Origin of the sequence: Pseudomonas sp. AM14(2022), from assembly GCF_036346455.1 — a bacterium.
In the GTDB taxonomy this organism is placed as follows: domain Bacteria; phylum Pseudomonadota; class Gammaproteobacteria; order Pseudomonadales; family Pseudomonadaceae; genus Aquipseudomonas; species Aquipseudomonas putida_A.
The window spans coordinates 1-115343 of sequence record NZ_JAOTNY010000014.1; the positions used below are offsets into that span (position 1 = coordinate 1).

Consider the following 115343-nt stretch of genomic DNA (forward strand, 5'->3'; position numbering starts at 1 on the left):
TGGAGAGGGCTAGGGTGAGGGGCTTTGGCTTTTAGAGGTTGCCGAGACCGTCGATCAGCGCCTGATTCTGCTCCGGCGTACCGATCGAAATCCGCAGGAACTGGGCAATCCGCTCCTGCTTGAAGTGACGCACGATCACACCCTGCTCGCGCAGTTTGGCTGCCAGCCCTGCTGCATCGTGTTGCGGGTGACGGGCGAAGATGAAGTTCGCCGCCGACGGCAGCACCTCAAAGCCCTTGGCCTGCAATTGCGCGATGACCCACTCACGGCTCTCGATCACCAGACGGCAGGTCTTGTCGAAATACTCGCGATCCTCGAACGCTGCCGCCGCACCGACAATGGCCAGGCGATCCAGCGGATAGGAGTTGAAGCTGTTCTTGATCCGCTCCAGCGCTTCGATCAGATCCGGATGACCCACCGCCAGACCAACGCGCAGCCCGGCCAGCGAGCGCGACTTGGACAGCGTCTGGGTCACCAGCAGATTCGGATAACGATCCACCAGACTGATCGCAGTTTCGCCGCCGAAGTCGATATAAGCCTCGTCCACCACAACCACCGAATCCGGGCTGGCCTTGAGGATCTGCTCGACCGCTTCCAGTGCCAGCAGGCAACCGGTCGGTGCGTTCGGATTGGGGAAAATGATCCCGCCGTTCGGTTTGGCGTAGTCCGCCGGGTTGATCTGGAACTGCGCGTCCAGCGGCACGGCATCGAACTGGATGCCGTACAGACCGCAATACACCGGATAGAAGCTGTAGCTGATGTCCGGGAACAGCAGCGGCTGCTCGTGTTGCAGCAGACCGTGAAAGATGTGCGCCAGCACTTCGTCCGAACCGTTGCCGAGGAACACTTGATTGCTCTGCACGCCGTAGTAGTTAGCGACGGCGTTTTTCAGCAGATCGCTATTCGGGTCCGGGTACAGACGCAGGTTGTCGTTGAGTTCGGTCTGCATCGCCGCCAGGGCTTTTGGCGACGGGCCGTAGGGGTTTTCGTTGGTGTTGAGCTTGACCAGTTTGGTCAGCTTTGGCTGTTCGCCCGGCACATACGGCACCAGATCCTTGACGAACGGGCTCCAGAATTTACTCATGATCAGTTCCCCTTCTGCTCAGCTTTGATGCGGTATTCGGCGCTGCGTGCGTGCGCACTCAGGGATTCGCCACGGGCCAGCACCGAAGCGGTCTTGCCCAGCTCGGAAGCACCGGCCTCGGAGCAGAAGATGATCGACGAACGTTTCTGGAAGTCGTACACACCCAGCGGCGAGGAGAACCGCGCGGTGCCAGAGGTCGGCAACACGTGGTTCGGACCAGCGCAGTAGTCGCCCAGCGCCTCGGAGGTGTGACGGCCCATGAAGATCGCACCGGCGTGACGGATCTGCGGCAGCCAGGCTTGCGGATCAGCGACCGACAGCTCCAAGTGTTCCGGGGCGATACGGTTGGCGACTTCGATGGCTTGCGCCATGTCGCGCACATGAATCAGTGCACCGCGACCATTGATCGAGGTTTCGATAATGGTTGCACGGTCCATGGTCGGCAGCAGTTTGTCGATGCTCGCAGCGACCTTGTCGAGGAATTCGGCGTCCGGGCTGACTAGAATTGCCTGCGCGTCTTCGTCGTGCTCGGCCTGGGAGAACAGATCCATGGCGATCCAGTCCGGATCGGTCTGGCCGTCGCACACCACAAGGATTTCCGACGGGCCGGCGATCATGTCGATGCCGACCTGACCGAACACGTGACGCTTGGCGGTGGCCACATAGATGTTGCCCGGGCCGACGACCTTGTCCACCTGCGGCACGCTTTCAGTGCCGTAAGCCAGCGCGGCAACCGCTTGCGCACCGCCGATGGTGAACACCCGGTCAACGCCGGCAATGCACGCCGCCGCCAGCACCAGTTCATTGAGCTCACCGCGCGGGGTCGGCACGACCATGACCACTTCGGTCACGCCGGCGACCTTGGCCGGAATCGCGTTCATCAACACCGAAGACGGGTACGACGCCTTGCCGCCCGGTACGTACAGGCCGGCGCGATCCAGCGGCGTGACCTTCTGCCCGAGTACGGTGCCGTCGGCCTCGGTGTAGCTCCAGGAGTCCTGTTTCTGTTTTTCGTGATAGCTGCGCACCCGCGCCGCGGCTTTTTCCAGCGCTTCGCGCTGTGCCACGGTGATGCGGGTCAGGGCCAGTTCCAGACGCTCGCGCGGCAGGATCAGGTCAGCCATCGAGGCGACTTCGAGGCCGTCGAACTTCTGGGTGAACTCGACCAGCGCCGCGTCACCGCGCTCGCGCACCGCCTTGATGATGTCCAGCACGCGCTGATTGACCGAGTCGTCAGACACACTTTCCCAGCTCAGCAGATGATCCAGATGATGCGCGAAATCCGGGTCAGCAGCGTTGAGTCGGCGAATTGCAGTCGGTGCGGTCATAGCGAGAGCCTCATAGGAATGGCAAAAACTCAGGCGCCCTAACTTAGCAGTCGTTTCCGCTTGGGCACCTGAGATTCTGGCTATGAGGCGGATAGACGGGCGCGACTCAAGGTCGCGCAGGTGAATCAGCCGCGGTGTCGCGATTCCACTGCGTTGCGCAGGGTATCGATCAACGCCTGGATTCGGGCGTGTTGCATCTTCATCGAAGCCTTGTTGACCACCAGGCGCGAGCTGATCGTGGCGATCAGTTCCTGAGGTTCCAGGCCGTTGGCGCGCAGGGTGTTGCCGGTGTCGACCACGTCGATGATCTTGTCGGCCAGACCGATCAGCGGCGCCAGCTCCATCGAGCCGTAGAGCTTGATGATGTCGACCTGACGACCCTGTTCGGCGTAGTAACGCTTGGCAACGTTGACGAATTTGGTCGCCACGCGCAGACGGCCCTTGGGTTCCGGCGCACCGATCTTGCCGGCGGTCATCAGCTTGCACTGGGCAATCTGCAGATCCAGCGGCTCGTACAGGCCCTGGCCGGTGTATTCCATCAACACGTCTTTACCGGCGACGCCGAGGTCGGCCGCGCCATGCTCGACATAGGTCGGCACGTCGGTGGCACGCACGATCAACAGACGTACGTCATCCTGAGTGGTGGGGATGATCAGCTTGCGGCTCTTGTCCGGATTCTCGGTCGGCACGATGCCGGCTTCAGCGAGAAGCGGCAGAGTGTCGTCAAGGATGCGGCCCTTGGACAGTGCGATGGTCAACATGGGAAACGTCAGTCCTTATCAAGGTACTCATGTCCGGTCGCAATCGGCGCCGGACACACATCGAGCCGGATACCGGCTCGACTCGAAACAAATTCAGTGGACACGTCCCTGTGTCCGCATGCAGCAATCAGCCCGGAACGCGACGGATCTTGGCGCCCAGCATCTGCAGTTTTTCTTCGATGCACTCGTAACCACGGTCTATGTGGTAGATGCGGTCGATCAGGGTGTCGCCTTCGGCCACCAGTGCCGAGATCACCAGGCTGGCCGAAGCACGCAGGTCGGTGGCCATCACTGGCGCGCCCTTCAGGACTTCAGTACCGGTGACGATCGCGGTGTTGCCTTCGACCTGGATCCTGGCGCCCATGCGGTGCAGTTCGTACACGTGCATGAAACGGTTTTCGAAGATCGTCTCGATCACTGCACCGGTGCCTTCGGCAATGGCGTTGAGCGAGATGAACTGCGCCTGCATGTCGGTCGGGAACGCCGGGTACGGCGCGGTACGCACGTTGACCGCTTTCGGGCGCTTGCCGTGCATGTTCAGCTCGATCCAGTCTTCACCGCAGGTGATTTCCGCACCGGACTCACGGAGCTTTTCCAGGACCGCTTCAAGAATGGTCGGATCAGTGTCCTTGACCTTCACGCGGCCACCGGTGACCGCAGCGGCCACCAGGTAGGTGCCGGTTTCGATACGGTCGGGCATGACTTTGTAGAAGCACGAACCCAGACGCTCGACGCCATCGATGGTGATGGTGTCGGTACCGGCGCCGGATACCTTGGCGCCCATGGCGTTGAGGAAGTTCGCCAGGTCAACCACTTCAGGCTCGCGCGCAGCGTTCTGCAGCACGCTGCGACCCTTGGCCAGGGCGGCTGCCATCATGATGTTTTCGGTACCGGTCACGCTGACGGTATCGAAGAAGAAGTGCGCACCGCGCAGACCGCCTTCAGGCGCCTTGGCCTTGATGTAGCCGCCTTCGACGTCGATCACCGCGCCCATGGCTTCGAGGCCACGAATGTGCAGGTCGACCGGACGCGAACCGATGGCGCAACCGCCAGGCAGGGCGACTTCGGCTTCACCGAAACGCGCAACCATCGGGCCCAGTACCAGGATCGAGGCACGCATGGTTTTCACCAGTTCGTACGGCGCGATCAGGGTCTTGATGGTGCGTGGGTCGATTTCGACGCTGAGCTTCTCGTCGATCACCGGCTCGATGCCCATGCGACCGAACAGCTCGATCATGGTGGTGATGTCGTGCAGGTGCGGCAGGTTGCCAACGGTCACCGGGCCATCGCACAGCAGGGTGGCAGCCAGAATCGGCAGGGCGGAGTTCTTCGCCCCGGAGATACGGATTTCGCCATCAAGACGAACGCCACCGGTAATAATCAATTTATCCATAAGAATCTCGACGCCCTAGGGCTCAGGTGCGCTCGGCCCAGGCCGCGCTGCTGAAAAATTTCATAGTGACCGCGTGGATGCTGCCATCGGCGATCCAAGGGTTCAAATGGGCATAGATGCTTTGCTGACGCTTGACCGGGCTCAACGCCGCCAGTTCATCACTAATCACGTTCAGCTGGAAGTTGCAGCCTTCGCCTTCAACTTCCACCTGCGTTCCTGGCAGCTTTCCTTCAAGGAAGCTCTTCACTTCTACGGCCTGCATGCTCAACCTCAATCGGCGCCCTGTGCGCACGGGTCGGACATCATACAAAAAAGCCCCGCGCCTGCGAACCCCGCATTGGCAGGACTCTGACGGGGGGCTTGTTTATCGATGCGGGTTCAGGGGTGCGCCAGCAACTCGGTCAGTTCACTGACCTGAGCGATTTCGCGCATGTCTTCCGGCATCGCACGGATGCTGACGGCCTTGCCGGCCGCCTGGGCATCGCGCATGAAGCACAGCAGCAAGGACAAGCCGACGCTGCTGGACTTCTTCACTGCCGAGCAATCGATGACCAGCGATGCCGCCTTGCTGGACTTGATCAGCGCCTGGCCTTCCTTGCGCAGGTCGGGACCTGTGCGATAGTCCAGCACTCCGCTGAGCAATAGCTCGTCGACATCACTCATACGAACTGCCGCCTCATTCATTGCGCTGGCTTCTCGGCAGCTTTCTCGGTGGTTTCCTTGGCCTTGGCCACTTCGCCAGCCCAATTGTTGATGGTCTTGTCCAGATCGTTGCCATTGCGCTGCATCGCGTCGGCGAACTGATCACGGAACAGCTTGCCGATGTTGATGCCGTTGATGATCACGTTGCGCAGTTTCCACTCGCCGTTGATCTTCTCCAGCGTGTACTGCACAGGGTAGATCGCGCCGTTGTTGCCCTTGACGGTCATGCCGACGCTGGTGCGATCGCCGGACTCATCCTTGGCAGGATCAACGGTAATGCCCTGGTTGTTGTATTCGAGCAAGGCATTGCCATAGAACTGGAACAGACCGCGCTTGAAGTTCTCCTGGAAGGTCTGCATCTGCGCGGGCGTGGCCTTGCGCGAATACTTGACCGTCATGATGCTTTTGGAAATGCCTTCGGCGTCCACCACAGGTCCGACGATGGTGTTCAGCGCCGTGTAGAAATCCTGCGGATCCTTCTTGTACTTCTCTTTATTGGCCGACAAGTCGGCCAGCATCCGGTTCGTGGTGTCCTGAATCAGGTCGTGCGCCGACTGTCCGGGCGCAGCGCTAGCCAGCATCGGCAGTGCCGCAAGCAACACCAATAGGCCACGTCGCAAGGTAGAGATCATTCAAAAGCTCCTCATTTGGCGTCTTTGCTAACGGTATTGAGCAGGAATTTACCGATCAGGTCTTCCAGTACCAGAGACGACTGGGTGTCGTGGATGGTTCCACCATCCTTCAGACGGGTGTCTTCGCCGCCCACGCTGATACCGATGTACTTCTCGCCCAACAGGCCAGCGGTCAGGATAGACGCTGTGGAGTCGGTCGGCAGGTTGTCGACCTTTTTATCCACTTGCAGGGTTACCCGACCGGTGAAGCTGTCGCGATCCAGATCGATGGCCGTGACCTTGCCGATGGTTACGCCAGCCATGGTCACTTTGGCTCTGACCGTCAAACCGGCGATATTGTCGAAGTAGGCATACAGTTTATAGGTGTCGGTGGTCGAGGTCGGAGACAGGCCACTGACCCGCAAAGCCAGTAGCAACAAAGCCAGGATCCCTGCCAGCAGGAACAGGCCGACACCGATTTCCAGGGTGCGGTTTTGCATCAGAAATCTCCAAACATCAAAGCGGTCAGAATAAAGTCCAGGCCCAGTACCGCCAGCGAGGCGAATACCACGGTCTTGGTGGTGGCGCGACTGATGCCCTCGGAAGTGGGCTCACAGTCGTAGCCTTGGAAAACGGCGATCCAGGTCACGACGAAGGCGAAAACGACACTTTTGATGACGCCGTTGAGCACATCGCTGGTGAAGTTCACGCTGTTCTGCATGTTCGCCCAGTAGGAGCCTTCATACACGCCAAGCCAGTCGACAGCCACCCACGAACCGCCCCAGATTCCCACCACGCTGAAAATCATCGCCAGCACCGGCAGGGAAATGAAACCGGCCCACAGACGCGGGGCAATAATGTATTTGAGCGGATCGACACCGATCATTTCCAGGCTGGAAAGCTGTTCGGTGGACTTCATGTTGCCAATTTCTGCGGTCAGCGCCGAACCGGCACGCCCGGCAAACAGCAACGCCGTCACGACAGGCCCCAGTTCACGCAGCAACGTCAGGGCCACCATCTGCCCCACCGCCTGCTCCGAACCGTAGCTCGACAGAATACTGAAGCCCTGCAGCGCCAGCACCATGCCGATGAAAATCCCCGACACGACGATGATCACCAGCGACATCACGCCGACCGAATGCAACTGCTTGACCAGCAGGCCGAAACCGCCGCTGATACCGCCACGACCGAGCAGGGCGTGAAACAGGAACAGGGTCGCGCGGCCAAACACCGCGACGGCGTCGATCGCCGCCTCGCCGAACCGGCGTACGCGTTCTATCAATGAAATTCTGCGCATCAGCGCTTCCCCAGAAGATCTGCGCGGTAATCCGTCGCTGGAAAATGATACGGCACCGGGCCATCGGGGTTGCCGGTCATGAACTGGCGAATACGCGGTTCATCCGAGTTCATCAATTCGTCCGGCGTGCCCTGACCCAGCACCTGACCATCACCCACTACATAGATGTAGTCGGCGATGCTCGCGGTTTCGGCCAGATCGTGGGAGACCACGATACTGGTGATCCCCAGCGCATCGTTGAGCAGACGGATCAGGCGTACCAGCACGCCCATGGCGATCGGATCCTGGCCGACGAAAGGCTCGTCATACATGAGAATCTGCGGATCGAGCGCAATCGCCCGGGCCAGGGCGACCCGACGCTTCATGCCGCCGGACAGCTCGTCGGGCATCAGCTCGATGGCACCGCGCAAACCGACCGCCTGCAATTTGAGCAGGACGATGTCGCGGATCATTTCATCCGGCAATTGGGTATGAACGCGCAGGGGGAAAGCGACGTTCTCGAAGACATCGAGATCGGTGAACAGCGCGCCGCTTTGAAACAGCACGCCCATGTGCTTGCGCGCATCGAACAGATCACTGCGCGACAGCGTCGGCAGGTTCTGGCCGTTGACCCAGACTTCGCCGCTGGAAGGACGCAACTGTGCACCCATCAAGCGCAACAAAGTGGTCTTGCCGCACCCGGAAGGTCCCATGATGCCGGTAACCTTGCCACGCGGGATGCGAATATCGACGTTATTGAAAATGCTGCGCGCACCGCGCTTGAAGGAGACTCCCTTCAGCTCGACCGCGTAGGCGTTATCGGCACTCATCTAAACTCCTTGCGATGCAGCCTCTCACTCGGACGCCTGGCTTTCCGCAGAAAGCACATACCTCCCGGGCAGGCCGAACTGGCGGCGAACTATATCACTGCAAACGCCAAGCGCCCAAGGCCCCGCCCCTCCGCGTTCAACGATATGACAGGCCTGATGGCACTTTTTCGGGGTTTTGCTGACGCGGAATGACAAAGCACGACGAACTTGCGTGAGGCTTTTCAACATAACCGCTATAATCGCCGCCTTTTCATCGGGCTATACGATTTCTGACATGAGCCAATCCAGCGACCTGATTCAATCGGCACAACGCACCATCCGCCTCGAAGTGGAAGCCGTACAAGGCTTGTTGCCCCATATCGACGCCGATTTCGTACGCGCTTGCGAGATGATTCTGGCCAGCAAAGGCCGTGTGGTCGTGGTCGGCATGGGCAAATCCGGGCACGTCGGCAACAAGATTGCCGCGACCCTGGCCAGCACCGGCACCCCGGCATTTTTCGTCCACCCGGCCGAAGCCAGCCATGGCGACATGGGCATGATCACCCGCGACGACGTGATCCTCGCCCTCTCCAACTCCGGCTCGACCAACGAAATCGTCACCCTGCTGCCATTGATCAAGCGCCTCGGCATCCAGTTGATCAGCCTCACCGGCAATCCGCAGTCGCCGCTGGCCAAAGCTGCCGAAGTCAATCTCAACGTTCATGTCGAACACGAAGCCTGCCCGCTGAACCTGGCACCGACTTCCTCGACCACCGCCGCGCTGGTCATGGGCGATGCCCTGGCCGTGGCGCTGCTGGAAGCGCGTGGTTTCACCGCCGAAGATTTTGCCTTTTCACACCCGGGCGGCGCTCTGGGTCGACGCCTGCTGCTGAAAGTGGAAAACGTCATGCATGCCGGGCAAGAGCTGCCGCAAGTGCAGCGCGGCACCCTGCTCAAGGACGCGCTCATGGAAATGACCCGCAAGGGTCTGGGCATGACCGCGATCGTTGAAGCCGATGGCAAACTGGCCGGAATCTTCACCGACGGCGATTTGCGCCGCACGCTGGACCGCAGCATCGACATCCGCAGCGCCACCATCGACCAGGTCATGACCGCACACGGCAAGACCGCACGGCCCGAGATGCTCGCCGCCGAAGCCCTGAAAATCATGGAAGACCACCGAATCAACGCACTGGTTGTCGTGGACGAAGAAGATCGCCCGATCGGCGCCTTCAACCTCTCCGATCTGCTGCGTGCAGGAGTGATGTAATGACCACCGATCTGCTGCAACGCGGCAAAGCGATCAAACTGGCGGTGTTCGACGTCGACGGCGTCCTCACCGACGGGCGCCTGTACTTCCTCGAAGACGGCAGCGAATTCAAGACCTTCAACACCCTCGACGGCCAGGGTATCAAGATGCTGATGAATGCCGGTGTCGAGACTGCCATCATCAGTGGCCGCAAGACCCCGGTGGTTGAACGCCGGGCGAAGAACCTCGGTATCCCGCACCTGTTTCAGGGTCGCGAAGACAAATTGGTGGTTCTGGACGGCCTGCTGGCGCAACTGGGCCTAAGCTATGAACAGGTCGCCTACTTGGGTGACGACCTGCCTGACTTGCCGGTGATCCGCCGCGTAGGCCTGGGCATGGCCGTTGCCAATGCTGCCGACTTCGTGCGCGAACACGCCCATGGCGTCACTCGGGCCCGCGGTGGCGAAGGTGCCGCTCGTGAATTCTGCGAATTGATCCTGCGCGCCCAGGGCCGCCTCGATGCGGCCAACGCCGCGTACCTGTGAGCCAAATCATGTTTAGCAAAAAATTTCGCAACTTCCTGCTGTTCGGCTGCATCGCTGCGATGTTTGCGGCGGTCGGCTACTGGAACATCAGTCCGGAACGTTTCCTCGACAAGCCTGTGGCCAAGGTCGAAGACACTGCCATCGACTGGTACGCCACCAATACGCATACCCTGCAATATCTGCCGGACGGCAAAGTGCAGTACGAAATGACGTCGGACAAGGCCGAACACCTGAAAGCGACGGATGTGACTCTGGTTACCAAACCCGACCTCAACATGTATCGCGGCACCGAGTTTCCGTGGCACGTGACCAGCGAGCGCGGTGAAGTGAATCCGGACGGAACGCAGGTAGAATTGATCGACTCGGTACGCATCAAGCGCACCGATGAAAAGAAACGCGACACCCTGATCACCAGCACACGCATGACGGTGTTCCCTCAGCAGCAATATGCGCAGACCGAGCAACCCGTTAGAATCGACGGCGCTGGCGGTGTATCGACTGGCGTGGGAATGAAGGCGTATTTGAAGGAAAGCAGGATACACCTGCAATCGAACGTAAGAGGACAGTATGAGGCTCGTTAAAACCCTCCCTATTTTGCTCAGTCTGGGCGCAGCACTGGGAAGCGTGAGCGCCTGGGCTCTGCCGAACGATCAGCAGCAACCTATCCGCATTCAGGCCGACGACGCCCAGCTGGACGACAAGAACGGCATCGCCACCTATAAAGGTGATGTGATCATCACCCAGGGCTCGATGATCGTTAAGGGCAATACGGTGACCATCACCCGTACTCCGACCGGCGATATCGACGTGGTGACCTCGGTGGGCAACCTTGCCTACTTCGAGCAACTGCAAACCCAGGGTGACGCCAAGCCTGTTCAGGGCTGGGGCGTGACGATTCAGTACCACGCCGCGCAAAACCGCGTCGTGCTGATCGACAAGGCCAAGGTTGTCGACAAGGACAACAACACCACTCAGGGCGAGAAAATCGTCTATGACACGGTGAAGAAACTGGCCAGTGCCGGTCGCGCTACCGGCAGCAAAGTCACCGAAGCACGTCCGCGTATCGACATGGTGATCCAGCCGAAGAAGAAAACCGACGAGAAAACCCAGTAATGGCAACTCTGAAAGCTCAACACCTGGCCAAGGCCTATAAAAGCCGCCAGGTTGTGCGCGACGTCAGCCTGTCGATCGACAGCGGCCAGATCGTTGGCCTGCTCGGCCCGAACGGCGCCGGCAAGACCACCTGCTTCTACATGATCGTCGGTCTGGTGCAGGCCGATCAGGGTCGCGTACTGATCGATGATCTGGACGTCAGCCATCAGCCGATGCACGGCCGTGCCAAGGCCGGTATCGGCTATCTGCCGCAAGAAGCGTCGATCTTCCGCAAATTGTCGGTGGCCGATAACATCATGGCCATCCTCGAAACCCGCACGGAACTCGACAAGGCCGGTCGTCGCAAGGAACTGGAAAGCCTGCTGCAGGAATTCCACATCAGCCACATCCGCGACAACCTCGGCATGAGCCTGTCCGGCGGTGAACGCCGCCGGGTGGAAATTGCCCGCGCCTTGGCGACCGCACCGAAATTCATCCTGCTCGACGAACCGTTCGCCGGTGTCGACCCGATTTCGGTCGGCGACATCAAGCAGATCATCCATCACCTCAAGGCCAAGGGCATCGGTGTTCTTATCACCGACCACAACGTGCGTGAGACCCTGGATATCTGCGAAACCGCCTACATCGTCAACGACGGTCAACTGATCGCCGAAGGCGATGCTGCGACCATCCTTGCCAACGATCTGGTGAAGGAAGTGTACCTGGGCCACGAATTCCGCCTCTGAAGCGCGATCGCATTCGGCCAGCCGTTTGGGCGCTGTAACGTTGAAGCTGGTTTTTTATACGCTTTTATTGTTACAGCGCTCTAGGCAAACACGACAGTTTCAGGCATATAATTTGCTTAAGTTTGGCGCTCCGGCGCCCTGTAGTGGATGGCGCATGCGCGCCGGCGAATAAGGTGTTAAGCCCCTGCCATGAAACCATCGCTAGTCTTGAGAATGGGCCAGCAGCTGACGATGACACCGCAGCTGCAACAGGCCATCCGCCTGCTCCAATTGTCGACCCTGGACCTGCAACAGGAAATCCAGGAGGCCCTGGAATCCAATCCGATGCTCGAACGCCAGGAAGAAGGCGACGACTTCGACAATACCGATCCTTTGGCCGACAACGCCGAACAAAAACCCAACACCGACATTCAGGAACCGTCCTATCAGGAAGCCGCCCCGACGGTGGACAATCTGGAAGATGGCGAATGGAACGAGCGCATTCCTAACGAACTGCCCGTTGATACCGCCTGGGAAGACGTCTACCAGACCAGCGCCAGCAGCCTGCCCAGCAGCGATGACGACGAGTGGGACTTCACCACCCGCACGTCCGCTGGCGAAAGCCTGCAAAGCCATCTGCTGTGGCAATTGAACCTGGCGCCGATGTCCGACACCGACCGCCTGATCGCCGTGACCCTGATCGATTGCATCAACAATCAGGGCTACCTGGACGAAACCCTCGAAGAAATTCTCGACGCCTTTGATCCGGAGCTCGACATCGAGCTGGACGAGATCGAAGCCGTTCTGCACCGCATTCAGCAGTTCGAACCGGCCGGTATCGGCGCGCGCAACCTCGGCGAATGCCTGCTGCTGCAACTGCGTCAGCTCCCGGCCAAGACCCCGTGGCTCAACGAAGCCAAACGTCTGGTCAGCGATTACATCGATCTGCTCGGCAGTCGCGACTACAGCCAGTTGATGCGGCGTATGAAGCTCAAGGAAGACGAGTTGCGTCAGGTCATCGAACTGGTGCAAAGCCTCAATCCGCGTCCGGGCTCGCAGATCGAATCGACCGAAGCCGAGTACGTGGTGCCCGACGTCATTGTGCGCAAGGATAACGAACGCTGGCTGGTCGAGCTGAATCAGGAGTCAGTGCCCCGTCTGCGGGTTAACGCGCAGTACGCCGGTTTCGTCCGTCGCGCCGACACCAGCGCCGACAACACCTTCATGCGCAACCAGTTGCAAGAGGCACGCTGGTTCATCAAGAGCCTGCAAAGCCGCAACGAAACCCTGATGAAGGTGGCCACCCAGATCGTCGAGCATCAGCGCGGCTTCCTGGAGTATGGCGATGAAGCCATGAAGCCGTTGGTCCTGCATGACATCGCCGAGGCGGTCGGCATGCACGAATCGACGATTTCCCGGGTCACCACGCAGAAATTCATGCATACCCCGCGCGGTATTTATGAACTGAAATACTTTTTCTCAAGCCACGTCAGCACCTCCGAAGGCGGTGAATGCTCGTCGACGGCGATCCGCGCGATCATCAAAAAACTGGTTGCGGCGGAAAATCAGAAAAAGCCGTTGAGTGACAGCAAGATCGCTGGTTTACTGGAGGCACAAGGCATTCAGGTGGCTCGCCGCACCGTCGCCAAGTACCGCGAATCCCTCGGGATCGCGCCTTCGAGCGAACGCAAGCGGTTGATGTAAGCCACGTTACAGCGTTCCAGTGGCAGGCTCTTCGGCCTGCCGCTTTATGCACTGGCAACGAAGGAGAAGCTGTATGCAAGTCAACATCAGTGGACACCAACTGGAAGTGACCGAACCTCTGCGCACCTACATCAACGAGAAACTCGAACGATTGGAGCGCCATTTCGACAAGATCACCAACGTGCAAGTCACGATGTGCGTCGAAAAGCTCAAGCAGAAAATCGAAGCCACCTTGCATATACCCGGCAGCGAAGTGGTCGCCAACGCAGAAGATACCGACATGTACGCTGCGATCGACTCACTGACCGACAAGCTGGATCGCCAACTCAAAAAGCATAAGGAAAAGACCCAGAGCCTCCTTCAGGGCGCGACAGGTCGTTAACACTCCCAACCCATGATCCGACTTGAAAGTATCCTGACCCCCGGCCGTTCCCTGGTGAACGTGCCGGGCGGCAGTAAAAAGAAAGCCCTCGAACAGATTGCCAACCTCATCCATAAAGAAGTGCCGGATCTGGCCATGCAGGATGTTTTCGAGAGCCTGGTAGCCCGTGAGAAACTCGGATCCACCGGTTTCGGCAACGGCATCGCCATTCCCCACTGTCGCCTCAAAGGCTGCGAAGCGCCTATCAGCGCGTTGATGCACCTTGATGCCCCCATCGATTTCGATGCCATTGACGGCGCACCGGTCGACCTGCTGTTTGTACTGCTGGTCCCGGAAGCGGCCACCGATGCCCACCTGGAATTACTGCGCCAGATCGCCAGCATGCTCGATCGCAAGGAAGTGCGCGAAAAACTGCGCAGCGCACCGAGCAACGAAGCCTTGTATCAGGTCGTCCTGAGCGAGCAGAACGGTCATTAATCATGCGTTTGATCATCGTCAGCGGCCGCTCCGGCTCGGGTAAAAGTACCGCCCTGAATGTCCTTGAGGACAACGGCTACTACTGCATCGACAACCTGCCGGCCGGTCTGCTGCCGGAGCTCGCCGAACGCGCCCTGATTCACACCGAACTGGCCCAGCCGCTGGTGGCCGTGTCGATCGATGCACGCAATCTGCCGAGCCACCTGTCGCGTTTCCCCGAACTGCTTGAAGAAGTCCGTGCCCGGCACATCCAGTGCGATGTGCTGTATCTGGATGCCGACGAAGAAACCCTGCTCAAGCGCTTCTCGGAAACCCGCCGGCGCCATCCATTGAGCACTGCCAACCGCTCGCTGGCCGAAGCGATCGAAGATGAAACCGCCCTGCTCGGCCCGATCGCCGACCTGGCCGACCTCAAGGTCAACACCACCAATCTGAATCTGTACCAGTTGCGTGACACCATCAAACTGCGCCTGCTGAACCAGCCGGAGCCGGGTACGGCGTTTCTGGTCGAGTCGTTCGGCTTCAAGCGCGGCATGCCGGTGGACGCGGATCTGGTGTTCGATGTGCGCTGCCTGCCCAATCCTTACTGGAAACCGGAACTGCGTGCACAATCGGGTCTCGACGCACCGGTCGCCGAGTACCTGGCTGCACAACCGGAGGTTGAGGAGATGTTCCAGGACATCTACGGCTACCTGTACAAATGGCTGCCACGTTTTGCCGCGAGCAACCGCGCCTACGTCACCATTGCCATTGGCTGCACCGGCGGGCATCACCGCTCCGTTTACCTGACCGAACGCCTGGGTCAGGCCCTGCAGAAAACCCTGAAGAACGTCCAGGTTCGCCACCGCGACCTCACTTAAAGGATTCACACCGCGATGCCTGCTCGTGAAATCGAAATCATCAACAAATTGGGTCTGCATGCCCGGGCATCGGCCAAATTCGTCGGCGTGGCCGGCAAGTTTCCGGAGACCACGATAAGAGTCGGTCGCACACCCGAGACAGCAGTAGACGGCAAAAGCATCATGGCGATGATGATGCTCGCGGCCGGCAAGGGCACCAAGATCCATTTGAGCACCGAAGGCGAACAGGCTGAGGAGGCCATGGTTGCTTTGGTGGAGCTGATCAACAACTACTTCGATGAAGGGGGCTGACAGCCCAGCACCGAAGATCGCAGCCTTGGCAACAGCTGCCGCAGGCTGCGATCTTTTGATATTCAACCCAACGCCGTATCCATCACCATCATCAGACAAAACCCGATCAGCAAGCCAAGACTGGCCAGCTTGTCATGACCATTGCGGCGCGATTCCGGAATGACTTCGTGCGTCACCACCAGCAACATCGCCCCCGCCGCCAGCGCCAGCCCCAACGGCAATAACAGCTCCGCCAGACTGACCAGCCAGGCACAGAGCAGTGCAAACACCGGTTCGACCAGTCCTGACGCCGCGCCGATCAAGAATGCCTTGACCCGCGACATTCCTGCCCCCGCCAGTACCAGCGCAATCACCAATCCCTCTGGCACATCCTGCAAGGCGATGCCCATCGCCAGACTGTCGGCATCCGGCATGCCGCCGCCAGCGGACACCCCCACCGCCATGCCTTCCGGGATGTTGTGAGCAATGATGGCGAAGACGAACAGCCAGATGCGCGGCGGAATCACCGGGTGCTCGGGGGTACCGACGAGCATTTCCGGTGAGGCGCCGGACAGTTTCAGATCCACCAGATACAAACCGAATGCACCGAGCATGATGCCGAAGCAAATCAGCCCGCTGGCGGCCCATGGTGTCAGGCCCAGACTTTCGGCAGCAGCGATGCCCGGCACGATCAGCGAAAACGCGGTCGCCGCCAGCATCACGCCGGCGCCGAAACCCAGTAGCGTATCGCTGAGCCTCTGCGGCATACGCCGGATCACCAGCACCGGCACCGCGCCGAGCGCCGTGCCGAGGGCGCAGATCGCGCCGCCCTGCAATGCGCGTGACAATCGCGGCTGCAGATCCAGCCATTCCAGCCCGTGCACGGCCAGCAGGGTCATGCCCGCCAGCAGCAACAGCGACCCGACCGCGTAACGAAACATACGCCCACCGCCAATCGCCAGTGTTTCAGTGCCCATAGTCAGCCCTGGATTGTTTTTATAGAAGACTTAAACCAGTGCAGCCTGGTAGCGCGCAGCAACTTCCGGCCAGTTGATCACGTTGTAGAACGCGTTGATGTATTCCGGGCGACGGTTCTGATAAAGCAGGTAATAGGCGTGTTCCCAAACATCCAGACCGAGAATCGGCGTGTTGCCGTTCATCAACGGGCTGTCCTGATTGCCGCTACTTTCCACGACCAGTTTTTTCTCCGGGGTCACGCTGAGCCAGGCCCAGCCGCTGCCGAAACGGGTCAACGCGGCTTTGGTGAAGGCTTCCTTGAAGCTGTCGAGGCCGCCCAGTTGCGCCTCGATGGCCTTGGCCAGCGCGCCGTCCGGCTTGCCACCGCCGTTGGGTACCATGACTTCCCAGAACAACGAATGGTTGGCATGCCCGCCGCCCTGGTTGATCACCGCCGCGCGAAGTTTTTCCGGCAACTGCTGAACGCTGGCGACCAGTTTTTCCACCGGCCATTCGGCGTACTCGGTGCCTTCGACGGCGGCATTGAGGTTGTTGATGTAGGTCTGGTGATGCTTGGTGTAGTGGATTTCCATGGTTTGCGCATCGATGTGCGGTTCCAGGGCGTCGTAGGCGTACGGCAAGGCAGGCAAGGTAAAAGCCATTTCAGTGGACTCCATGATGATGTGAGGCTGACGCGCGGCGTGCGTTGCCGGTGTCCGGGTGCAGCAGGCGCTGGGTGCGCGGGTATTCGCCATGCTCGCTGATGAAGTTCAGCAGTTCGACGTAGGTCTTGCTGCTCTGGCGCAACGCCGCTTCACGCAGTGCTGGACGCAGGCGCTCGTCCTGCATGGTCTGCAACAGCCGTTGATGAATCGCGCAGAGGTACTCCGCACTTTCCTCCGGCTGATTCAGGCGCAAATGCAGATCCGCGAGGTTGTGGTGGGAGATGACGCACGCCGCCACCGCTTCGTCGGCGTCCGCCCAGCGTTCGAACAGTACTTGCGCCAGGGCCAGGGCTTGCAGATAAGCCTCGCGGGCATCAATCAGCTCGCCCAGCATGAAGCAGCGATTGGCCCGTTCGATCGTGCGTTTCCAGTGCTCCATGGTGAGCCTCCAAAGCGGTTGCGGGGTTTACACGCCGCCGGCGGTGAGTTTCTCGGGGTTGAGCAACTCTTCCAGTTGGCTGCGCGACAGGTCGGTGTGTTCCAGCGCGACGTCGATCACCGGACGCCCCTGTTTGTAGGCCTGCTTGGCGATTTCGGCGGCTTTCTGGTAGCCGATGATCGGGTTGAGCGCGGTGACCAGAATCGGATTACGCGACAGCGCTTCTTTGAGCCGCGACTCATTGACCTTGAAGCTGGCGATGGCCTTGTCGCCGAGCAGACGACTGGCATTGGCCAGCAGTTCGATGCTGTTCAGCAGGTTCTGGGCGATGATCGGCAGCATCACGTTCAGTTCGAAATTGCCCGACTGGCCGGCGATGGTGACCACCGAATCGTTACCGATCACTTGTGCGGCGACCATGGCGGTGGCTTCCGGGATCACCGGATTCACCTTGCCCGGCATGATCGACGAACCCGGTTGCAGGGCTTCCAGTTCGATCTCGCCAAGGCCGGCGAGCGGACCGGAGTTCATCCAGCGCAGGTCGTTGGCGATTTTCATCAGCGACACGGCGGTGGCCTTGAGCTGACCGGAGACGGCGACGGCGGTGTCCTGCGAGCCGATCAGGGCGAACAGATCCTTGCCCGGAGTGAATTGCACATTCGTCAGTTGGCTGAGCTGGCGGCTGAAACGCGCGGCGAATTCCGGATGCGCGTTGATCCCGGTGCCGACCGCCGTACCGCCCTGCGCCAGCGATTGCAGGCTCGGCAGTAAATCCTGCAGATGACCGATGTTGGCCTTGAGCTGCTGCGCCCAGCCATTGAGCACCTGGCTCATGCGCACCGGCATCGCGTCCATCAAGTGCGTACGGCCGGTTTTGACGTGGTGGTGCACCTGATCGGCTTTGTTTTCGATGACCTGCACCAGATGCAACAGCGCCGGCAGCAGTTGTTCGTGCAACGCCAACGCCGCGCTGACGTGGATGGTGGTCGGAATGATGTCGTTGCTGCTCTGGCCGCAGTTGACGTGATCGTTCGGGTTGACCGGCTCGCCGAGCAGGCGGCTGGCGAGGGTCGCAATCACTTCGTTGGCGTTCATGTTGGAGCTGGTGCCGGAGCCGGTCTGGAAGATATCCACCGGAAAATGCTGCATGAAATCGCCTTCGAGCAGGCCTTGCGCGGCATCGCTGATGGCCTTGCCCTGGCCGGCGCTGAGCTGGTTGAGTTCGACGTTGGCCCGCGCCGCGGCGGCTTTGGCGAGGATCAGCGCACGGATGAAGTGCCTCGGCATCGGTTGGCCGCTGATCGGGAAGTTATCCACTGCGCGCTGGGTCTGCGCGCCGTAGAGAGCGTCCACCGGCACCTGCAATTCGCCCATGCTGTCGCGCTCAATACGTGTCTTGGTCATCGGTAAATCCTTGGACTAATTCAATGAGAGGAATCGAGGGAAGCAACTCGCAGGTCGCCAGTTGCCAGGTGTAGCGCTGCCAGCGCTGGAGCCGACAGTTGCACAGCGACAGACGCTCCATTTCACGCAACGGACGCCAGGCTTGATCGAGACACAGGCTGCGCCAGTGCCACGGCAACGCGATGTCGGTGGCTGTGTCGAGCAGCAGACGGAAGGAGGTTTCAGCGATGGTCCACGGGGAAGTCGCCGTACAGCAGGCCAGATAACGGCCTTCGGCCAGGTAATGTTCGATCAGGCGCGGCTCGTCAGGATCCATCGCGCAACGGATCTGGCGACTCATCCAGCGCCAGCTTTCGAGGTACGGCTGCTCGTGCAAGGCAGAACTCATGATCCGGGGCTCGTTCGGAGATGAGATTTATTATTAGATGATAATGAGAACCAAAACAAGAGCACCTGGTTACACAGACTCCATTGTAGGAGCGAGCCTGCTCGCGAAGGCGTCGTGTCAGTCGCCGCTGCAGTAGGCTGCTATCGCTTTCGCGAGCAGGCTCGCTCCCACAAGGTTTTGTGTGGGGCCATGAAAAAAGGCGCGCCACCCGATGAGGTGGCGCGCCTTTCTTGTCTGACCGCTGGGGCTTAGCTGCCCGCGACAGTCATCCGGTCGATCAGCACCGAACCCGTGCGAATATTGCTACGCAACTCCAGGTCATTACCGACTGCAACGATCTGCTTGAACATGTCGCGCATGTTGCCGGCGATGGTCACTTCCTGCACCGCGAACTGGATTTCGCCGTTCTCGACCCAGAACCCCGCCGCCCCACGCGAATAGTCGCCGGTGACCATGTTCAAGCCATGGCCCATCAACTCGGTAACCAACAGGCCACGGCCCATGCGTTTCAACAGCGCCGCCTGATCTTCATCACCGTGAGTGACGAACAGGTTGTGCACGCCCCCCGCGTTGGCGGTGCTCGGCATGCCGAGTTTGCGCCCCGAGTACGTGCCGAGGATGTACGACACCAACTCGCCCTTCTCGACGAACGGTTTGGCGTAGGTGGCCAGACCATCACCGTCGTAGGACGCACTGCCCATGGCGCGCATCAGGTGCGGACGCTCATCGATGGTCAGCCATTCCGGAAACAGCTTCTGCCCCAGCGTGCCTTCGAGGAACGACGATTTGCGATACAGACTGCCGCCGGAAACCGCCGACAGGAAGCTGCCGAACAAGCCGCCCGCCAGTTCAGCGGAAAACAGCACCGGCACTTCGCAGGTCGGTACCGGACGCGCGCCCAGACGGCTCGCGGCACGTTGCGCGGCACGCTGGCCGATGCTCACCGGATCCGCCAGCAGGCTGCCCTGACGATTGACGTCATACCAGTAATCGCGCTGCATCTGGCCATCGGCTTCGGCGATCATCACGCAGCTCAGGCTGTGCCGGGTCGACGCGTAACCGCCGATGAAACCGTGGCTGTTGCCATACACACGGCAGCCCTGATGGGTGCTGAGGGTGGTGCCGTCGGCGTTCTTGATTCGCGCATCGGCGTCGAACGCCGCCGCTTCACAGAGCAACGCCTTCTCGATCGCCTGCTCCGGGGTGATGTCCCATTCGTGGAACAGGTCGAAATCCTGCACATCCCTGGCCATCAGCGCGGCATCGGCGAGGCCCGAGGCTTCGTCTTCAGAGGTATGTTTGGCGATCGCCAGTGCAGCGGCAACGGTTTCACGAATCGCGTCCGGCCCGGTGGCGGACGTGCTGGCCGAGCCTTTGCGCTGGCCGACGTACAGGGTGATGCCAAAGCCCTGGTCGCGATTGAATTCGACCGTCTCGACCTCACGCTGGCGCACCGACGTCGACAAACCCTGCTCCAGCGACACCGCGACTTCGCAGGCACTGGCGCCCTGACGCTTGGCTTCGGCGATGATCTGCTCGACCTGTTCCTGCAGTGCCGGCAATGCTTGCGGGCCGACGCTTTGAACTGCACTCATGCTCATCTCCACTCAAATTCTGCTTTCGGCTGGGGTCATCGAGCGACCGGGCCGGACAAGCGGCCCCCGACTGGTTATCATGGCGGCGTTTCTTTGCGGACTGCCACCATGGTTGATTCTTACGACGACTCCCTCGATACGGGAGAAAAAAGCAAATCACAGGTCAAACGCGAGCTGCATGCTCTGGTTGACCTTGGCGAGCGCCTTACAACACTCAAGCCCGACTTGCAGGCAAAACTGCCATTGACCGACGCCTTGCGCCGGGCCCTGGCTGATGCGCCGAAGCACACCGCGAACATCGCGCGTAAACGGCACCTGCAGTTCATCGGCAAACTGATGCGCGATCAGGACACTGACGCGATTCTGGTCCTGCTCGATCAACTCGATGCCTCCACCCGTCAGTACAACGAGCGTTTCCACAACCTCGAACGCTGGCGTGACCGCCTGATCGCCGGTGACGATGCCGTGCTGGAGAAATTCGTCGTCGAATACCCCGACGCCGATCGCCAGCAACTGCGTTCCCTGATCCGTCAGGCTCAGCACGAGGTTGCGCAAAACAAACCTCCTGCTTCCAGCCGCAAGATCTTCAAGTACATCCGTGAGCTGGACGATACCCAACGCGGCCTGCGTTGATACTCGCCATCGGGTGGCCGCCCTGCGCGCCACCCGCAGCTCCACCTCTTTTTATGCGCCCGTGCCACCCACGGTAATCGCATCGATCTTCAGCGTCGGCTGACCGACACCCACCGGCACCGACTGCCCGTCCTTGCCGCACGTGCCCACACCGCTGTCCAGCGCCAGATCATTACCGACCATCGACACCCGGCTCATCGCCTCGGGGCCGTTGCCGATCAACGTCGCGCCCTTGACCGGTGCGGTAATCTTGCCGTCCTCGATCAGGTACGCCTCGCTGGTGGAGAACACGAACTTGCCGCTGGTAATGTCGACCTGACCGCCGCCGAGGTTGGCGCAGTAGATGCCCTTCTTCACCGAAGCGATGATTTCCGCCGGATCGCTCTCGCCACCCAACATGTAAGTGTTGGTCATGCGCGGCATCGGCAGATGCGCGTAGGACTCGCGACGACCGTTGCCGGTACGGGCTACGCCCATCAGGCGTGCGTTGAGCTTGTCCTGCATGTAACCCTTGAGCACGCCGTTTTCGATCAGCGTGGTGCACTCGGTCGGTGTGCCTTCGTCGTCGACGCTCAGCGAACCGCGACGACCGCTCAACGTGCCGTCATCGACAATGGTGCAGAGCTTGGAGGCAACCATTTCGCCCATCCGCCCGCTGTAGGCCGAACTGCCCTTGCGGTTGAAGTCGCCTTCCAGACCGTGACCGACCGCTTCGTGCAGCAGCACACCGGACCAGCCCGAACCGAGGACGACAGGCAAGGTGCCGGCCGGTGCCGGAATCGCTTCCAGATTCACCAGCGCCTGACGCAGTGCTTCACGGGCATAGCCCATGGCACGGTCTTCGGCGAGGAAATAACGGTAGTCGGTACGCCCGCCGCCGCCATGTCCGCCGCGCTCGCGACGCCCATTCTGCTCGACGATCACGCTGACGTTGAAACGTACCAGCGGACGCACATCAGCGGCCAGGCCACCGTCGGTGGACGCCACCAGAATCCGTTCCCAGACCCCGGCCATGCTCACGCTGACCTGCTGAATCCGTGGATCGAGGGCGCGGGTGGCGACGTCGATGCGCTTGAGCAGCTCGACTTTCTCGGCGCGGCTCAACACTTCCAGCGGATTGTCCGGCGCATACAACTGCGCGACATCCTGAGTGCTGAACGCCTGCACCGTGCCGTTCTGCCCGGCGCGGGAGATCGAGCGGGCGGCACGGGCCGCAGCGCCCAGGGCTTCGAGGGTGATCGCGTTGCTGTAGGCAAAACCGGTTTTCTCGCCGGACTGCGCACGCACGCCAACACCTTGGTCGAGGTTGAAGCTGCCTTCCTTGACGATACCGTCTTCCAGCGACCACGACTCGGAGATCTGGCCCTGGAAATACAGATCGGCAGCATCGATGCCCGGGCCGGCCAGATCGCCGAGCACACCTTGCAGGCTCTCGATGGTCACGCCGCCGGGCGCCAACAGGTGATCACTGACTGAGGACAACAACTCGCTCATAGGTTTACGCCTTAAATTCATGTTCTGAAGCAGGCCGCTGGGCGCCCTGCGAGAAAAACCGCCGATGACTCGTCACCGGCATTCGCGCCCTGATAGACGCTTGTTCATCACTGTCGCGTGCGGCCAACAATACCGCCTCGCCTTGATCCTGATGCGCCAGCACACGGCCCCACGGATCGATGATCGCCGCATGACCGAAGGTCTCACGCGGTCCCGGGTGGGTCCCGCCCTGTGCTGCCGCCAACACATAACACTGCGTCTCGATGGCCCGGGCGCGAATCAGCACATCCCAGTGCGCCGCACCGGTCACTGCGGTGAAGGCCGACGGGGCGGTAATCAACTCGGCACCGGCGGCGCGCAATTCGCTGTACAGCTCCGGAAAGCGCAGGTCGTAACACACGGTCAGGCCGACTCGGCCAACCGGCGTGTCTGCGACCACCACGCCACTGCCATAAGCATAGTCATCGGATTCGCGATACCGCCCGCGATTGTCCGCCACATCAACATCGAACAGGTGCAACTTGTCATACCGTGCCACGGTTTCACCCTGATCGTTGACCAGCAGCGAACAGGCATGCGACTTGGCGTCCGATTGCCCAAGCGGCGGCAACGGCAAGGTGCCGGCCACTATCCATAACTTGAGGTCGCGGGCGGTCTGTTTCAACCATGGCAGGATCGGACCTTCGCCAAGCGCTTCGGCACGGCCGATGTCGGCGATGTCGCGACGGCCCATGGCAGCGAAGTTTTCCGGCAGCACCGCCAGCTTCGCGCCGCCGGCCGCGGCCTGTTCGAGCAGGCGTCGAGCCTGCGCCAGATTGGCCAGCACATCACTCTGGCTGACCATTTGAATCACCGCTAAAGACATGGCGCACTCCGTGACAGGTATGCGGCCATGCTACTCCATAGGCCTGGGATGTGGCTGTTCAAAAAGGCTTGTCGAAGGTGATTTTCGGCTCTTTCCACGGGCCTTTGACGGTGTACTTGACGCTGGCGAAGCGCGCCACGCGGTCGCCGATCAGCTTGTCGATCAGGAACAACGCCCCGCCGACCGCCGGCGCGCCGACGATCAACGCGGCAATCGGCAGGTTGTTGGTCACCGGCAAGGTCACCAGCAATTTCGCATCGACCTTATCACCGACCAGATCCAGCGTACCGTCCAGCTCAAGGTTGCTCGAAGGACCGGTCAGGCGAATCGGCTCGCGGGTGACATACACGCCGTTATTAGCCACCAACAGGCCCTTGACCCGATCGTAGCTCAAGCCTTTGCCAAACAAGTCGGAGAAGTCCAGACGCAGACGACGGCCGATGGAGTTGAAGTTGAGCAGACCGAACACCCGCAACGCCTGCGCGCCGCCCTCCACTTCAACGAACTGACCTTTATTGAGCGAGGCATCCAGCGTGCCGGAGAAGCGCTTGGTTGCCAGCCATGCCGGCGAGCCCGGCCAGCGGCCATCGACATCCATGTGGAACTCTTCACTGGTCACGCTCGGTGCAAAGCCCCAGCCCTTGAGCACATCGGCAAGGTTCTTGCCGCTGATCCGGCCCTTGAACCAACTGTTGGTCGAACCCGGCGCCCCTTCCCAGCCGCCATTGCCCTGCAACAGGATGCCCTTGAGGCCCATATCGAGATTGCTCAGGGCAATGCCTTTGGCCGTCGGTCGAACCTTGAGCGACCAGCCGCCCACCAGATCCTGGCCCAGAAACAACTGATTGATGGTGATATCCAGCGCGGGAATCTTCGTCGGGTCGACCGAAACCAGCGGATCAGGCGAATTCTCGTCAGCCTGCACCGTCGGATCCGGCGCCGGCAGACGTACGTATTGCAGATTGACCGCGATCGGCGCGCCTTTGGCATCGGGCAGGCTGGCCGAGCCCTTGGCCTGCTGGCTGTCGAGCGCCAGATTCCACGCCCATGGCTTGCGATTGACCTGCACTGCAGCCTGATCCAGCGTGGTGCCGAAGGCTGTGAGCTTGCCCACCTTGAAGTCGGCACTGTTGAGCAATTGCTTGGCGCTGCCACCCGGATCGTTGCCGGCGTATTTGCTGACCAGATCCTGCCACGGCGCGACGTCCAGCTCTGACAGTACACCGCGGATGCGCAGGCCCTTGGCGTCCGGCAGGAGTGCGTCGCCGGTACCGAGGAACAGCTCACCGCGACCATCGGCGATATTGCTCGGCGGCGCGGCGAAGGTGAAGCTCGCCAGTTGATCGTAGTTGACCCAGTAACGCCGCTCCGCACCTTGCAGCGTCATGCGGAACACCGTGTCACGACCCTGCTCGGCCGACATGCCGAACGGTGCCGGCAGATCCACTGCCACACCTTTCATGCTGGAGCTGACAGTGAGCTGACTGTCAGTGCCGTCAAGGTTGACCTGCAACTGATACGGAAGGGTCCCGGACACCGGCAACGGCTGAGTCACGCCCAGCCAGTCAGTGAGCTTCTTGACCTCGACCTGCCCGGAAGCCGCGACCCGAGTCTTGAGCTTGTTCGGGCTGCCATCAGCGAAAATCTGCGCGGTCACCGGCTTGTCGAAGACCCTGGCGGCGATGTTCTGCCCGCTCAGCCCCTTGGCGCTGTCAAAACGGAAATCGCCCTTGAGCTGACTCAGTTCCAGCTTCGGCTCAGCCAGTTTCAGGCGTGCATTGGCGGTCTTGAAATCGACGAGGATCTTCGGCAGATCGCCCTTTTCCAGCGGAATGTCGAGTTTGACCTTGCCCTGCAAATCGCCCTCGCCTTCCCAGCCGGCAAAGGTTTCGCCGGTACCGATCGGCGCGGTCTGCAGAATCTTCAAGCCATCGCCCAGCCCGCCGACAAATCCGCCGTCGAGCAACAGATGGGTGGGCTGCCCGGCCGGCACATGGGGAATGTTGACGAAAACGTCGCTGACCTGGGTGTCGAGCAACTGGCCCTTGTCGGCCACGATGCGCACGCCGCTGTCCTCGATGAACACATCGCCGCTGACCTTGCTCACGTGCGGCCAGCCCGGCTGGAACGCCAGCTCGGCGTCATGCACCTTGAAGAACAGGCTGATGCTGCGATCCACGTCCTTGGCGTTTTTGCTCAGCGAACCCTGGTACTGGAAGAAGCCCTGATCCACGGCGCCCTTGAGGATCGCTGTACGCAGCCACTCGTCGAGGGCCGGGCTCAAGACTTCGGGCAGGTATTTGGCGGTGTAGCGACCATCGCCATCGACCAGCCCGACGCGCAGGTCCATGTAGTCTTCCTGGCTATGGTCGAAGTGCAGGCGGATCAGGAAGTCGCCGGCAATTTTGCCCTCTTCGCCCAGCACTTTCAGGTACGGCGCGATCAGGGTGAAACCTTCTTTATCGAGCTTCCAGGTCAGTCGGGCATTGGCCTGGATGTATTGCCATGGCTTGGCGAAGATCGGGTCGAGGTGCAGGACGAAATCCTTGCTGTCCAGGCGCAACTCGCCACCGTCGAGGTTGCCGCTGAGGCTGCCACTGACGTTTCGCGCCGCCGGGGCACCGTGATAGGCATCGAAACCGACATTATCGAGGTTGGCCGCAAAGCCGAATTTCGAGCCGTCGGTGGCATTGGGACGAAAATCCAGCAGCACGTTGCGCAGTCCACCCGTCACCTTCAGGTGGTCGACGACCGTGGCGACGTTTTCGGGCAACGGCCCCAGCGCATTGAGCAACGGCGTGATCGGTGTCAGGTCGAGGCGGTCGGCCTGCAAGTGCCACAACTCATCGGTTTTATCGGTGGCCACCGTCTGCTTGAGCTGCACATGGGATTCCCAGCGGGTCTCGCCGAAGTTCATCGCCAGCGAATCGAGAGTGACAATCGCGCCCTCGTCATCGCGCTGGTAATAGCCGTTGAGCGCCAGATTGCTGATCTTGATCGGCTTGCGCTCGGCATAAGCGCCGGTCACCTGTGGTGCGTTCAAACGGATGGCGGCGCTTTGCAGAGCGCCGTCGTTCCAGTTCACCCACAGCTCGCCGCCCGCTTTGATCTCGGAAAAATTCCACTGTTGAGTCACACGCTCAGGCAGCCACTTCGACCAATCGCTTTGCGGCAGGCTGACATAACCTTCCACCGAACTGTTCGGCAATTGAGAGGGGCGAATCCGTGTACGCAGGCTCATCGCCACCGGTTGCCCGTCGGGCAAGGTCAGACGAGCATCAAGACGCTGACGGCTGCTGCCGGTTTTCAGATTCAGTCCGACGTAGGTAAAGGTCATCGGCGTCTGATCCAGCGGCTGCACGGTCACCTGACTGTCGAGCACCGACAGTTGCTGAACCATCTGCGAACGTTGGAACAATTGCTCGGGATCCAGCGGCTGGTCGTTCTGCACCGGCAGGCCTTCCAGCGCCCAGGTGCCGTCCTGTGCTTCTTTGACACTGATCTTCAGGCCGTTCAATTCCAGATGGGCGATACGCACTTCGCGCGCCAGCAGACTGGCCCAGAGGTCAGGCACCACGCGCACCCGATCCAGACGCAAGGCATTGGCGCGGTCACCGACCATCACATCGTGGGCCAGCAGAATCGGCGCGAAGCCGCTCCAGTTGCCTTCCAGCTCGCCGATCTGCAACGGCATGCCGAGCGCAGCCGTGGCCTTGTCTTCGATATCGGTGCGGTATTCCGCCACCAGTGGCGTCAGTTCCCGACCGAGGCTGACGTACAACGCCATCAACACCAGAACCAACGCGCACAGGCCCAGCCCCCAGCGGGTCAGTGCGGCCAAAATGCGTGTCAGACGCTCCATGTCAGTTGGCTCCCATGGCAAAAAAACTACTGAAAGCTGAGGCCAGCCGTTGTGGATTAAATGTGCTGCAGGGGTTCAGAGCAGCACCACGTCATATTGTTCCTGGGAATACATGGTTTCGACCTGAAAGCGTATGGTGCGGCCGATAAACCCTTCAAGCTCGGCGACGTTACCGGATTCTTCGTCGAGCAGCCGATCCACCACTTTCTGGTTCGCCAGCACCCGGTAACCTTCCGCCTGATAGGCGCGGGCTTCGCGCAGAATCTCGCGGAAAATCTCGTAACAGATGGTTTCCGGGGTCTTCAACTTGCCCCGGCCCTGGCAACTGCTGCACGGCTCGCACAGCACTTGCTCAAGGCTTTCGCGGGTGCGCTTGCGGGTCATCTGCACCAGGCCCAACTCGGTGATGCCGATGATGTTGGTCTTGGCGTGATCACGTTCGAGCTGTTTTTCCAGGGTGCGCAGCACCTGGCGCTGATGCTCCTCATCTTCCATGTCGATGAAGTCGATGATGATGATCCCGCCCAGATTGCGCAGGCGCATCTGCCGGGCAATCGCGGTGGCGGCTTCGAGGTTGGTCTTGAAGATGGTTTCTTCAAGGTTGCGATGGCCTACAAACGCGCCGGTGTTGACGTCGATGGTGGTCATGGCCTCCGCCGGATCGACCACCAGATAACCACCGGACTTGAGCGGCACTTTGCGCTCGAGGGCTTTCTGGATTTCGTCTTCGACGCCATACAGGTCGAAAATCGGCCGCTCGCCCGGATAGTGTTCCAAACGATCGGCAATTTCCGGCATCAGTTCGGCGACGAACTGCGTGGTTTTCTGGAAAGTTTCCCGGGAGTCGATACGGATCTTCTCGATCTTCGGGCTGACCAGATCGCGCAACGTGCGCAGGGCCAGACCGAGGTCTTCGTAGATCACACTCGGCGCGCCGATGGTCTGGATCTGCGCATTGATCTGATCCCACAGGCGGCGCAGGTAGCGGATGTCCATGAGGATCTCATCGGCCCCGGCACCTTCGGCGGCGGTACGCAGGATGAAGCCACCGGCCTCTTTGATTCCTTCCTTGGCCACACAATCGCTGACCACCTGTTTGAGGCGCTCGCGCTCGGCTTCGTCTTCGATTTTCAGGGAAATGCCGACGTGGGCGGTGCGCGGCATGTACACCAGATAACGCGACGGAATCGACAACTGAGTCGTCAGTCGCGCACCTTTCGAGCCGATCGGATCCTTGGTCACCTGCACCACCAGGCTCTGCCCCTCGTGCACCAGCGCGCTGATGCTTTCCACCGCCGGGCCTTCGCGCAAAGAAATTTCCGAGGCATGAATGAACGCGGCGCGATCCAGACCGATGTCGACGAATGCCGCCTGCATGCCCGGCAGCACCCGGACAATCTTGCCCTTATAGATGTTGCCGACGATCCCGCGTTTTTGCGTGCGCTCAACGTGGACTTCTTGCAGCACACCGTTTTCGACCACCGCCACGCGCGATTCCATCGGCGTGATGTTGATCAGAATCTCTTCACTCATGGCAGGGTCTCGTTCAGGCATGTTCACGATAATGGCCGCATCTTGATTCGTACGACGCTCATTGCGCGTTCAGGTTTTGCCAACAGGGTATGCCGAAATGGCCCAACAGTTCTGCGGTTTCGCAAACCGGCAGCCCGACCACCGCCGAATAGCTGCCATTGAGCCCGGCGACAAACACCGCGCCGAGGCCCTGAATGCCATAACCGCCGGCCTTGTCCCGGGGTTCGCCACTGGCCCAGTAGGCCGCAGCCTCTTCGCGGCTGATCGGGCGGAACCGCACCAGACTGCGCACCACGCGCGACTCGCAGCGCTCGCCTTCGAGCACGGCGATGGCGGTCAGCACTTCATGCTCCTTGCCGGACAACATCATCAGCATGGCGCATGCATCGGCTTCGTCCACCGGTTTGCCAAGAATTTTGCCGTCGAGCACCACGGCGGTGTCCGCGCCCAGAACGCAAAACGCCGCGTCGGACACCCGCGTGCGTCGACCGGCCTCGGCCTTGCCACGCGCGAGGCGTTCGACATAGGCCGAGGGCGATTCTTCGGGGATCGGGGTTTCATCGATGTCCGCACTGATGGCGGAGAACGGCACGCCGATCTGCGTGAGCAACTCACGCCGACGCGGCGAACCAGAGGCGAGGTAAAGCGGCTTCATCAAGACATCTCCCTTGTCGAGGTGCGGGCACATGCCTGACCGAATCAGTTGATTTTGTAGCGCCGGCGCAGTCCACGCAAAGCGAAGCTGACCCAAGGCCAGAGCAAGGCACTGACCAGTGCCGGCAGTACCAGCGCCAGGGTTGGCTGACGGTTGCCGGTCAAGGCGCTGAGCCACAATTGAACCAGTTGAGCGAGGCCGAAGATCACCAGGATCACCAGGCATTGCTGCCACATCGGGAACATCCGCAGACGCTGCTGCAACGACAGCACGAGGAAGGTGATCAGCGTCAGGATCAAGGCATTCTGGCCAAGCAGATCGCCCTGCAGCACGTCTTCGGCCAGCCCCAGGCAGAACGCGGTGACCATGCCGACCGTATGCGGCATGTACAACGCCCAGAAAGTCAGCAGCAAGGCCAGCCAGAGGGGACGCAGGATTTCCATGAACATCGGCAGCGGTGAAACGCTGAGCAGGATGCCGAAGACAAACGTCAGCCAGACAATCCAGCCGTTACGCGAAGCGGTAGCGCCGACCATTATTCTTGTCTCCCTGTGTTGCCCGGCGCAGTGGCGGGCGGTTTCGCCGCCTGACGCGCAGCAGGCTGGGAAGCTGGCGGCTTGCTTGCCGCCGCTGGCTTGGCCGCAGGTTTGGCCGGCGTGGTGCTGGCCGCAGCAGCGGGCGCTGGAGCGGTCGACGCAGCTGGCGTTGTCGCGGCTGCCGGTGTGTTGACGACTTTCGGCACCGTGGCCGGAAGCATCGGGCCACCGCCCTGCGCATCGAGATTTTCCTGGGCCTGCGCCGCATCGTTGGCGCGCTCTTCGGCGGTGCGGTTGTCACTGAACACCAGCAGCAGATAACGGCTGCGGTTCAACGCAGCGGTTGGCACCGCGCGAACAATCGCGAACGGCTGGCCGGAGTCGTGGATGACTTCCTTGACCGTCGCCACCGGATAACCGGCCGGGAAACGCTGACCCAGGCCGGAGCTGACCAGCAGATCGCCTTCCTTGATGTCGGCGGTATCGGCGACATGGCGCAGTTCCAGGCGTTCCGGGTTACCGGTGCCGCTGGCAATCGCCCGCAGACCGTTACGGTTCACCTGCACAGGAATGCTGTGAGTGGTGTCGGTCAGCAGCAGCACCCGGGAGGTGTAAGGCATCAACTCGACCACCTGGCCCATCAGACCGCGTGCATCGAGCACCGGTTGACCGAGCACCACGCCATCGCGCTCACCTTTATTGATGATGATGCGATGGGTGAAGGGATTGGGGTCCATACCGATCAACTCGGCCACTTCGACCTTTTCGTTGACCAGCGCGGAGGAATTGAGCAACTCGCGCAGCCGCACGTTCTGCTCGGTAAGGGCGGCAAGCTTCTGCATGCGCCCCTGCAACAGCAGGTTCTCGGTCTTGAGTTTTTCGTTTTCGGCGACCAGCTCGGTGCGGCTGCCGAACTGACTGGCGATCCCTTCCCACAGCCGTCCGGGCAGGTCGGTGATCCAGTAGGCGTCCATCAACACCAGCGACGCTTGTTTGCGCGCGGGTTTGAGCAGGTCGAAGCGGGCATCGACCACCATCAGCGCGACCGACAGCACGGCCAGCACCAACAGGCGCACACCCAACGAAGGGCCTTTGGCGAAAAGCGGTTTAATAAGCCGCTCCTCCCAGGCAAATGTTCTGTTTATTCATACGGCATCAAACCGGCCTGGATGAAGACTGACAGAAGATAAACGCCAACAGGCAGCACTGCAAAGTGCTGCCTGTGCGCTCACCCACGTATTGCAAACCGGCGCTTATTCGCTGGAGAGCAGGTCCATGGTGTGCTTGTCCATCATTTCCAATGCACGGCCACCGCCGCGAGCAACACAGGTCAGCGGATCTTCGGCAACAATCACCGGCAGACCGGTTTCCTGGGCCAGCAACTTGTCGAGGTCACGCAGCAGCGCGCCACCACCGGTCAGCACCAGGCCACGCTCGGCGATGTCGGAAGCCAGTTCCGGCGGCGATTGCTCCAGGGCGCTTTTCACAGCCTGAACGATAGTGGCCAGGGACTCTTGCAGAGCTTCCAGCACTTCGTTGGAGTTCAGGGTGAATGCACGTGGAACACCTTCGGCCAGGTTGCGACCGCGAACGTCGACTTCGCGAACTTCGCCGCCCGGGTAGGCCGTACCGATTTCCTGCTTGATGCGCTCGGCAGTCGATTCACCGATCAGGCTGCCGTAGTTGCGGCGCACGTAGGTGATGATCGCTTCGTCGAAGCGGTCGCCGCCCACGCGGACGGATTCGGCGTAGACCACACCGTTCAGGGAGATCAGCGCGATTTCAGTGGTGCCACCACCGATATCGACGACCATCGAACCGCGTGCTTCTTCAACCGGCAGGCCGGCACCGATCGCAGCAGCCATCGGCTCTTCGATCAGGAACACTTCACGGGCACCGGCACCAAGGGCCGATTCACGGATGGCACGACGCTCAACCTGGGTGGATTTGCATGGAACGCAGATCAGCACACGAGGGCTGGGCTGCAGAAAGCTGTTTTCGTGAACCTTGTTGATAAAGTATTGCAGCATCTTTTCGCAGACGCTGAAGTCGGCGATCACGCCGTCCTTCATCGGACGAATGGCAGCAATGTTGCCCGGCGTACGGCCGAGCATGCGCTTGGCTTCGGTGCCGACAGCAACGACACTTTTCTGGTTACCGTGTGTCCGAATGGCCACAACCGATGGCTCATTCAGGACGATACCGCGCTCGCGCACGTAAATAAGGGTGTTGGCAGTGCCCAGGTCAATGGAAAGATCGCTGGAAAACATGCCACGCAGTTTCTTGAACATGGGAAAGGGACCCTAGGCAACGCGTGGGTAAAAAAGTGCGGCAAACTCTAACAACGACAGGGATTTTGGGCAAGGCGCCAATATGTTAAATTGGCCGCTTTTCTGTGCACCAAGCCCCACAATCGCGGCCTTATGACCGTAGAAGTGCGGTAGTGTTCCGACAATCTAACACACGGACGCCGTCCGTTCTGTTTTCCACTGGAGAATCCCGATGGCGCTAGAACGCTCCGACGTGGAAAAAATCGCACATCTGGCCTGCCTTGGCCTGAATGATGCCGATCTTCCGCACATTACTTCCGCCCTCAACAGCATTCTCGGGCTGGTCGACGAAATGCAGGCCGTCGATACCGACGGTATCGAGCCTTTGGCCCACCCGCTGGAAGCCAGTCAGCGCCTGCGCGCCGACGTCGTGACCGAGACCAATCACCGCGAGGCCTATCAGTCCATCGCACCAGCGGTCGAAAACGGCCTGTATCTGGTTCCGAAAGTCATCGACTAAAGGGAAAGAGCCTGCAATGCATCAAATGACTCTGGCCGAGATCGCCCGCGGTCTCGCCGATAAAAAATTTTCCTCCGAAGAGCTGACCAAAGTCCTGCTGGCGCGAATTACCCAGCTCGATCCGCAGCTCAACAGTTTCATCAGCCTCACCGAAGAGCTGGCACTCGAGCAGGCGAAAGCCGCCGATGCACGCCGGGCCAACGGTGAGAGCGGCGCCCTGCTCGGTGCGCCGATCGCCCACAAGGACCTGTTCTGCACTCAAGGCATCCGCACCAGCTGCGGTTCGAAGATGCTCGACAACTTCAAGGCCCCGTACGACGCCACCGTGGTCGCGAAACTGGCCGCTGCCGGCGCCGTGACCCTGGGCAAGACCAACATGGACGAATTCGCCATGGGTTCGGCCAACGAGTCGAGCTGGTACGGCGCGGTGAAAAACCCGTGGAACCTGGAACACGTGCCGGGCGGTTCGTCCGGTGGTTCGGCGGCGGCGGTTGCCGCTCGTCTGTTGCCGGCGGCCACGGCCACCGATACCGGTGGTTCGATCCGTCAGCCCGCTGCATTCACCAACCTCACAGGCCTGAAACCGACGTACGGTCGTGTTTCGCGCTGGGGCATGATCGCTTACGCCTCCAGCCTCGATCAGGGTGGCCCGTTGGCGCGTACGGCCGAAGACTGCGCGATTTTGTTGCAAGGTATGGCCGGGTTCGACCAGAACGACTCAACCAGCATCGATGAGCCGGTTCCGGATTACTCCGCCAGCCTCAACACTTCGCTGCAGGGCCTGCGCATCGGCGTGCCGAAGGAATACTTCAGCGCCGGTCTCGACCCGCGCATCGCCGAGCTGATCCAGAACAGCATCAAAGAGCTGCAGAAGCTCGGTGCCGTGATCAAGGAAATCAGCCTGCCGAACATGCAGCACGCGATTCCTGCGTACTACGTGATCGCGCCAGCCGAGGCCTCCTCGAACCTGTCGCGTTTCGACGGCGTGCGCTTCGGCCATCGCTGCGAGAACCCGGAAAACCTGATCGACCTGTACAAACGCTCGCGTGGCGAAGGCTTCGGGCCGGAAGTGCAGCGCCGGATCATGGTCGGCGCCTACGCGCTGTCCGCTGGTTACTACGACGCCTACTACCTGAAAGCGCAGAAGATCCGTCGTCTGGTGAAGAACGACTTCATGGCGGCCTTTAATGAAGTCGACATCATCCTCGGCCCGACCACGCCGAACCCGGCCTGGAAGCTCGGCGCGAAGAACAGCGACCCGGTCGCTGCCTATCTGGAAGACGTCTACACCATCACCGCCAACCTCGCGGGCCTGCCGGGCCTGTCGATGCCGGCCGGTTTTGTCGACGGTCTGCCGGTGGGCGTGCAGTTGCTTGCGCCGTATTTCCAGGAAGGCCGTTTGCTCAACGTTGCGCACCAGTATCAGTTGAACACTGACTGGCACACCCGCACCCCAACCGGCTTCTGAGGAGACACACATGCAATGGGAAGTCGTGATCGGGCTGGAGATTCACACTCAGCTCACTACCCGGTCGAAAATCTTTTCCGGTAGTTCCACCCAGTTCGGCTCCGAGCCGAACACCCAGGCCAGCCTGATCGACCTGGGCATGCCCGGCGTGTTGCCGGTGCTGAACCAGGAAGCGGTGCGCATGGCGGTGATGTTCGGTCTGGCGATTGACGCCGAGATCGGTCAGCACAACGTGTTCGCCCGCAAAAACTACTTCTACCCGGACCTGCCGAAGGGCTACCAGATCAGCCAGATGGAATTGCCGATCGTCGGCAAGGGCCACCTGGACATCGCGCTGGAAGACGGCACCGTCAAACGTGTCGGCATCACCCGCGCGCACCTGGAAGAAGACGCCGGCAAGAGCCTGCACGAAGAATTCAACGGTGCCACCGGCATTGACCTGAACCGTGCCGGCACGCCGCTGCTGGAAATCGTTTCCGAGCCGGACATGCGCAGCGCCAAGGAAGCCGTGGCTTACGTCAAGGCGATCCACGCGTTGGTACGTTATCTGGGCATCTGTGACGGCAACATGGCCGAAGGCTCGCTGCGTTGCGACTGCAACGTCTCGGTACGGCCGAAAGGCCAGGTCGAGTTCGGCACCCGCTGCGAGATCAAGAACGTCAACTCGTTCCGTTTCATCGAGAAGGCCATCAACTCCGAGATCCAGCGGCAGATCGAGCTGATCGAAGACGGCGGCAAAGTGATCCAGCAGACCCGTCTGTACGATCCGAACAAGGACGAGACCCGTCCGATGCGCTCCAAAGAGGAAGCCAACGACTATCGTTACTTCCCCGACCCGGACCTGCTGCCAGTAGTCATCGAAGAGTCGTTCCTCGGCGAGGTGCGCGCCACCCTGCCGGAACTGCCACCGCAAAAACGCGAGCGCTTCCAGAGCCAGTTCGGTCTGTCGGCCTACGACGCCAACGTGCTGGCTACCAGCCGTGAGCAAGCGGACTACTTCGAGAAGGTCGCAGCCATTGGTGGCGACGCCAAACTGGCGGCGAACTGGGTGATGGTCGAGTTGGGCAGCCTGCTCAACAAGCAAGGCCTGGACATCGACGAATCGCCGGTTTCCGCTGAACTGTTGGGCGGCATGCTGCAGCGCATCAAGGACAACACCATCTCCGGCAAGATCGCCAAAGTGGTGTTCGAAGCGATGGCCAATGGCGAAGGCACCGCGGACGAGATCATCGACAAGCGCGGCCTCAAGCAAGTGACCGACAGCGGCGCGATCTCCGCGGTGCTGGACGAAATGCTCGCGGCCAACGCCGAGCAGGTCGAACAATACCGTGCGGCAGACGAAGCCAAACGCGGCAAGATGTTCGGCTTCTTCGTCGGTCAGGCCATGAAGGCTTCGAAAGGCAAAGCCAACCCGCAGCAAGTGAACGAACTGCTGAAAAGCAAGCTCGAAGGCTGACCACAATGGAGCCAGCATTTATTACTGGCTCTGATCCCCTGTGGCGAGGGAGCTTGCTCCCGCTGGTCTGCGCAGCAGACCCAAGTCGGCAACCGCACTCTTCCAAAAAGAATACGGTTGCCGGTTTTGCGACCGCTTCGCGGCCGAGCGGGAGCAAGCTCCCTCGCCACAATTATTTTGGGAGCTTTCGAATGAAACGTCTGCTCGGCGCCTGCGCCCTGCTCTCCTTGCTCGCCGGTTGCGCCAGCAACGACATCATCGACCCGCACGGGTACGACCAGACCGGCGTCGCCTCCTATTACGGTGCCAAGCACCACGGTAAACGCACCGCCAGTGGCGAACCGTTCAACCAGCATTCCCTGACCGCCGCCCACCGCCAATTGCCATTCGGCACACGGGTGAAGGTCACCAACCTGAAAAACGACAAATCCTGCGTTGTGCGCATCAACGATCGCGGCCCGCACACCCGTGGCCGCTTGATCGATGTCTCGCGTGAAGCCGCCGAACGCCTCGGCATGCTCGGTAGCGGCACCGCACGGGTGCGCATACAGGCCCTCGACGACTGATGGAGCGACTGACTATTTTTGCTCTAGCCGACCTACCACTGATCAAGGTGATCGAGCTGCTCAGCGGCCTGATCCTGCTGATCCTCGGCGCCGAACTGATGGTGCGCGCCGCGGTGCGTCTGGCCGCGCGCCTGCATGTGCGGCCGCTGATCATCGGCCTGACCATCGTCGCCCTCGGCAGCAGCGCCCCACAGATGGCGGTCAGCTTGCAAGCGACCCTGGCGCACAACCCCGACATTGCCGTCGGCAGCGTGATCGGCAGCAGCATCTTCAACATCCTCGTGACCCTCGGCCTGTCGGCGCTGATCATTCCGCTGCGGGTGTCGCGGCAACTGGTGCGCTTGGACATTCCGCTGATGATCGGCGCCAGCCTGCTGGTGTTCGTCCTCGCCTGGAATGAACAGATCGGCCGCTTCGACGGCGTGCTGCTGCTCGCGGCATTGGCGTTGTATCTGGGCTTGCTGCTGCGCCAGTCGCGGCACTCGGCGCGCCCGCATTCGGAATTGCCGCAAGCCCCGCAGGCACCGTGGTTCAGCAGTCTGCTGATGATCGTTGTCGGCCTGGCGCTGTTGGTGTTCGCCGGGCATTTGCTGCTCGGCGCAGCGGTGGCGGTGGCGACCGATCTGGGCTTCTCCGAACGGGTGATCGGTCTGACGGTGGTTGCGGTCGGCACCTCGCTGCCGGAACTCGCCACCTCGCTGATCGCCGCATTGCGCGGGCAACGCGATATCGCCGTGGGCAACGTGATTGGCGCCAACCTGTTCAACCTGCTCGGGGTGCTCGGGGTCACTGCGTTGATTGCGCCGACGCCGTTGTCGGTCTCGCCCAACGCGCTGGATTTCGACTTGCCGGTGATGCTCGGCGTCGCCGCTTTGTGCCTGCCAGTGTTCTATTCCGGCTACCGCGTGACCCGCGCCGAAGGTTTGTTGTTGCTCGGTTTGTACGCGGCTTACGGGCTGCACGTGGTGTCGTTCACCACCGGCATGCCACTGGCCGGCAAACTGGAAAAACTGATGCTGTTCTACGTGCTGCCGACGCTGCTGGCGTTTCTGTTGTTCACGTCCGTACGCGCCTGGCGCCGCCAACACCACAAGAGGGATATGCCATGACCGTTTCGCAGAAAACCGGGGTTGAAATCCGCCGTCAGGTAATGGGTGATGCGTTCGTTGATCGCGCCTTGGGCAACGCCACCGAGTTCACTCAGCCGTTGCAGGATTTCGTCAATGAACACGCCTGGGGCGGGGTGTGGAATCGCGAAGGTCTGCCGCTGAAAACCCGCAGCCTGATTACCCTTGCAGCGCTGACCGCATTGAAGTGCCCGCAGGAATTGAAGGGCCACGTGCGTGGCGCGCTGAACAATGGCTGCACGGTCGAAGAGATTCGCGAGGCGCTGCTGCATTGCGCGGTGTACGCCGGGGTGCCGGCGGCGATTGATGCGTTTCGCGCGGCGCAGGAAGTGATCGATACCTATCAGAAACCTGAGTGATCGAACTGACGCCTTCGCGAGCAGGCTCGCTCCCACATTGGGAATGCATTTCCCTGTGAGAGCGAGCCTGCTCGCGAAGAGGCCCTGTCAGCCACTGAAGATCTGTCAGTCAGATCCACCCACCCCACTGCAACAGAAAGATCCCGATATTGGTGGTCACCGCCGCCATCAGCGTGGTCAACACAATGATCGCTGCCGCCAGCTCATGATTGCCCTGCGCCGCTCGGGCCATGACGAAACTGGCCGCCGCCGTCGGGCTGCCGAAGTACAGAAACAGAATCCCCAGCTCTGCGCCACGAAAGCCCCACAACCACGCCCCCAGCGTCGCCAGCACCGGCAGGCCGATCATCTTCACCAGACTCGAACTCAGCGCCATGCTGCCGCTCTTGCGCAGCGCCGCCAGTGACAGCGTGCCACCAATGCAGATCAGCGCCAGCGGCAAAGTGGTTTGCGCCAGATACTGCCCGGAGGTTTCCAGCCAGCCGGGCAGGCTGATCTGGAAATACGCGAACGGCGCGGCGGCAATCACGCTGATGATCAGCGGGTTGCTGAACACGCTTTTGCAAATGCTCCACGGATCGGACTTGATCACCGGGCTGTACACCGCGAGCACGATGGTCGACAGCGTGTTGTAAAACAGGATCACCAGCGCCGCGAGAATCGCCCCGAGGGAAATCCCGTAGTCGCCGTACATGCTCGCCGCCAGCGCCAGACCGATCACCCCGTTGTTGCCGCGAAACGCACCCTGGGTGTAGATGCCGCGATCCTCACGCGGGCACTTGATGATCGCCCAGCCCCAGGCCAGGGCAAAACTCACCAGCGTCGCGATCGCAAAATAGATCAGCAGCGCCGGTTGCAGTGCGGCGTGCAGATCCGCATGCAGAATCCCGAGAAACAGCAGCGCCGGCATGCTGACGTTGAACACCAGCGCCGAGGCGGTGTGGATGAAGTTGTCGTTGATCCAGTCGATGCGCTTGAGCAACACCCCGAGGAACAGCATGGCGAACACCGGCGCGGTGATGTTCAGGGTTTCGAGGAAGATTGCCAGCATGCCGGGGGAGCCTTTGGGTGAGCGTCGTCAGGGCTTAATGATAAGCCACCCGATCCTTTGGCGTCTGTTGGATCGCTTTCGCGAGCAGGCTCGCTCCCACAGGGGAATGCATTTCAAATGTGGGAGCGAGCCTGCTCGCGAAGAACGATGACGCGGTATCAGGTAATCGGCGCCGGATTGAACAGGGTGATGTCGTTATGCAGCTTGTGCTTCTCCGCCCACGTCTGCTGCTTGCCGCTCGCCACATCCAGGTAGTAGTGGAACAACTCCCAGCCCAGCTCCTCGATGGTCGCGCGCCCGGTGGCGATCCGACCGGCATCGATGTCGATCAGGTCCGGCCAGCGCTGCGCCAATTCCGTACGCGTCGAAACCTTGACCACCGGCGCCATCGCCAAACCATACGGCGTACCCCGCCCGGTGGTGAACACATGCAGGTTCATCCCCGCGGCCAACTGCAAGGTGCCGCAGACAAAATCACTCGCCGGCGTGGCGCAGAAAATCAAACCCTTCTGCTTGAAACGCTCGCCCGGGCCGAGCACGCCATTGATCGCGCTGCTACCGGATTTGACGATCGAACCCAGCGACTTCTCGACAATGTTCGACAACCCACCCTTCTTGTTGCCCGGCGTAGTGTTGGCACTGCGATCCGCTTCGCCCTTGGCCAGATAGCGGTCGTACCAGTCCATCTCACGCACCAGTTCCTGCGCCACGGTTTTGGTTTCGGCACGGGAAGTCAGCAGATAAATCGCATCGCGCACTTCGGTGACTTCGGAAAACATCACCGTCGCCCCTGCGCGCAGCAGCAAGTCCGAGGCATAACCCAGCGCCGGGTTGGCGGTGATGCCGGAGAACGCATCGCTGCCGCCGCACTGCATGCCGAGGATCAGCTCGGAGGCCGGCACGGTTTCGCGGCGGCGCTGGTCGAGCTTCTTCAAACGGACTTCGGCCAGCGCCATGATCTGCTCGATCATCTCGGTGAAACCGTGACTGGAATCCTGCAGGCGATACAGCCATGGCTCGCTGAGATCGACCGAGGCATCGTCCTCGTGCATCACCTGCCCGGCCTGCAATTTCTCGCAGCCCAGACTGATCACCAGCGCTTCGCCACCCAGGTTCGGGTTGCGCGCCAGGTTGCGCACGGTGCGGATCGGTATATAGGCGTCAGTGGCGGTGATCGCCACGCCGCAGCCGTAACTGTGGGTCAGCGCCACCACGTCATCGACGTGCGGATACTTCGGCAGCAACTCGTCCTTGATGCGTTTCACCGCGTGATCGAGCACGCCAGTCACGCACTGCACTGTGGTGGTGATCCCGAGAATATTGCGCGTACCGACGGTGCCGTCGGCGTTGCGATAACCCTCGAACGTGAAGCCTTCCAGCGGGGCCTGCGCGGCCGGCACTTCGGTGGACAGCGGCAGGCTGTCCAGCGGCGGCGCGGTCGGCATGCGCAGTTGATCTTCCTTGACCCAGCTGCCACGCGGGATCGGCTGCAACGCGTAGCCGATGGTCTGGCCGTAGCGAATCACCTGGCCGCCCTCGGGAATGTCCTCGAGGGTGACCTTGTGGCTCTGCGGCACAAAGTCCACGGTCACCAGACCGTCCGGGAACTCGGTGCCGGCCGGTACGCCTTGGTCGTTGACCACAATCACTACGTTGTCCCGCTCGTGCAGGCGGATGTAGCGCGGCGAGTCGGAATGTTCAATCAACTGCATGACGCCGCTCCTCAGGAATGCGCTTGAGACAATTTGCCGGTGATTTCAGAACCACCGTTGGTTGGCGGCTCTTTGAGCACCACACGTTTGATCGGGCCGACGATCACCAGGTAGCTGAACACCGCGACCAGTGCGTTGGCACCGACGAACACTAGCGCCCACTTGAACGAACCGGTGGAGCTGATGATGTAGCCAATCACGATCGGCGTGGTAATCGAGGCGATGTTGCCAAAGGTGTTGAACAGGCCACCGCTCAGACCGGCGATCTGTTTTGGCGAAGTGTCGGACACCACCGCCCAGCCCAACGCGCCCACGCCTTTGCCGAAGAATGCCAAGGCCATGAAGCCGACCACCATCCATTCAACATCGACATAGTTGCAAGCGACGATGCTGCTCGACACCAGCAATCCGGCGATGATCGGTGCCTTGCGGGCGAAGGTCAGCGAATGCCCTTTGCGCAGCAAGTAATCGGAAATCACCCCGCCAAGCACACCACCGATGAAACCGCAGATCGCCGGCAACGAGGCAATGAAACCGGCTTTGAGAATAGTCATGCCGCGCTCCTGCACCAGGTACACCGGGAACCAGGTCAGGAAGAAATAGGTGATGCCGTTGATGCAGTACTGACCCAGATATACACCGAGCATCATGCGGTTGGTCAGCAACTGACGGATGTAATCCCACTTCGGACCGTCGGATTTTTTGCCTTGCTTGACGTCCATGTCGACCATGCCGCCGTTGTCGGCGATGAACTGCACTTCGGCTTCGTTGGCCAGCGGATGTTGACGCGGGCTGTGGATAACCTTGAGCCAGACCAGCGAGAAGATGATACCGAGGATGCCCATGACGATGAACACGTGCTCCCAGCCGAAGCGATACACGATCCAGCCCATCAGCGGTGCAAACAGCACGGTGGCGAAATATTGCGCCGAGTTGAAGATCGCCGAGGCGGTACCGCGTTCTGCAGTCGGGAACCAGGCCGCGACAATCCGCGCGTTACCGGGGAACGATGGCGCCTCGGCCAGGCCCACCAGAAAGCGCAGCATGAACAGCGCAACGATCGCCGTGGACATGCCGAATTCACCGACAAAGCCTTGCAGCACGGTGAACAGCGACCAGGTGAAAATGCTCAGGGCATAGACTTTTTTCGAGCCGAAGCGATCGAGCAGCCAGCCACCGGGAATCTGCCCGGCAACATAGGCCCAACCGAAAGCGGAGAAGATGTAGCCGAGGGTGACCGCGTCGATGCCGAGGTCTTTTTGCAGGCTGGAACCGGCGATGGCGATGGTCGCGCGGTCGGCGTAGTTGATCGTGGTCACCAGAAACAGCATGAGCAGGATCAAATAGCGGACGTGAGTCGGCTTGGACGATTGCATGTAGATGTACTCCCACTGATTATTTTTATGCGCGGGTGAATCTGTATGTATTCCCTGTAGGAGCTGCCGCAGGCTGCGATCTTTTGATCTTCGGCGTCGTCAGTGACGCCAGAGAATCAAGATCAAAAGATCGCAGCCTTCGGCAGCTCCTACAGGGGGGCGGTGTCGGGGTCGACACCGCGTGCTCCTTCAGGAACCGATGTAGGCGGTCTTCACGACTGTGTAGAACTCTTGTGCATAGCGCCCTTGCTCACGTGAGCCATAGGATGAACCCTTACGGCCACCGAACGGAACGTGGTAATCGACACCAGCGGTCGGCAGGTTGACCATCACCATCCCGGCCTGCGAATGACGCTTGAAGTGGTTGGCGTACTTCAGCGACGTGGTGGCGATACCAGCCGACAGACCGAACTCGGTGTCGTTGGCCATCGCCAGCGCCGCCTCGTAATCGGCCACGCGAACGACGTTGGCCACCGGGCCGAAGATCTCTTCACGGCTGATGCGCATCGACGCTTCGCTGTCGGCAAACAGCGTTGGCGCGAGGAAGTAGCCTTCGGTGTCGCAGGTCACCAGACCACCGCCGCTGACCAGACGTGCACCTTCGGACTGGCCGATGTCGATGTACTTCATGTCCTGTTCCAGCTGCGCCTGGGAAACCACCGGACCGATGTCGGTGCCGGATTTCAGCGCGTGGCCGACCTTGATCGACTGCATGCGCTCGGCCATGGCCTCGACGAACTTGTCATGAATCCCGGCGGTGACGATCAAGCGGCTCGACGCCGTGCAACGCTGGCCGGTGGAATAGAACGCGCTCTGCACCGAGAGCTCGACCGCTTGTTTGAGGTCGGCGTCGTCGAGAATGATCTGCGGGTTCTTGCCGCCCATTTCCAGCTGCACCTTGGCCTGGCGCGACACGCAATTAACAGCGATCTGCCGACCGACGCCGACCGAACCGGTGAAGCTGATGCCATCGACTTTCGGGCTGTTGACCAGCGCTTCGCCGACCACTCGACCGCTGCCCATCACCAGGTTGAACACGCCGGCCGGGAAGCCTGCACGGGAGATGATTTCCGCCAGCGCCCAGGCACAACCCGGCACCAGATCCGCAGGTTTCAGCACCACGCAGTTGCCGTAGGCCAGCGCCGGAGCAATCTTCCATGCCGGGATCGCAATCGGGAAGTTCCACGGGGTGATCAGACCGACCACGCCGAGGGCTTCGCGGGTCACTTCAACGTTGACGCCCGGGCGCACCGACGGCACGTAATCGCCGGACAGACGCAGGCATTCACCGGCGAAAAACTTGAAAATATTGCCGGCGCGGGTCACTTCGCCGATGGCTTCGGGCAGGGTCTTGCCCTCTTCCCGGGCCAGCAGGGTGCCTAGTTCTTCGCGACGGGCGAGGATTTCCGTGCCGACTTTATCCAGCGCATCGTGACGGGCCTGGATGCCCGAAGTCGACCACGCCGGGAACGCGGCGCGGGCCGCATCGATGGCGGCGTGAACCTGAGTCAGGTCAGCCTTGGCGTAATCGCCGATGGTGTCGCTCAACTCGGACGGGTTGATGTTGGCCGAGTAGTCGGCACCGGCGACCCATTCACCGTTGATGTAGTTGTCGTAACGCTTGGAATCAGCCACAGAAAATTCTCCTCTCTACGCAAAAGCCGCTGATTGCTCAGCGGCCTTGTGGGTCGGTGTTTATTGCGCGCCTTGCTTGTCGATCAGCGCAGCGAGCATTTCGTACTCTTCGCCGGTCAGGTCGGTCAGCGGCGCCCGCACCGGGCCTGCGTCATAGCCGGCGATCTTGGCGCCTGCCTTGACGATGCTCACGGCATAACCGGCTTTGCGGTTGCGGATGTCGAGGTACGGCAGGAAGAAGTCGTCGATGATCTTGCCGACGGTGGCGTGATCTTCGCGAGCAATCGCGTGGTAGAAATCCATCGCGGTTTTCGGGATGAAGTTGAACACCGCCGACGAGTAAACAGGCACGCCCAGCGCCTTGTAGGCAGCGGCATAGACTTCAGCGGTCGGCAGGCCGCCGAGGTAGCTGAAGCGATCACCGAGGCGGCGACGGATCGACACCATCAACTCGATATCGCCCAGACCGTCCTTGTAGCCGATCAGGTTCGGACAACGCTCGGCCAGACGTTCCAGCAGTGGCGCGGTCAGGCGGCAGACGTTGCGGTTGTAGACCACCACGCCGATGTTCACCGATTTGCACACCGCTTCAACGTGGGCGGCAACGCCGTCCTGGCTGGCTTCGGTCAGGTAATGCGGCAGCAGCAACAGACCTTTGGCGCCCAGACGCTCGGCTTCCTGGGCGTACTCGATGGCTTGACGGGTCGAGCCGCCGACACCGGCCAGAATCGGCACGCTGGTGGCACAGGTATCGACCGCGGTCTTGATGATTTCCGAGTATTCGCTGGCTGCCAAGGAGAAGAACTCACCGGTGCCGCCGGCGGCGAACAGTGCCGACGCGCCGTACGGGGCCAGCCATTCCAGACGTTTGATGTAGCCAGCGCGGTTGAAATCGCCCTGGGCATTGAAATCGGTGACCGGGAACGACAGCAGACCGGCGGAGAGGATGGACTTCAGTTCTTGTGGATTCATTTTTCGAACACCCTGGGTAGCAACATTTTTTTGTGAGTTTTATGGTTCAGCCAGCGCTGAAGTTGTAGGTCATCGTACAACTTAAAAGATAACCGTCAACTGCATTTCATCGTCGCCTCACACTTTTTGTCGGACAAGATTCGTTCTTGACGTAGGAAAAATCTGGTCTAGGCTCGATTTAACTGTATATCCATACAGTTAAAAATAAATCCACCGACGACATATCAAGGAGCCAGAAATGTCCGGACTGCATGTAAAACCACAGGAACGCCCCAAACCGGTCATCGCCCGGTTCGATGATCTCTTCACCGTAAATGGCATCCCCTTCAACGCTGACAATCCGCATCTGCTGCTGCACATCGCCGACGCCCACAGCGATGTCGAACCGGCCACCGCCCTCCCCGGCAAAGCGTTGAACATTCGACCGCCACTGCGCTTTGAAGGCGCTGAACACACGGCCATCGGCGACAACACCCTGCTGCGCTTCAGCGAAAACGTCGAGCCGGTTCGCGCGCAAAACCTGCCCTTGCACTTGCCCAACGGTCTAGCGCTGACCTACGGCCAGGTGGTGGCGCTGGCTGGAGATTTCTACGGCGTGGTCGATCGACCGATCAACGAAGGCGCGACCCCGGCTGATCGCCTGAACCGTTTCAATGCCGCCTTCGATTCTCTCGCCGTGCTCCCGGCCTCCCGCGCCGAGGCCACGCAGATTCTCGCGGTCATGCAAAAAGAGATCGACGCGGTTAAGCAGGCGATCAAGGACGGCAAAGCACCGCACGAAGCCTACGACGCGCTCGGAGATACGTTGTCCGAAGAGTGGAACAAGATCACCGGTGGCGGCAGTTTTGTCTCCGCGCTGTTCCCGCTCGGGCGTTATCTGAAACTGGCGGCGAACAACGCCGACCACTTCGGCGAATGGGCCAGACTGGCCTACATCGCCGGCCACACCGCCGCCCTGCAAACCGCAGTCGCGGCCCGCGCCAGTCACGATGAGCAGCAACTGAAACGGGCCTATGCGATGAACGCGTTTGCCGACCACTTCCTCACCGACCTGTTCTCTGCCGGCCATCTGCGGGTACCGCGCAAAGAGATGGCGGCGGTGGTCACGCCGAGCGATCTCGGCTCGCTGGTGACCCGTTTCATGCACGACGAGGACAGCAAATTTGGCCTCAAAGTGCGCAACGCCCATGGCGATCAATGGCGCGCCTACGGCGACAAACGCTACTTCGAGGCCAGCGATGCGGACAACCGCACCCAGGTCAATCTGGCGGTGCAAGCTTCAGCGGACGAAATCTTTGCTGCCTACCTCAGCGGCAACGTGCCCGCCCCTTCGACATTTGCCGCGCTGCAACGCCTGCCGGATCTGACGGCGGTGCTGAATCTTTCGAATAACTTCGCGCCGCTGTTCCGCGTCGAGGGCGGCAAGGTGCTGCGGCGCAAAGACGTGAACAACCTCAACGACACCGCCACCATCGATGACTGGTGGGGCTGGAGCACCTACCTGCTGCTCAAGGACTACCACCCGACGGGCAACGTCAATCAAGGAGAATGAGCATGACGATCAGATTGAAACTGGAACTGGCATCGGGGCAGTCGCTGCAGGGTGCACCGCTGGAGTTGCTGGCGGATGGCAAGCCGATTGCGCGGGGAGTTGTGGATGAGGACGGTTTGGTGGCGTTTACTGCCAGGCCGGGGAAAACGCAACTGGCAGTGAGGGTGGACCGCTCGATATTGCCGCGCTGAAGTCACCGGCCCCTTCGCGAGCAAGCCCGCTCCCACAATGGATCTCGGCTGCACTCAAAGTCCGGGCTTACCGAAAATCCAGGGTGGGAGCGGGCTTGCTCGCGAAAGCGGGAGATCAATCAACACATGAATCAAACCTGCAAACTCATCCCCGCTGCGCCTGCGCCTCTTCATGGGCCTGGCGCAGTCTTTCGCGGCTGTTGGTCAAGTGCAGGCGCATTGCCGCTCGCGCCGCATCGGAATCCTGACGGGCAATCGCATCGTAGATTTCCTCGTGCTCGCGGCTCAGGCGGTTCATGTAGTGCTGCTGATCATCATGGGCCAGACGCGCCGAATTCAGCCGCGTACGCGGGATGATGCTGGTACCCAGGTGGGTCATGATGTCGGTGAAGTAGCGGTTGCCGGTGGACAGGGCGATTTCCAGGTGGAAGGCGAAGTCCGAGGCCACCGCATCGCTGGCGTGGGCGACGCTGTCGTTCAGCGCATCGAGGGCGGCGCGCATGGTCGCCAGTTGTTCGGGACTGCGGCGTTGCGCGGCGAGGCCGGCGGACTCCACTTCCAGGCTGATGCGCAATTCGAGAATCGCCAGCACGTCACGCAGGGTGACGACCGTGGCCGGGTCGATGCGAAAACCGCTGGGGCTCGGCGTGTCGAGCACGAAGGTGCCGATGCCGTGGCGGGTTTCCACCTGGCCGGCGGCCTGCAAACGGGAGATCGCCTCGCGCACCACGGTGCGGCTGACGCCATGCTCCTGCATGATCGCCGACTCGGTGGGCAATTTGTCGCCGCGCTTGAGCAGACCGTCGCGGATCTGCTCGGTCAGCACCGTCACCAGCTCCTGAGCCAGGCTGCGGCGCTTGCGTGGGAGGCGTGGAGTGTCGATCGGGTTTTCCATGGTCAACGTCTGGTCTCGAAAATTCGGCTTGGTGGGCATCATAGCGCAGGCGGGTTGTACGATCACATCCCGCCTCACAATACCCCATGTGGGAGCGGGCTTGCTCGCGAAGGCGGTGTGTCAGGCAACCGATTTGTCGACTGAATGGACGCCTTCGCGAGCAAGCCCGCTCCCACGGGGGTTGTGGTGATCAAGCGGTCACGGCCTGCTCCACCAGATGCCCGCTGTCGATCCGTACATGTCTAGGGTGGAAGCGTTTCAGGCTGCTGCGGTGGCCGACGCTGACGATGCTCAGGCCCGGCAACTGATCGATCAGCGCCTGATACAACGTTGCCTCATCCTCTTCATCCATCGCCGAGGTCGCTTCGTCCATGTACAGCCATTGCGGTGCGTAAAGCATGGCGCGGGCGAAAGCCAGGCGTTGCTGCTCACCCGGCGACAGCATGCGCTGCCAGTGATTGGCTTCGTCCAGACGCGCAACCAGATGCGGCAGACGGCAAGTCTCCAGCACCTGCGCGTAACGTTCCGTCGCGTAGGTATCGCCCGGTTGTGGATAACTCAAGGCCTCGCGCAAGGTGCCGATCGGCAGATACGGTTTCTGCGGCAGGAACAGGTAGCGCGCCGCTGGCAGCCGGATGTTGCCGTGCCCCGCCGGCCACAGGTGTCCCATCGCCCGCAGCAACGTCGACTTGCCGCTGCCGGATCGGCCGCTGAGCATCACCCGCTCGCCCGGCTCCACCGTCATGTCGGCATTGGTCAGCAGGTGACGACCATCAGCCAAGTCCAGACCGAGATTGTGCACTTTGAGTTCGCTGCCCTGATTCTGCACATCGATGGCCGGCGTACGCTGTTCGTTATCGGTCATGGCCTGACGGAAACTCAGCAGACGATCACAGGTGGCGCGCCAGGACGCGAGGCTCTGATACGCACTGATAAACCAGCTGAAACTCTCCTGGACGTTGCCGAATGCCGAGCTGATCTGCATCAGCTCACCCAGTTCGATCTTGCCGGCGAGGTAACGCGGCGACGCAACGATAAACGGGAAAATGATCGCAGCCTGGCTGTAACCGGCAGTGAAAAATGTCAGGCGCTTGGACACTTTCATGATGTCCCAGAAGTTATGCCAGACCATGCCGAAACGGTTGCTCAAGCGACGGTTCTCATTCGGTTCGCCGTTATACAACGCGATGCTTTCGGCATTCTCGCGAATCCGCACCATGGAAAAACGCAGGTCGGCTTCGAAGCGTTGTTGTTGGTTATTCAGGCCGATCAGGCGACGACCGATCAAATGAGTCAGCCAGCTGCCCACCACGGCGTAGACCAGCACGCACCAGAACATGTAGCCGGGAATGGTGATGCCATAGACTTCGATGCTGCCCGACACGCCCCACAAAATGATCGAGAACGACACCAGGCTGACGATATTGCGCAGCAGGCCGATCCCCAGTTCAAGGGTGTTGGAGGTGAAGTTATTGAGGTCTTCGGAAATCCGCTGGTCCGGGTTATCGGTGTAACCGCCCTGCTCCAGCTGGTAGTAATTCTTGTCGGCAAGCCAACGGGAAAAATGCTTTTCGGTGAGCCACGCCCGCCAGCGAATCGTCAGCATCTGGGTCAGATACAGCCGGTACACGGCACCGACAATCGCCACCGCTGCAATCCCGCAGAAATACAGAATCAAGCGCCAGAACGCCGCCTCATCTTTCTTTTGCAGCGCGTTGTAGAAATCCTTGTACCAGGTGTTGAACCACACCGAGATGCCCACGCTCAGCAGCGAGAGTGCGATCACCGCGATCAGCAGCGTCCAGGCCTTGCCCTTCTCTTCACTGCGCCAGTAGGGCGTGATGATCGCCCACACCTTGCGAAAAAACTGCCCGCGCACAGCATCGTTGACCGCGGAATATTCAGCGTTCTGATTCATGGAAAAGGCTCGATAAAGAAAAGAACAGACACGCACCGATCATAGTTGATCGGTTCGTTTCATCGCCAGAGTGGGACTGGCTCATTCAGGGATTGTTCAGATTTGCAGGGGTTTCAGTATCGCAGCGAGCGCACGTACCGTTCATCGGGACTGTCAGAGTTGACAGTAGAGGGGGGCTATTCAGGCTGATCAACTGGGCTGGCCTCCTGCAAGGAATTCGCTGTGAATCAGGAGAGCAGGTTACCCCTCTGACAACGAAAGGAATTGGTCATGAACAAAGTAGAAAACCCGCTTAATGCTCCAACCAGCGATTCGATCAAGAATGGCAAACTGTCTATCAGTGAGGTGAGTGATTCGGGGATTACAGTCAAATTCAGTTCCGATAACCCCAAGGTTGATATCCATCTTGCCTGGATCGGATATGCCTCCGAAAAGAAATCCGAACAGAAAGGCGGTAAAAACAACGAGCTCATTCTCCCGGTATCAAAAGCTACCGTGAAAAGCTGGTTGGGGCTGGATCTCTACGCGCAATGCGAAGCGACTCTGGGTGGAAAAAAATACTCATCGCCAAAAATGTTCTTCACGGTCGTAGCTTGAACCCAGGCGCTACCCGAATGCAGGGTAGCGCCTGTTTCATTCAATCCAGCTCATTTGGCCAGAAAACCTTTCAACGACGAACCGGGCGCTTCTGCAGTTTGCGCTGCAGGGTGCGGCGGTGCATGCCCAGGGCGCGGGCAGTGGCGGAAATGTTGCCTTCATGCTCGGTCAGCACACGCTGGATGTGCTCCCATTGCAGACGGTCAACCGACATCGGGTTTTCCGGCACCAGGCTGTCGAGGTCGGCGTGCTCGGAGAGCAGCGCGGCCAGTACGTCATCGGCGTCGGCCGGTTTGCACAGGTAGTTGCAGGCGCCGCGCTTGATCGCTTCGACCGCCGTGGCAATGCTCGAATAACCGGTGAGGATCACCACGCGCATTTCCGGATCCAGCTCCAGCAGCTTGGGCAGCAGCACCAGGCCAGAGTCGCCGTCCATTTTCAGGTCCAGCGCGGCGTAGTCCGGTAGGTCGGCCTGGGCGATGGTCAGGCCTTCTTCGGCGGAACCTGCGGTGCTGACGCGAAAGCCACGACGAGCCATGGCACGGGCCATTACTCGGGTGAACGTTGCGTCGTCGTCGACCAGCAGCAAATGCGGCAGTTCTTCGCCTTCGACTTGGATTTCGTCACTCATGTTGGTCTCCTCGGGCGCCGTGGGGCAGGCGCAGCTCGGTGAGCGTGCCGCCTTCCTCATGACTATAGAGTTTCACTGAGCCGCCGGCGCGTGTCACGCTGGCCTTGCTCAAAAACAGGCCCAGGCCGAAACCTTTGCCCTTGGTGGTAAAAAACGGTTTGCCGATCTGCTCGGCAATGGCCAGCGGCACACCGGCGCCGTGGTCACGAATGCTGATGGTCACGGTTTCCGCGTCCCAGTCCAGCGTCACCTGAAGGTTTTCCGGGCAGGCGTCGGCGGCGTTGTTCAGCAGATTGAGCAGCGCCTGGGTCAGGTCCGGCGGCGGCGCCATGCGCGGCACGGTGCCTTGGCCGAGACGCTGGAAACGGTAACTGGCTTCCGGACGCATCAGGTGCCAGCGGTTCAGCGCTTCGTCGAGCCATTGGGTGACGTCCTGCATCTCCACGGCCATACGACGGTTGGCTTCGGCGGCGCGCACCAGTTGCTGCAGGGTTTCTTTGCACAGTTTGACCTGATCCTGCAGCACCTTCAGATCGTCTTGCAGCATCGCGTCGGGGTGATCCTGCTGCATCTCCTTGAGCAGCACGCTCATGGTCGCCAGCGGCGTGCCGAGTTCATGCGCGGCGCCGGCCGCCTGAGTGGCGACGGCGAGCAATTGCTGATCGCGCAAGCCTTCTTCGCGGCGAATCGCGCGCAATTCTTCCTGACGGCGCAGCTCTTCAGCCATGCGCGCGGCGAAAAACGTGATCACCGCAGCAGCCAGCGCGAAGCTCAGCCACATGCCGTAGATCTGCAGGTTCTCGCGGGCCACCGGCAGAGTTTCCAACGGGTAGAAACGCGTGAGCATCACGGTGTACAGCGCCAGCGCGATACCCGACAGAATCACCGAATAACGCCACGGCAGCGTCACCGCCGCGATGGTCAGCGGCACCAGATAGTAGGAAACGAACGGGTTGGTCGAACCGCCGGAGAAATACAGCAACGCACTGTGGATCACCAGATCACAGGCCAGTTGCAGGGCATATTCGAGTTCAGTCACCGGCCATGAAGTGCGCAGGCGCACGGCGGTGAACACGCACAGCAGAATCGAGCAGCCGAGGGTCATCGCCAGTTGCACCCACGGCAACGGCAGCAGTTGCAGCCAGTAGGCCAGGCCGACGGAACCGGCCTGCGCGGCGAGCACCAGGGTGCGAATGAAAGTCAGCCGCCAGAGGTTCTGGCGAGTGGCGGAAGTCAGTTGTACGGGGGCGAGCATGAGCTCTCCTGATGAGCGCTCCAGGCGGATCGCACGGAGTATAACCAAGCCGCGCCTTTGAGAGGCGAAAGTGCGGCAAATGACCACATGGCGAAAACATTTTCGGCGGCTATAAGGGCGCCTTCGCGAGCACGCTCGCTCCCACAGAGGAATGCATTTCAAAAGTGGGAGCGAGCCTGCTCGCGAATGGCCGCGCAGCGGCCCGCTGCATCTGTATAGAAGTTGTAACTGGGCGAACCGGATCGCAGAAGCTAGAGTCTGATGGTTTCACGCAGGGACGAACCAACACCTGCGCATTATTCAAGGAGCCTTCATGCACACCTTTCGCCGCAGCGCCGCCCTTCTCGCCCTGACCGTCGGCAGCATCGCCAGCCTTCCGGCGCTGGCCGCCGATGAGCTGCACTACAACCAGATTTCCCTGCGCGCCGAAGTCAGCCAGGAAGTGGCCCGCGACCTGATGATCGTGACGCTCTACACCGAAGCGCAAAACACCGACCCGGCCAAACTCGCCGCGGACGTCAGCACCACCATGAACAAGGCACTCGCACAGGCCAAGCAAGTCAAAGACATCACCCTGCGCCAGGGCAGCCGCAACAGCTACCCGATCTACGACACCAAAGGCCAGAAGATCACCGGCTGGCGTGAACGCGCCGAACTGCGCCTGGAAAGCGCCGACTTCGCCGCCCTGTCCAAACTCACCGGCGAACTGCTGACCGACCTGAAAATGGGCGGCATGGACTTCGCCATCGCCGAGCCGACCCGCAAGGCCAGCGAGGACAAGTTGCTGAAAGAAGCCGTCAGCGCCTTCAAGGCCCGCGCGCAATTGGCCACTGACGCACTGGGCGGCAAGGGCTACAAAATCGTCAACCTGAACCTCAACAGCAACGGCTACCCACAACCGTACATGCGCGCCCCGATGATGATGAAAGCCGCCGGCATGGCGGATTCGGCACCGGTCACGCCAGAAGTTGAAGCCGGCACCAGCCAGGTCAGCCTGACCGCCGATGGCTCGATCGAAGTGCTGATGCAGTGAATTGATGTAGGCTGAATGACAAACCGGCGATCAGTGAATGATCGCCGATTTTTTGTGCCTGGATTTTGTGGTGAATGTTCCGCCGCCATCGCGAGCAGGCTCACTCCTACAATTTGGAATGCGTTCCCCTGTAGGAGTGAGCCTGCTCGCGATGAACGATAACGCGGTCTCAGGTCTACGGATCAACCCGATCCAGCGCCCGATTCACCGCCAGCTCAGCGAGCATGATGATCTGCTGAATCGCCAGCGCCGTGTTGCGCTGCGGGCGACTGAGCTGATCGGCGAAATCACTGGCCATGGTGTTGGCCGAGGCGAGGGATTCACAGGCATGCGCCAGCAGGCTTTCCGTGTCGATGCCCGGATGGACGAGGAACATCGAACTCGGGGGGCGCGGTTTTGTAGCTTCGGGGCTTAGGTAGAAATCGAGGGCACGTTTGATCGCTTCGCGGTTTTTTGCGAGGTCTTCGGCTTGGAGGGCTTCGGCGAGTGGGGTTGTGGGTTCGAGCGGTGGATCTGGGACTGGCTTAGTCATTGTTAGCGTTCCTGGTCAATAGCCATTCACTCGCCGTTTCTCACGCGGCGGAGTGGTGGCAGCAATGTGCGGGGTGAGAAACCGGTAGGAACAAGCCCGGCCGGACCGAAGCCCGCCCGCACACAGCCGCCATAGAACATTGCAGCAGCAGAAATGCTGGCGGCAATTATGGTGGTACTGATTGTGGATTAACAGTTCCTGCGGGTTCTCACACCCGGTCGCTGAGTTTTCAGCGACAGTTCAAGGCTAGAGAGCTGACGTCCGAGGGACAACCTGAAAACCTTGTGGGAAGGTTCTGGTTATTTGAAACGACTTTAAACAAGCCAATTTTATCAGGTGACTGGACGGGCCTCTTCGCGAGCAAGCCCGCTCCCACAGTGGATGGCGTGCAGGCAGTTAGAGATTGGTCGGCTGTCAGGCCGCCATCACTTAGCCAGTCGCCGCACCCGCTTTTCACCACTCACACGATGAGCGTTAGCTCGAGTACCGCTTTTGATCTTGATCCACGGGCGACGTCGGAAGGCTGAGTGGAGGGATTGATCCGGGGGTGGGAGCGCAGCGACCGTTTGGCGAAGCCAAACACAGCGAGAGGAGGTGCAGCGAAGCAAACCGGAGGCGCTGCGCCCGGATCGATCCCGCAGCGAAGGCACCCCGAGCCCCAGCGAGCGGGCCGAACGCAGGAGCAAGCCTTTTTGGTTACTTTTTCGGCGTCTGGAAAAAGTGACCCGCCGTAAGGGCGGAACCCCAAGCCGCCGTTACCGCAGCAACGGATATGCACCCAAAAGCCCCAGATATACCGAGATAGACACCCCAACAGGAAAAACGATATTTCCGAACACACCCAAATCCCCGCTAACCTGAAAAAACAACCACCTCCAAATCCCGGGGACTCCATGGAAAGATTCACCCTAAAACCACTACTAATCACCCTCGCACTAACCGCCATAACCCCAATCGCAAACGCAGCAACAACCCTGGTCTACTGCTCCGAAGCCAGCCCCGCCGGCTTCGACCCCAGCCAATACACCAGTGGCACCGACTTCGACGCCTCAGCCGAAACCGTCTTCAACCGCCTCACCCAATTCCAGCGCGGCGGCACCGACATCGAACCCGGCCTGGCAACCAACTGGGACGTAAGCCCGGACGGCCTCCAGTACACCTTCCACCTACGGCAAGGCGTGAAATTCCACACAACGGAATATTTCACCCCGACCCGCGACTTCAACGCCGACGACGTACTGTTCACCTTCCAGCGCCTGCTCGACCCCGACAACGCCTTTCGCAAGGCCTACCCCGCCGAGTCCCCGTACTTCACCGACATGGGCCTGAACACCACGATCAAATCGGTAGAAAAAATCGACGATCAGACCGTGCGCTTCAACCTGAACAACGTCGACGCCGCGTTCGTGCAAAACCTCGCCATGAGCTTCGCCTCGGTGCAATCGGCCGAATACGCCGCGCAACTGCTAAAGGAAGGCAAAGCCGCCGACCTCAACCAGAAACCGGTGGGCACCGGCCCGTTCGTATTCAAGCGCTACCAGAAAGATTCGCAGATCCGCTACGCCGCCAACCCGACCTACTGGAAACCGGAAGACGTGAAGATCGACAACCTGATCTTCTCGATCACCCCCGACGCCGCCGTACGCCTGCAGAAACTCAAGGCCGGCGAATGCCAGGTCAGCGGCTACCCGCGCCCGGCCGACATCGAAGTGATGCAACAAGACCCGAATCTGCGCGTGCTCAAGCAGCCCGGTTTCAACCTCGGCTTCCTCGCCTACAACACCACTCACCCGCCATTGGACCAGCTCAAGGTCCGTCAGGCACTGGACATGGCCATCGACAAACCGGCGATCATCAAAGCGGTTTACCAGAGTGCCGGCCAACTGGCGCAGAACGCCTTGCCGCCGGCGCAATGGTCGTATGATCCGAACATCAAGGACGCGCCGTACGACCCGGTGAAGGCCAAGGCGCTACTCAAGGAAGCCGGGGTTGCGCCGGGTACCACCATCAACCTGTGGGCGATGACGGTGCAGCGCGCCTCAAACCCGAATGCACGCATGTCGGCCCAGATGATCCAGCAGGATTGGGAGAAAATCGGCATCAAGGCCAACATCGTCAGCTACGAATGGGGCGAGTACATCAAGCGTGCAAAAAATGGCGAACACGACGCGATGATCTATGGTTGGACGGGTGACAACGGCGACCCGGACAACTGGCTCGGCGTGCTCTACAGCTGCGCCGCGGTTAAGGGCAGCAACTACGCCAAGTGGTGCGACCCGGCCTACGACAAACTGGTGCAGCAGGCCAAGGTGACCACCGACAAGGCGCAACGGGTAAAACTGTATCAACAGGCGCAACTGATCCTTAAACAGCAGGTGCCGATCACCCCGATCGCCAACTCCACGGTGTTCCAGCCACTGCGCAAGGAAGTGACCGACTTCAAGATCAGTCCGTTTGGCCTTACGCCCTTCTACGGCGTGGGTATAAATAAGTAACACCGGGCCCCAAGGCGGCGCGCACAACGTGACCGGCGCACCGTTTTGGGGCTTCGTTTGCACCGTAAAAACCACCCGCAAACGGTCAAATGCGTCAAAAGTTATACAGATGCGACATTAAGGTACGTACGTGCCACCGTTTAACGCTCGCTCACACTCTGGATCTTGCATTGGGTATGGCCCCTGCATAAGTATCCGCAGGCACGACTCACGAGGTCGTACCTCAATATTAAAAAATGACAACAAATCATGAGGCCAACATGCTTAAACACGCGGTCATTCCGTTTTTAGTCGGCGCAGGCTTGTTAGCCTCCGCACCTTTCGCATCCGCTGCGACTAACCTGGTGTTCTGCTCCGAAGGGAGCCCGGCCGGTTTTGATCCAGGCCAGTACACCACCGGAACCGACTTCGACGCCTCAGCCGAAACCATGTTCAACCGCCTGAGTCAGTTCGAGCGTGGCGGCACCGCCGTTATCCCGGGTCTGGCCACCAGCTGGGACATTTCCCCGGATGGCCTGACTTACACCTTCCACTTGCGTGAAGGCGTCAAGTTCCACACCACCCCGTATTTCAAGCCGACTCGTGAGTTCAACGCCGACGACGTGCTGTTCACCTTCAATCGCATGATTAACAAGGATGACCCGTTCCGTAAGGCGTACCCGACCGAATTCCCGTACTTCACCGACATGGGGATGGACACCAACATCACCAAGATCGATAAAGTCGACGACCACACCGTTAAGTTCACGCTGAAAGAAGTCGACGCCGCGTTCATCCAGAACATGGCCATGAGCTTCGCCTCGATCCAGTCCGCCGAGTACGCTGCCCAGCTGCTCAAGGAAGGCAAGGCTGCCGACATCAACCAGAAGCCGATCGGCACTGGTCCGTTCGTGTTCAAGAGCTACCAGAAAGACTCGAACATCCGCTACACCGGCAACAAGGATTACTGGAAACCTGAGGACGTGAAGATCGACAACCTGATCTTCGCCATCACCACCGACCCGTCGGTACGTATCCAGAAACTGAAAAAGAACGAGTGCCAGGTCACCCTGTTCCCGCGTCCGGCGGATCTCGCGGCGCTCAAGGCCGACAAGACCTGAAGATGCCTGACCAGGCCGGTTTCAACTTGGGCTATATCGCCTACAACGTGATGGACAAGGTCAAGGGCAGCAACGAGGCTAACCCGCTGGCTGACCTGCGCGTACGTCAGGCGCTGGACATGGCGGTGAACAAGCCGCAGATCATCGATTCGGTTTACCAGGGCGCCGGCCAGCTGGCCGTCAACGCCATGCCACCGACCCAGTGGTCCTACGACACCACCATCAAGGACGCCAAGTACGATCCTGAGAAAGCCAAACAGCTGCTCAAGGAAGCTGGCGTCAAGGAAGGTACCGAGATCGTTCTGTGGGCGATGCCGGTGCAGCGTCCGTACAACCCGAACGCCAAGCTGATGGCTGAAATGCTCCAGTCCGACTGGAAGAAGATCGGCCTGAACGTGAAGATCACCAGCTACGAGTGGGGCGAGTACATCAAGCGTTCCAAAGGTGGCGAGAACCAGGCCATGATCATTGGCTGGAGCGGTGACAATGGTGATCCGGACAACTGGCTGAACGTGCTGTTCGGCTGCGACTCGCTCAGCGGCAACAACTTCTCCAAGTGGTGCGACAAGAAGTTCGACGGCCTCGTCAAGGAAGCCAAGCGCACGACCGACCAGGGCAAGCGCACCGAACTGTACAAACAGGCGCAACACGTCCTCAAAGATGCAGTCCCAATGACACCTATCGCTCACTCGACGGTGTATCAACCCATGCGCGCCAACGTGCAGTACTTCAAGATCAGCCCATTCGGCTTGAATTCCTTCTACGGCGTCAGCGTCAGCAATTAAGCCATTGCAAGGGCGACGTTCATGACGTCGCCCTTGCTTTAGCTGCCGGGAAATCAGGAATTTGCCTACAGCCAATTCCGCTGCGGATGACTGCAGTGGCATAGGACGTGTCGACTTTTCCTACGAGTTTTCAGGCAATTACGCATTTACTGCCAGACCCACGGCCCCTACCGTCGGGTTCTGACCAGTTTCTGCGTGTGCCACCGGCTTGCCGTACGTGCTGGATTGAGCTCGATGCCACCTCAACGTCCCTGGACGGGACCGCGGTGCATTGAACAACACTACAAAAAAGAGGGAGCGTCATGCGCCATACCTTGGTTTTTTCCGCACTGCTGGGCGCCGGCCTGTTGGCCGCCACGTCCGCCAGTTACGCCGCCAGCAACAGCCTGGTGTTCTGCTCCGAAGGCAGCCCGGCGGGTTTTGATACCGCGCAATACACGACGGCCACCGATAACGATGCCGCCGAGCCGCTGTACAACCGCCTGGTCGAGTTTGAAAAAGGCGCGACCAACGTCGTACCGGGACTGGCAACCAAGTGGGATATTTCCGAGGATGGTCTCAAGTACACCTTTCACCTGCGTGAAGGTGTGAAATTTCATACAACGCCGTACTTCAAACCGACGCGCGATTTCAACGCCGACGACGTGCTGTTCACGTTTAACCGCATGCTCGATCCGCAACAGCCATTCCGTAAGGCTTATCCGACCGAATTCCCGTATTTCAACGGGATGAGCCTGAACAAGAACATTGCCAAGGTCGAAAAGACCGGGCCGCTGACCGTGGAATTCACGCTCAACAGCGTCGACGCCGCGTTCATTCAGAACATCGCCATGAGCTTCGCTGCCATCCTGTCCGCCGAATACGCCGACAAGCTGCTGGTCGAAGGCAAGCCGAGCGACATCAACCAGAAGCCGGTCGGCACCGGGCCGTTCGTGTTCAAGAGCTATCAGAAAGACTCGAATATCCGTTACACCGGTAACGAGCACTACTGGGACCCGAGCCGGGTCAAGCTGAAGAACCTGATCTTCGCGATCAACACCGACGCTTCGGTACGCGTGCAGAAGCTCAAGGCCGGCGAATGCCAGATCACCCTGCATCCACGCCCTGCCGATGTCGAAGCACTGAAGGTCGACCCGAAACTGCAGCTGATTTCCAAGCCCGGCTTCAACCTCGGCTACATCGCTTATAACGTGCGCCACAAGCCCTTCGATCAGCTCGAAGTGCGTCAGGCGCTGGACATGGCGGTGAATAAACAAGGGATTCTCAACGCTGTTTATCAAGGCGCCGGGCAACTGGCGGTCAACGCCATGCCACCGACCCAGTGGTCCTACGACGACAGCATCAAAGACGCCGCCTACAACCCGGAAAAAGCCCGCGAGCTGCTCAAGGCTGCCGGTGTGAAAGAAGGCACCGAGATCACCCTGTGGGCGATGCCGGTACAGCGTCCATACAACCCGAACGCCAAACTGATGGCCGAAATGCTCCAGGCAGACTGGGCGAAGATCGGTCTGAAAGTGAAGATCGTCAGCTACGAATGGGGCGAGTACATCAAGCGCACCAAGAATGGTGAGCACGACATCAGCCTGATCGGCTGGACCGGCGACAACGGTGACCCGGACAACTGGCTGGGCACCCTGTACAGCTGCGACGCGATTGGCGGCAACAACTACTCCATGTGGTGCGACCCGGCTTACGACAAGCTGATCAAAGAGGCCAAGGTCGTCACCGACCGCGACCAGCGCACCGTGCTCTACAAACAGGCGCAGCAGTTGCTCAAGCAGCAAGTGCCGATCACGCCTGTCGCCCACTCGACGGTCAACCAGCCGTTAAGCGCCCGGGTTGAAGGCTTCAAGGTCAGCCCCTTCGGTCGCAATGTGTTCTCGGGCGTCAGTATCGATTAACCCAACCGATTAGCCGCAACGCTGAGGGGCTGTCTATCCCCCTCACGCAAGCGCTTTGCCGAAATTCGCCAATCAGGCCTTTTGCAAACGTTTGCGATGTGTGAATGAGTTCTAAACCAATAACCGGCCCACCCAAAAAAGCCGGCATAAAAAGAAAGTAAAGGAGCTTCACCCATGAAACTGAGCAGCACCGCGATACTGGCCCTGGCCATCAGCAGCGTCACCGCTACGGCTTATGCGGAAACCCAAAGCCAGGCGTTCACCCCGGTGACCGTCAACACCAAGAGCGCCCAGGCTGAAGCGACCGGCTTCGTCGAAGGACAGTCGATTACCGGTACGACGCGTAACTGGTACGCCAATGAGCAATTGAAACGTGGTGCCAAGTTCAAGTACCAAAAAAACGGTACAACCGAACTTACTGATCGCCGGATCAACTGGGTACAAGGCACGATTCTCAAGTACAACTCGGGGTTCACCGAAGGTACTGTCGGCATCAGCACTGAAGTGGCGGTCTATAACGCTGTAGCTCTTGAGCGTGACCGCAAAAACCTCGCTGCAAACGTCGGTGGGGCGCCGATTCCTAACGTCGCCTCCGGTAACAACCGGACCCTGACCCGAGATGGTGGCGATGCGGAGGGACAGTGGAGCAAACTGGGTCTGGCCAACATCAAGGCGCGGGTTTCAAATACCACTCTGACCGCCGGCCGCCAAAACTTCAGCAGCCCGATGGTCGATGTGATCGGCAACCGCGCTCTTCCTTCGAGCTTCCAAGGTGTCAGCCTGCACAGCGAAGAGTTGGAAAACCTGACCTTCGACATCGCTACGTTCGACAAGAACTCGCCACGTATGGAAGAAAGCCAGCGCAAGTTCCGCTCCGAATATGCTGACACGCTCATTGAAATTGATCACGTCAACACCGCTGGTATTTCCTACCAGCCGTTTGCCAGTCTGAAAACCAGCCTGTGGGCAACTCAGGCTGAAGATATGTGGAAACAGTATTACTTCGGCGCCACCCACGAGCTGGGCGATAGCCAGATCCTCAGCCTGACCACCGGTCTGAACTACTACAAGACCGTCGATGAAGGCAAAAAGAAGCTGGGCGAAATCGACAACGATACCTACTCGCTGTCGCTGGGTCTGACTCACCAGGCCCATAGCCTGACCTTCTCGTACCAGGAAATTAACGGTAACGAGTACTTCGACTATCTGCACGAAACCAACGGTATTTACCTGGCCAACTCCCTGCTCTCGGACTTCAACGGCCCGAACGAGAAATCCTTCCAGGTCGCTTACGGTCTGAACATGGCTGAATATGGCGTGCCAGGCCTGAAGTTCAACATCTACAGCGCTCGTGGTTGGGGCATCGACGGCACTCACTACAAAGGCGGCGCTTACGACAGCGTGCTGGCGATGGATGGCGAACACCACTACGAATACGGGATCGGTGCTGCATACGCCGTGCAAAGCGGGCCGCTCAAGGCTACCGCAATACGCGCAACCTACACCGCACACCGTGCCAGTGAAAACCAGCTGGATGGCAGCATCAACGAGTTCCGTCTCGTGACCACCATCCCGTTCAACATCCTGTAAAAAACGCCAACCGACGGCTGACTCATGACGAGTCGGCCGTTCGGTTTTTTGTCTTCAACCGATTGCAGAGGGTTATCGATGAAAATGCTTCCCCTACGTGCGGCCGTCGCTGCCGCGTTGTTGAGCGCCGCCATCGGCGTCTCGGCCAAACCCTTGGTGGTCTGCACCGAAGCCAGTCCGGAAGGCTTCGATATGGTCCAGTACACAACTGCAGTCACTGCCGATGCGGTGGCCGAAACGATCTTCAACCGCCTGGCCGACTTCAAGCCCGGCACCACCGAAGTGATTCCGGCACTGGCCGAATCCTGGGACATCAGTGAAGACGGCCTGACCTATACGTTCCACCTGCGCAAAGGCGTCAAGTTTCACACCACCGAATACTTCAAGCCGACCCGCGACATGAACGCCGACGATGTGGTCTGGAGCTTCCAGCGTCAGCTGGACCCGAATCACCCATGGCACAAACTGTCGAGCGTGGGCTTCCCGTACTTTGAAAGCATGGGCTTCAAGGAACTGCTCAAAAGCGTAGAGAAAGTCGACGACAACACGGTCAAGTTCACCCTGACCCGCCGCGAAGCGCCGTTCCTGGCCGACATCGCCATGGCGTTCTCCTCGATCTACCCGGCCGAATACGCCGACCAGTTGCTCAAGTCCGGCAAGACCGGCGACCTCAACAACAAGCCAGTCGGCACCGGCCCGTTCATCTTCCAGCGTTATGCCAAGGATGCGCAGGTGCGCTTCAAGGCCAACCCGGACTACTTCCGCGGCAAGGCCCCGGCCGACGCGCTGATCCTGGCGATCGCCACCGACAACAACGTGCGCCTGCAGAAGCTCAAGGCCAACGAGTGCCAGATCGCGCTGTATCCGAAACCGGATGACATCCCGAGCATCAAGAAAGACAGCAACCTGAAAGTCGACGAGATGGACGCGATGACCGTCTCGTACATCGCCATGAACACCCAGCACAAGTACATCAGCGACGTGCGTGTGCGTAAGGCCATCGACATCGCGTTCGACAAGGAAGCCTACGTCAACGCGCTGTTCGGCAAAGGCAACGCCTCGGTGGCGGTCAACCCGTACCCGCCGACGCTGCTGGGCTACAACCACGACCTGAAGAACCCGCCACGCGATCTGGACAAGGCCCGTGCCTTGCTCAAGGAAGCCGGGGTTCCGGAAGGCACCGTGTTTACCCTGTTTACCCGTAACGGCGGCGGTCCGACCAACCCGAACCCGATGCTCGGCGCGCAGATGATGCAGGCTGACCTGGCCAAGGTCGGAATCAAGATCGACATCCGCGTCATGGAATGGGGCGAAATGCTCAAACGCGCCAAGGCCGGCGAGCACGACATGGTGTCGGCCGGATGGGCGGGCGACAACGGCGACCCGGATAACTTCCTGACGCCTATGCTGAGTTGCGAAGCAGCCAAGAACGGCGAAAACTACGCGCGCTGGTGCAACGAGAAATTCCAGACCCTGCTCGACGAAGCACGGGCTAAAGTAGATCCGGCCGAACGCGCCAAACTCTACGAACAGGCCCAGGTGCTGTTTAATCAGGACCAACCGTGGATCAGCATGGCCCACACCCGGATGTTTACCGCAATGCGCAACAACGTAGAGGGTTATCACATCAGCCCTCTCACAACCAATAACTTCGCCACCACCCAGGTGAAGTAGATAAGAAACTCCCGGCCTCCCTGACCACAGGGTCGCCGGGCACGCCTAACCGGCTGATGAGGTACCACACAAGATGTTTAGTTTTATTGCCCGCCGACTGGGGTTGTTGATCCCCACGTTTTTCGGCATCACCTTGCTGACTTTCGCGTTGATTCGCATGATTCCGGGCGACCCCGTGGAAGTGATGATGGGCGAACGTCGGGTCGACCCCGAAATGCACGCTCAGGCAATGGAACGCCTAGGTCTGAACAAGCCACTGTATGCCCAGTACCTGGACTACATCGGCAAACTGGCCCACGGCGATCTCGGCGAATCCCTGCGTACGCGTGAAAGCGTATGGACCGAGTTCACCTCCCTCTTCCCGGCGACCCTGGAACTGTCCATGGCCGCCCTGCTGTTTGCCGGCATCCTGGGCCTGCTGGCCGGGGTGATCGCGGCGCTCAAGCGAGGATCCCTGTTCGACCACGGGGTGATGGGCATCTCCCTGGCGGGGTATTCGATGCCGATCTTCTGGTGGGGCCTGATCCTGATCATGTTCTTCTCGGTGAGCCTGGGCTGGACCCCGGTTTCCGGGCGGATTGACCTGCTTTACGACATCGAGCCGCGCACCGGTTTCATGCTGATCGACACGCTGCTGGCCGATGACATGGGCGCATTCCTCGATGCCCTGCATCACCTGATCCTGCCGGCCATCGTGCTTGGCACCATTCCGCTGGCGGTGATCGCGCGGATGACCCGTTCGTCGATGCTCGAAGTGCTGCGCGAAGACTACATCCGCACCGCCAAGGCCAAAGGCCTGTCGCCCTCGCGCGTGGTGTTCGTGCACGGCCTGCGCAACGCGCTGATTCCGGTGCTGACCGTGGTCGGCCTGCAAGTCGGCACCCTTTTGGCCGGTGCAGTCCTGACCGAAACCATTTTCTCCTGGCCCGGCATCGGTAAATGGCTGATCGAAGCCATCGGCGCCCGGGACTACCCGGTTGTGCAAAACGGCATCCTGTTAATCGCCTGCCTGGTGATTCTGGTCAACTTCGTAGTGGACATCCTCTACGGCTTTGCCAACCCACGCATCCGTCATCAGCGCTGAGGTCCATACCATGAGCACTCCAACATCCTCAGTAGCCACTTCCGCCCCAAGCGCGGATCAAAGCCTGCTGTACCCGTCACCGTACAAAGAATTCTGGCAAGCCTTCTCCAAGAACAAGGGCGCGGTTGCCGGCCTGCTGTTCATGCTGCTGATCATCTTCTGCGCGATCTTCGCGCCGTGGGTCGCGCCGCATAACCCAAGCGAGCAATACCGTGACTTCCTGCTGACGCCACCGGCGTGGCTCGAAGGCGGGCAGATGCAATTCCTGCTCGGCACCGATGAACTGGGTCGCGACCTGCTGTCACGGCTGATTCAGGGTTCGCGCCTGTCGCTGCTGATCGGTCTGTCGTCGGTGGTGATGTCGCTGATCCCGGGGATCCTGCTGGGTCTGTTCGCCGGTTTCTTCCCGAAAATGATCGGCCCGACCATCATGCGTCTGATGGACATCATGCTGGCCCTGCCGTCCCTGCTGCTGGCTGTGGCGATCGTCGCCATCCTCGGCCCTGGCCTGATCAACACCGTGATCGCCATTGCTGTGGTATCGCTGCCGTCCTACGTGCGTCTGACCCGTGCTGCGGTGATGGGCGAACTGAACCGCGACTACGTGACCGCCGCGCGCCTGGCCGGTGCCGGTCTGCCACGTCTGATGTTCATCACCGTGCTGCCCAACTGCATGGCGCCGCTGATCGTACAGGCGACCCTGAGTTTCTCTTCGGCGATTCTCGACGCCGCGGCGCTGGGCTTCCTCGGCCTTGGCGTACAACCGCCAACCCCTGAGTGGGGCACCATGCTGGCCTCGGCCCGCGATTACATCGAACGCGCCTGGTGGGTCGTCAGTCTGCCTGGTTTGACCATTTTGCTCAGCGTGCTGGCAATCAACTTGATGGGCGACGGTCTGCGCGATGCGCTGGACCCGAAACTCAAGAACGCCGCCTGAGGAGATTCCCATGTCACTGCTAGAAATCAAGAATCTCAACGTTCGCTTCGGCGACAAAACCGCGACACCCGTTGTCGATGGCCTCGACCTGAAAGTCGACAAAGGCGAAGTTCTGGCAATCGTTGGCGAATCGGGTTCGGGTAAATCCGTGACCATGATGGCGCTGATGGGCCTGATCGAGCATCCCGGCATCGTCACCGCCGACTCGCTCAGCTTTGACGGCAAAGACATGCTCAAGCTGAGCAATCGTCAACGTCGGCAAATCGTCGGCAAAGACCTGTCGATGGTGTTCCAGGACCCGATGACCGCGCTGAATCCGAGCTACACCGTCGGTTTCCAGATCGAAGAAGTGCTGCGCCTGCACCTGAAAATGTCCGGCAAGCAAGCGCGCAAACGCGCCATCGAACTGCTGGAAAAAGTGGAGATCCCGGGCGCCGCCAGCCGTATGGACGCCTACCCGCACCAACTGTCTGGCGGTATGAGCCAGCGTGTCGCGATTGCCATGGCGATTGCCGGCGAACCGAAACTGCTGATCGCCGACGAACCGACCACGGCACTCGACGTAACCATTCAGGCACAGATCATGGATCTGCTGCTGGCGTTGCAGAAAGAACAGAACATGGGCCTGGTGCTGATCACTCACGACCTCGCGGTCGTGGCCGAAACCGCCCAGCGCGTGTGCGTGATGTACGCCGGCCAGGCTGTCGAAGTCGGTCAGGTGCCGCAACTGTTCGACATCCCGGCACACCCGTACAGCGAAGCGTTGCTCAAGGCGATTCCGGAACACAGCCAGGGCGCCGAGCGTCTGGCGACACTGCCGGGCATCGTCCCGGGCCGTTATGACCGTCCGCAGGGTTGCCTGCTGTCGCCGCGCTGCCCGTACGTGCAGGACACCTGCCGCGCGCAGCGTCCGGCCCTTGATCCGAAAAGCAACAGCCTCGCCCGCTGCTTCTTCCCGCTGAACCAGGAGGTGGCGTAATGGCCGTCGTACTTACCGCCCGCGACCTGACCCGTCACTACGAAGTGTCCCGTGGCCTGTTCAAGGGCCACGCGACCGTACGCGCGCTCAACGGTGTGTCGTTCGAACTGGAAGCCGGCAAGACCCTCGCCGTGGTCGGCGAATCGGGCTGCGGCAAATCCACCCTCGCCCGCGCCCTGACCCTGATTGAAGAGCCGTCATCCGGCTCGCTGAAAATCGCCGGCCAGGAAGTGGCTGGCGCCGACAAGGCCCAGCGCAAACAACTGCGCAAAGACGTGCAGATGGTGTTCCAGAGCCCGTACGCGTCGTTGAACCCACGGCAGAAAGTCGGTGACCAGCTCGGCGAGCCGCTGCTGATCAACACCAACCTGTCCGCCGCTGAACGCCGCGAAAAAGTCCAGGCGATGATGAAGCAGGTCGGCTTGCGTCCCGAGCACTACCAGCGTTATCCGCACATGTTCTCCGGCGGTCAGCGCCAGCGGATCGCCCTCGCCCGGGCGATGATGCTGCAACCGAAAGTGCTGGTGGCGGATGAGCCTACCTCGGCACTGGACGTGTCGATTCAGGCCCAGGTGCTGAACCTGTTCATGGATCTGCAGCAAGAGTTCAACACGGCGTACGTGTTCATTTCGCACAACCTGGCGGTGGTGCAACATGTGGCCGATGACGTGATGGTGATGTACCTCGGTCGCCCGGTGGAAATGGGCCCGAAAGACGCTATCTACGAACGTCCGCTGCACCCGTACACCCAGGCGTTGCTGTCGGCGACCCCGACCATTCACCCGGACCCGAACAAGCCGAAAATCAAGATCGTCGGCGAATTGCCCAACCCGCTGAACCCGCCACCGGGCTGCGCGTTCCACAAGCGCTGCCCGTACGCGACCGAGCGTTGCAGCACTGAAGAGCCGTTGTTACGTGAATTGGATAATCGCCAGGTGGCCTGCCACTACGCCGAGCAATTCCTCGACGGCGCCGCCTGATTAACGGCGGACGAAAGTGTGGGAGCGGGCTTGCTCGCGAATGCGGTGTGACAGTCACTGATAATGGTGACTGACACACCGCTTTCGGGAGCAAGCCACCTCCCACAGGGAACTTGAGTTGTCGCTAAAGCGTTAACCAAACCCCTTCTCCCCCGATTGCGCATCAGTCGGGGAAGAAGGGGTTTTCTTTTATTTGCGATTTACGTCTGGCTGTCGCCTTCGTCGTCCGGATCATCAGAGTCCGGTTCATCAGTAGTCGAGTCGTCGTCATCGGCGCTGCCACCCTGCCCCTGATCACCTGGCTCTGATTCGGACTTGGCGAGCATCAGGCCGCTGTGTCCGACCTGGCCGTTAAAGGCCTGGGAATCGTGATCCTCGCACTCCGCCCAGGCCGTCGCGGTGCCGAGGGACAGCATGACCATCACTTTCAATAGCAATAAAAACCGTAGCAACCTGCTTTTCATAGCTGACTCCATCCACTTTCAGGTGAGACACGGGTGCCTGACTGGCGCTGTGTGAAATCTAGTTCCGATCCGTCGGGTTCACCAGATAGGACGCTAACGAGCAGACAGAAATGCCCTCCACAGACAGACAGGTTTCGAATAACACCTATCGCGGAATCAGCTAAGCGGACGGGTCGCTTGCCACGTCAAGGGAATTGACATCAACACCAGTACGGCGCTACCCAGCCAGACGCTATGGCCACCGAAATTGCCGTACAACTGACCGCTGAGCACCGGCGACAACAGCGCACTGGCGCTCCAGCTCATAAAGAACAGACCAAAGTACTGGCCGCTTTTGCCGCGCTGGGCAAATTGCATCGCCAGCACATTCAGCGGCGGCATGAACAACGCCTCGCCCAAGGTCCAGATCACCGTCGACAGGCAGACGAACGCCAGCCCGGATCCGAACGGCAACATGCCCAATCCGCCGGCCAGCAACAAACTCCCCGCGAGCATTTGCCGCCGCGTGCCCCAACGCTCGCCGCAGTGTGACAAGGGAATCTGCAAGGCGATCACCAGCAACGCATTGAGCCCGAACTGCCAGCCGATCGCCTCGGTGCTCAAGTGGTAGTAATCACGCAGATAATTGCCCAGCGTGCTGTAGACCGTGTCGAATGCAATGCCAAGCACGGCCGTCGCCGCGAGCAACCACAGGAACGCTTTATCGTAAAACGGCGCAACGGATCCACCGGCGCCGTTTGTAGAGGGGGCGTCATTGATCAGTACCGGCCGACGCCACGTAGTGCGAACAAACCACAGCAAGGCCAACAGCGTCATCGCCGCGCTGCCGAAAAACACCCAGCGAAAATCCGTCTGCGCCAACACCCCGCCCGCCACACCTGCGGCGGCCATGCCAAGGTTGCGCGCCACCCGGCTCAAGGCCTGCGCGCGCGAGCGTTGAGCGACTTCGCAGTACTCCATGATCAGGCGTTGGTGCAGGGTGCGAATGGCCCCATCGATCGTCCCGCTGAGCAACAGCAATGCCGCCAGCAACGGCACTTGCGTGACCAGCCCCAGCAGGATCAACACCCACACCGAAACAAAGAACAACGTCGCCGTCAGCCGCGCCGTACGCACATGATCACTGAGCAGCCCACCGAGCATCGAACCGACCAACAACCCGGCACCATAGGCCGACAGCAACCAGCCGACGGTTTCAATCGCCAGCCCCAACTCCTGGCGCAGATACAGCGCCATGAACAACTTGACCATGCTGCTCAGACGATTGATGAACAGCAACGCCGCAAGCACCCAGGCCATCAGACTGAAATAGCCATTGGGGCGCAGCAGATGGATGAGGTTGCGCGTCATTCCATTGACCTCTCAAAGCGACTGGCATGACCTGGAACACTAACGTCCAGCGCGCCGGTTGTCGCGATCAAGAACATCGATATCTCAAAATACGGATTCGCCCTACAGTCCCTGCAGGAGCTTCCTTCAGTCGCTCAATTGGATTAGAAAAAATGGTCTGCTGTCAGGCCGCCATCGCCAGCAGGCTGGCTCCTACAGTGGGAATGGGTGCGGTCAGCTGGAGACTGGTCGGCTGTCAGGCCGCCTTCGCGAGCAAGCCCGCTCCCACAGGTTGAAACCGTTGTATTCAGGTAGAGATTGGTCGGCTGTCAGGCCGCTTTCGCGAGCAAGCCCGCTCCCACAGGTTGAGACCGGTGTATTCAGGTAGAGATTGGTCGGCTATCAGGCCGCCTTCGCGAGCAAGCCCGCTCCCACAGGTTGAACCCGGTGTATTCAGGTAGAAATTGGTGGGCTATCAGGCCGCCATCGCTGGCAAGCCAGCTCCCACAGAAAAAGCTAAAGCCAGGCGCATGCTTTTCACCACTCAAATGGCCGAGTGTCAGCTCGCCGAAAGCTTTTGATCTTGATCCTCGGGCGACGTCGGAAGGCTGAGTGGAGGGATTGATCCGGGGGTGGGAGCGCAGCGACCGTTTGGCGAAGCCAAACACAGCGAGAGGAGGTGCAGCGAAGCAAACCGTAGGCGCTGCGCCCGGATCAATCCCGGAGCGAAGGGACCCCGAGCCCCAGCGAGCGGGCCGAACGCAGGAGCAAGCGTTTTTGGTTACTTTTGAGGCGTTTGTCAAAAGTGACCCGCCGTAAGGGCGGAACCCTAATCCGCCATCACCTAAAAAACGGATATGTACACAAAAAACCAAGAACCTGGTCGGCCCAAAGGCCGCCAAGACCAAAGCCCCAAAAAAAAGCCCCCAAGGCCTACACCTCAGGGGCTTTCGAACAAACCAGCTCAGCGCTTAATGATGCTCACGCGTCGCACGGAATTTCACATCCGGCCACCGCTCTTCCATCAACGCCAGGTTAACCCGCGTCGGCGCGAGATAGGTCAGGTGCCCACCGCCATCCAGTGCCAGGTTCTCCACAGCCTTGTTGGAAAACTCCTCAAGCTTCTTCTTGTCGCTGCATTCAATCCAGCGCGCGGAATACACAGTGATCGGCTCGTAAGAGCACTCAACCTTATATTCCTCCTTCAGACGGCTAGCGACCACATCAAACTGCAGCACACCGACGGCGCCAAGAATGATGTCGTTGCTGCGCTCCGGGAAGAACACCTGGGTCGCGCCTTCTTCGGCCAACTGCTGCAGACCCTGACGCAACTGCTTGGACTTCAGCGGATCACGCAGACGCACACGACGGAACAGCTCCGGGGCGAAGTGCGGGATACCGGTGAAGCCGAGGACTTCACCTTCGCTGAAGGTGTCGCCGATCTGGATGGTGCCGTGGTTATGCAGACCGATGATGTCGCCGGCGTACGCCTCTTCCAGCTGTTCACGCTCGGAGGAGAAGAACGTCAGGGCGTCGCCGATGCGCACGTCCTTGCCGGTACGCACGTGGCGCATCTTCATGCCTTTCTCGTACTTGCCGGAGCAGATACGCATGAAGGCGATGCGGTCGCGGTGTTTCGGGTCCATGTTCGCCTGGATCTTGAAGATGAAGCCCGAGAACTTCTCTTCCACCGGCTCCACGGTACGTTCGTTGGCGACACGGGCCAGCGGACGCGGGGCCCAGTCAACCACTGCATCGAGCACGTGATCGACACCGAAGTTGCCCAATGCCGTACCGAAGAACACCGGAGTCAGTTGACCGTCGAGGAACTCCTGCTGGTTGAACTCGTGGCAGGCGCCCTGCACCAGTTCCAGCTGTTCGAGGAAGCGATCGTACTCGTCGCCCAAGTGCGCGCGCGCCTCGTCGGAGTCGAGCTTCTCGATGATCTTGGTTTCGGTGCGTTCGTGACCGTGACCGGCGGTGTAGACAATGATGTAGTCGTCGGCCAGGTGGTAAACGCCCTTGAAGTCGCGGTAGCAACCGATCGGCCAGGTGATCGGCGCTGCCTTGATCTTCAGAACGGCTTCGATTTCGTCGAGCAGTTCGATCGGGTCGCGGATGTCACGGTCGAGTTTGTTGATGAAGCTGACGATCGGCGTGTCACGCAGACGGCAGACATCCATCAGGGCGATGGTCCGTGGCTCGACACCTTTACCGCCGTCGAGCACCATCAGCGCCGAGTCGACCGCCGTCAGGGTGCGGTAGGTGTCTTCGGAGAAGTCTTCGTGGCCCGGGGTGTCGAGCAGGTTGATCATGTGTTCGCGATACGGGAACTGCATGACCGACGTGGTAATGGAAATACCCCGCTGCTTCTCCATCTCCATCCAGTCGGATGTCGCATGGCGGTCGGATTTACGGGATTTCACCGTACCGGCCACTGCAATCGCCTTGCCCATCAACAGGAGCTTTTCGGTGATCGTGGTTTTACCGGCATCGGGGTGGGAAATAATGGCGAAAGTGCGGCGTTTCGCGACTTCGGCGGCCTGGTTGGTCATGGGAAATCGCCTGGCGGTGATTCAAAAAAGGGCCGCGATTATAGCCCAACTCGATGCAATAACCGAACCGTTGAGCACATTAAGGGTGGCCAAATGCTGCCCCAGATGGGAACCTTTTAAAGCACGGAGACGTCCATCCCCTGTTACGACATTTCGTCAGGGGCTGAAAAATCAGCAAGTTAGCCTGACGAGGCTGCGCTCATGGCTCGCTTTCAGACCGCTTGTTGCCGGTGCTGAAGGAGCTGCTTCTCGCGAACGTTTATTCCCGGCAGCCAAGGCTTGGCATGCCACACGGGAGAGCGTTCGCCGACTATAAAAAAGGAGTCCGCCTGTGGCTATCCGCTATGGCAAAGGGCTGATGGGAGGTGCGGTGGTTATCGCGCTCCTGGCCCTGCTGATCCACTGGATCGGCATCAACACGATCGAACACTACCGCGACGATTTGTTGTTTTACCTGCAAGCTCATCTGATTCTCGTCCTCGCTTCAATGCTGGCCGCCCTGGTCGTGGGCATCCCCGCCGGTATCTTCCTCAGTCGCCCGACCATGGTCGGCCGCGCTGAACGCTTCATGCAGATCTTCAATATCGGCAACACCGTGCCACCGCTGGCCGTACTGGCGATTGCCTTGGGGATTCTCGGCATCGGCAGTGGTCCGGCGATCTTCGCTTTGTTCCTCGCGTCCCTGTTGCCGATTGTGCGCAACACCTACGAAGGTCTGAAAAACGTTCAGGGTTCGCTGAAGGAAGCCGCCGTCGGCATCGGCATGACCCCGCGCCAGGTGCTGTGGAAAGTCGAATTGCCCAACGCCGTGCCGATCATCATCGGTGGCGTGCGCGTGGCACTGGCGATCAACGTCGGCACCGCGCCGCTGGCCTTCCTGATCGGCGCCAACAGCCTCGGCAGCCTGATCTTCCCTGGCATCGCCCTGAACAATCAGCCGCAACTGCTGCTCGGCGCCGCGTGCACAGCGCTGCTGGCCCTGCTGCTCGATGGCGTGGTCACCCTCGCCAGCCGTCTCTGGCTGGAACGCGGTTTGCGCCCGTCTTAAGGCTTTTGCGAAGGAATACTTATGAAACGATTTAGCTTGATCTTAGGCTGCATCATGCTGTTCGCAGGATTTGCCCAGGCGGCGGAAAAACCGCTCATTCGCCTCGGCGCCCGGGTGTTCACCGAGCAGACCCTGCTCGCGGAAATCACCGCGCAATACCTGCGCAGCAAAGGCTACGACGCGCAGATCACCGGCGGTCTGGGCAGCAACCTCGCCCGCAGCGCCCACGAAAGCGGACAACTGGACATGCTCTGGGAATACACCGGCGTGTCATTGGTAGCCTACAACCATGTCACCGAAAAACTCGACAGCGAACAGTCCTACGCCCGGGTCAAAGAACTCGACGCGAAAAAAGGCCTGGTCTGGCTGACCCCGTCGAAATTCAGCAACACCTACGCCCTCGCCCTGCCGAAAAAAGTCGCCGAGGAGTATCCGCAGATCAACACCATCAGTGACCTGAACAGGGTGCTGCGCGATGAGGCCAAGACCAATCACCTGGTGGCGCTGGACACCGAGTTCGCCAACCGCTCCGACGGTCTGGACGGCATGGTCAAGCTCTACGACATGAACCTGACCCGCAAGAACATCCGCCAGATGGACGCCGGGCTGGTCTACACCGCGCTGCGCAACGGCCAGGTGTTTGCCGGTCTGGTCTACACCACCGACGGCCGCCTCAACGCCTTCGGCTTGAAGCTGCTGGAAGACGACAAGCATTACTTCCCCGACTACACCGCCGCGCCGGTAGTGCGTCAGGCCTACCTCGATGCGCACCCGCAACTGGTCGAGCAACTCAAGCCGCTGGCGCAACTGTTCGACGACGAAACCATGCGCCAACTCAACGCGCGGGTCGACGTCGATCATGAGAGCCCGTCGAAAGTGGCAGCGGATTTCCTGCGCCAGCACCCACTCAATTAAGGAGGAAAAGTCATGGAATTTCTGAACGCCTTTTCCCACCTCGACTGGCAGCAGGTGATGCACCTGACCTGGCAGCACATCACCCTGGTCGGCATCGCGGTAACGCTGGCGATTCTCATCGGTGTGCCGCTGGGCATTCTGATGACGCGCTTCCCGAGCCTCGCCGGTCCCTTGCAGGCCAGCGCCACGGTGCTGCTGACCGTGCCGTCGATTGCTCTGTTCGGCCTGCTGCTGCCGTTCTACTCCAAGTTCGGCCAGGGCCTGGGGCCGATGCCGGCGATTACCGCAGTGTTCCTTTACTCACTGCTACCGATCATGCGCAACACCTACCTCGCCCTGACGGGCGTCGAACCTGGCATTCGTGAAGCCGCACGCGGCATCGGCATGACCTTCGGCCAGCGCCTGCGCATGGTTGAGTTGCCAATTGCAGTGCCAGTGATCCTCGCCGGGGTGCGCACCGCGGTGGTGATGAACATCGGCGTGATGACCATCGCCGCGACCATCGGCGCCGGTGGCCTTGGCGTGCTGATCCTCGCCTCCATCAGCCGCAGCGACATGTCGATGCTGATCGTCGGCGCGCTGCTGGTCAGTCTTCTGGCGATCTTCGCCGACCTTCTCCTGCAGTGGCTGCAACGTACGCTGACTCCAAAAGGACTCCTCAAATGATCGAACTTCAAAACCTCAGCAAGACCTTCCAGAGCAACGGCAAAGATGTCAAAGCCGTGGACTCGGTGAGCCTGACCGTCAATGAAGGCGAAATCTGTGTGTTCCTCGGGCCATCGGGTTGCGGCAAAAGCACCACGCTGAAAATGATCAACCGCCTGATCAAGCCGACCTCGGGGAAGATCCTGATCAACGGCGAAGACACCACCGACCTCGACGAAGTCACCCTGCGCCGCAACATCGGCTACGTGATCCAGCAGATCGGCCTGTTCCCGAACATGACCATCGAAGAGAACATCGTCGTGGTGCCGAAACTGCTCGGCTGGGACAAACAGAAATGCCACGACCGCGCTCGCGAACTGATGAGCATGATCAAACTGGAACCCAAGCAGTATCTGCATCGTTACCCGCGTGAACTGTCCGGCGGCCAGCAACAGCGCATCGGCGTGATCCGCGCACTGGCGGCGGATGCGCCGCTGTTGCTGATGGACGAGCCGTTTGGTGCGGTCGATCCGATCAACCGCGAGATGATCCAGAACGAGTTCTTCGAGATGCAGCGGGCGCTGAACAAGACCGTGATCATGGTCAGCCACGACATCGACGAAGCGATCAAGCTTGGTGACAAGATAGCGATCTTCCGCGCCGGCAAACTGCTGCAGATCGATCACCCGGACACCCTGCTCGCACACCCGGCGGACGACTTTGTCAGCAATTTCGTCGGTCAGGACAGCACCCTCAAACGTCTGTTGCTGGTGAAAGCCGAAGACGCGGCGGACAACGCGCCATCGGTCAGCCCGGAAACCCCGGTGGCCGATGCGCTGGAGTTGATGGACGAACATGATCGCCGCTATGTGGTGGTCACCTGTGCCGAGAACAAGGCGCTGGGCTATGTGCGTCGTCGCGACCTGCACCGCCAGACCGGCACCTGCGCGCAGTACCTGCGTGAGTTCAACGCCACCGCGGCGTACGACGAACACCTGCGCATCCTGCTGTCGCGGATGTACGAGTTCAATCGTTCGTGGTTACCGGTGATGGATGCCGAGCGGGTGTTCCTCGGTGAGGTGACGCAGGAGTCGATCGCAGCCTATCTGAGCTCGGGGCGTTCGCGCGGGATGAAGACCAATATCGTCTCGCCGGCTGAGGCTGTAATCGCGTAAAAACTCCAAACCTGTGGGAGCGGGCTTGCTCGCGAATGCGTAGTGGCCGTCGGCGGTGATGTCGGCTGTGAAAATGTCTTCGCGAGCAAGCCCGCTCCCACAGGATTCGTGCAATTTCCTGATGATTCGCAGGGCGGAAAAGAATCTCAACAGCTGCGTTCACAGAGCCTCTGCAAACACCCGCTCCCAAACGGCCAAAATCCCCCTCACACCCACCTCTCGCCGCCAACGTCGCCGATGTTGCGCCTATCGCACTTACCCACGAGTTAGTCGACAAAAGCCGCGAACGTGCAGGTATTTTTAACACATGAAAATTCCCGGGGAACATCTGTCCGTCATCTCGGTCGGCTACAAAGAGTGATATCCGCGACGTACGTCAGAAGCGTGCAAAAACGCGACATTTTTAGTTGATCTCAGGCCCCTCACGCCCTAAAGTTCGCGCCGAACGTCCATGCTGGAAACGATCCATCCGGCTCAAGTACTGACGACGAGACAGCAAGGCCAAGGGCAGATACGCCCGTGGCCTTTTTGCTTTCGGCGACATGCCTTGGGAAGTAGGCGAACCAAAGTGGGGATACGGAGGGCGTTCATTTGCACCCATTGTTTTTACGAGTTTGCCCATAGGAGCTCCCAGCATGTCGATCCAGGTCGAAGACTATTTCGCGCGCGAAACCTTTCAGAAAATGAAGGCGTTCGCCGACAAACAGGAAACCCCGTTCGTGGTGATCGACACCGCGATGATCAGCCAGGCCTACGATGACCTGCGCGCCGGTTTCGAATTCGCCAAGGTCTACTACGCGGTCAAGGCCAACCCGGCTGTCGAGATCATCGACCTGCTCAAAGAGAAAGGCTCGAGCTTCGACATCGCCTCCATCTATGAGCTGGACAAAGTGCTGAGCCGTGGCGTCAGCCCGGACCAGATCAGCTACGGCAATACCATCAAAAAGTCCAAGGACATCCGCTACTTCTACGAGAAGGGTGTGCGCCTGTTCGCCACCGACTCCGAAGCCGACCTGCGCAACATTGCCAAGGCTGCGCCGGGTGCGAAAGTCTATGTGCGCATCCTCACCGAAGGCTCGACCACCGCTGACTGGCCACTGTCGCGCAAGTTCGGCTGCCAGACCGACATGGCCATGGACCTGCTGATCCTCGCTCGTGACCTGGGTCTGGTGCCTTACGGCATCTCGTTCCACGTTGGTTCGCAGCAGCGCGACATCAGTGTCTGGGACGCGGCGATCGCCAAGGTTAAAGTGATCTTCGAGCGCCTGAAAGAAGAAGACGGCATCCACTTGAAGCTGATCAACATGGGTGGCGGCTTCCCGGCCAACTACATCACCCGCACCAACAGCCTGGAAACCTACGCCGAAGAGATCATCCGCTTCCTGAAAGAAGACTTCGGCGATGACCTGCCGGAAATCATTCTGGAGCCGGGCCGTTCGTTGATCGCCAACGCCGGCATTCTGGTCAGCGAAGTCGTGCTGGTCGCGCGTAAATCCCGCACCGCCGTTGAGCGTTGGGTGTATACCGATGTGGGCAAATTCTCCGGCCTGATCGAAACCATGGACGAGGCGATCAAGTTCCCGATCTGGACCGAGAAGAAAGGCGAGATGGAAGAAGTGGTCATCGCCGGCCCGACCTGCGACAGCGCCGACATCATGTACGAGAACTACAAGTACGGTCTGCCGCTGAACCTGGCCATCGGTGATCGTCTGTACTGGCTGTCGACCGGTGCTTACACCACCAGCTACAGCGCCGTCGAATTCAATGGCTTCCCGCCGCTGAAATCGTTCTACGTGTAATACGTAGCGATTGAGAAAAAGGCCCATGAGCAATCATGGGCCTTTTTTTATGGGCGCAGCCACGCCTCAAGATGATCGAGCATTGCCATGCACTCATTGGCGTTCTCGGTCATCGCGGCGAGTTTGAAATTCAGCTCACTCAGTTTCACCGCAGACTTCGCCTGCAAGAGTTGATTGCACACGTTGTCGAGGCGCTGATAAAGCGCTTCGATGAATAGCCCCATCTGCGTATTCACCGACACGAATCCATTGAATAACGCCGCGATATCAGCCTGGTATTCAGCCGCCCTGATGGCCGGATCGGTCGATGTATAAGCCAGATCCCAGACAGGCGTCGTCAATGAATCGCCAAACAACCCTTCGGCAACGGTTGGCGTCGCATGACACAGGCAGGAGCGGTGATCCATAGCGCCGAGAAACACTGACTTCAAGCCAAATGACTCGTCGTACACTTCCACGACCGTGTATTTCAGCTGCCGTATCTCGACCTGCAGCGCATAGAAACGCAGTGCCAGTTCGTGGATCAGGTCAGGCACATCCTCTGCTGGGAACAACTGCCAGCTGGTCGACCGCGAAAGGCTGAACAACCGAAAGTCCACCTGGCTGACAGGCTCGTGTCTGGAGGTGTTGCCTGTGATATCCAGTGCTTCGCGGGTAAACACTTGCAGATCCCCTAGATACCCTGCGCCAAGACGCCTCGACGCTTCGGTACGCGCCCAGAAATCCTGCAGATAGCGCTGATTGAACCGGGCGTTCTCCAGACGCGAGTCTTTGGCCAGGACGGCCAATTGATGCCCTGCCTTTCTCCGGCGCTCGAAGACCAGCGGTATCGCATTGAATGTCGTCGGCAAGGTGCCGAGAAATCGCCCGTAACGGTCCAGTACACGCCGTTGCATCGCTGAAAATTCATAAGCCAAAGCATTCATGCCGTTTCAGGAAAGGCAGGCTAGTCGCCCACCTTTCCAGCTCCTTGTTATTGATGAATGCTCTGTAGATGCCTGGCGACTTCGGCGACTCGATCAATCGCTGCTTGCGCCCGGGTTTCAACGGGAAGCGCAGTGTTCTGTCTGAAATCATTGGCGAAGCGGGTAAAGTCATCGATCAGAACGCTGAACTCCCCAGCGTAAGCCGCACGGCCGTCGTCCAGTTGATCCAGGGTTTCGACCAGCTCAATCCGGCCTTCAATGCGCGCGAGGTCTTTGCTGTATTTGTTGATCTGTGCGCGCAGATCACCTGCCTGTTCATTCAGCCGGTTGTACGCTGCCAGCATATTGAGAAAAGAAACGGCCTCGCCAATGCCGGAAATCAGTTTCTTCAGCGTCTCGATAGCCAGCAGGGCAACTTGCACCTGAGGTGGCGCCAATCCCAATGCCTTGAGATTTTCCAGAGACAACTGCGCTTGTTCGCCAATTTTCTCGATGCCAGCCTTGGCGATCAGATCAATACCGTCGGAAACAGACTTCATTTCGGTCGTCAGGTCTGCGAGCTTTTTGTCGGATCTGCCCTTGAGCTCGATCGTGGTGACACGTTCGGCCTTGAGCGTCACGATCCACTCGGCCGAGGCGCTGCGATCGTAATAAGCGCTGATGCTCTTGTGCACGGCTTTCAGATCTTCGGTCTGTACCGCCACCTTGTTGAAGATATTCTTCAGCTCGACCTCCATATCCTCGCGAACTTCGTCCGCGTCGTCTGGATACTCCAGCTCAGCCTGATAGCTGCGCAGTTTTTTCTCGGCGCGTTCCAGATAAATGCCGGTGGCCTGTGCCTGACTCCGCAGATCGTAGGTGGCTTTGTTGATGGCGAGCGCCAGATTGTTCATGGCTCCGACAGTTCCAGGCATGTAATCGAATTGCTCGAAGAGCATCTGAGCCGTGGTATTAAGCGCCTGCACGCCAGCATTATGCTCACGCAGGCGCGCCATGTTAAATGCAGGTACAGCCGAACTAACCGATAGCAAAGACATCATTGACCCACTCCGAACAACCAGCCCACTTCTTTCATATTCCCTGTCAGCCTCTTCAAATACTTTCAGCAACTGATCAGAGCTGACTTTTATCTGCTCCCAGGGATCGATGATACTCAGTAATTGAATCTTGAAACGGCGTAGCGAAGTCGCTTCGAAAATACCGTCAACTTCCTTGAACGACGCCTCGACGTAATCACTGAGGGCATTCCATACCAGCATCAGGTTCTGAGTCGCGACCTCGGCTTCAATCGCCACGTAACTCAAATTCTGCAAATCATCTCGAACCTTGTTCAACGAACTCAGCGTCTGGTTCTTGCTTGCCATACTCTGGTTATCAACTTGCTGCAGTTGCTTCAAGCGATTACGTTCAGAGCGGATTTTCTCGGCCTTGACGCCTTGGTAAATGCCAAGAATCAATCCGCCAATATTCAGGGTGGCCGCCGACTTGATCGCTTCCTGCACCAGTTGATCGTATTGTTTGTTCAGTTCATCAATTTCTTTTGCGCGCTGATCAATGACCTCCTGCAGCGCCTTGATATCGTTCTGATAAGTGTTCCTGGAGACGAACTGCAGTCGCAAGGCAATTTCCGGCAGCACCTTTTCACGCATATCGGCGCCAAAACTGTCCAGCAGGGCCCGAACGCGCTCGGCTTCCTGATGACAATGCGCAACTTTAGCCAACAGGTCATTGAGATACGCCTTGATATCCAGGATATCTTCCGAAGACAGGTCGAGATCAGGCAGACCCGGAATCTGCCGTTGCAGATTCAGGTATTCCTCAGGCGTATTGATGTTGTGCTCTTCGAGATACCTCGAGGCCTTGAGATCCTCATACACTTCAACAATGGCGTTACCCGTGCGGATAATACTGCCGGCAAAGATTTTCAGATCGGTACCGGTCAACATGATCTTTTCGCGCAATGGTGACCAGCGTTTGGCGTGATCATAGGTCATGCTGAAGGTGCGCAGGAAATCTCCCGCTTTCAGGCCCACGCCGCCTTCATCACCCGCACCATAGTTCAGATAGGCAATAACATCTTGCAACCGGACGGGCAGCGAGAGGCCGAGAACTTCATACTTCCTGAGACTGATAATTTGCTCTTTGGTCAGTTGTATACCGGTACCCCGGTTATATTCCTCACCCACGCCCAGCGAGGCATTTACAAATGCCAGAGGCGCTTTCGCGGCGGCCTCGACCACCTTGTCATTTAACTTGAGTTCCATCAAAGACTCCTTGTCTTCCGTGGATATTAATAACGGCTAATTTATTTTCGATGCCGACAAGAAACTTCCAATCACTTGAACAACATCGAACCCGACAGTAGGCAGATACAACTAATTCGCCAAGTTATTAACTATTAAAATTAAATACAAGAACCAGAAAAGCCAACTAACCAATGGCCAACTGAAAGACTTTTTAATGACTCAAGCGACGAGCAATTCCCCAAGCCGCTGCCGATAATCATCGGCCATCTGGCGAATCGACGGATGACGAGCGCTCGATAATGAACCCATGCTCACCCGCAGAAAATTCACGTTCCCTGTAGCCAGTGCCTTGCGCAACCAGCCCAGTGCGTCCTCGATCAATCCAGCCTCAGCCAGCATTGCGGCATAACTGAACTGCCCACGAAAATCTCCGCCCTCGGCCGAGCGTCGGTACCAGTCGCGCGCGGCGACCGGGTCGGCCCGACAGACCAGCCCTTCTTCCAGATAACGCCCCAGCAGGTTCATCGACTTGGCGTGGCCGGCTTCAGCGGCGCGCTGATACAGCCCCAGGGCCTGAGCATGATCCAACGTCACTCCGCGCCCGGTACCCAGCAGGTTGGCCAGGTTGTACATCGCCCAATCCAGCCCCGCGTCAGCGGCGATTCGATAATGCTGCGCGGCAATCGCGGCATTCGCCACACACCCCCAGCCATGTTCATGACAACGCCCCAGCATGTTGCGCGCCATCAAGTGCCCTTGCCCGGCAGCGATACCAAACCAGCGCAGTGCCAAGGGTTGATCCTGGGCGATGCCACGGCCATCGAGCAGGATCTGCCCGAGCAGCGCCTGCGCTTCAACAATGCCCTGGCCGGCCGCGAGCAGAATCGCCTGCGCCGCACGCGCCGGGCTTTCTTCAAGCATGGCGTTGAGCTGGGCGCCGTCGAGTACTTCTTCGCGTCGCAGTTGAAAACTCATACCTCGACCCAGCGCCGCAACAGATTGTGATAGGTGCCGGTGAGGCGGACCAGCGACGGATGATCGGGCATGTCTTGAGTGAGCTGCTGGATCGCCCCATCCATCTCGAACAGCAAGGCGCGCTGGCTGTCTTCGCGCACCAGACTTTGTGTCCAGAAGAACGACGCATAACGCGCGCCGCGGGTGACGGCATTGACCTTGTGCAGGCTGGTGCCGGGGTACAGCACCATGTCGCCGGCGGGCAGTTTCACCCGTTGCGTGCCGAAAGTGTCCTGGATCTCCAGCTCGCCTCCGTCGTAATCCTCGGGTTCGCTGAAAAACAGTGTGGCCGACAGATCGGTGCGCACCCGCTCGATGCTGCCTTTGGGCTGACGCACGGCGTTGTCGATGTGAAAGTCGAAACTGCCGCCCGCCGTGTAGCAGTTGAGTAACGGCGGGAATACTTTGTGCGGCAGCGCGGCCGACATGAACAGCGGATTTTTCCACAGCCGCTCGAGCATCGCTGCACCGATTTCCTTGGCCAGCGGATGGCCTTCCGGGAGCTGCAGATTGTGCTTGGCCTTCGCCGACTGATAGCCGGCGGTGATCTTGCCATCAGCCCAATCCGCCTGCTCCAGCGCCTCGCGGATGCGCTGCACTTCTGCTTTGGCGAACAGGCCGGGGATGTGCAGCAGCATGGCGATCGTACCTGATGGTAAAGGGGTGCCAATGGTATTGATTCTTATTGGCTGTGTAAAACCCGCACGACGGATGAATCGGCAAAAACCGTAAGGTTAAATTGTAAAGAATGTAAATTCGTCGCGAATAACAATGTTTCGCAATTGATACGAATACCTGTTTACCCTATATTCCGCGACCTCAAATCCTTGGGGAGGGGAATTAAAATGTCACGTCAACAGGTTCAATTGCCGGTCAGTTCACCACGTTTGCTTGCTTCGGCCATTGGTGTTGCCATCACCGCCGGCTCTGCTGGCCACATGGTCTTCGCCGCGGAAAAGACCGACAGCAAAGCGTCCGGCAATGCCATCGCTCTGGACGCTACCGCCATCACCGGCGAAGCGCAGGACTCGACGTCCTACCAGGTCGAAAAAGCCTCCTCGCCCAAGTACACCGCACCGCTGGTCGACACGCCGCGCTCGGTCACCGTCATTCCGCAACAAGTCCTGAAAGACACCGGCGCCCTGAACATGCAGGACGCGCTGCGCACCGTGCCGGGCATCACCTTCGGTGCCGGTGAAGGCGGCAACCCGCAGGGCGATCGTCCGTTCATTCGTGGTTTCGACGCCCAGGGCGACACCTACCTCGACGGCGTGCGCGACACCGGTTCGCAGAGTCGCGAAATCTTCGCCGTAGAAAACATTGAAGTCAGCAAAGGCCCGAACTCCGCCATCGGCGGTCGTGGCGCAGCCGGCGGCAGCATCAACCTGGTGAGCAAGAAAGCGCACCTGGGCAATTCGTTTGATGGTGGTTTCACCTGGGGTTCCGACCAGACCCAGCGTTACACCCTGGACGGCAACTACCAGTTCAGCGACACCGCTGCCGGCCGCCTGAACCTGATGAGCCACGAGAGCAATGTCGCCGGTCGCGACAAGGTCGACTACGATCGCTGGGGTATCGCGCCGTCCCTGGCGTTTGGCCTGGGTACCGACACCCGCGTCAACCTCGACTACTACCATCTGGAAAGCAACGACACCCCGGACTCGGGCATTCCCTATACCATTCCGGCCGGCGGTTCGGCAGCACGCACCAAGTCCAACCCGGACAAGCCGTACGCCGGTGGTGATCACAGCAACTTCTACGGTCTGGATCGCGACTTCCGCAAGGGCCGCACCGACACCGCGACCTTCGCCATCGAGCATGACCTGAGCGACTCGCTGACCATCAAGAACACCCTGCGCCACGGCACCAGCATGCAGGATTACATCCTGACCCAGCCGGACGACAGCAAGGGCAACGTCAACAATGGCAGCGTTTGGCGCCGTGCCAACACGCGGGTCAGCAACACCGAGACCACCACCAACCAGACTGATCTGTTCGGCAATTTCTACGTCGCCGGTTTCAAGAACAGCTTCTCCACCGGTGTCGAATACACCCGCGAGGAAGGCCAGAAGTCCTCGTACAACGTCAACACTGACACCACGCCGCGCACCAGCGCTGCGACCACCAATTGCACCCCGTCGATGATTGGCGCATCGAGCGGCTACAACTGCACCTCGCTGTCGAACCCGAACCCGAACGATCCGTGGAACGGCGCGATCTCGCGCAACTACGCCGGCACCGACACCAAGGCCAACACTTACGCGCTGTATGCGTTCGACACCCTGGAGTTGTCCGAGCAGTGGCTGGTGAACATGGGCCTGCGTTACGACCACTTCGACACCGACTACAAGACCTACAACAACGCCGGCACCACCACCTCCAAGGGTGATGACACCAGCGAATTCGTCACCGGTCAGTTCGGCGTGGTCTACAAACCGGCACCGAACGGCAGCATCTACGCCTCCTACGCGACTTCCGCGACACCACCGGGCAACACCCTCGGCGAAGGCCAGGAAGGCAACCCGCTGGGTGGCACCCCGGATCGCAATGGCAACCTGCTCAAGAGCGACATGGAGCCGGAAACCACCAAGAACTACGAAATCGGCACCAAGTGGGATCTGTTGAACGATCGCCTGTCGCTGACCGCTGACATCTTCCGCACCGAGAAAGAAAACGCTCGCGTACAAGTCGACACCACCTCCTACGAGAACGCCGGCAAGACCCGCGTGCAAGGTATCGAGCTGTCGGCCAGCGGCAAGATCACTGACAAGTGGCAAGTGTTCGCCGGCTACGCCTACATGGACAGCGAACAGGTGGACGGCGGTGACCTGCCAGCCAACAAAATCAACAACGGTAACGAGTTGCCCAACACGCCGAAAAACAGCGCCAGCCTGTGGACCACTTATCAGGTCACGCCGAAGCTGACCCTCGGTGGCGGCGCGTTCTACGTCGACGACGTCTACGGCAGCGTGGCCAACACCACGATGGTCGATTCCTATGTACGTTACGACGCGATGGCCGCCTACAAGCTGAGCAAAAACGTCGACCTGCAACTCAACGTGCAGAACCTGACCAATGAAACCTACTACGACAAAGCCTTCTCGACCCACTTCGCCAACCAGGCCGCGGGCCGTACGGCGCTGTTGAGCACCAACTTCCACTTCTGATTGATGCGGTAAATGTGGGAGCGGGCTTGCTCGCGAAGGCGATGTGTCAGTGAAATAGATATCGACTGACACGACGCATTCGGGAGCAAGCCCCCTCCTACAGTTAATGCAATCAGCAGATCCGGCCCCGTTCATTAGATTGAACGGGGCCTTTGTGCGTAATCAAAGAAGCTCTCGACAACCCACGGCATAATGCGCGCCGTGATGACAATTTTCGAACGGACAAGGCGAGCGACGTGTTGAAGAAAACCCTGTTCCAGTTGCACTGGTTTTTCGGCATCACTGCCGGGCTGGTGCTGGCCCTGATGGGCATTACCGGTGCCGCCTATTCGTTCCAGGACGAAATCCTGCGGGCGCTGAACCCGTCGGTGTTGCAGGTGGAAAAACAGGTCGCTGGCGTCCTGCCTCCAGTCGAACTGGTGGAACACATCGAAGCGAACTCCGGCAAGACAGTCGGGATGCTCTGGGTCGAGACCGACAGCGGCAACGCCGCGCGCGTCTACTTCACCCCGCCCAAAGGCGAACGCCGTGGCGAGATGCGCTACTTCGACCCGTACACCGGCGAGTTCATGGGCGATGCCGTGGGCCAGGACTTCTTCGGCCTGATGCTGCAACTGCACCGCTTTCTCGCCATGGGCGATACCGGGCGCAACATCACCGGCGCCTGCACCCTGATCCTGCTGTTCTTCTGCCTCTCCGGGCTGTATCTGCGCTGGCCACGCCAGTGGAACAGCTGGCGCGTGTGGCTGACCCTCGACTGGAAGAAAAAGGGCCGCAGCTTCAACTGGGATCTGCACTCGGTGGCCGGCACCTGGTGCCTGCTGGTGTATCTGCTGCTGGCGTTGACCGGGTTGTCCTGGTCGTACGAGTGGTACAACAAAGGCCTGACCAAACTGCTTTCCGACGCGCCGCAAAACGAGCGTGTGCGCGGCGGTCGCGGCCCCGCGCCAGAAGGTCCGGCACCGACCGCCGACTATGCGGCGATGTGGAGCAGCATCTACAGCGCGGCCGGCCCGGGCCTGTCGGCCTACAACATCCGCATGCCGCCAGTGGCCGGGCAACCGGCGACCGTGTTCTACCTGCTCGACAGCTCGCCGCATGATCGCGCGCTGAACCAGATCACCCTCGACCCGGCCACTGGCGTGGTCAAACGTGTCGACCGCTACGCTGACAAGAGCTTCAAGGCGCAGCTGTTGACCAGCATTTACGCGCTGCACGTCGGCAGCTATTTCGGTCTGGTCGGACGAATCATTGTCACCCTCGCCGCCGTGTGCATGCCGCTGTTTTTCATCACCGGATGGCTGCTGTATCTGGATCGCCGGCGCAAGAAAAAGCAGATTCAGGACACGCGCAAAGGTCTTCAGGCACCGGCCGCTGATGCACCGGCATGGCTGGTGGGTTTCGCCAGCCAGAGCGGTTTTGCCGAGCAACTGGCGTGGCAGACCGCCGGGCAATTGCAAGCCGCCGGGTTGCCGGTGAAGGTGCAGCCGCTGGCGAACGTCAGCGCGCAGGATCTGCGTGAATCGAGTAACGCTCTGTTCGTGGTCAGCACCTTCGGCGACGGCGAAGCACCGGACAGCGCGCGTGGTTTCGAGCGCAAAGTGCTGAGCAACGCTGCAAGCTTCGACGGCCTGAACTATGCGGTGCTGGGCCTCGGCGACCGCCAGTACCAGAATTTCTGCGGTTTCGCCCGACGCCTGCATCAGTGGCTGGGCGAGCACGGCGGCAAGACCCTGTTCGCTCCGGTCGAAGTCGACAGCGGCGACCCCTACGCCCTGCGTCATTGGCAAACCCAGCTCGGACAGCTGACCGGACAAGCGCCGGTCGACACCTGGCAAGCGTCGAGCTACGACAACTGGACGCTGGTCAGCCGCGAACTGATGAACCCCGACAGCAGCGGCGCGCCGGTGTACCTGCTGGGCCTGAAAGCGCCGAGCACCAGCAGCTGGCTGGCCGGCGATCTGGTGGAAGTGCTGCCGCGCAACTGCCCGTGGGCCATCGAACACTTCCTCGACGGCCTCGGCATTCGTGGCGAAACCACGGTGAAGATCAACGGCCTCGAAGAGCCACTGGAAATCGCCCTCGCCAGCCGCCAGTTGCCCGAGCATCGCGCGCATCTGGTCGGCCTGCATGCGCAAGCGCTGGTGGATGCGATGGTGCCGCTGGGCATGCGCGAATACTCGATCGCCTCGATTGCCGCCGACGGCGTGCTGGAACTGATCGTGCGTCAGGAACAACACAGCGACGGCAGCCTCGGCATCGGCTCCGGCTGGCTGACCGAGCATGCGCCCGTGGGCGGCAGCATCAGCCTGCGCGTGCGGCGCAACAGTGGCTTCCACTTGCCAAACGAACCGGTGCCGATGATTCTGCTGGGCAACGGCACCGGCCTCGCCGGATTGCGCAGCCTGCTCAAAGCACGCATCGCCGACGGTCAGCAGCGTCACTGGCTGCTGTTCGGCGAGCGCAATCGTCAGTACGATTTCCTCTGCCGGGCGGAGCTGGAAGAGTGGTTGATCAATGGTGATCTGGCGCGGCTGGACCTGGCGTTTTCGCGGGATCAGGCGCAAAAGATTTACGTGCAGGATCGTCTGCGCGAATCCGCTGACGAACTGAAGAAATGGCTGGCTGACGGTGCGGTGATCTACATCTGCGGCAGCCTGCAGGGCATGGCTTCTGGCGTCGATCAGGTACTCAACGACATCCTCGGTACCGCCGAAGTCGAACGTCTGATCGAACAGGGCCGCTATCGCCGGGATGTTTATTGACGTCTCAAGCGTCCTCTTACTACTCTTCTGCCAGAAATGCGTAGAGTCAGAACTGATTAGGGTCGCGTCTAGCTCTAAAAAAATCGCCGCGCATTCCCGTGGCGTTTTTTCCAATCTGCATTTTCTGCAGCAAATCAGCAGATTTAGTGGCCGCGACAGCATTGAAACCGTAGATTTCTTGGGAAGTTGACGAATCCGTCATCGTAGAAATCGGTATGTGAGCTTGGATCAAAAAGAAGCTTTATACTGCGCCCCAGGTAACGCTCCGACCTGATCGGATGCGAATGAGAGCAAAGGTGTTTGGGGTTAATGACTTTGAAGAAGGGCTTATGTGGAAATCTGTGAAGCAAATTGAGAGCCATGAGCAGGCGGCTATCGCACGGATTTTTTCGGCAGCTGTTTTTCATCAACTAGTAAAAACTGGCCACTCCCCAATGATGGCTCGTTTAATAAAAGAACTAAACTTAGATACTAAGCATTGCAACCTGAGTGTTGGAGAATTCTTAGACAAAGCATTCTCCTTATTAAAGAAAACCGCCTTCAGAAATGAGTACATTTACAAAGCTGCAGTAACTCAAAAAGTTCTTTTGGGAGCACACTCATTGAAAACTGCAGCATTACTACACGAATTCAGAATTGGAAACAACAAAGCTGACTTAGTAATGCTGAACGGTACATCCATAGCATATGAAATAAAATCCGAACGCGATCGACTTGACAGGCTACCCATTCAAGTAGCTTCATACGGCGAAGTTTTTGCAGAAGTTACAGTGCTTTGTGCAGAAAAACACTTAAAAACTGTCAACTCTTGCATTCCTGATTTCGTAGGAATATCAGTACTTACAGAAAGATATCAAATATCTAAAATCCGAAAAGGGATTAATGATCCAGAGCGAACAAAATCCGTATCTATTTTGAATTCTATTACACAAAAGGAAGCCATAGAAATTTTGACACGGATGGAAATCGAGGTTCCAAAGCTCCCTAATACTATGATTTATTCGGCCCTAGTCGAGAAGTTCAAGAATATTCCGTCTACATCTGTTCACGATGAAATGCTTAAAGTTTTGAAGTCGACTAGAAATCTAGCATCACAAGCCGACTCCATCAAAACGATTCCTGCTTCGCTCCGTTTTTTTGGCTTAACAACTCCTTATAAAGAGCACGGCCAAAAAAATCTAATGAACGCAATAAAAACACCTATAACGGAAGCTTTAAACTGGGGATAAAAGGATATGTACTACCCGTATTTTCGTGGAAAACAGTATGACCTTATTGTGATACGCGAATGTGCCAATTTGATGGCAGAGGCAGGTTTTTTACCAATCATCGAACCTGTAAAAGAGTCATTGAACGGCCTTGCAAGGTCCATTGATTCAGTGCTCGAATCAAACGGTGAAGTAGCACTGATTGTCAATCCGGAATATGGAGATCTATCAAACAGCCCGGTCACTATCTTAGAATTCCTGAATACAAAATATGAGCACGACGCCAGTGTCTTCGCAGGCATCTTACTAACCGAAAATTCAGATCCAGAAGAAATAGAAACTCTCATCGAACGGCTCAATGAGCGCAGAATTTTATTTATTCATGCCGGATTTAACGATGGTCGCCGTATAGCGGAGCTGAGCAGAAATATAGACTGCGCACATGCATTTATTGAAAGACATAATGGAAAGCTTTATCAACGCCACTTCAATGATTCCGAAAAAATATTAATAAGAGATGGATTTGAGAAACGTGCCAATCGTTTACATCCGCCTATAGAGTTCTTCTCTGACTTACATATTACTTACGAGGATGAAGGTGGCAATGGATTCGGTGACTTTCTCATCGTAGGTGATGAATATTCCGATAGTGGCGGCCCGGCTTATGCTGTGGCCATTCACTTGACTTTCATTGATGACGATCAAGATAACGGCATGTATATTCATCATTTCAAATCAGATCGATTTGAAACCCCCACGGATCCAGCAGGTAAATTTTCTGAAGCTTTACAGAAGCTTACAGATGAAGCGTCTCGACGCGGGACAAAAATTTTCAGATCTCGAGCTATTGATGAGTTTATAGACTTACACCGACGCGGTCACTTCCCTGGATTGGGATATGTTAAAAAGCTTTCAATGCAGCATCACCTTGAGGTTATGGCCAATTATTTTCGAGGACAGTGATTATGGATACTTATTGCTGCCCCAGATGCATCGGAGATTTGCATCTACAAAACAATGTATTTCTTCTACATTCCGATAAAAAAGGAACATGCAATTATTGCTTCTCCCAAGATCAACCACTTCTACCACCAAAAGAATTGCGAGAGCATTTTGAACTGCTTACTGGAATCTACGTAAAGGACACCAACGGCAGAGGGATAGTAGAATTATTAAAAAATGACTGGGGCATGTTCAGCCATGAACAAATGGACAACGCTCACACCAAAGAGCTTCTAAGCGACATATTAGATGATGGAGAATTTGTTAGGTATAAGTATCGTCCCTCAGAGGCTGCGGTATCAGACGATGCTCTACAGCGCTGGGCGGACCTTCGACAAGAGCTAATGCATCAAAATCGATATTTCCCAGAAACCGAAATCAATCTCGAACGCCTCAAAAGACTTTTTGGCTTCTTGATACTTCCAAACTCTGACCTTCAATCACCATGGTTTCGAGCAAGAATACAAAGTGATTCGAACCCGTTCCCCCCAAAAGAGATGATGTCCCCACCTAAGCATCTGGCATCACATGGAAGGGCCAACCCCGCGGGCATCCCTTACTTATACTTAGCTTCTACATCAATCACAGCAGTATCCGAAATCAGACCCCATACAGGTGAGGAAGCCTGTATCGCCGAGATTGAAATCCCCCAAAATCTAAAAATTGTAGATCTCAGACATCCGAGAAGCACAATTTCACCCTTTCTACTTCCTGATGAAGTAGAAGTGTCTATGCTGCGTAGTGACCTTGAATTTCTTGAGCAACTAGGAAAAGAACTGACGCGCCCAGTTCTGCCGAGAGCTGCTGCGTTTGACTATATCCCCAGCCAATTTCTATGCGAATTTGTCAAAGTATGTGGTTATGACGGTGTAATGTATAGAAGCTCCGTAGGCGACGGGGTGAACCTAGCCCTTTTCTCCCCAGACGTCGCAACTATTAAACATATTAGTACACGTCAAGTTTCAAAAGTCTCCGTAGCGCTTCGAGAGTAAACCATAACCCCGCAAAAAATATGCATTATTTTTGCGGGTTTACACTCTCTATCTTTCCGCCCGCAAAAAACTCATCAGCACATTTTAAAAAACCATCCATACAACCAAAAACTCTCAACTATGAGCCCCTACAAACACCAACCTCTTTTTATTCTTAGCGACAAGAAAAACTGAACAAATAAAAACTAAAACTGCAACTTAAGTCAACATCTCTGCATAGACAAAAACTTCAAGTCCGAGCTATTAATTAAGAACAATAATAGCTCGACTGCAGGGCCTGACGATCAGACGGGTTGCAACTTCTGCTCGAAGACCGCTACCCCATTCAAATCCCGCAACACCACACTCATCTCCCCGCTCTGCCCTTCGATGTTCACCTCGCCAAAGAACTGAAAGCCGGCAAACGGCGAAGCGTTCTGCGTGGGTGGGGCCTTCTGGAACACCACTTCCGGGCCGAAGGTCTTGTCCAGCGGATTAGGACCGAAACTCCCGGCATTCAGCGGCCCGGCGACAAATTCCCAGAACGGTTCAAAATCCTGAAACGCCGCGCGCTCCGGGTGGTAGTGATGCGCCGCGCAGTAATGCACGTCGGCAGTCAGGAACACGAAATTGCGCACCTGCTGCGCGCGCAGAAAACCGAGCAACTCGGCGACTTCCAGCTCTCGTCCCTGAGCCGGGCCGGGATCACCGTTGGCCACCGCCTCCCAGCGCGCCACACCCGGGCTGACTTCACCGTCGGGCACACCGAGGCCGATCGGCATGTCGGCGGCGATCACCTTCCACTGCGCCTTGGAGTGCTTCAAGCCACGCTTGAGCCAGTCCAGTTGCTCGCGCCCCAAAAACGGTTTCGCCGCGCCGAGGTTGTCGTCGTTGGCCCCGCGATAACTGCGCATGTCGAGCACAAACACATCGAGCATCGGCCCGTAGCTGAGCTTGCGATAAATTCGCCCGCCGCCGTCGGCCGCCTGCAAACGCATCGGCGAATATTCCAGCCAGGCCTTGCGCGCGCGGCCGACCAGGGTGTGGATATCTTTTTCCTGATAACGCTCGTCGAGCTGCTTGCCTGGCGACCAGTTGTTGACCACTTCGTGGTCGTCCCACTGCCAGATCTGCGGGACTTCGGCGTTGAAACGGCGGATGTTTTCGTCCATCAGGTTGTAGCGATAATTGCCGCGATAATCGTCAAGGGTCTGCGCGACTTTGCTCTTGGCCTCGGTGGTGAGGTTGCGCCAGATACGTCCACCTTCGGTGGTCAGTTGTGCCGGCACCGGGCCGTCGGCGTAGATGGTGTCGCCGCTGTGGATAAAGAAGTCCGGCAGGCGCAGGCGCATGGATTCGTAGATGCGCATGCCGCCGATGTCCGGATTGATGCCGAAGCCCTGGCCGACGGTGTCGCCACTCCAGACGAAACGGATATTGCGCCGCGCCTTCGGAGCGCTGCGCAAATGGCCGAGCCACGGCTCGCTGGCGACGCCGGATTGTGCGTCCTTGAAATACACCCGGTAGAAAATCGCCTGATCAGCGGGCAGCCCGGTGAGTTCGACGCGGGCGGTGAAGTCGGTGCGCGCATCGGCCAGTGCCGAAACTACTCGGCGCGGGTGGCGAAACTGGCTACGGGTGTCCCACTCGACCACCATCCGAGCCGGGCGATCGCTGCGGCTCCAGATCATCGCGCGGTCGCCTTGCAAGTCGCCGGACTGCACGCCGTCGGTGAGTTGCGGCCGATCCTTTACCGACGCGATCACCGCCGGCGCCAGCCCCGGCATCAGCAGCCCGGCACCGACCACCTGCATGACCCGCCGACGCCCCGGATTGAAATCGCTCATGCGTGTTCTCCCTGAAAAAAGGAAAACTTAAGCACGGGATGATGAATCCGGCATGACAGCACATCCCCCCTGTGGGAGCGGGCTTGCTCGCGAAAGCGGTGTATCAGTTAAAAAGATATCGACTGACACGACGCCTTCGCGAGCAAGCCCGCTCCCACAGGGGTGTTGCAGTGTCAGGCTTTGGCGGGTTCCAGCGCCAACTCAACGGCTTCAGGGCGCTTGACCGTCGCATAGACAACGGCAGTCAACAAACTCCCCGCGACAATCGCCAGCAGATACAGCAACGCATGATTGATCGCATTCGGGATCGCCAGCACAAACAAGCCACCGTGCGGTGCCATCAGTTTGCAGCCGAAGTACATCGACAAGGCACCGGTCAATGCACCACCGGCGATGCTCGCCGGAATCACCCGCAGCGGGTCTTTCGCGGCAAACGGAATCGCCCCTTCGGAGATGAAACACAGCCCCAGCACCAGCGCCGCTTTACCGGCCTCGCGCTCGGTCTGGGCGAACTTGCGGCGGGCTATGAACGTGGCAATGCCCAGCCCGATTGGCGGGACCATGCCGGCGGCCATGGTCGCGGCCATCGGTGCATAACTCTGCGAAGCCAGCAGCCCCACCGAGAAGGCATACGCGGCTTTGTTGATCGGCCCGCCGAGGTCGACGCACATCATGCCGCCGAGCAACACGCCGAGCAGAATCGCGTTGGTGGTGCCCATGCTGTCGAGAAAATGCGTCAGCGCCGCGAGCATCCCGGCAACCGGTTTACCGACCACGTAGATCATCACCAGCCCGGTGAACAGGCTGGCGAACAACGGAATGATCAGAATCGGTTTCAGCGCTTCGAGGCTCTGCGGCAATGCCACGTAACGACTGATCAACTTGGCCGCATAACCGGCGATGAAACCGGCGACGATCCCGCCGATAAACCCTGCCCCCAGCGTGCTGGCGAGCAAGCCACCAATCATCCCCGGCGCCAGGCCCGGGCGGTCGGCGATCGAGTAGGCGATGTACCCGGCGAGCAGCGGCACCATCAGCTTGAACGCGGTCTCGCCGCCGATCTGCATCAGCGCCGCCGCCAGCGTGCCCTCTTCCTTGAACGCGGTGATGCCGAAGACGAACGACAAGGCGATCATCAGCCCCCCGGCCACCACCATCGGCAGCATGAACGAAACACCGGTCAGCAGGTGTTTGTAAACGCCGGTTTTCTCTTGCTTGGCCGGCGCCTTGCCGTCGCTCGCAGCGCTCTCCACCTGAGCTTCGGCGAGGGCTTTTTTCAGCGTCGCTTCGGATTGCTTGAGGGCAATGCCGGTGCCGCAACGGTAGATTTTCTTGCCGGCGAAACGCTCGGTGGCGACTTCGATGTCGGCCGCCAGCAACACCACGTCAGCCTCGGCAATCGCCGTTGCGCTGAGCGGGGTTTTCGCGCCGACCGAGCCTTGGGTTTCGACGTGCAGTTCATAGCCCAGACGCTTGGCCGTCTGCTGCAACGCCTCGGCCGCCATGAAGGTGTGGGCAACACCCGTCGGGCACGCAGTGATGGCGACGATGCGCGGGGCACGTTGCGCAGCGGCAACCGGGACGGCTTCGCTGGCGAGGTAAACTTCGGCCTCTTGCGCACCACGGCGCAGCACCGCTTCGACATCCTGCAGCGCTTGCGCCGGGGCAATGCGGAACACGCGCTTGCCGACGAAACGGCGCATGTCGACGTCACCGGTGGCGACCAGCAACACCCACTCCGCCGCTTCAATGGTGGCAGCCGACAATTCGCGCTCCGGGTGCGCCGCATCGACCACTTCAACGCTGGTGCTCCAGCCCTGACGCTGGGCAGCCGCGTCCAGCAGACGGGCGCACAGCACACTGGTGACCATGCCGTTCGGGCAGGCCGTGACAATGGCTAATTTCATGACAAACCCTCTTATTGTTCTGTCAGGGGACGCACGCGTACGCCCTGTTCGAGCTGCGCCAGTTGCGCCGCATCGTTGATGCCGAAACCGATCTGCGTCACCGCCATCGCGGCAATCGCCGTGGCCGTGCGCAGGGTCTGCTCGGGCGTGTCGGCACTGAGCAGACCGTGGAGCATGCCGGCCAGCAACGAGTCACCGGCACCCACTGTGCTGGCGACCGTAACCTTGGGCGGCGTGGCATGCAGCGCCGAGCCGACGCTGAACCAGTTCACACCGTCGGCGCCATGGGAGATCACCACGTGCTCGATACCCTTGGCGTGCAGGCACGCCGCAGCCTGAGCTTCGGCGGCGTGCGAAACCACATCGCAATCGAGCGCATCGGCGAGTTCTTCGGTGTTCGGCTTGATCAGCCACGGACGCCCTTCAATGGCCGCGCGCAAGGCGTCACCACTGCTGTCGAGGGCGACTTTCAGGCCGAGACCGTTCAGGCGTTCGATCAACTCACGCAACCACTGCGCGCTGACGCCACGCGGCAGACTGCCGGCGACCACCACCGCGTCATGCCCCGGGGCGATCTGCAGCAGACGCTCAAGCAACGCCTGCTGCGCCGTCGCGTCGACCACCGGCCCCGGGCCGTTGATGTCGGTGATGCGCCCGTCGTGCTCGGCGACCTTGATGTTGCTGCGCGTCTCCCCCGGCACGCGAATGAACGCATCGACAAAGCCGCGCTTGGCGAACAAAGTCTCGAAGGCTTGCAGATTGTCTTCGCCGAGAAAGCCGCTGACCGTCAGTTGATGCCCGAGGTCTGCGAGTACCTGGGCGACGTTCACGCCTTTGCCTGCGGCGTGGGTGTGCATCTCGTCGCTGCGGTTGACCTGACCGGCCTCCAGGCGTGGCAGCTCGACCGTGAGGTCCAGCGCCGGGTTGAGGGTCAGGGTGAGAATCTTGGCCATTACAGGGCCTCCACTAATGCACGCACTTCGTTCGCGCTGCCCACGGTGAGGGCTTGTTGAGCAAGGGTTTGCGCCTGGGTCAGGCTGAGTTCGCGGATGCGCGCCTTGACCTCGGCGATGCTGCGACCGGACACGCTCAGCTCATCGACACCGAGGCCGACCAGCACCGGCACCGCCAGCGGATCCGCCGCCAGCTCGCCGCACACGCCGACCCATTTGCCATGGGTATGTGCGGCGCGCACGGTGATGTCGATCAGTTGCAGCACCGCCGGGTGCAGGCCGTCAGCCTGGGCCGAAAGCGTCGGATGACCACGGTCGATGGCCAGGGTGTATTGCGTCAGGTCGTTGGTACCGACGCTGAAGAAGTCGACTTCCTTGGCCAATACCGGCGCCAGCAATGCAGCGGACGGTACTTCGATCATGATCCCCAGTTGCAAGTCCGCGACCGGGATTTCCAGGCGCAGACGCTCGGTCATGTCGCGGGCCTGACGCCACTCTTCAACACTGCCGACCATCGGGAACATGATCCGCAGCGGACGGTTGTCCGCCGAACGCAGCAAGGCGCGTAGCTGCGCTTCCATGACTTGCGGACGCTGCAAGGTCAGGCGAATGCCGCGCACGCCGAGGAACGGGTTTTCCTCCTTGGCGATCGGCCAATATGGCAGCGGTTTGTCGCCGCCGACATCAAGGGTGCGCACCACCAGCGGCCGCCCGGCGAGGCCATCGAGAACGCGGCGGTATTCGGCTTCTTGAGTGGCTTCGTCTGGCGCTTGCGGGTGAGCCATGAAAATCAGTTCGGTGCGCAGCAGGCCGATGCCCTCGGCACCCTGCTCCACTGCGGCGGTGACACCGGCGCTTTCACCGATGTTGGCGAACACTTCCACGGCGTGACCGTCAGTGGTGTGCGCCGGTTGATGGCGTTGTTCGGCGGCAGCCTTGAGACGCTGCTCGCGGGTGTCGCGTTCTTCGGCGGCGCGTTGCAGGGTCGCGGCATCGGCGTCGACGTGCAGGCGACCGCGCTGACCGTCGAGCAGCAACGGCGTGCCCGGTTCCAGCAGCAACACCGCAGCGCCAGCTCCGACCAGCGCAGGAATTCCGAGAGCACGGGCGACGATTGCACTGTGCGCGGTGGCGCCGCCGCGAGCGGTGAGAATCCCGGCCACACGGGCCGGATCGAGCCGCGCCACATCGGACGGGCCGACTTCATCCATCACCAGAATGTACGGTTGCTCCGGCTCGTTCGGCGTTTGTACGCCGCAAAGTTGCGCCAGCACCCGGCGACCGATGTCACGGAGGTCCGCCGCCCGCTCGGCGAGCAACGCGTCCTGCAGCGATTCCTGTTGTTTGGCCGCTGCTTCAATCACCGCCATCCACGCCGCTTCGGCGCTCTCGCCTTGCTTGAGACGGGTGTCGACTTCGTCGGTCAGTTCCGGGTCGTCGAGCATTTCCTGGTGGGTGATAAAGATCTCGCGGATGGCCTTGGCCTTGCTGCGTTCGATCAGGCCCTGAATGTCACTGCGCACATCGCTCAGCGCTTGCTTGAGGCGCTCGCGTTCAATGGCGGCGGACTCGCCGCGCAACGGGTAATCGATCGCCTGCTGCACCTGAATGTGCGCAGGCCCAATGGCGATACCCGGTGCCGCCGGGATCGCCTGCAACTGCGCGCCGGATGCCGGGGCGATCAGCACCTCGGCGATATCGGCAATGACTTCGCGTTGCTGACTCACGGCCGGCAGCGGTTCGACTTCTTCGCCAAGGCCTTCTTCGATAGCGGCCAGCAATGCGGGCAAGGCGTCGGCGGCGATGCTCGGTTCAGCGATCAACTCCAGCACCTGACCACGCCGCGCGCCGAGGCTCAGCAGTTTGCTCAGGCTTTTTACCGACACGGCGCTGTCCGCGCTGTCGACGATGCGCACACGGATTTCACCGTCGAAACTCTTCGCCAGTTGCGCAAGGATCTTCGCCGGACGTGCGTGCAGACCGTGGGCGTTGGCCAGGGCAATGCGAGCGCTCGGCCAATCGGCCGGCAGTTCGCCACCGAGCACTTCGAGGACTTTACGACTGCTGGTGGCGCGGCCCAATTCATGGCCGCGCCCTTCGATGAGCAACGCACACAGACGCTCAAGCAGCGCCTGATGCGCCTCGCCGAGACTGGCCAGACAGAACAGACCGCTGAGCGGCTGGCCGAGGTAACGCATCGGTTTGTCCGGGGTGACGAACGCCAGGCCCGGGCGCTTCACGGTTTGCTCGCTGTGCAGCCACCACAGGCCATCGCCCAGCGGCAGGGCTTCGACTTGTTGCAACACACCGGCAAAACCGTTGCTCACACAATCGGCCTGACGCAACAGACGCGCGCCACGCCAGACCAGTTCTTCGAAATCATCAGCCGACACGCCGAGGCCGATCATCTGCGCATCCAGCGCCAGTTCCTGTGGCGCGCCTTGCAGCAGTTTCAGCAGCGCCTCGGGAGAACTGGCGCGACGCAGGGCCTGACCCAGATCGGTCTCGCCGAGGGCGCGGGTCAGCAGTTGCAGCAGGCGCAGGTGCTCGTCGGATTTGGCGGCGATGCCGATCGCCAGATAAACGATCTGACCATCGCCCCAATCCACGCCCTCGGGAAACTGCATCAGGCGCACGCCGGTGGCGAATACCTGATCGCGGGTCTCGGGCGTACCGTGGGGGATGGCGATACCCTGGCCGAGAAAGGTCGAGCCCTGGGCTTCCCGGGCCTGCAAGCCGGCGAGGTAGCCATCGGCGACCAGGCCATCGGCCACCAGATGATTGGCGAGTAGTTGCAGGGCGGCGGGTTTATCCACAGCCGATTGGCCCATGGATATCTGCTCTATAGTGAGCTCGAGCATGCGATCTCCTTTTTGGCACATGGATGCGCCAGGATATTGTTTTGAATGGTCTCAGCTTAGGCGCTGGTCAGCCTGCTTTTCAGCGGCAGTTTTGGCGGTTTCACGGCAGAACCGGCCAAAGGCGTCTAAAACGTAGAAAATACGCTTGCTGAAACGTTTAATCTAGATTGATCGGCACGTTACTCGATAATGTCTCATCCTTGAAGTCCAACTTGTCGGATGCGCTGCGACAATAGTCGTCTGCCCGAATCGGGTAGGATTGGCGAAAATGTGGCGGCAAGCTCGAAAAAACAAGGAAATCCCGGGTTGAAACTCAGTGATATCGCGCGGTTGGCCGGAGTGTCCGTGACCACCGCCAGCTACGTCATCAACGGCAAGGCCGAACAGCAACGCATCAGCAACGCCACGGTCGAGCGGGTGCGTGCGGTCGTCGAACAGCACGGCTTCACCCCCAACCCGCAAGCGGCCGGGTTGCGCAGTCGGCACACCCGCACGTTGGGCTTTATTCTGCCGGATCTGGAAAACCCCAGTTACGCGCGGATCGCCAAACTGCTGGAGCAAGGCGCGCGGGCGCGTGGCTATCAGTTGCTGATTGCCAGCTCCGACGATGCGCCGGACAGCGAGCGCCAGTTGCTGCAACTGTTCAAGGCGCGCCGTTGCGATGCGCTGATCGTCGCCAGTTGCCTGCCGGCCGGTGACGACAGCTATCGCCAACTGCAGGCCAAGGGCTTGCCGATCATCGCCATCGACCGGGTCATGGAACCCGAGCACTTCTGCTCGGTGATCAGTGATGACCGCGAAGCCAGCCTGCACCTGACCCAGAGCCTGCTCGACCCGCAGCCGAAACAGATCGTGCTGCTCGGCGCGCGTCCGGAGCTGAGCATCAGTCAGGAACGTGCGGCGGGCTTCAAGCAGGCGCTGGTCGAGTTCAAAGGCGAAGTGCTGATCGAGCACGCCGAGTCCTTCAGCCGCGAATGCGGCAAGCAATTGATGGAAGAACTCCTGCAACGCCTGGGGCATTTGCCGGATGCGCTGGTGACTACTTCCTACGTGCTGTTGCAGGGCGTGTTCGATGCGCTGCATGACTTCCCGCTCAAATCCCGCCCGCTGCGTCTGGGCACCTTCGGTGACACGCAGTTGCTCGACTTCCTGCCGCTGCCGGTCAACGCCATGGCCCAGCAGCACCAGTTGATCGCCGACAAGGCGCTGGAACTGGCGCTGGCCGCCGTCGAGCAAGCGCAATACAAGCCTGGCGTGCAGGCCATCGCGCGGACCTTCAAGCAGCGCATTCACCGGGACTGAACCGTGGAGCTGATCGACAGCCACACCCACCTCGACTTCCCCGACTTCGACGCCGATCGCTCGGCGTTGCTCGCCGAAAGCCGCGCCCTCGGGGTGCGGCGGATGGTGGTGCTGGGGGTTTATCAGGGCAATTGGCAACGGGTGTGGGAGCTGGTGCAGAGCGATGCCGACCTGTACGCGGCATTCGGTCTGCATCCGGTGTACCTCGATCAGCATCAACCCGAAGCTTTAAGCGCACTCGGCGACTGGCTGACCCGGCTGCACGGCCATCGACAGTTGTGCGCGGTGGGCGAGATCGGCCTGGATTACTTCATCGAAACCCTCGACCGCGAACACCAGCAGGCGCTGTTCGAGGCGCAGCTGCAACTGGCAGCGGACTTCGAACTGCCGGCGCTGATCCACGTGCGCCGCAGCCACGCCGCGGTGATCGCCACGCTCAAGCGCTTCAAGCTCAAGCGCGCGGGCATCATCCACGCGTTCGCCGGCAGCCGCGAAGAAGCACGCGAATACATCAAGCTCGGTTTCAAACTGGGTCTGGGTGGTGCGCCGACCTGGCCACAGGCGTTGCGCATGCATCGGGTGCTGGCGGAGTTGCCGCTGGATTCGATCGTGCTCGAAACCGATTCCCCGGACATGGCGCCGGCGATGTATCCAGGTGTGCGCAACACTCCCGCGCACCTGCCGGCGATTTGCGAGGCGTTGGCCCAACTTATGAATGTCAGCCCGCAGCAACTGGCCGTAGCCAGCACTGCCAACAGCTGCGAAGTATTCGGTTGGTAATCAGTCGCCGTGGGCCTTGGCCGCTTCGAGAATCAAGGTCATGTGCTGACGTTGACGGACAAAGCGTGCCAGTGCGAAGTAGATAAAAATCACGATCAACGACGCATTCAACTGTTCAGTCACGCTGAGCAGCCCGATCCATTCCATGACCAACGCCACCAGCAGCGCGGTGCACACCGTGACCGACGCGCTGAAGCGCAGCAATCCCAGCGAGTCGAGGGACTTGAAGCGTTTGATCTGTTTAGGGCAGCGCAGCTCCAGAGCTTCCTGGCAGTGCGCGCAAGTGAACGGTTCGTTGATTGCGATGGCGTTGAGTTGCCAGGGTTTGAGTACCTGTAGGGTCTGGCAATGAGCACAACGGCCCTGGATTCCCAGGGTTGCAACGGACATGAGCGGCCTCCTCGACGCAATCAGCAGAACTCGGATACTGGCTCATTAATGACGAAAAGCCAGCCGTCGAAAGAAAACAGGAATTGGCTTACAAGCGTAAGCATCAATGCATTACAAAATGTTCTGACATTACCGCCCTTGTAGGAGTGAGCCTGCTCGCGATAACGGTGTATCAGCCAACCATTGAGTTGACTGGCACACCGTTATCGCGAGCAGGCTCACTCCTACAGCATTCGCGCTCGATCAGACGCGGAACGCGCTGATCAGCTGTTTCAGTTCCACCACCTGCGCTGACAACGCTCGGCTGGCGTCCTCCGTCTGGTGCGCCCCCTGGGCCGTGCGCTCGCCGGCGCGATTGATCTCGACGATGTTCTGGTCGATGTCATGGGCCACCGCAGTCTGTTGCTCCACGGCGGCAGCGATCTGCTGGTTCTGGTCGACGATCATGCCGACTGCGCCGAGGATGTTTTCCAGCGCCTGCTGGACCTTTTCCGACTGCCCGACCGTGCCGTTGGCCATCTGATGGCTGACGCCCATGGCTTTCACCGCCGCACCCACGCCGCCATGCAGTTTGGCGATCATCTGTTCGATTTCTTCGGTCGATTGCTGGGTGCGCTTGGCCAACGTACGCACTTCGTCCGCCACCACCGCAAATCCCCGGCCCTGCTCTCCGGCGCGGGCGGCTTCGATGGCGGCGTTGAGCGCCAGCAAGTTGGTCTGCTCGGCAATGCTCTTGATCACTTCCAGCACGCGGCTGATCGACTGGCTGTCGCTGGCCAACTGGTTGATCACCAGCACCGATTGATCGATCTCACTGGCCAGCGCAGCAATGCTGCCCTGCTGCGACTCCACCAGTGTACGACCGCTGACGGTTTCATCGTTGACGCTGTGCGCGCTGCTCACCGCTGCCGCTGCGCTGCGTGCAACTTCCAGCGAGGTCGCCGACATCTGGTTCATCGCGGTCGCCACTTGCTCGATCTGCGTGCGCTGCCCGGCCACCGCCTGATTGCTTTGCGCCGAGACAGTTTCCACCTGCCCGGCCTGGCGCTCGACCTCAGCCACGGTCTGCCCGACTCGTTCGATCAGGTCGTGGATTTTCCTCACGGTGCCGTTAAACACCTCACCCAGTTCGCCGAGTTCATCGCGACTGTTGGCCTTGAAATTGACCGTCATGTCACCGGCCGCGACCTTGTCCATCATCGCGCCCAGGCGCTTGAGCGTGGTGCGAGTCGAGGCGTAGAACCCGCCGTAGAGATAGAAAATCAGCACGAACACCACCGCCAGCGCCACCGCCTGCAACACCATGTGCGTGCGGTTTTGCGCCAGGCGCTGCTGCAGTTGGGTATCGAGGAATTTCAGGGTCGCGTCATTGAGCTGGTAGGTCTGAGCCATCAGCCCGGAGACCTGATCGTAGAACGCCTGCCACGGGGTATCGAGGGTCTCGGCCACCACGACTTTCGCCTCAAACAGTTCGCTGGCCTGCTTGAGCGAAGCCTTGCTGCTGTCGGCCGGCGCGCTGAGGCTGACGCGCGCAGCCTGGCTGGAGTCGAGGGCGTCTGCCAGTTTCAGCGCGTATTCGGCCTGGAGCTTTTCGATCTGCGCCAGCAACTCGTCGAAACGGCTGCTCGACGAACTGTTGAGAAAGCCCTGCCCCAACGAATACGAACCGATGGCCCGACCTTCGCCGAGAGTCTGGGTCACGGCCGGAGTGATAGTGGTGAGCAGCTCGCTGAGCTGGCGGATGTCGCTCTGGTTGTCGCGGCTCAGACCGGCCTGACTGGTGACGATCTGGCTGAAGATCTGCGCATTGCCGAGCAGTTTGCCGATCATCGCGCTTTTGCTTTGCAGAGAGTTTTCCGCCTGTTGGGCCTTGAACGCGCTGATCATTTCATCGCGTTTGCCGTCGAACAGTTTGATCTGTTCGGGATCGTCGGTCATCGCCTGCAGACCTTGCAGGCGCGCCAGCACGGATTTCTCCAGGCTGCTGATCTGCGCTTCGAGGTTGTCGGCTTTGCCGGACTGGCCGAGGGTGACGTTGATCTGCACCAGATTGTTCAGCGTTTCCAGATCCCGGCGCAGGCTCAGGCTGCTGCCCAACAGATCGAGGCTCTGCAATTCGACCCGGGTGCCCTGGAATTCACGATAGGAATCGCGCACCAGATAAAAATTGGTCACCAGCATCGGCACCAGGAACAGCACGCTGATCAAGCTGAACTTCATGCCGAAGCTCAGACGGTTCATCAGCGAGACGGCGGGATAGAGCAAGCTCTTCACTGGAAGTCTCCCTTGGCTTTTCTTGTTTTTATTGGCAGGCGCGGGGCGACAGCAGATAGCCACTATCGGGCGCTGTCTCTGTATAGCTCAAATCGAGGGGAGGTTTTGTAACTTAAGGTTAACGACTTCAGGGCGAGACAAAGACCACTGTGGCGAGGGAGCTTGCTCCCGCTGGGTGGCGAAGCCACCCTCGCTGTTCATCACTCACAACGTGTTTGTATGATTTGCGACTGCTGCGCAGCCGAGCGGGAGCAAGCTCCCTCGCCACAAAGTGTTTACTTGGATTTCTTAGTGAATCAGCACCGTCCACAAGGCAAACCCGGCATACCACAACACCGCCGCGCGCAGCAGCAGTTCCCACAGGCAATCGAGGGTGTTGATGCCCTCAGGGCCGACCACCGGCGGCGGGATCTCACCCGCTGCCAGCCCGACCTTGTTGATCAGGTGTGCGGCGCTGATGTTCCAGTTCAGCAGCTCATGCAACATCACCCGGCTGACCGCGACGAAATTGCCGACCAGAGCCAGACTGGCGGCGAGCAAGCGCACTGGCAACCAGTCAAAGGCGTGACGTAACTGTCCGGCACGTTCGGCGAGCGCCGGGTTCTGGCTGTGTTCTTCCGCCAATGCGAGCAAGCGATAAGCCAGCGCCGCGACCGGACCGAGCACGAAGTACCAGAAAATCACCGCGAAGAAGCTCTGATAGGCCTGCCACAACAGGTGACCCTGAACCCGGTCCAGCAACTGCTCGCCGCTGTCGGCGCAGATGTTCAGATCACGCTTGGCCACATGCGCGGCCGCTTGCAGGTCTTCACGACGCCAGGCGTCACGAAACGGCCCGAGGCCGCCGAGCAGATCACCGCGGCCCAGGGCGTAAATCACCACCAGCAAATGCACCGGCAAGGCCAGCAAACCGTACGCCACGGGCTCCAGCACCAACAGCAACAGGCCGAGCAGTGCCACCGGCAGCAACACCAGAATCGTCAGCACCAGCCATGGTCGATTCGACAACCGTTGGCTGCTTTCGAGTTTGTGCAGTTCGCGGATCCATCCGCCATCGCGTTGAACCCGATGGCGCAGGGCCGAGAACTTCTCGATCCACACCGCCAGCAGTAACACCAGAAAACTCATTGTCCTTCCTCTTGTGCCAGGGCTGCGCGGTAACGCGCCCAGTCGAATGCCGGGCCAGGATCGGTCTTGCGCCCGGGTGCAATGTCGCTGTGCCCGCAGATGCGGGCGCCGGTGATGGCCGGAAATGCTGTTTGCAGCTGACGCGTCAGCGTGATCAACGCCTGATACTGCGCATCGGTAAAGGGCAGATCATCAGTGCCTTCGAGCTCGATGCCCACGGAAAAATCGTTACAGGTTTCCCGGCCTTCGAACATCGACACGCCCGCATGCCACGCCCGCTCAAGACAGGAGACAAACTGGGTGACCTTGCCGTCACGTTCGATCAGAAAATGCGCCGAGACGCGCAGGTCGGCGATCCCTGCAAAATAGGGATGCTCGGTGACATCCAGACGATTCTGGAAAAATTCCTGCACCTTGCCCGTGGCGAACTGCGCCGGCGGCAGGCTGATGTTGTGGATCACCAACAGGGAAATTTCGCCCGCCGGGCGTTCATTGAAGTTGGGCGATGGGCAGACCTGCACCCCGTGACACCACCCGCTAGCGGGATCCAACTGCATACCGATTCCTTCAACGCCGACTGTGTTGACGCCCAGTATGCCGTGATCGGCCCCCGGCGCGCGATCACTTGCCGCGATTGAGTCGCCGCAGATTGCCGAGCACCGATTCCAGCGCCCGATCGAACAGCAAGGTGTCATCCAGCGCCCGCACCGCGCCACAGCGGAACTCGAGGGCCAGATCGACGCGGCTGCGCTCCAGCACCTTCATCCCGGTGCGGTCGACGAACACGTATTTGCCGGTGGCTTCGATGATCGCTGCGAGCTTGCAGCGCAGGCTGTGCTCATCGTCTTCCTGGAACGCCACCCAACTGCCCAGGCGCAGTTGCTCCAACTGACGCAGCCCCGGGTCGTCATGCGCCAGGCCGCTGGCATTCACGCCGATCGCGCCCTCATCAGCGCTGCGCAGGGTGATGTGCTGCGACACCTCCACCAATGCCGGCGCATCGGCCGGCGGCTGCTCGGTGAGCGGTTCAAGCACACGCACATGCAGGGCTTCCAGCTCGCTGAAAAATTCGCTGGTGGCGAACGGATCAAACGCCGAACTGCTCAGGCCATCACGCAATGATTTGAGCAACCCTGGCACCAGCGCCAGCAACTGCAGACCGGCGTCCGCCTCGTCGTGACGCTGCACGCTCCAGATCAATTGCTCCATGGTCTGCACATCGGCCTGCCACTCAGCGCAGTGGTCGCCATGTTTGAGGCAGGTCAGCAGCAGCACTTTGCTCCACGCATCACGCACAAAGGTCACCACCGACGGCGGCAGGACTTTACCCAGCAACGCCTGGTTCAGCACATGCTCGACTCGTTGCCGAGCCAGTTCGGTTTTCGCCCGCCCTTCCTCGGCATCGCGCAAACGCTGTTCGAGCAATTCGCTGCGCCGCCGCTCATCACTGGTGAAGGCCAGGAAATCGGCGAGCAACTCGGAGAAAATCGCCGGGTCGTCGACGAAGTCACTCAACAGGCGCTGCACCACTTGTTCGATGCGCAGATACAGGCTGTCACGCGCCTCGCCATTGCAATCGCCCCAACCCATGGCAGCATCGGCGATTTCATTGAGCAGGCGCCGCGCCGGGTGGCTGCCGCGGCTGAAGAAACTCTTGTCGAGTACTGCCACCTTGAGCATCGGAATCTGCAAACGCGCGATCAACGCCTTGAGCGAATCCGGGAGGTTACGGTCTTCGAGGATGCAATCGAAGACCATGGCGATCAGGTTGATCACGTCTTCATCCGCGCCGTCGACAATGCGTGATTTGCCGCTCCTGACGCTGACCCGCGTCAGCAGCTGCTCAAGCTGATTGCGCAGATCGAAATCGTCCTGCGCCGCCAGTGCCGGGACGTATTGCTGCAAGTGTGAAAGCAGGCGCAGTAGATCACGGGTGCTGATCGGTTGCGCCGCCGCACTCGGCTCCAGGGTCGGCGCGACACTGCCGCGCACGTGCAGCAGCAGTTCCTGCAACGCGGCGAAGACTTCCTGCACGCCTTCGTCGGCGGGCGCGGGTTCGTCACTCTCTTCGCTGCTGATGCTTGCTGCCGCACGCTCGATTGCGCGGCGTGCGGGGGCCGGTTTCAACTCAGGCAACACGCCGGTGGCGACCAGCAATTGATTGGCTTCGGCATACAACTGCTCGGTATCGGCCAGCACGTAGCGCTCGAACAGTTTGAGCAGGATCAGCTTGACCTTGATCTCCACGCCCAGGTTACGTCCGGCCTGCAGAAAGAACTCGCAGAGCATCGCCGGGCCGAGCGGGTTGTGTTGGTTATCGAAATCCTTGCCCAGCAACACGTTGAGGCGTGCGGTCAGTTGATCAAGAGCAAAGCCATCACGCTTGAGCACCCGCCCGACCATGGTCTCGACCGCCACGCTGCGCTCCATGTCATCGGTACGCGGTGCCGAATCCTCGAATATCAGCGTGCCGGACAATGTGGGTTGCACGACTTCGTATTGAATCAGCGCGACAAAGGCTTCGAAGAATTGCTCGAGAAAACCCCGTTCGATGTTTTTGCGCTTGAGGCGCAGGTCGCGCATGGCTTCGAAAAAGATGTTCTGTTCGACGTCATTACGCGCCCGGTCAGCCATTTCGAACAGGGTGTCGTCTGCGTTATCAAACAATTCCTGCAAGCCGTGGCGCAGTTGCTGGGCGGCCTTGTCGCGGACCTGAAGCAGAATCACAGGCAGGCGGGCGAGCGGCGAATGATTCGCCTGATCGGTAGCGGCCTTGTGCAAAGGCACTACATTCCCGTCGTTGTGCATCCAAGCCTCCTGAAACGGTGATTTCACTGGTCAGTTACAACACAGGTCCCTGTGGGAGCGGGCTTGCTCGCGAAAGCGGTGTGTCGTTCGCCAAAACTGTCACTGACAAACCGCTTTCGCGAGCAAGCCCGCTCCCACATCGGCGTCAAAGCCATGACGTCAAATGCAAGGCGGATTATCTTGCAAAACTTGTCCCCGGCGCTATAGCCGTCAGGGTTTCCCCTATGTTGTCGCACCTTGCAGTGACCACGAAAAACCGCGCTTTGCTCACAGGAAATCGACCAGCTGCAGTCAGGCACGCGCGTTCTCGCCTTGGGTTGGCTCTCGCCATGCCCCTATAATCGGCGCACTTAGTTTGTGGAGCCCGTTATGCCGAATCTACGTCTCGCCGATCTGACCGCCGAAATCGAAGCCAACGTGCGCCGTGCGTTGCTCGAAGATGTCGGCAGCGGCGACATCACCGCACAACTGATCCCGGCCGAACGTCTGGCCAAAGCCACCATCATCACTCGCGACGAGGCGGTTATCTGCGGCACGGCGTGGGTCGACACGGTTTTTCGCCAGCTCGATCCGCGCGTCGCGGTGCACTGGCAGGTACGGGACGGTGAACGGGTCAAACCCAACCAGCCGTTGTTTCATCTGGAGGGCCCGGCCCGTTCGTTGCTGACTGGCGAACGCAGCGCGCTGAACTTCCTGCAACTGCTGTCCGGCGTGGCCACGCGTGCGCAATATCTGGCGGACTTCGTGGCGCAAACCCAGGTCAAGCTGCTGGATACCCGCAAGACCCTGCCGGGCCTGCGTCTGGCGCAGAAATACGCGGTGACCTGCGGTGGTTGCCACAACCACCGCATCGGCCTTTACGACGCGTTCCTGATCAAGGAAAACCACATCGCCGCCAGCGGTGGCATCGCGCAGGCCATCGCCGCCGCGCACAAGATCGCGCCGGGCAAACCGGTGGAAGTCGAAGTGGAGAGCCTGGAAGAACTGAAGGAGGCGCTGACTGCCGGCGCCGACATCATCATGCTCGACGAACTGAGCCTGGATGACATGCGCGAAGCCGTGCGCCTGAATGGCGGCAAGGCCAAACTGGAAGCCAGCGGCGGCATCAACGAAAGCACGCTGCTGCCGATCGCCGAAACCGGCGTGGATTACATCTCGATCGGGGCGATGACCAAGGACGTGAAGGCGGTGGACCTGTCGATGCGTCTGAGCCTCTGAGGCTGTCACGCAATAAAAAACGCCAGCCCGGTTGAGGCTGGCGTTTTTGTTTCAGACCACCAGATTGTTCATCTCGCAGTACTCGTCCCACTCGACGCCCAACACCTCGGCCGCCTCCTTGTGCAGCTCCAGGCGCTTGGCCTCAAACTCTTCAGGGGTGCTGGTGTACTTGAGCGTCAGCTCCCACGGCTGCAAGCCCTGGGCTTCGGCTTCGTCCTCGAATGCCCACTGGATCTGGTCTTTCTGATCATCAGGACTCAGGTCCTTGATCTCTTCTTTCAGGTCCGGGACGTCCTGAATGTATTTTTCCAGCGCTAGTGCGTGACGTTGCTCTTGAGTTAATTCGGTCATGGCGTTCTCGCTGATCGTAAGAATGGAGGATGGATCTGGATCATCAAGGATCTCTCTGACGCGGATTGTCCGGCCTTCGGAACCATTCGGGATCATCTGAAAACTGCTAAGCGATGCTCATGCAGGCACCGAATATAGGACGTTTGCATGACGAATTACACGGCTCTTTACATCTCTCGCACAAAAACTTTGACCTGGGAGATATAAATCGCGGGATTGCGCGAGGGGATGGTGCCCGAGACAGGAATCGAACCTGCGACCTTCGCGTTACGAGTGCGCTGCTCTACCGGCTGAGCTACACGGGCGGTGGGCTAAACCTAGCACCGGTCTTGAAGTCCGGCAACTTCAAAGCCTGTCCCGGTATTTCGCAGACAAAAAAATGCCCCGCCGTTTTCACGGCGGGGCATTTTCATTGCGCTAAAGCTGTGGGCTGATTAAACGCCCGAAGCCTTGGCCGCTGCCACGTCTTTGATGGACAGCTTGATACGGCCGCGGTTGTCCACGTCCAGTACCAGCACTTCCACTTCCTGGCCTTCTTTCAGGATGTCGGTGACTTTCTCTACGCGAGCGTCGCTCAGCATCGAGATGTGCACCAGACCGTCCTTGCCCGGCAGGATGTTGACGAAAGCGCCGAAGTCGACGATGCGTTCAACCTTGCCGACGTAGATCTTGCCGATCTCGGCTTCTGCGGTGATGCTCAGAACGCGCTGACGAGCAGCCTCTGCGGCATCCTTGGTTTCGCCGAAGATCTTGATCGAGCCGTCGTCTTCGATGTCGATCGAAGCCTTGGTTTCTTCGCAGATCGCACGGATGGTCGCGCCACCTTTACCGATAACGTCACGGATCTTGTCGGTGTCGATCTTCATCGCGATCATGGTCGGAGCGTTGGCCGACAGTTCGGTACGCGACTGGCCGATGATCTGGTTCATCTGGCCGAGGATGTTCAGGCGCGCTTCCAGGGCTTGGCCCAGAGCGATTTCCATGATCTCTTCGGTGATGCCCTTGATCTTGATGTCCATCTGCAGCGCAGTAACGCCTTTGGCGGTACCGGCTACTTTGAAGTCCATGTCGCCCAGGTGGTCTTCGTCACCCAGGATGTCGGTCAGGACGGCGAACTTCTCGCCTTCTTTAACCAGACCCATGGCGATACCGGCAACCGGAGCCTTCATTGGCACACCAGCGTCCATCAGGGCCAGGGAAGCGCCGCAAACGGAAGCCATCGAGCTCGAACCGTTGGATTCGGTGATTTCCGAAACCACACGGATGGTGTACGGGAACACGTCAGCGGCTGGCAGCATGGCCGAAACCGAACGACGGGCCAGACGGCCGTGACCGATTTCACGACGACCAGCGCCACCCATGCGACCACACTCGCCCACCGAGAACGGAGGGAAGTTGTAGTGCAGCATGAACGGGTCTTTTTTCTCGCCTTCCAGGGTGTCCAGCAGCTGTGCGTCGCGGGCAGTACCCAGCGTCGCGACTACCAGAGCCTGGGTTTCGCCACGGGTGAACAGCGCCGAACCGTGAGTCTTAGGCAGAACGCCGACTTCGATGTTCAGCGGACGTACGGTGCGGGTGTCGCGGCCGTCGATACGTGGCTTGCCGTTAACGATGTTTTCGCGAACGGTGCGGTATTCGATTTCGCCGAAAGCGGCTTTGACGTCAGCAGCAGAAGGCTGGCCTTCTTCGCCGGACAGCTTGGCAACGACCTGGTCTTTCAGCTCGCCCAGACGTGCGTAGCGGTCAGCCTTGACGGTGATGGTGTAAGCCTGGGAGATCGCTTCGCCGAACTCGGCACGGATCGCGCCCAGCAGTTCGGTGGCTTCTGGAGCAGGAGCCCAGGTCCAGGTTGGCTTGGCAGCTTCAGCGGCCAGTTCTTTGACGGCGTTGATCACCACCTGGAACTCGTCGTGAGCAAACAGTACCGCGCCCAGCATCTGGTCTTCGGTCAGCTCTTTGGCTTCCGATTCAACCATCAGTACGGCGTCGGAGGTGCCGGCAACGACCATGTCCAGGCTCGAAGCAGCTTGCTGCTCGTAGGTCGGGTTCAGCAGGTAGCCGGTGCTTTCGTGGAAAGCGACGCGAGCGGCGCCGATCGGGCCGTCGAACGGAATGCCCGAGATGGCCAGGGCAGCCGAGGTACCGATCATCGCAGCGATGTCCGGATCGGTCTTCTTGCTGGTGGAAACGACGGTGCAGACAACCTGCACTTCGTTCATGAAGCCTTCCGGGAACAGCGGACGGATCGGACGGTCGATCAGTCGGGAAGTCAGGGTTTCTTTCTCGGAAGGACGGCCTTCACGCTTGAAGAAACCGCCAGGGATCTTACCGGCAGCGTAAGTCTTTTCCTGGTAGTGAACGGACAGAGGGAAGAAGCCCTTGCCTGGATCGGCTTGCTTGGCACCGACTACGGTCACCAATACGCTGACGTCGTCGTCAACGGTGACCAATACTGCGCCGGAGGCCTGACGGGCGATACGGCCAGTCTCGAGGGTAACGGTCGACTGACCGAACTGGAATTTTTTGATTACCGGGTTCACGGTGTCCTACCTTCTTTGTGGCTCTTGGGGGAACTGGTTTCTTGCGAAATTCTTGGGCAATGTCGGGAATCGGCCCGCTGACTGTCCGGGTAAAACGGTAGTGCAGATAAAACTTGAGGCTGGGAGCCTGCCAGCCACCAGCGGAAAACCGCTGATGCCTGACAGACAACCAACCTCATAGCGCAATCGCTGATTAGCGACGCAGACCCAGGCGGCCGATCAGAGCGCTGTAACGGCTCAGATCTTTGCCTTTCAGGTAATCCAGCAGCTTACGACGCTGGTTTACCATGCGGATCAGACCACGACGGGAGTGGTGGTCTTTACCGTTGGCCTTGAAGTGACCTTGCAGTTTGTTGATGTTGGCGGTCAGCAGTGCAACTTGCACTTCTGGCGAACCAGTATCACCAACAGCTTGCTGGTAGTCGGCAACGATTTGAGCTTTTTCTTGAACGTCGAGAGCCATGAGGCAATCCTTTTATCAGGAAACTGTTTCAAAAACAGTTTCAACAGGCCAGGGACAAATCCCTGTATCTATAAATGAGTAGTGACCGTGCCTGTTAACAGCCACACTCGTTCGGTCATTCTGACCGAATCAGTCGACGCGGCGCGATGCGCCCGTCTTCGCTCACTTCACCGATACCGATGAAGCGACCATTGTGATCCTGTACCCGTACCATGCCGAACTTCGGAGCATCCGGGGCACGTACCGGCTGGCCGTTGAGCCAGTAGAACGCACTCGCTTCGGAGAAGTGCAGCAGCGGCCAATCCTGCAGGCCGCTGTCCGATGGCATCAGGAAGCGGTCGACCGCTTCGTTGCCGCCTTCGGCATGTACCGCTTCCAGCTCTTCGAGGGTCACGGTCTGCGCCAGGGTGAAAGGCCCGGCCTGGGTACGACGCAGTTCTGCGACGTACGCACCACAACCGAGTTGCTCACCGATATCCTCCACCAGGGTGCGGATATAGGTGCCCTTGCTGCAATCCACCGCAAGACGCGCAGTATCGCCTTCGAAGGCCAGCAATTCCAAGCGCGCAATAGTAACAGAACGCGGTTCGCGCTCCACTACTTCGCCTGCACGGGCCAGCTTGTACAGCGGCTGACCGTCACGCTTGAGTGCCGAGTACATCGGCGGTATCTGACTGATTTGCCCACGAAATTTCGGCAGAACCGCTTCGACATCGGCGCGACCAACGGTCACCGGGCGCTCCTGCAAAACCTCACCCTCGGCGTCCGCCGTGGTAGTGGTCTTGCCCAGTTGCGCCAGGGTTTCGTAACCCTTGTCGGAATCGAGCAGGTATTGCGAGAACTTCGTTGCCTCACCAAAGCACAGCGGCAATACACCGGTGGCCAGCGGGTCGAGACTGCCGGTGTGACCGGCCTTCTCGGCGTTGAGCAACCAGCGAACCTTCTGCAACGCGGCGTTGGAGGTGAACCCCAGCGGCTTGTCGAGCAGGATGATACCGCTGACGTTACGACGGATACGTTTGACCTGAGCCACCGAATTACTCCTTGGTGTCTTCAGGTGCAGCGGCCAGGTGCTGATTGTCCTCAGCCACGGCGCGCTCGATCAGGGCCGACAGGTGCGCGCCACGCACGACGCTTTCGTCGTAGTGGAAGTGCAATTGCGGCACGCTGCGCAGCTTCATTTCACGGGCCAGCTGCATGCGCAGGAAACCTGCGGCAGCGTTGAGCACCTTGATGCTTTGCGCGATGTCTTCGGCGTTGTCCTGCCCCATCACGGTGATGAAGATCTTCGCGTGACCGACGTCACGGCTGACTTCCACAGCGGTAATGGTGACCAGGCCGACGCGCGGGTCTTTGACTTCACGACGGATCAGCTGGGCCAGCTCACGCTGCATCTGATCGCCGATACGTTGGGTACGGCTGTATTCTTTTGCCATGATTTTGTTACCTGTTACTGCCCCACGGTGAAACCCGCAAGGTCTGAAAGCGGCAAACGCCCGGCCTGACAAAAGCCAGACCGGGCGTTGCGTTTAGAGTCCTGACGCCGTGGCGCGCATCTGCATGCGGCGGCTCGGCGTGGCCCTTGAAGTGCGCGAGTCAGAGGCTGCGAGCAACCTGAACCTTCTCGAAGACTTCGATCTTGTCACCGACTTTGACGTCGTTGTAGCTCTTCACGCCGATACCGCATTCCATGCCGGCACGTACTTCGGAAGCGTCATCCTTGAAGCGGCGCAGGGATTCCAGCTCGCCTTCGAAGATAACGATGTCTTCACGCAGTACACGGATCGGACGGTTACGGTGAACAACACCTTCGATCACCATGCAACCGGCGATCGCGCCAAACTTCGGCGAACGGAACACATCACGCACTTCGGCCACACCCAGGATGTTCTCGCGAACATCGCTGCCGAGCATGCCGGTCAGGGCTTTCTTGACGTCTTCGATGATGTCGTAGATCACGTTGTAGTAACGCATGTCCAGACCTTCCTGCTCGACGATCTTCCGTGCACCAGCATCGGCACGCACGTTGAAGCCGAACAGTACAGCGTTGGAAGCCAGTGCCAGGTTGGCGTCGGATTCGGTGATACCACCGACACCGCCACCGACTACGCGCACTTGCACTTCGTCGTTGCCCAGGCCGTTCAGAGCGCCCTGCAAAGCTTCCAGCGAACCACGGACGTCGGATTTGAGGACGATGTTGAGCGTCTTCTTCTCTTCCTGGCCCATGTTTTCGAAGATGTTTTCCAGCTTGCCGGCGTGAGCGCGAGCCAGTTTGACTTCGCGGAACTTGCCTTGACGGAACAGAGCCACTTCACGGGCTTTCTTCTCGTCGGCAACCACGCTCATCTCGTCGCCAGCGTCCGGCGTACCGTCAAGACCCAGGATCTCGACCGGAATGGCCGGACCTGCTTCCTTGATCGGCTTGCCGTTCTCGTCGAGCATGGCGCGCACGCGGCCATAGTTCGAGCCGACCAGCACCATGTCGCCTTGACGCAGCGTACCGTCCTGAACCAGAACAGTGGCTACCGGGCCACGGCCCTTGTCCAGACGCGATTCGACGACTACGCCACGGCCAGGAGCCGATGGCGTGGCGGTCAGTTCGAGTACTTCGGCCTGCAGCAGAACCGCTTCGAGCAGCTCGTCAACGCCGGTACCCATTTTCGCCGAGACCGGTACGAATGGAGTGTCGCCACCCCAGTCTTCGGAGGTCACGCCGTGAACCGACAGTTCGCTGCGGATGCGATCGAGGTCGGCACCCGGCTTGTCGATCTTGTTCACCGCAACCACCAGAGGAACGCCAGCCGCCTGAGCGTGCTGAACAGCCTCGATGGTTTGCGGCATCACGCCGTCGTCCGCCGCAACCACCAGGATCACGATGTCGGTCGCCTTGGCACCACGGGCACGCATTGCGGTAAACGCAGCGTGACCCGGGGTGTCGAGGAACGTCACCATGCCGCGGTCGGTTTCAACGTGGTACGCACCGATGTGCTGGGTAATGCCGCCGGCTTCGCCCGCTGCTACCTTGGCACGACGGATGTAGTCGAGCAGGGAAGTCTTACCGTGGTCAACGTGGCCCATTACGGTCACGACTGGCGCACGGGAAACTGCCTCACCTTCAAACTTCAGGGACTCGGCCAAGGAATCTTCCAGGGCGGTGTCGCTGACCAGGGTCACTTTGTGGCCCAGCTCTTCAGCTACCAGTTGAGCAGTTTCCTGATCGAGTACCTGGTTGATGGTCGCTGGAGTGCCCAGTTTGAACATGAACTTGATGATTTCAGCAGCCTTGACCGACATCTGCTGAGCGAGATCGCCAACAGTGATGGTCTCGCCGATCTTCACTTCACGCACGACAGGACCGGTAGGGTTCTGGAAACCGTGAGCGTTGCGTTTTTTCAGCTTGGCCTTGCCGCGACCACCACGACGGAAGCCATCGCTTTCTTCGTCGGTAGTGCGTGGCGCCACACGTGGAGCCGGCGCTTTTTCTTTGACCGATGCGCGATGCGGAGCGTTTTTGCGCTCGCCATCGCCACCACCGCCGCGACGATTGTTATCGTCGGCACGTGGCTTGTCCGGACGGCGCTGTTCGTCACGCTTGCGAGTGTCGGCAGCCGGCGCAGCAGCAACCGGCGCGGCGTCGCGCACTGGTTCAGCGACTGGCGCAGGTGCTGCAACAGCTTCGGCAGGAGCGGACGGCGCAGCAGCAGGCTGGCGACGCGCTTCTTCTTCAGCGCGCTGCTTGGCTTCTTCTTCAGCCTTCTGACGAGCAGCATTTTCTACTGCGCGACGCTCTTCCAGTTCACGCTTGCGCTCGGCTTCGATTTCTTCCGGGCTACGCTGTACGAAAACTTTCTTCTTGCGAACTTCAACGCTGATGCTCTTGCTACCAGCCACACGCAGGGTGCTGGTGGTTTTACGCTGCAGCGTGATCTTGCGTGGTTCTTCCACTTTCGCCTTGTGGCTGCTCTTCAAGTGAGTCAGCAGGGATTGCTTCTCACTGTCAGTCACATTTTCTTCGGCGGCGGTGTGCGGCAGACCTGCCTCACGCATCTGCTGCAACAGGCGCTCTACCGGTGTTTTGACCTCATCGGCCAGTTGTTTCACCGTGACTTGCGTCATGCACTTCTCTCCTCAGGCCGCGCCTAATTACTCGAACCAGTGGGCTCGGGCGGCCATGATCAACTTGCCGGCACGATCATCGTCAATGCCGTCGATGTCGAGCAGGTCGTCAATAGACTGCTCGGCCAGGTCTTCGCGGGTAATTACGCCGCGCACCGCCAGTTCCATCGCCAAATCCTTGTCCATACCCTCAAGCGAGAGCAGGTCTTCGGCCGGATGGGCGTCTGCCAGCTTTTCCTCA

At 59.7% G+C, this 115343-nt stretch carries 99 protein-coding genes, 1 tRNA gene and 2 pseudogenes (1 of these 102 running past the window's edge); 43 read left to right on the plus strand and 59 right to left on the minus strand.

Annotation, left to right across the window (positions count from 1 at the left end; genetic code table 11):
- Positions 1-31: 31 nt before the first annotated feature.
- The 10 genes from hisC to V3W27_RS23150 all read right to left on the minus strand — a co-directional run bounded on the left by hisC (position 32) and on the right by V3W27_RS23150 (position 7985).
- Positions 32-1084: a histidinol-phosphate transaminase gene (gene hisC / locus V3W27_RS23105; protein ID WP_027610856.1), complete on the minus strand. Its 1053-nt coding sequence runs from the start codon at positions 1082-1084 to the stop codon at positions 32-34.
- Positions 1085-1086: 2 nt separating this feature from the next.
- On the minus strand, positions 1087-2412 hold the full coding sequence (hisD, locus tag V3W27_RS23110; protein ID WP_027610855.1) for a histidinol dehydrogenase: 1326 nt from the start codon (positions 2410-2412) through the stop codon (positions 1087-1089).
- A 125-nt stretch (positions 2413-2537) separates the two neighbouring features.
- Positions 2538-3173 carry an ATP phosphoribosyltransferase gene (hisG, locus tag V3W27_RS23115; RefSeq protein ID WP_007912384.1) on the minus strand — a complete coding sequence of 212 codons (636 nt, stop codon included), beginning with the start codon at positions 3171-3173 and terminating at the stop codon, positions 2538-2540.
- Between the two features lie 127 nt (positions 3174-3300).
- Positions 3301-4566 carry a UDP-N-acetylglucosamine 1-carboxyvinyltransferase gene (gene murA / locus V3W27_RS23120; protein WP_027610854.1) on the minus strand — a complete coding sequence of 422 codons (1266 nt, stop codon included), beginning with the start codon at positions 4564-4566 and terminating at the stop codon, positions 3301-3303.
- A gap of 22 nt (positions 4567-4588) precedes the next feature.
- On the minus strand, positions 4589-4828 hold the full coding sequence (locus V3W27_RS23125) for a BolA family protein (protein WP_007953556.1): 240 nt from the start codon (positions 4826-4828) through the stop codon (positions 4589-4591).
- Positions 4829-4944: 116 nt separating this feature from the next.
- The gene (locus V3W27_RS23130) at positions 4945-5250 is read right to left on the minus strand and encodes an STAS domain-containing protein (RefSeq protein ID WP_027610853.1); all 306 of its coding nucleotides are present in this window, start codon (positions 5248-5250) and stop codon (positions 4945-4947) included.
- The gene (locus V3W27_RS23135) at positions 5247-5900 is read right to left on the minus strand and encodes an MlaC/ttg2D family ABC transporter substrate-binding protein (protein WP_027610852.1); all 654 of its coding nucleotides are present in this window, start codon (positions 5898-5900) and stop codon (positions 5247-5249) included. Before V3W27_RS23135 ends, V3W27_RS23130 begins: the two co-directional genes overlap by 4 nt.
- Positions 5901-5911: 11 nt before the next feature.
- The gene (gene mlaD / locus V3W27_RS23140) at positions 5912-6379 is read right to left on the minus strand and encodes an outer membrane lipid asymmetry maintenance protein MlaD (protein WP_007967220.1); all 468 of its coding nucleotides are present in this window, start codon (positions 6377-6379) and stop codon (positions 5912-5914) included.
- Positions 6379-7176 carry a lipid asymmetry maintenance ABC transporter permease subunit MlaE gene (gene mlaE, locus V3W27_RS23145; protein WP_027610851.1) on the minus strand — a complete coding sequence of 266 codons (798 nt, stop codon included), beginning with the start codon at positions 7174-7176 and terminating at the stop codon, positions 6379-6381. The genes mlaD and mlaE overlap by 1 nt, the downstream gene beginning before the upstream one ends.
- Entirely contained in the window at positions 7176-7985 is an 810-nt protein-coding gene (locus V3W27_RS23150) for an ATP-binding cassette domain-containing protein (protein WP_003221703.1), read from the minus strand. The genes mlaE and V3W27_RS23150 overlap by 1 nt, the downstream gene beginning before the upstream one ends.
- A 274-nt stretch (positions 7986-8259) precedes the next feature.
- Between V3W27_RS23150 and V3W27_RS23155 the strand changes: the two genes are divergently transcribed.
- From V3W27_RS23155 to V3W27_RS23200, 10 genes are all read left to right on the plus strand, one after another.
- Positions 8260-9234 carry a KpsF/GutQ family sugar-phosphate isomerase gene (locus tag V3W27_RS23155; RefSeq protein WP_027610849.1) on the plus strand — a complete coding sequence of 325 codons (975 nt, stop codon included), beginning with the start codon at positions 8260-8262 and terminating at the stop codon, positions 9232-9234.
- Positions 9234-9758, plus strand: a complete 525-nt coding sequence (locus tag V3W27_RS23160; RefSeq protein WP_007967216.1) for a KdsC family phosphatase — start codon at positions 9234-9236, stop codon at positions 9756-9758. Before V3W27_RS23155 ends, V3W27_RS23160 begins: the two co-directional genes overlap by 1 nt.
- An 8-nt stretch (positions 9759-9766) precedes the next feature.
- Entirely contained in the window at positions 9767-10339 is a 573-nt protein-coding gene (gene lptC / locus V3W27_RS23165) for an LPS export ABC transporter periplasmic protein LptC (RefSeq protein WP_027610848.1), read from the plus strand.
- Complete coding sequence (lptA, locus tag V3W27_RS23170) at positions 10326-10871, plus strand: lipopolysaccharide transport periplasmic protein LptA (protein WP_096795357.1); 546 nt, start codon at positions 10326-10328, stop codon at positions 10869-10871. The genes lptC and lptA overlap by 14 nt, the downstream gene beginning before the upstream one ends.
- Positions 10871-11596 carry an LPS export ABC transporter ATP-binding protein gene (lptB, locus tag V3W27_RS23175; protein ID WP_007967211.1) on the plus strand — a complete coding sequence of 242 codons (726 nt, stop codon included), beginning with the start codon at positions 10871-10873 and terminating at the stop codon, positions 11594-11596. The genes lptA and lptB overlap by 1 nt, the downstream gene beginning before the upstream one ends.
- Before the next feature lie 189 nt (positions 11597-11785).
- Complete coding sequence (locus V3W27_RS23180) at positions 11786-13279, plus strand: RNA polymerase factor sigma-54 (RefSeq protein ID WP_027610846.1); 1494 nt, start codon at positions 11786-11788, stop codon at positions 13277-13279.
- A 73-nt stretch (positions 13280-13352) separates the two neighbouring features.
- Positions 13353-13661, plus strand: a complete 309-nt coding sequence (gene hpf, locus V3W27_RS23185; protein WP_025109458.1) for a ribosome hibernation-promoting factor, HPF/YfiA family — start codon at positions 13353-13355, stop codon at positions 13659-13661.
- A 12-nt stretch (positions 13662-13673) separates the two neighbouring features.
- Positions 13674-14138 carry a PTS IIA-like nitrogen regulatory protein PtsN gene (gene ptsN, locus V3W27_RS23190; RefSeq protein WP_027610845.1) on the plus strand — a complete coding sequence of 155 codons (465 nt, stop codon included), beginning with the start codon at positions 13674-13676 and terminating at the stop codon, positions 14136-14138.
- A gap of 2 nt (positions 14139-14140) precedes the next feature.
- Positions 14141-14998, plus strand: a complete 858-nt coding sequence (gene rapZ / locus V3W27_RS23195; protein WP_027610844.1) for an RNase adapter RapZ — start codon at positions 14141-14143, stop codon at positions 14996-14998.
- Between the two features lie 15 nt (positions 14999-15013).
- Entirely contained in the window at positions 15014-15289 is a 276-nt protein-coding gene (locus V3W27_RS23200; RefSeq protein WP_027610843.1) for an HPr family phosphocarrier protein, read from the plus strand.
- Positions 15290-15351: 62 nt separating this feature from the next.
- Here the strand turns inward: V3W27_RS23200 and V3W27_RS23205 are convergent, their stop codons facing one another.
- The 6 genes from V3W27_RS23205 to pmbA form a co-directional block, all read right to left on the minus strand.
- Positions 15352-16245: a ZIP family metal transporter gene (locus V3W27_RS23205; protein WP_330207645.1), complete on the minus strand. Its 894-nt coding sequence runs from the start codon at positions 16243-16245 to the stop codon at positions 15352-15354.
- A gap of 30 nt (positions 16246-16275) precedes the next feature.
- Entirely contained in the window at positions 16276-16887 is a 612-nt protein-coding gene (locus tag V3W27_RS23210) for a superoxide dismutase (protein WP_247267908.1), read from the minus strand.
- Between the two features lies 1 nt (position 16888).
- Positions 16889-17329 (minus strand): hypothetical protein, encoded by a 441-nt coding sequence (locus V3W27_RS23215; protein ID WP_007967199.1) that lies wholly within the window; start codon positions 17327-17329, stop codon positions 16889-16891.
- 27 nt (positions 17330-17356) lie between these two features.
- On the minus strand, positions 17357-18733 hold the full coding sequence (locus tag V3W27_RS23220; RefSeq protein WP_330207646.1) for a class II fumarate hydratase: 1377 nt from the start codon (positions 18731-18733) through the stop codon (positions 17357-17359).
- A complete protein-coding gene (locus V3W27_RS23225) occupies positions 18714-19121 on the minus strand; it encodes a FagA protein (protein WP_123587254.1) in 408 nt (135 codons plus the stop codon). The genes V3W27_RS23220 and V3W27_RS23225 overlap by 20 nt, the downstream gene beginning before the upstream one ends.
- A gap of 248 nt (positions 19122-19369) precedes the next feature.
- Positions 19370-20716, minus strand: a complete 1347-nt coding sequence (gene pmbA / locus V3W27_RS23230) for a metalloprotease PmbA (RefSeq protein WP_442962674.1) — start codon at positions 20714-20716, stop codon at positions 19370-19372.
- Between the two features lie 108 nt (positions 20717-20824).
- Between pmbA and yjgA the strand changes: the two genes are divergently transcribed.
- Entirely contained in the window at positions 20825-21349 is a 525-nt protein-coding gene (gene yjgA, locus V3W27_RS23235; protein ID WP_003221672.1) for a ribosome biogenesis factor YjgA, read from the plus strand.
- A 51-nt stretch (positions 21350-21400) separates the two neighbouring features.
- Here yjgA and tldD read toward each other — a convergent pair whose 3' ends face one another.
- The 8 genes from tldD to mreB form a co-directional block, all read right to left on the minus strand.
- Positions 21401-22843 (minus strand): metalloprotease TldD, encoded by a 1443-nt coding sequence (gene tldD, locus V3W27_RS23240; protein WP_007961588.1) that lies wholly within the window; start codon positions 22841-22843, stop codon positions 21401-21403.
- A 4-nt stretch (positions 22844-22847) separates the two neighbouring features.
- Entirely contained in the window at positions 22848-23708 is an 861-nt protein-coding gene (locus V3W27_RS23245) for a carbon-nitrogen hydrolase family protein (RefSeq protein WP_330207648.1), read from the minus strand.
- Between the two features lie 58 nt (positions 23709-23766).
- Positions 23767-27570 carry a YhdP family protein gene (locus V3W27_RS23250; protein ID WP_330207649.1) on the minus strand — a complete coding sequence of 1268 codons (3804 nt, stop codon included), beginning with the start codon at positions 27568-27570 and terminating at the stop codon, positions 23767-23769.
- A 75-nt stretch (positions 27571-27645) separates the two neighbouring features.
- Entirely contained in the window at positions 27646-29103 is a 1458-nt protein-coding gene (rng, locus tag V3W27_RS23255) for a ribonuclease G (protein WP_007961585.1), read from the minus strand.
- A gap of 58 nt (positions 29104-29161) precedes the next feature.
- Positions 29162-29758 (minus strand): Maf family protein, encoded by a 597-nt coding sequence (locus tag V3W27_RS23260; RefSeq protein WP_096795348.1) that lies wholly within the window; start codon positions 29756-29758, stop codon positions 29162-29164.
- 44 nt (positions 29759-29802) lie between these two features.
- Positions 29803-30294 carry a rod shape-determining protein MreD gene (gene mreD / locus V3W27_RS23265; RefSeq protein WP_096795347.1) on the minus strand — a complete coding sequence of 164 codons (492 nt, stop codon included), beginning with the start codon at positions 30292-30294 and terminating at the stop codon, positions 29803-29805.
- Positions 30294-31406: a rod shape-determining protein MreC gene (mreC, locus tag V3W27_RS23270; RefSeq protein ID WP_330207692.1), complete on the minus strand. Its 1113-nt coding sequence runs from the start codon at positions 31404-31406 to the stop codon at positions 30294-30296. The genes mreD and mreC overlap by 1 nt, the downstream gene beginning before the upstream one ends.
- Before the next feature lie 141 nt (positions 31407-31547).
- A complete protein-coding gene (mreB, locus tag V3W27_RS23275; protein WP_002555108.1) occupies positions 31548-32585 on the minus strand; it encodes a rod shape-determining protein MreB in 1038 nt (345 codons plus the stop codon).
- Positions 32586-32796: 211 nt separating this feature from the next.
- Between mreB and gatC the strand changes: the two genes are divergently transcribed.
- From gatC to V3W27_RS23305, 6 genes are all read left to right on the plus strand, one after another.
- The gene (gene gatC, locus V3W27_RS23280; protein WP_003221657.1) at positions 32797-33084 is read left to right on the plus strand and encodes an Asp-tRNA(Asn)/Glu-tRNA(Gln) amidotransferase subunit GatC; all 288 of its coding nucleotides are present in this window, start codon (positions 32797-32799) and stop codon (positions 33082-33084) included.
- 16 nt (positions 33085-33100) lie between these two features.
- Positions 33101-34552, plus strand: coding sequence for an Asp-tRNA(Asn)/Glu-tRNA(Gln) amidotransferase subunit GatA (gatA, locus tag V3W27_RS23285; protein WP_097090387.1), 1452 nt, complete (start codon positions 33101-33103; stop codon positions 34550-34552).
- A 10-nt stretch (positions 34553-34562) separates the two neighbouring features.
- The gene (gene gatB, locus V3W27_RS23290; RefSeq protein WP_007961565.1) at positions 34563-36008 is read left to right on the plus strand and encodes an Asp-tRNA(Asn)/Glu-tRNA(Gln) amidotransferase subunit GatB; all 1446 of its coding nucleotides are present in this window, start codon (positions 34563-34565) and stop codon (positions 36006-36008) included.
- Between the two features lie 191 nt (positions 36009-36199).
- Positions 36200-36574 (plus strand): septal ring lytic transglycosylase RlpA family protein, encoded by a 375-nt coding sequence (locus tag V3W27_RS23295; protein ID WP_007966094.1) that lies wholly within the window; start codon positions 36200-36202, stop codon positions 36572-36574.
- 47 nt (positions 36575-36621) lie between these two features.
- Positions 36622-37683, plus strand: a complete 1062-nt coding sequence (locus tag V3W27_RS23300; RefSeq protein WP_330207693.1) for a calcium/sodium antiporter — start codon at positions 36622-36624, stop codon at positions 37681-37683.
- A complete protein-coding gene (locus tag V3W27_RS23305) occupies positions 37680-38060 on the plus strand; it encodes a carboxymuconolactone decarboxylase family protein (protein ID WP_330207650.1) in 381 nt (126 codons plus the stop codon). The genes V3W27_RS23300 and V3W27_RS23305 overlap by 4 nt, the downstream gene beginning before the upstream one ends.
- Positions 38061-38169: 109 nt before the next feature.
- On the opposite strand, the gene V3W27_RS23310 is transcribed toward V3W27_RS23305, so the two are convergent.
- The 5 genes from V3W27_RS23310 to kdgD all read right to left on the minus strand — a co-directional run bounded on the left by V3W27_RS23310 (position 38170) and on the right by kdgD (position 44806).
- The gene (locus V3W27_RS23310; protein ID WP_134785438.1) at positions 38170-39111 is read right to left on the minus strand and encodes an AEC family transporter; all 942 of its coding nucleotides are present in this window, start codon (positions 39109-39111) and stop codon (positions 38170-38172) included.
- 158 nt (positions 39112-39269) lie between these two features.
- Positions 39270-40823: a galactarate dehydratase gene (gene garD, locus V3W27_RS23315; RefSeq protein ID WP_027610829.1), complete on the minus strand. Its 1554-nt coding sequence runs from the start codon at positions 40821-40823 to the stop codon at positions 39270-39272.
- 11 nt (positions 40824-40834) lie between these two features.
- The gene (locus V3W27_RS23320) at positions 40835-42199 is read right to left on the minus strand and encodes an MFS transporter (RefSeq protein ID WP_027610828.1); all 1365 of its coding nucleotides are present in this window, start codon (positions 42197-42199) and stop codon (positions 40835-40837) included.
- Positions 42200-42388: 189 nt separating this feature from the next.
- Positions 42389-43834: an aldehyde dehydrogenase family protein gene (locus tag V3W27_RS23325; protein ID WP_096795340.1), complete on the minus strand. Its 1446-nt coding sequence runs from the start codon at positions 43832-43834 to the stop codon at positions 42389-42391.
- A 60-nt stretch (positions 43835-43894) separates the two neighbouring features.
- Positions 43895-44806, minus strand: a complete 912-nt coding sequence (gene kdgD / locus V3W27_RS23330; protein ID WP_007981458.1) for a 5-dehydro-4-deoxyglucarate dehydratase — start codon at positions 44804-44806, stop codon at positions 43895-43897.
- A gap of 238 nt (positions 44807-45044) precedes the next feature.
- On the opposite strand from kdgD, the gene V3W27_RS23335 reads away from it, so the two are divergent.
- Both V3W27_RS23335 and V3W27_RS23340 read left to right on the plus strand, forming a co-directional pair.
- Positions 45045-46358, plus strand: coding sequence for a phospholipase (locus V3W27_RS23335; RefSeq protein WP_330207651.1), 1314 nt, complete (start codon positions 45045-45047; stop codon positions 46356-46358).
- Positions 46359-46360: 2 nt separating this feature from the next.
- A complete protein-coding gene (locus V3W27_RS23340) occupies positions 46361-46549 on the plus strand; it encodes a hypothetical protein (protein ID WP_330207652.1) in 189 nt (62 codons plus the stop codon).
- A gap of 145 nt (positions 46550-46694) precedes the next feature.
- Here the strand turns inward: V3W27_RS23340 and V3W27_RS23345 are convergent, their stop codons facing one another.
- Both V3W27_RS23345 and V3W27_RS23355 read right to left on the minus strand, forming a co-directional pair.
- Positions 46695-47444, minus strand: coding sequence for a FadR/GntR family transcriptional regulator (locus tag V3W27_RS23345; RefSeq protein WP_178085273.1), 750 nt, complete (start codon positions 47442-47444; stop codon positions 46695-46697).
- A 190-nt stretch (positions 47445-47634) separates the two neighbouring features.
- Positions 47635-49362, minus strand: a complete 1728-nt coding sequence (locus V3W27_RS23355; RefSeq protein ID WP_330207653.1) for an ABC transporter ATP-binding protein/permease — start codon at positions 49360-49362, stop codon at positions 47635-47637.
- 270 nt (positions 49363-49632) lie between these two features.
- Between V3W27_RS23355 and V3W27_RS23360 the strand changes: the two genes are divergently transcribed.
- On the plus strand, positions 49633-49959 hold the full coding sequence (locus V3W27_RS23360) for a hypothetical protein (protein ID WP_247267920.1): 327 nt from the start codon (positions 49633-49635) through the stop codon (positions 49957-49959).
- 70 nt (positions 49960-50029) lie between these two features.
- On the opposite strand, the gene V3W27_RS23365 is transcribed toward V3W27_RS23360, so the two are convergent.
- Together V3W27_RS23365 and V3W27_RS23370 are read right to left on the minus strand one after the other, a co-directional pair.
- On the minus strand, positions 50030-50590 hold the full coding sequence (locus tag V3W27_RS23365) for a response regulator transcription factor (RefSeq protein ID WP_003221630.1): 561 nt from the start codon (positions 50588-50590) through the stop codon (positions 50030-50032).
- Complete coding sequence (locus tag V3W27_RS23370; RefSeq protein WP_027610820.1) at positions 50583-51845, minus strand: ATP-binding protein; 1263 nt, start codon at positions 51843-51845, stop codon at positions 50583-50585. Before V3W27_RS23370 ends, V3W27_RS23365 begins: the two co-directional genes overlap by 8 nt.
- Before the next feature lie 313 nt (positions 51846-52158).
- On the opposite strand from V3W27_RS23370, the gene V3W27_RS23375 reads away from it, so the two are divergent.
- Positions 52159-52878 carry an SIMPL domain-containing protein gene (locus V3W27_RS23375; RefSeq protein ID WP_027610819.1) on the plus strand — a complete coding sequence of 240 codons (720 nt, stop codon included), beginning with the start codon at positions 52159-52161 and terminating at the stop codon, positions 52876-52878.
- 175 nt (positions 52879-53053) lie between these two features.
- On the opposite strand, the gene V3W27_RS23380 is transcribed toward V3W27_RS23375, so the two are convergent.
- The gene (locus V3W27_RS23380) at positions 53054-53410 is read right to left on the minus strand and encodes a DUF6124 family protein (protein ID WP_330207654.1); all 357 of its coding nucleotides are present in this window, start codon (positions 53408-53410) and stop codon (positions 53054-53056) included.
- Positions 53411-54303: 893 nt separating this feature from the next.
- Between V3W27_RS23380 and V3W27_RS23385 the strand changes: the two genes are divergently transcribed.
- From V3W27_RS23385 to V3W27_RS23425, 9 genes and pseudogenes are all read left to right on the plus strand, one after another.
- Entirely contained in the window at positions 54304-55905 is a 1602-nt protein-coding gene (locus V3W27_RS23385; protein ID WP_330207655.1) for an ABC transporter substrate-binding protein, read from the plus strand.
- A 260-nt stretch (positions 55906-56165) separates the two neighbouring features.
- Positions 56166-57790, plus strand: a pseudogene (locus V3W27_RS23390) (ABC transporter substrate-binding protein).
- Positions 57791-58092: 302 nt separating this feature from the next.
- Positions 58093-59691 (plus strand): ABC transporter substrate-binding protein, encoded by a 1599-nt coding sequence (locus V3W27_RS23395; RefSeq protein WP_330207656.1) that lies wholly within the window; start codon positions 58093-58095, stop codon positions 59689-59691.
- A gap of 174 nt (positions 59692-59865) precedes the next feature.
- The gene (locus tag V3W27_RS23400; protein ID WP_027610814.1) at positions 59866-61281 is read left to right on the plus strand and encodes an OprD family porin; all 1416 of its coding nucleotides are present in this window, start codon (positions 59866-59868) and stop codon (positions 61279-61281) included.
- A gap of 78 nt (positions 61282-61359) precedes the next feature.
- Positions 61360-62955: an ABC transporter substrate-binding protein gene (locus V3W27_RS23405; RefSeq protein WP_150370269.1), complete on the plus strand. Its 1596-nt coding sequence runs from the start codon at positions 61360-61362 to the stop codon at positions 62953-62955.
- 73 nt (positions 62956-63028) lie between these two features.
- Positions 63029-64039, plus strand: a complete 1011-nt coding sequence (locus V3W27_RS23410) for an ABC transporter permease subunit (protein WP_007953665.1) — start codon at positions 63029-63031, stop codon at positions 64037-64039.
- 10 nt (positions 64040-64049) lie between these two features.
- Positions 64050-64976 carry an ABC transporter permease subunit gene (locus V3W27_RS23415; protein ID WP_027610812.1) on the plus strand — a complete coding sequence of 309 codons (927 nt, stop codon included), beginning with the start codon at positions 64050-64052 and terminating at the stop codon, positions 64974-64976.
- A 10-nt stretch (positions 64977-64986) separates the two neighbouring features.
- The gene (locus V3W27_RS23420; protein ID WP_134785427.1) at positions 64987-65955 is read left to right on the plus strand and encodes an ABC transporter ATP-binding protein; all 969 of its coding nucleotides are present in this window, start codon (positions 64987-64989) and stop codon (positions 65953-65955) included.
- Positions 65955-66935, plus strand: a complete 981-nt coding sequence (locus tag V3W27_RS23425) for a peptide ABC transporter ATP-binding protein (RefSeq protein ID WP_027610810.1) — start codon at positions 65955-65957, stop codon at positions 66933-66935. Before V3W27_RS23420 ends, V3W27_RS23425 begins: the two co-directional genes overlap by 1 nt.
- A 200-nt stretch (positions 66936-67135) precedes the next feature.
- On the opposite strand, the gene V3W27_RS23430 is transcribed toward V3W27_RS23425, so the two are convergent.
- The 3 genes from V3W27_RS23430 to V3W27_RS23440 form a co-directional block, all read right to left on the minus strand.
- Positions 67136-67399 carry a hypothetical protein gene (locus tag V3W27_RS23430; RefSeq protein ID WP_027610809.1) on the minus strand — a complete coding sequence of 88 codons (264 nt, stop codon included), beginning with the start codon at positions 67397-67399 and terminating at the stop codon, positions 67136-67138.
- A 156-nt stretch (positions 67400-67555) separates the two neighbouring features.
- Entirely contained in the window at positions 67556-68749 is a 1194-nt protein-coding gene (locus V3W27_RS23435) for an MFS transporter (RefSeq protein WP_027610808.1), read from the minus strand.
- 950 nt (positions 68750-69699) lie between these two features.
- The gene (locus V3W27_RS23440) at positions 69700-71283 is read right to left on the minus strand and encodes a peptide chain release factor 3 (RefSeq protein WP_027610807.1); all 1584 of its coding nucleotides are present in this window, start codon (positions 71281-71283) and stop codon (positions 69700-69702) included.
- A 358-nt stretch (positions 71284-71641) separates the two neighbouring features.
- Here V3W27_RS23440 and V3W27_RS23445 point away from each other — a divergent pair, with 358 nt between their 5' ends.
- The 5 genes from V3W27_RS23445 (at position 71642) to V3W27_RS23465 (ending at position 76865) form a co-directional block, all read left to right on the plus strand.
- Positions 71642-72331 carry an ABC transporter permease gene (locus V3W27_RS23445; RefSeq protein ID WP_177409065.1) on the plus strand — a complete coding sequence of 230 codons (690 nt, stop codon included), beginning with the start codon at positions 71642-71644 and terminating at the stop codon, positions 72329-72331.
- Positions 72332-72352: 21 nt separating this feature from the next.
- Positions 72353-73246, plus strand: a complete 894-nt coding sequence (locus V3W27_RS23450; RefSeq protein WP_330207657.1) for a glycine betaine ABC transporter substrate-binding protein — start codon at positions 72353-72355, stop codon at positions 73244-73246.
- A 12-nt stretch (positions 73247-73258) separates the two neighbouring features.
- Positions 73259-73912: an ABC transporter permease gene (locus V3W27_RS23455; RefSeq protein WP_007965673.1), complete on the plus strand. Its 654-nt coding sequence runs from the start codon at positions 73259-73261 to the stop codon at positions 73910-73912.
- Complete coding sequence (locus V3W27_RS23460) at positions 73909-75066, plus strand: osmoprotectant ABC transporter ATP-binding protein OsmV (RefSeq protein WP_027610804.1); 1158 nt, start codon at positions 73909-73911, stop codon at positions 75064-75066. The genes V3W27_RS23455 and V3W27_RS23460 overlap by 4 nt, the downstream gene beginning before the upstream one ends.
- A 635-nt stretch (positions 75067-75701) precedes the next feature.
- The gene (locus tag V3W27_RS23465; RefSeq protein WP_027610803.1) at positions 75702-76865 is read left to right on the plus strand and encodes a type III PLP-dependent enzyme; all 1164 of its coding nucleotides are present in this window, start codon (positions 75702-75704) and stop codon (positions 76863-76865) included.
- Positions 76866-76912: 47 nt separating this feature from the next.
- On the opposite strand, the gene V3W27_RS23470 is transcribed toward V3W27_RS23465, so the two are convergent.
- The 4 genes from V3W27_RS23470 to V3W27_RS23485 form a co-directional block, all read right to left on the minus strand.
- Positions 76913-77791: a hypothetical protein gene (locus V3W27_RS23470; protein WP_330207658.1), complete on the minus strand. Its 879-nt coding sequence runs from the start codon at positions 77789-77791 to the stop codon at positions 76913-76915.
- A gap of 47 nt (positions 77792-77838) precedes the next feature.
- Entirely contained in the window at positions 77839-80055 is a 2217-nt protein-coding gene (locus tag V3W27_RS23475) for an alpha-xenorhabdolysin family binary toxin subunit A (RefSeq protein WP_330207659.1), read from the minus strand.
- Between the two features lie 201 nt (positions 80056-80256).
- Positions 80257-81012 carry a tetratricopeptide repeat protein gene (locus V3W27_RS23480; protein WP_330207660.1) on the minus strand — a complete coding sequence of 252 codons (756 nt, stop codon included), beginning with the start codon at positions 81010-81012 and terminating at the stop codon, positions 80257-80259.
- Positions 81009-81689, minus strand: coding sequence for a Fe2+-dependent dioxygenase (locus V3W27_RS23485; protein ID WP_330207661.1), 681 nt, complete (start codon positions 81687-81689; stop codon positions 81009-81011). Before V3W27_RS23485 ends, V3W27_RS23480 begins: the two co-directional genes overlap by 4 nt.
- A 207-nt stretch (positions 81690-81896) precedes the next feature.
- Here V3W27_RS23485 and V3W27_RS23490 point away from each other — a divergent pair, with 207 nt between their 5' ends.
- The 5 genes from V3W27_RS23490 to V3W27_RS23510 all read left to right on the plus strand — a co-directional run bounded on the left by V3W27_RS23490 (position 81897) and on the right by V3W27_RS23510 (position 90185).
- Positions 81897-84218: a TonB-dependent receptor gene (locus tag V3W27_RS23490; RefSeq protein ID WP_096795326.1), complete on the plus strand. Its 2322-nt coding sequence runs from the start codon at positions 81897-81899 to the stop codon at positions 84216-84218.
- 236 nt (positions 84219-84454) lie between these two features.
- A complete protein-coding gene (locus V3W27_RS23495; protein WP_330207662.1) occupies positions 84455-86983 on the plus strand; it encodes a sulfite reductase flavoprotein subunit alpha in 2529 nt (842 codons plus the stop codon).
- 284 nt (positions 86984-87267) lie between these two features.
- Positions 87268-88212, plus strand: a complete 945-nt coding sequence (locus V3W27_RS23500; RefSeq protein WP_330207663.1) for a sce7726 family protein — start codon at positions 87268-87270, stop codon at positions 88210-88212.
- 6 nt (positions 88213-88218) lie between these two features.
- A complete protein-coding gene (locus V3W27_RS23505; RefSeq protein WP_330207664.1) occupies positions 88219-89154 on the plus strand; it encodes a sce7725 family protein in 936 nt (311 codons plus the stop codon).
- A gap of 2 nt (positions 89155-89156) precedes the next feature.
- Positions 89157-90185, plus strand: a complete 1029-nt coding sequence (locus tag V3W27_RS23510; protein WP_330207665.1) for an RES domain-containing protein — start codon at positions 89157-89159, stop codon at positions 90183-90185.
- A 284-nt stretch (positions 90186-90469) separates the two neighbouring features.
- Here V3W27_RS23510 and V3W27_RS23515 read toward each other — a convergent pair whose 3' ends face one another.
- From V3W27_RS23515 to ptsP, 4 genes are all read right to left on the minus strand, one after another.
- The gene (locus V3W27_RS23515) at positions 90470-92011 is read right to left on the minus strand and encodes an alkaline phosphatase D family protein (RefSeq protein ID WP_330207666.1); all 1542 of its coding nucleotides are present in this window, start codon (positions 92009-92011) and stop codon (positions 90470-90472) included.
- A gap of 173 nt (positions 92012-92184) precedes the next feature.
- Positions 92185-93918: a PTS fructose-like transporter subunit IIB gene (locus V3W27_RS23520; RefSeq protein WP_247267929.1), complete on the minus strand. Its 1734-nt coding sequence runs from the start codon at positions 93916-93918 to the stop codon at positions 92185-92187.
- A gap of 11 nt (positions 93919-93929) precedes the next feature.
- Positions 93930-94871 carry a 1-phosphofructokinase gene (pfkB, locus tag V3W27_RS23525; RefSeq protein WP_330207667.1) on the minus strand — a complete coding sequence of 314 codons (942 nt, stop codon included), beginning with the start codon at positions 94869-94871 and terminating at the stop codon, positions 93930-93932.
- Positions 94871-97732: a phosphoenolpyruvate--protein phosphotransferase gene (gene ptsP / locus V3W27_RS23530; protein ID WP_330207668.1), complete on the minus strand. Its 2862-nt coding sequence runs from the start codon at positions 97730-97732 to the stop codon at positions 94871-94873. The genes pfkB and ptsP overlap by 1 nt, the downstream gene beginning before the upstream one ends.
- 306 nt (positions 97733-98038) lie before the next feature.
- On the opposite strand from ptsP, the gene cra reads away from it, so the two are divergent.
- A complete protein-coding gene (cra, locus tag V3W27_RS23535; protein WP_330207669.1) occupies positions 98039-99034 on the plus strand; it encodes a catabolite repressor/activator in 996 nt (331 codons plus the stop codon).
- Between the two features lie 3 nt (positions 99035-99037).
- Positions 99038-99814 carry a TatD family hydrolase gene (locus V3W27_RS23540; protein WP_330207670.1) on the plus strand — a complete coding sequence of 259 codons (777 nt, stop codon included), beginning with the start codon at positions 99038-99040 and terminating at the stop codon, positions 99812-99814.
- Here the strand turns inward: V3W27_RS23540 and V3W27_RS23545 are convergent, their stop codons facing one another.
- The 6 genes and pseudogenes from V3W27_RS23545 to V3W27_RS23565 form a co-directional block, all read right to left on the minus strand.
- Positions 99815-100204: a hypothetical protein gene (locus V3W27_RS23545; RefSeq protein ID WP_097090476.1), complete on the minus strand. Its 390-nt coding sequence runs from the start codon at positions 100202-100204 to the stop codon at positions 99815-99817.
- Positions 100205-100447: 243 nt separating this feature from the next.
- Positions 100448-101377 carry a methyl-accepting chemotaxis protein gene (locus V3W27_RS28275; RefSeq protein WP_442962675.1) on the minus strand — a complete coding sequence of 310 codons (930 nt, stop codon included), beginning with the start codon at positions 101375-101377 and terminating at the stop codon, positions 100448-100450.
- Positions 101354-102445 (minus strand): annotated as a pseudogene (locus tag V3W27_RS28280) (methyl-accepting chemotaxis protein); the annotation flags it as partial. The gene V3W27_RS28275 and the pseudogene V3W27_RS28280, both read right to left, overlap by 24 nt.
- A 321-nt stretch (positions 102446-102766) precedes the next feature.
- Positions 102767-103606 (minus strand): regulatory signaling modulator protein AmpE, encoded by an 840-nt coding sequence (gene ampE, locus V3W27_RS23555; RefSeq protein WP_330207672.1) that lies wholly within the window; start codon positions 103604-103606, stop codon positions 102767-102769.
- Complete coding sequence (ampD, locus tag V3W27_RS23560; protein ID WP_330207673.1) at positions 103603-104163, minus strand: 1,6-anhydro-N-acetylmuramyl-L-alanine amidase AmpD; 561 nt, start codon at positions 104161-104163, stop codon at positions 103603-103605. The genes ampE and ampD overlap by 4 nt, the downstream gene beginning before the upstream one ends.
- A 64-nt stretch (positions 104164-104227) precedes the next feature.
- A complete protein-coding gene (locus tag V3W27_RS23565) occupies positions 104228-106414 on the minus strand; it encodes a DUF1631 domain-containing protein (RefSeq protein WP_330207674.1) in 2187 nt (728 codons plus the stop codon).
- A gap of 369 nt (positions 106415-106783) precedes the next feature.
- Between V3W27_RS23565 and nadC the strand changes: the two genes are divergently transcribed.
- Positions 106784-107632 carry a carboxylating nicotinate-nucleotide diphosphorylase gene (gene nadC, locus V3W27_RS23570; RefSeq protein WP_027610785.1) on the plus strand — a complete coding sequence of 283 codons (849 nt, stop codon included), beginning with the start codon at positions 106784-106786 and terminating at the stop codon, positions 107630-107632.
- A gap of 51 nt (positions 107633-107683) precedes the next feature.
- Here nadC and V3W27_RS23575 read toward each other — a convergent pair whose 3' ends face one another.
- The 8 genes from V3W27_RS23575 to nusA form a co-directional block, all read right to left on the minus strand.
- Positions 107684-107983, minus strand: coding sequence for a DUF6388 family protein (locus V3W27_RS23575; RefSeq protein WP_027610784.1), 300 nt, complete (start codon positions 107981-107983; stop codon positions 107684-107686).
- 229 nt (positions 107984-108212) lie between these two features.
- A tRNA-Thr gene (locus V3W27_RS23580) sits at positions 108213-108288 on the minus strand.
- 129 nt (positions 108289-108417) lie between these two features.
- A complete protein-coding gene (gene pnp, locus V3W27_RS23585) occupies positions 108418-110523 on the minus strand; it encodes a polyribonucleotide nucleotidyltransferase (RefSeq protein WP_007961443.1) in 2106 nt (701 codons plus the stop codon).
- Between the two features lie 193 nt (positions 110524-110716).
- Positions 110717-110986: a 30S ribosomal protein S15 gene (rpsO, locus tag V3W27_RS23590; RefSeq protein WP_003221553.1), complete on the minus strand. Its 270-nt coding sequence runs from the start codon at positions 110984-110986 to the stop codon at positions 110717-110719.
- Between the two features lie 115 nt (positions 110987-111101).
- Positions 111102-112019 carry a tRNA pseudouridine(55) synthase TruB gene (gene truB / locus V3W27_RS23595; protein ID WP_024011571.1) on the minus strand — a complete coding sequence of 306 codons (918 nt, stop codon included), beginning with the start codon at positions 112017-112019 and terminating at the stop codon, positions 111102-111104.
- Between the two features lie 4 nt (positions 112020-112023).
- Positions 112024-112422 (minus strand): 30S ribosome-binding factor RbfA, encoded by a 399-nt coding sequence (gene rbfA, locus V3W27_RS23600; protein WP_003221549.1) that lies wholly within the window; start codon positions 112420-112422, stop codon positions 112024-112026.
- A 160-nt stretch (positions 112423-112582) separates the two neighbouring features.
- Entirely contained in the window at positions 112583-115102 is a 2520-nt protein-coding gene (gene infB, locus V3W27_RS23605; protein WP_027610783.1) for a translation initiation factor IF-2, read from the minus strand.
- 27 nt (positions 115103-115129) lie between these two features.
- Positions 115130-115343, minus strand: the end of a protein-coding gene (nusA, locus tag V3W27_RS23610; RefSeq protein WP_003221546.1) for a transcription termination factor NusA. Its footprint extends 1268 nt past the window's final position; the window shows 214 of its 1482 coding nt (coding positions 1269-1482); its start codon lies off the right edge, out of view; the stop codon is at positions 115130-115132.

What these genes read in the sequence shown, in the direction of transcription:
- hisC (WP_027610856.1), bottom strand. Translation starts at nt 1,084, where the DNA reads ATGAGTAAATTCTGGAGCCCGTTCGTCAAGGATCTGGTGCCGTATGTG.
- hisD (WP_027610855.1), bottom strand. Translation starts at nt 2,412, where the DNA reads ATGACCGCACCGACTGCAATTCGCCGACTCAACGCTGCTGACCCGGAT.
- hisG (WP_007912384.1), bottom strand. Translation starts at nt 3,173, where the DNA reads ATGTTGACCATCGCACTGTCCAAGGGCCGCATCCTTGACGACACTCTG.
- murA (WP_027610854.1), bottom strand. Translation starts at nt 4,566, where the DNA reads ATGGATAAATTGATTATTACCGGTGGCGTTCGTCTTGATGGCGAAATC.
- V3W27_RS23125 (WP_007953556.1), bottom strand. Translation starts at nt 4,828, where the DNA reads ATGCAGGCCGTAGAAGTGAAGAGCTTCCTTGAAGGAAAGCTGCCAGGA.
- V3W27_RS23130 (WP_027610853.1), bottom strand. Translation starts at nt 5,250, where the DNA reads ATGAATGAGGCGGCAGTTCGTATGAGTGATGTCGACGAGCTATTGCTC.
- V3W27_RS23135 (WP_027610852.1), bottom strand. Translation starts at nt 5,900, where the DNA reads ATGATCTCTACCTTGCGACGTGGCCTATTGGTGTTGCTTGCGGCACTG.
- mlaD (WP_007967220.1), bottom strand. Translation starts at nt 6,379, where the DNA reads ATGCAAAACCGCACCCTGGAAATCGGTGTCGGCCTGTTCCTGCTGGCA.
- mlaE (WP_027610851.1), bottom strand. Translation starts at nt 7,176, where the DNA reads ATGCGCAGAATTTCATTGATAGAACGCGTACGCCGGTTCGGCGAGGCG.
- V3W27_RS23150 (WP_003221703.1), bottom strand. Translation starts at nt 7,985, where the DNA reads ATGAGTGCCGATAACGCCTACGCGGTCGAGCTGAAGGGAGTCTCCTTC.
- V3W27_RS23155 (WP_027610849.1), top strand. Translation starts at nt 8,260, where the DNA reads ATGAGCCAATCCAGCGACCTGATTCAATCGGCACAACGCACCATCCGC.
- V3W27_RS23160 (WP_007967216.1), top strand. Translation starts at nt 9,234, where the DNA reads ATGACCACCGATCTGCTGCAACGCGGCAAAGCGATCAAACTGGCGGTG.
- lptC (WP_027610848.1), top strand. Translation starts at nt 9,767, where the DNA reads ATGTTTAGCAAAAAATTTCGCAACTTCCTGCTGTTCGGCTGCATCGCT.
- lptA (WP_096795357.1), top strand. Translation starts at nt 10,326, where the DNA reads ATGAGGCTCGTTAAAACCCTCCCTATTTTGCTCAGTCTGGGCGCAGCA.
- lptB (WP_007967211.1), top strand. Translation starts at nt 10,871, where the DNA reads ATGGCAACTCTGAAAGCTCAACACCTGGCCAAGGCCTATAAAAGCCGC.
- V3W27_RS23180 (WP_027610846.1), top strand. Translation starts at nt 11,786, where the DNA reads ATGAAACCATCGCTAGTCTTGAGAATGGGCCAGCAGCTGACGATGACA.
- hpf (WP_025109458.1), top strand. Translation starts at nt 13,353, where the DNA reads ATGCAAGTCAACATCAGTGGACACCAACTGGAAGTGACCGAACCTCTG.
- ptsN (WP_027610845.1), top strand. Translation starts at nt 13,674, where the DNA reads ATGATCCGACTTGAAAGTATCCTGACCCCCGGCCGTTCCCTGGTGAAC.
- rapZ (WP_027610844.1), top strand. Translation starts at nt 14,141, where the DNA reads ATGCGTTTGATCATCGTCAGCGGCCGCTCCGGCTCGGGTAAAAGTACC.
- V3W27_RS23200 (WP_027610843.1), top strand. Translation starts at nt 15,014, where the DNA reads ATGCCTGCTCGTGAAATCGAAATCATCAACAAATTGGGTCTGCATGCC.
- V3W27_RS23205 (WP_330207645.1), bottom strand. Translation starts at nt 16,245, where the DNA reads ATGGGCACTGAAACACTGGCGATTGGCGGTGGGCGTATGTTTCGTTAC.
- V3W27_RS23210 (WP_247267908.1), bottom strand. Translation starts at nt 16,887, where the DNA reads ATGGCTTTTACCTTGCCTGCCTTGCCGTACGCCTACGACGCCCTGGAA.
- V3W27_RS23215 (WP_007967199.1), bottom strand. Translation starts at nt 17,329, where the DNA reads ATGGAGCACTGGAAACGCACGATCGAACGGGCCAATCGCTGCTTCATG.
- V3W27_RS23220 (WP_330207646.1), bottom strand. Translation starts at nt 18,733, where the DNA reads ATGACCAAGACACGTATTGAGCGCGACAGCATGGGCGAATTGCAGGTG.
- V3W27_RS23225 (WP_123587254.1), bottom strand. Translation starts at nt 19,121, where the DNA reads ATGAGTTCTGCCTTGCACGAGCAGCCGTACCTCGAAAGCTGGCGCTGG.
- pmbA (WP_442962674.1), bottom strand. Translation starts at nt 20,716, where the DNA reads ATGAGTGCAGTTCAAAGCGTCGGCCCGCAAGCATTGCCGGCACTGCAG.
- yjgA (WP_003221672.1), top strand. Translation starts at nt 20,825, where the DNA reads ATGGTTGATTCTTACGACGACTCCCTCGATACGGGAGAAAAAAGCAAA.
- tldD (WP_007961588.1), bottom strand. Translation starts at nt 22,843, where the DNA reads ATGAGCGAGTTGTTGTCCTCAGTCAGTGATCACCTGTTGGCGCCCGGC.
- V3W27_RS23245 (WP_330207648.1), bottom strand. Translation starts at nt 23,708, where the DNA reads ATGTCTTTAGCGGTGATTCAAATGGTCAGCCAGAGTGATGTGCTGGCC.
- V3W27_RS23250 (WP_330207649.1), bottom strand. Translation starts at nt 27,570, where the DNA reads ATGGAGCGTCTGACACGCATTTTGGCCGCACTGACCCGCTGGGGGCTG.
- rng (WP_007961585.1), bottom strand. Translation starts at nt 29,103, where the DNA reads ATGAGTGAAGAGATTCTGATCAACATCACGCCGATGGAATCGCGCGTG.
- V3W27_RS23260 (WP_096795348.1), bottom strand. Translation starts at nt 29,758, where the DNA reads ATGAAGCCGCTTTACCTCGCCTCTGGTTCGCCGCGTCGGCGTGAGTTG.
- mreD (WP_096795347.1), bottom strand. Translation starts at nt 30,294, where the DNA reads ATGGTCGGCGCTACCGCTTCGCGTAACGGCTGGATTGTCTGGCTGACG.
- mreB (WP_002555108.1), bottom strand. Translation starts at nt 32,585, where the DNA reads ATGTTCAAGAAACTGCGTGGCATGTTTTCCAGCGATCTTTCCATTGAC.
- gatC (WP_003221657.1), top strand. Translation starts at nt 32,797, where the DNA reads ATGGCGCTAGAACGCTCCGACGTGGAAAAAATCGCACATCTGGCCTGC.
- gatA (WP_097090387.1), top strand. Translation starts at nt 33,101, where the DNA reads ATGCATCAAATGACTCTGGCCGAGATCGCCCGCGGTCTCGCCGATAAA.
- gatB (WP_007961565.1), top strand. Translation starts at nt 34,563, where the DNA reads ATGCAATGGGAAGTCGTGATCGGGCTGGAGATTCACACTCAGCTCACT.
- V3W27_RS23295 (WP_007966094.1), top strand. Translation starts at nt 36,200, where the DNA reads ATGAAACGTCTGCTCGGCGCCTGCGCCCTGCTCTCCTTGCTCGCCGGT.
- V3W27_RS23305 (WP_330207650.1), top strand. Translation starts at nt 37,680, where the DNA reads ATGACCGTTTCGCAGAAAACCGGGGTTGAAATCCGCCGTCAGGTAATG.
- V3W27_RS23310 (WP_134785438.1), bottom strand. Translation starts at nt 39,111, where the DNA reads ATGCTGGCAATCTTCCTCGAAACCCTGAACATCACCGCGCCGGTGTTC.
- garD (WP_027610829.1), bottom strand. Translation starts at nt 40,823, where the DNA reads ATGCAGTTGATTGAACATTCCGACTCGCCGCGCTACATCCGCCTGCAC.
- V3W27_RS23320 (WP_027610828.1), bottom strand. Translation starts at nt 42,199, where the DNA reads ATGCAATCGTCCAAGCCGACTCACGTCCGCTATTTGATCCTGCTCATG.
- kdgD (WP_007981458.1), bottom strand. Translation starts at nt 44,806, where the DNA reads ATGAATCCACAAGAACTGAAGTCCATCCTCTCCGCCGGTCTGCTGTCG.
- V3W27_RS23335 (WP_330207651.1), top strand. Translation starts at nt 45,045, where the DNA reads ATGTCCGGACTGCATGTAAAACCACAGGAACGCCCCAAACCGGTCATC.
- V3W27_RS23340 (WP_330207652.1), top strand. Translation starts at nt 46,361, where the DNA reads ATGACGATCAGATTGAAACTGGAACTGGCATCGGGGCAGTCGCTGCAG.
- V3W27_RS23345 (WP_178085273.1), bottom strand. Translation starts at nt 47,444, where the DNA reads ATGGAAAACCCGATCGACACTCCACGCCTCCCACGCAAGCGCCGCAGC.
- V3W27_RS23355 (WP_330207653.1), bottom strand. Translation starts at nt 49,362, where the DNA reads ATGAATCAGAACGCTGAATATTCCGCGGTCAACGATGCTGTGCGCGGG.
- V3W27_RS23360 (WP_247267920.1), top strand. Translation starts at nt 49,633, where the DNA reads ATGAACAAAGTAGAAAACCCGCTTAATGCTCCAACCAGCGATTCGATC.
- V3W27_RS23365 (WP_003221630.1), bottom strand. Translation starts at nt 50,590, where the DNA reads ATGAGTGACGAAATCCAAGTCGAAGGCGAAGAACTGCCGCATTTGCTG.
- V3W27_RS23370 (WP_027610820.1), bottom strand. Translation starts at nt 51,845, where the DNA reads ATGCTCGCCCCCGTACAACTGACTTCCGCCACTCGCCAGAACCTCTGG.
- V3W27_RS23375 (WP_027610819.1), top strand. Translation starts at nt 52,159, where the DNA reads ATGCACACCTTTCGCCGCAGCGCCGCCCTTCTCGCCCTGACCGTCGGC.
- V3W27_RS23380 (WP_330207654.1), bottom strand. Translation starts at nt 53,410, where the DNA reads ATGACTAAGCCAGTCCCAGATCCACCGCTCGAACCCACAACCCCACTC.
- V3W27_RS23385 (WP_330207655.1), top strand. Translation starts at nt 54,304, where the DNA reads ATGGAAAGATTCACCCTAAAACCACTACTAATCACCCTCGCACTAACC.
- V3W27_RS23395 (WP_330207656.1), top strand. Translation starts at nt 58,093, where the DNA reads ATGCGCCATACCTTGGTTTTTTCCGCACTGCTGGGCGCCGGCCTGTTG.
- V3W27_RS23400 (WP_027610814.1), top strand. Translation starts at nt 59,866, where the DNA reads ATGAAACTGAGCAGCACCGCGATACTGGCCCTGGCCATCAGCAGCGTC.
- V3W27_RS23405 (WP_150370269.1), top strand. Translation starts at nt 61,360, where the DNA reads ATGAAAATGCTTCCCCTACGTGCGGCCGTCGCTGCCGCGTTGTTGAGC.
- V3W27_RS23410 (WP_007953665.1), top strand. Translation starts at nt 63,029, where the DNA reads ATGTTTAGTTTTATTGCCCGCCGACTGGGGTTGTTGATCCCCACGTTT.
- V3W27_RS23415 (WP_027610812.1), top strand. Translation starts at nt 64,050, where the DNA reads ATGAGCACTCCAACATCCTCAGTAGCCACTTCCGCCCCAAGCGCGGAT.
- V3W27_RS23420 (WP_134785427.1), top strand. Translation starts at nt 64,987, where the DNA reads ATGTCACTGCTAGAAATCAAGAATCTCAACGTTCGCTTCGGCGACAAA.
- V3W27_RS23425 (WP_027610810.1), top strand. Translation starts at nt 65,955, where the DNA reads ATGGCCGTCGTACTTACCGCCCGCGACCTGACCCGTCACTACGAAGTG.
- V3W27_RS23430 (WP_027610809.1), bottom strand. Translation starts at nt 67,399, where the DNA reads ATGAAAAGCAGGTTGCTACGGTTTTTATTGCTATTGAAAGTGATGGTC.
- V3W27_RS23435 (WP_027610808.1), bottom strand. Translation starts at nt 68,749, where the DNA reads ATGACGCGCAACCTCATCCATCTGCTGCGCCCCAATGGCTATTTCAGT.
- V3W27_RS23440 (WP_027610807.1), bottom strand. Translation starts at nt 71,283, where the DNA reads ATGACCAACCAGGCCGCCGAAGTCGCGAAACGCCGCACTTTCGCCATT.
- V3W27_RS23445 (WP_177409065.1), top strand. Translation starts at nt 71,642, where the DNA reads ATGGGAGGTGCGGTGGTTATCGCGCTCCTGGCCCTGCTGATCCACTGG.
- V3W27_RS23450 (WP_330207657.1), top strand. Translation starts at nt 72,353, where the DNA reads ATGAAACGATTTAGCTTGATCTTAGGCTGCATCATGCTGTTCGCAGGA.
- V3W27_RS23455 (WP_007965673.1), top strand. Translation starts at nt 73,259, where the DNA reads ATGGAATTTCTGAACGCCTTTTCCCACCTCGACTGGCAGCAGGTGATG.
- V3W27_RS23460 (WP_027610804.1), top strand. Translation starts at nt 73,909, where the DNA reads ATGATCGAACTTCAAAACCTCAGCAAGACCTTCCAGAGCAACGGCAAA.
- V3W27_RS23465 (WP_027610803.1), top strand. Translation starts at nt 75,702, where the DNA reads ATGTCGATCCAGGTCGAAGACTATTTCGCGCGCGAAACCTTTCAGAAA.
- V3W27_RS23470 (WP_330207658.1), bottom strand. Translation starts at nt 77,791, where the DNA reads ATGAATGCTTTGGCTTATGAATTTTCAGCGATGCAACGGCGTGTACTG.
- V3W27_RS23475 (WP_330207659.1), bottom strand. Translation starts at nt 80,055, where the DNA reads ATGGAACTCAAGTTAAATGACAAGGTGGTCGAGGCCGCCGCGAAAGCG.
- V3W27_RS23480 (WP_330207660.1), bottom strand. Translation starts at nt 81,012, where the DNA reads ATGAGTTTTCAACTGCGACGCGAAGAAGTACTCGACGGCGCCCAGCTC.
- V3W27_RS23485 (WP_330207661.1), bottom strand. Translation starts at nt 81,689, where the DNA reads ATGCTGCTGCACATCCCCGGCCTGTTCGCCAAAGCAGAAGTGCAGCGC.
- V3W27_RS23490 (WP_096795326.1), top strand. Translation starts at nt 81,897, where the DNA reads ATGTCACGTCAACAGGTTCAATTGCCGGTCAGTTCACCACGTTTGCTT.
- V3W27_RS23500 (WP_330207663.1), top strand. Translation starts at nt 87,268, where the DNA reads ATGAGAGCAAAGGTGTTTGGGGTTAATGACTTTGAAGAAGGGCTTATG.
- V3W27_RS23505 (WP_330207664.1), top strand. Translation starts at nt 88,219, where the DNA reads ATGTACTACCCGTATTTTCGTGGAAAACAGTATGACCTTATTGTGATA.
- V3W27_RS23510 (WP_330207665.1), top strand. Translation starts at nt 89,157, where the DNA reads ATGGATACTTATTGCTGCCCCAGATGCATCGGAGATTTGCATCTACAA.
- V3W27_RS23515 (WP_330207666.1), bottom strand. Translation starts at nt 92,011, where the DNA reads ATGAGCGATTTCAATCCGGGGCGTCGGCGGGTCATGCAGGTGGTCGGT.
- V3W27_RS23520 (WP_247267929.1), bottom strand. Translation starts at nt 93,918, where the DNA reads ATGAAATTAGCCATTGTCACGGCCTGCCCGAACGGCATGGTCACCAGT.
- pfkB (WP_330207667.1), bottom strand. Translation starts at nt 94,871, where the DNA reads ATGGCCAAGATTCTCACCCTGACCCTCAACCCGGCGCTGGACCTCACG.
- ptsP (WP_330207668.1), bottom strand. Translation starts at nt 97,732, where the DNA reads ATGCTCGAGCTCACTATAGAGCAGATATCCATGGGCCAATCGGCTGTG.
- V3W27_RS23545 (WP_097090476.1), bottom strand. Translation starts at nt 100,204, where the DNA reads ATGTCCGTTGCAACCCTGGGAATCCAGGGCCGTTGTGCTCATTGCCAG.
- V3W27_RS28275 (WP_442962675.1), bottom strand. Translation starts at nt 101,377, where the DNA reads ATGACGGTCAATTTCAAGGCCAACAGTCGCGATGAACTCGGCGAACTG.
- ampE (WP_330207672.1), bottom strand. Translation starts at nt 103,606, where the DNA reads ATGAGTTTTCTGGTGTTACTGCTGGCGGTGTGGATCGAGAAGTTCTCG.
- ampD (WP_330207673.1), bottom strand. Translation starts at nt 104,163, where the DNA reads ATGCAGTTGGATCCCGCTAGCGGGTGGTGTCACGGGGTGCAGGTCTGC.
- V3W27_RS23565 (WP_330207674.1), bottom strand. Translation starts at nt 106,414, where the DNA reads ATGCACAACGACGGGAATGTAGTGCCTTTGCACAAGGCCGCTACCGAT.
- nadC (WP_027610785.1), top strand. Translation starts at nt 106,784, where the DNA reads ATGCCGAATCTACGTCTCGCCGATCTGACCGCCGAAATCGAAGCCAAC.
- V3W27_RS23575 (WP_027610784.1), bottom strand. Translation starts at nt 107,983, where the DNA reads ATGACCGAATTAACTCAAGAGCAACGTCACGCACTAGCGCTGGAAAAA.
- rpsO (WP_003221553.1), bottom strand. Translation starts at nt 110,986, where the DNA reads ATGGCTCTCGACGTTCAAGAAAAAGCTCAAATCGTTGCCGACTACCAG.
- rbfA (WP_003221549.1), bottom strand. Translation starts at nt 112,422, where the DNA reads ATGGCAAAAGAATACAGCCGTACCCAACGTATCGGCGATCAGATGCAG.
- infB (WP_027610783.1), bottom strand. Translation starts at nt 115,102, where the DNA reads ATGACGCAAGTCACGGTGAAACAACTGGCCGATGAGGTCAAAACACCG.